Genomic DNA, 115,343 nt, shown 5'->3' on the forward strand with positions numbered 1-115,343 from the left:
CCGCAATGCGCTGAACGCCATGTAGGAGCGGCTTCAGCCGCGAACGGCCAAGCCGGCCACCATGGATGAGATGCCGCCATTCGCGGCTGAAGCCGCTCCTACGGGTTCTTCGTAGATCGATGGCGTCGCAATGCCACCACAGGGAAAACAATATGAACGACACGCTCAAGACCGCCCTCGCCGGCGCCCAGATCCTGTTCGTCGCCTTCGGCGCCACCGTGCTGGTGCCGCTCCTGACCGGCCTCAACCCGAGCCTGGCGCTGCTCGGCGCCGGCGTCGGCACGCTGATCTTCCAGCTGGTCACCCGCCGCGAAGTGCCGATCTACCTCGGCTCGAGCTTCGCCTTCATCGCACCGGTGATCTACTCGGTGCAGACCTGGGGCATGCCGGCCACGCTCGGCGCGCTCGCCTCCGCCAGCCTGTTCTACTACGTCGCCGCCGGCCTGGTGAAATGGCGCGGCGTCGACTTCATCCACCGCATCCTGCCTCCGGTGGTGATCGGCCCGGTGGTGATGGTGATCGGCCTGGGCCTCGCCCAGGTCGCGGTCGGCATGGCTTCGGGCAAGGCCGGCGCCAACCAGGTGCTGCCCTACGACAAGGCGATCGCGCTGGCCGCCGTCGCGCTGGTCACCACCATGCTGGTGGCCATCAAGGCGCGCGGCATCATGAAGCTGGTGCCGATCCTGGCCGGCGTGGCGGTCGGCTACGCCGCGGCGATCTTCATGGGCGCGGTGAATTTCCAGCCGGTGATCGATGCGCCCTGGTTCGCCGTGCCGACCTTCGGCCACCCCGAGTTCAACCTGGCCGCCATCCTGTTCATGATCCCGGTCGCCATCGCCCCGATCGTCGAGCACGTCGGCGGCATCCTGGCCATCGGCTCGGTCACCGGCAAGGACTACACCGCCTCGCCCGGCCTGCATCGCACGCTGCTGGGCGACGGCCTGGCGGTCAACGTCGCCGGCCTGTTCGGCGGCCCGCCGGTCACCACCTACGGCGAGGTCACCGGCGCGGTGATGCTGACGCGCAACTTCAACCCGGTGGTGATGACCTGGGCGGCCGGCTTCGCCATCCTGCTGGCCTTCGTCGCCAAGTTCGGCGCCTTTCTCAACACCATTCCGCTGCCGGTGATGGGCGGCATCATGCTGCTCCTGTTCGGCTCGATCGCCAGCATCGGCCTCAAGACCGTGATCGACGGCCGCGTCGACCTGGCCGACCCGCGCAACCTGTGCATCATCTCGGTGGTACTGGTCACCGGCATCGGCGGCATGGCGATCCAGTTCAGCAGCAGCTTCGGCCTGTCGGGCGTGAGCCTGTGCGGCGTGCTGGCGATCGTGCTCAACCTGCTGCTGCCGCGCGCGGCGAGGTAGCGCCAAGGCCGTGTGGGGTCGTAGGTCGGAATTCATTCCGACCTACGACCCCCGACCCCGATCGACCCCAGGCTCCAACCAGCACTCCAGTCGCGAGGGCGCCGGTGGATGCGCCGCCATTCGCGGCTGAAGCCGCTCCTGCATCCATCACATCCATCGCCCGAAGGAGGCGGCCCGGGTTCGCAGGCCCCCACCGACCGTCCGATCGCTGTCGCCCCCACGCCACAATGGCCATGGCATCGGCATAGCCGTCACATTCCCCCACCAGCATGGCGCGCTTCGCCCGGAAGACCGCCGCCATGCTCTCCGTCTTGCTGTCCTCGTTCTACGAAGTCGCGCGCCAGTGCAGCGTCACCGCCGCCGCCAAGCGGCTCGGCATCAGCCAGCCCACGCTGACCGGCCGCATCCGCCAGCTCGAGGAGCAGTACGGCATCGAGCTGTTCTACCGCCGCGGCAGCCGGCTCGAGCTGACCGACGTCGGCGCCCGGCTGATGCCGTTGGCGCAGGGCATGCTGCGCGAGGCGGCCGAGGCCGATTTCCTGCTGCGCAGCGCCGGCGGCCTGAGCGGGCTCGGCGGCGGCCGGCTGCGGCTCGGCGCCACCGGGCCCTACTACATCCTCCCGGCCATGGCGGCCTTCCGCCAGGCCTACCCGCGCATCGCGCTGAGCCTCGACATCGGCAATTCGCGCGAGGTGATCGAGGCGCTGTGCGACTGCCGCGTCGACCTCGCCGTCTCCTCGCACGCGCTCGACGACGAGCGGCTGTGCCGCCGCACCATCGCCCGCTCGCCGCTGGTCCTGGTGCTGCGCGCCGACCACCCGCTGGCCGGCCGCACCGTGGTCGAGCTGGCCGACCTGGCCGGCCTGCCGCTGCTGTTGCGCGAGGAGGGCTCGATGACGCGCCAGCTGACCGAGCAGGCGCTGGCCGCCGCCGGGTCTGCCCGGTCCAGGCCATGGTGCTCGGCAGCCGCGAGGCGATCCACGAGGCGATCCGGCTCGGCCTCGGCTGCAGCCTGCTGCCGGCCGGCGAGGTGCCGCGCCATCCCGAGCTCGCCCAGCGGCCGTTCGCCGCCGGCGCACCGACCATGCCCGAGTACCTCTACACCCTGCGCGAGCGCACCGGCGCGCCGCTGATCGCGGCCTTCGCCGCCCACGTCGCCACGCTGGCGGACTGAAGCCGGCCGCCTGGCCGCAAATCGGCCGATGGCCGCATCGGCGCATCTGCGCCGAGCGACATCGCGCCGTCTTCTGCGCGGCCCATGCTGCCGCCCGCAGCTTCCCGACCGCACCGAACCGCCACCCGAGCAGAGGACACGACAATATGAGCAAGCAGCTTTCCCGCCGCCGCTTCCTGGCCGCATCGGCCGCCACCGCCGCAAGCACCGCGCTGCCGCCGACCCTGCTGGCCGCGCTGAGCACCGCCGCCGCCGGCGCCTCGCTGTCGGCGGTCAAGCACGTGGTGGTGTTCATGCAGGAGAACCGCTCGTTCGACCACTACTTCGGCACGCTGAAGGGTGTGCGCGGCTTCGCCGACCGCACCGCGCTGCTGCTGCGCAACGGCAACAGCGTGTTCAAGCAACCCGAGGCGCCGGCAGCCGGCTGCCGTTCCGGCTCGACACCGCCTCGACCCGCGCCCAGTGCGTGAGCGGGCTCGACCACAGCTGGACCGGCGGCCACAGCGCCTGGAACCAGGGCAAGAACGACAACTGGGTGGCTGCCAAGACCAACCTGACCATGGGCTACTACACCCGCGCCGACCTGCCCTTCCACTACGCGCTGGCCGATGCCTTCACGGTGTGCGACCACTACTTCTGCTCGGCCATGAGCTCGACCAACCCCAACCGGCTCTACCTGATGAGCGGCACCATCGACCCGGCCGGCACCGGCGGCGGCCCGGTCACCAACAACAACGAGCCCGGCTTCACCTGGACCACCTACCCCGAGCGGCTGCAGGCGGCCGGGTGAGCTGGAAGGTCTACCAGAACGCTGCCGACAACTACGACGACAACGCGCTGGCCTGGTTCAAGCAGTACCGCAACGCGGCGGCCGGCACGCCCTTGCGCGAGCGCGGCATGGCCTCGGTGCCGGTGGTGACCGGCGACACGGTGCGCGACATCGCCGCCGCGATCCGCCGCGACGTGCTCGAGGGCACGCTGCCGCAGGTGTCGTGGATCGTCGGCCCCGAGCGCGCCTCCGAGCATCCGTCGAGCGCGCCGGCGGCCGGCGCCGACATGATCCGCCAAGTGCTGGAGGCGCTGACCGCCGACCCGGCGGTGTGGGCCTCGACCGTGCTGTTCATCAACTACGACGAGAACGACGGCTTCTTCGACCATATCGCGCCGCCGACCCCGCCGGCCGGCACGCCGGACGAGTTCGTCGGCGGCGCGCCGATCGGCCTCGGCCCGCGCGTGCCGATGATCGTCGCCTCGCCGTGGAGCCGCGCGGCTTCGTCTGCTCGCAGGTGTTCGACCACACCTCGGTGATCCGCTTCATCGAGACCTGGACCGGGGTGAAGGAGCCGAACATCTCGGCCTGGCGCCGCCAGGTCTGCGGCGACCTGACCCAGGCGCTCGACTTCAGCTCGACCACCGTGGCGATCCCGTCCTGGCCCGACACCGCCGCGCTGGCGCTGCAGGCGGCCAGCCAGTGCAGCACGCTGCCCGCCCCAAGGCGCCGGGCAGCCAGGCGATGCCGGCGCAGGAGAGCGGCAGCCGGCCGGCCCGGCCGCTGCCCTGGCAGCCCAACGGCAACGCCAGCGTCGACAAGCCCGCCGGCCGGCTGTGGATCACCATGGAGGGCGGCGGCAGCCAGGCGGTGCCGATGGCGATCTACGCCAATGCCTACCGCACCAATGCGCCGTGGCAGTACGTCGCGCCGGCGGCCGGCAGCATCAAGGACTACTTCAGCGTGCAGGCCTACGGCGGCGGCCTGTACGACCTGTCGCTGTACGGCCCCAACGGCTTCCTGCGCCGCTTCGTCGGCAACATCAACACCGTCGGCGGCCAGCTCGAAGTCAGCGCCAGCTACAGCTTCGCCACCGCCGGCCGCGCCCAGCTGATCCTGACCATGGTCAACAAGAGCGCGGCGCCGGCGGTGTTCACCGTGCGCTCCAACGGCTACCGCGGCGACGGCCCGTGGACCTACACGGTGCCGGCCGGCGGCAGCGCCAGCGATTTCTGGAACGTGCAGCTGTACACCAACTGCTGGTACGACTTCACCGCCACGGTCAATGTCGACAGCCTGTTCTCGCGCCGCTTCGCCGGCCATGTCGAACTCGGGACGGCCAGCGTGTCGGGTTGAACGCGGCGGCCGGCGTGTCGGGCTGAGCGCGGCGGTCAGCAGCCTCCACGGCCTAAGGACGAACAACGCAGCCTCGCGGGAGCGATGCCGGATGCCCTGGATGCTGTCCAGGTAGGTCGGGCTTTATGCCCGACGACGCCTTCGATCCAGGTCGCAGTCGGGCATCAAGCCCGACCTACGGGTCGCCGCCTGCCATGCCTGAGATCGCCCTTGCAGGAGCGGCTTCAGCCGCGAATGGCCGGACTCGCCGACATCGGCGAAGCCTGAACCATTCGCGGCTGAAGCCGCTCCTACGGTGGGCCGATTGGCCAAGATGGACCTCTTCAAGAATGCAGGCCGGACGGTAGGTCGGACTTCAGCCCGACAGCGACCTCGAGATAGGGCGCCGTCGGACTGAAGTCCGGCCTACCGGATGGGCGATCGGTCACGGATCGACCCGCTGATTCGCTTGCGCCGGCATTGTCCGCGCCAGACGAACAGTCCATACGATTCCCGCCGGTTTATCGGGCCGGCTGCGCCATCGACAATGCGGCGCATCCGGGCCATCCCGCCCCCAACCGACAGGAGCCTCCCATGAGCAATCGAACCGTCGCCATCGTCACCGGCGCCTCGCGCGGCATCGGCGCCGCCATCGCCCGCCGGCTGGCGCGCCAGGGCATGGCCGTGGTGGTGAACTACGCCAGCCGCGCCGACGAAGCCCAGGCCGTGGTGGCCGCCATCCTGGCCGACGGCGGCGAGGCCATCGCGGTCGCCGCCGACGTGGCCGACCCGGTCGCGGTACGCCGGCTGTTCGACGCCGCCGAAACCGCCTTCGGCCGCATCGACGTGCTGGTCAACAACGCCGGCGTGATCCCCAACCCGCTGACCCCGCTGGCGGATACCGACGAGGCCGTGTTCGACCGGCTGTTCGCCATCAACGTCAAGGGCAGCTTCAACACCCTGCGCGAGGCCGCCACGCGGCTGCAGCCGGGCGGCCGCATCGTCAATTTCTCCAGCAGCGTGGTCGGCCTGGCGCTGCCCGGCTACGCCGCCTACGCCGGCACCAAGGCGGCGATCGAGACGATCACCAATATCTTCGCCAAGGAATTGCGCGGCCGGGACATCACGGTGAACGCGGTGGCGCCCGGCCCGACCGCGACCGACCTGTTCCTCGACGGCAAGAACGCCGAGACGATCGAGCGATTGACCAAGGCGGCGCCGCTGGAACGGCTGGGCCAGCCGGAGGACATCGCCGATACCGTGGCCTTCCTGGTCGGCCCCGAGGGCGGCTGGATCAACGGCCAGACAGTGCGGGTCAACGGCGGCATAGTCTGAACGGCCCCTTGTCCGGACGCTCCCTGTAGGAGCGGCTTCAGCCGCGAATGGCGACGAATCCGCTGCTGCCATTCGCGGCTGAAGCCGCTCCTACATGGCCTTCATCGCCGTCAGCCGAATCGGACACCGGGCCAAGATGCCGCAACGCAACACCGCATCCGCCCCGGCCAGCGTTTACGGCATAATCCCCGGTTCGACACGACTCCACTTCCGACCGGACAGCTTCCCATGCGCGCCGCCGAAATCCGCCAGAAATTCCTCGCCTTCTTCGAAAGCAAGGGCCACCAGGTCGTGGCCTCCGACAGCCTGATCCCCGGCAACGATCCGACCATCATGTTCACCGTGGCCGGCATGGTGCAGTTCAAGGACGTCTTCCTCGGCTTCGACAAGCGCAGCTACACCCGCGCCGCCACCAGCCAGAAATGCCTGCGCGCCGGCGGCAAGCACAACGACCTCGAGAACGTCGGCTATACGGCGCGCCACCACACCTTCTTCGAGATGCTGGGCAACTTCAGCTTCGGCGACTACTTCAAGCAGGACGCGATCAAGTACGCCTGGGAATTCCTGACCGGCGAACAATGGCTGGCCTTGCCCAAGGACAAGCTCCTGGTCACCGTCTACGCCAGCGACGACGAAGCCTACGAGCTGTGGCATCGCGAAGTCGGTCTGCCGGCCGAGCGCATCATCCGCATCGGCGACAACAAGGGCGCGCCCTACGCCAGCGACAATTTCTGGACCATGGGCGACACCGGCCCTGCGGCCCCTGCACCGAGATCTTCTACGACCATGGCCCCGACGTGGCCGGCGGCCCGCCCGGCAGCCCCGACGAGGACGGCGACCGCTTCATGGAGATCTGGAACAACGTCTTCATGCAGTTCAACCGCGACGAGGCCGGCGTGCTGCACCCGCTGCCCAAGCCCTCGGTCGACACCGGCATGGGCCTGGAGCGGCTCTCCACCGTGCTGCAGCACGTCAAGTCCAACTACGAGACCGACCAGCTGGCCGCGCTGGTGCGCGCCGCCGCGCGCGAGACCGGCGTGCCCTACAGCCAGGACGTGCCCTCGCTCAAGGTGATCGCCGACCATATCCGCGCCTGCTCCTTCCTGATCGCCGACGGCGTGCTGCCGAGCAACGAAGGCCGCGGCTACGTGCTGCGCCGCATCGCCCGCCGTGCCGTGCGCCACGGCTACAAGCTCGGCCAGAAGCAGCCGTTCTTCCACCGGATCGTGGCCGACCTGGTCGGCGAGATGGGCGAAGCCTATCCGCAGCTGGTCGAAGGCCAGGCGCGCATCACCTCGGCGCTCAAGCTCGAGGAAGAGCAATTCGGCCGCACGCTCGAGACCGGCATGAACCTGCTGGAGAAGGCGCTCGAAGGCGGCAAGACCGTGCTCGACGGCAAGACCGCCTTCCTGCTGCATTCGACCTACGGCTTCCCGGTCGACCTGACCGCCGACGTCTGCCGCGAGCGCGGCATCGAGGTCGACCTGGCCGGCTACGAGCGCGAGCTCGGCGAGGAACAGGAACGCGGCCGCGCCGCCGGCAAGTTCAACGCCGCCGCCGGCGTCGAATACGGCGGTGCCGACACCGCCTTCGAAGGCTATGCCAAGACCAGCGTCGAGGCGCGCGTGCTGGCGCTGTACCGCGGCAACGAGCCGGTGCAGGCGCTGGCGGCCGGCGACGAGGGCATCGTGGTGCTCGACGCCACCGCCTTCTACGCCGAGGGCGGCGGCCAGGTCGGCGACACCGGCGAGATCGCCGCCGCCGACGGCGCGCTGTTCGAAGTGACCGACACCCAGAAGGTCAAGGCCGCCGTGTTCGGCCACCAGGGCCGCCTGCGCCAGGGCAGCCTGGCGGTCGGCCAGCTGGTCAGCGCGCGCATCGACGAAGGCAAGCGCCTGGCCACCGCGCGCAACCACTCGGCCACCCACCTGCTGCACGCCGCGCTGCGCGCGGTGCTCGGCACCCATGTGTCGCAGAAGGGCTCGCTGGTCAACGCCGAGCGCACCCGCTTCGACTTCGCCCATCCGCAGGCGGTGAGCGCCGAGGAGATTGCCCGCATCGAGGCGCTGGTCAACCGCGAGATCGCCGCCAACCACCCGGTCAGCGCCGCCATCATGAAGCAGGACGACGCGCTCAAGGCCGGCGCCATGGCGCTGTTCGGCGAGAAGTACGGCGACGAAGTCCGCGTGCTGAAGATGGGCGAATTCTCGACCGAACTGTGCGGCGGCACCCACGTGCAGCGCACCGGCGACATCGGCTTCTTCAAGATCGTCGCCGAGGGCGGCGTGGCGGCCGGCATCCGCCGGGTCGAGGCCGTCACCGGCGAAGGCGCGCTGGCCTGGGCCCAGGCCGCCGAGCGCGAGCTCAAGGCCGCCGGCAGCCTGGTGCAGGCCCAGCCGGGCGAGCTGGTCAGCAAGCTCGAGCGGCTGCAGGCCGAGCAGAAGGCGCTGGAGAAGGAACTGGCCCGGCTCAAGGGCAAGCTAGCCGCCAGCGCCGGCGATTCGCTGGCCGACCAGGCGATCGACGTGAGCGGCGTCAAGGTGCTGGCCGCCAGCGTCGAGGGCGCCGACAACAACGCGCTGCGCGAGATGGTCGACAAGCTCAAGGACAAGCTCGGCCGCGCCGCCATCGTGCTGGCCTCGGTCGCCGACGGCAAGGTCGCGCTGGTGGCCGGCGTGACCGCCGACCTGACCGGCAGCGTCAAGGCCGGCGAGCTGGTCAATTCGGTCGCGGCCAAGGTCGGCGGCAAGGGCGGCGGCCGGCCCGACATGGCGATGGCAGGCGGCACCTCCCCCGCCGGTCTGCCCGACGCGCTGGCCGGCGTCGCCGACTGGGTAAAAGCCAAGTTGTGATCCACACTGAAAGCCGACCGACAGGTCGGCTTTTTTCATGGCCGGCCGCCCTCCAACCATCGCCGAGAAAGCCCGTCATGAGCGACTTCAATTCCCGCCACAACCGCGCCGTCTGGTTCGACATCGCGGTCGCCGACCTCGAGCGCGCCGCCGCCTTCTACGCCGCCGTGCTGGCGATCCCGGTGCACAAGGAGCAGTACGAGGACTTCTCGTTCTGCGTGCTCGACCACGACCAGGGCAACGGCGGCTGCCTGGTGGTCGACGCCGAGGAGATCAGCACCACCGGCCCGCTGATCTACCTGAACGTGAACGGCCGCATCCGCGACGCGGTGGACAAGGTGGCGCAGCACGGTGGCAGCGTGCTGCAGGACGTGCATGCGATCGGCCCGCACGGCTGCCGCGCGGTGGTGATCGACAGCGAGGGCAACCGCATCGCGCTGCATTCGACGGTCGACGCCTGAGCCGCAATCCGAAAAATGCGCAGGAGCGGCTTCAGCCGCGGATGGTCGGCATGGCGATGTCGCCATTCGCGGCTGAAGCCCCTGCATCCACACCAGGAGACCGGCCATGCCCGCCGATGCCGTCCCCTACCCGCTCGAAGGCGGCTGCACCTGCCGCGCCGTCCGCTACCGGATGGAGACCGCGCCGCTGTTCGTCCACTGCTGCCACTGCCGCTGGTGCCAGCGCGAGAGCGGCGCTGCCTTCGCGCTGAACGCGATGATCGAGTCGGAGCGGGTGACCGTGCTGCAGGGCGAGCCGGAGCTGGTGCCGACGCCGTCCAACAGCGGCCGCGGCCAGAAGATCCTGCGCTGTCCGCATTGCCGCATCGCGCTGTGGAGCCACTATGCCGGCGCCGGCGACGCGGTGCGCTTCGTCCGGGTCGGCACGCTGGACCAGCCGGACTGGCTGCCGCCGGACATCCATATCTTCACCGCCTCGAAGCAGCCCTGGCTGATCCTGCCGCCGGGCACGCCGGCGGTCGAGGAATACTACGACCGCGACGACTACTGGCCGGCCGACAGCCTGGAGCGGCGCGCAGCCTTGCTCAAGCGCCCGGCATGAACGAGAACACCGGCCTGGGCCGGTGTCCGTCATGTTCGGATGCGGGCGGGATGCGGGCGGAAGCGGCCTATTCGGCCTCGCTCACCTCGGCCGCCGCGTCGAGCAGCTCCTGGATGGTCAGGCCGTAGCCGGCGGCGATCGATTCGGCCGCTTCGAGCAGCTCGCGCTTGGCGCGCAGGCGGTCGAGCTTGACCACGGTGTCGACCTCGCGCCGCCGCTTCAGCTCGCGCCAGGTCTCCGGCTGCTCGAACATCGCCTCGGCCGTCGCGCGCGCATCGCCGCCGAACAATTCCGTCACCGATTCGATCTCGGTCTTGCGCCGCTTCTCGCGCCATTGTTCTGGCGTGTCGAACAGCGCTTCGGCCGCGGCGCGCGCTTCGGACATCGGTTGGGTCGGCGGGACAGTGGGCGTGCGATTAGGCATATGACGTAGCAATGATCGGTAGCGAAGTGATCGAATAACAAGAAGGCGGCATAAATCGAATAGGCCCGTTCATGAGACCAATCTGCCGCGGAAGCATTCACGCATTCAATTGTGGAGCGACGGACGGTTTATCGCGGCGACAAAATGAGCAATTCGTCCACCCAGCCGGCCAGGCGCAATCCGGGCATCGTGCCGGATTTCGCTCCGCTATATATGGGACGAGTCGCCGATCGAGGAATTCCGACCCAGTATAGCAGCGCATTCCGCGATCGCGGCGTTACAAAAATATCATCTTCCCGGCATTGTCCGTTCGCCGACACAAGCCGCCTGCCGCGGCCGCCGAAGCGGCCTCTGCGGCCGTTTCCAGCCCGATCGCACGGCGCCCGGGCCGGCCGGACGCTTCCGCCGCGGCAGCGCAAACGCAGCGGAACGATACCGGTCCTGCATTTACCCGTACGGCGCTGCCGCAGCGATCGGGCGATGCGTATTACCAAGCCGAACGTTCGGGCCGCCTTGCGGTTGACCGCGGCTGGATAATATCGCCCGGCTATTTCGGCAAGGCCTGATTCAGCGCGGCAAGCAATTGATCCGTAATGCATCCACGATCGATCGGCCGTTCATTGAGTCAAGCGCGATGCGGCCAATATATATTGGCCGGCCGCCGATTCCGCTCTCGCCTGTATTCGGGCGGCGCGGCGATCGAATCGCCGCGCCGCCCGGCCGGATCAGACCTTGTCGCGGCCGACGAAGCCCAGCGCCTGCTGCCATTTGCGGTCGCGCTTGACCGTATCGAGCCGCACCCGCCGGTTGATGCGCTCGGCGCGCGACTGGGCGTACCACACCAGCGCGCGGAACAGCCTGGGCAGCCAGCGCGCCGACCACAGCCACAGCGGCTTGAGGCCGCGGCTCAGCCACGGCGCATAGCGCACGAACAGCTCGTCCTCGAGGCAGACGATGGCCTCGACGCTGCCCGGATCGCCCTGGCGCGCGGCGCGGCCGAACAGCTGGCGGTCGACCCGCGCGCTCTCGTGGAACTCGGTCAGGATCACGTGCAGGCCTCCGGCAGCCTCGACCTCGTCGCTCAGTTTGATGTCGGTGCCGCGGCCGGCCATATTGGTCGCCACCGTGATGCGGCCGCTGCCGCCGGCCTGCGCCACCGCCTCGGCCTCGCCCTGGTCCTGCCGCGCGTTGAGGGTGGCGTGCGCCACACCCTGGGCGTCGAGCAGCCGGCTCAGCAGTTCGGACGCCTCGACCGAGCGGGTGCCGACCAGCACCGCGCGGCCGGCGCCCGCCAGCTCGACCGCGCGCCGGGCGACTTCCTGCCAGCGCGCGTCCGAACTGGCCAGCAGCCGGTCGGCCAGCCGGCGCCGGCGGCTGGGCTTGTGGGTCGGGATACGGGTGACCGACAGGTCGTAGACGCGCTTGAGCTCCGGCTCGATCTCCTTGGCCGTGCCGGTCATGCCGCACAGCAGCAGGTAGCGGCCGAAGAAGCGCTGGTAGGTGATCTGCGACAGCGTGCGGCGCTGGCCGGTGATCTCGCAGTTCTCCTTGGCCTCGATCATCTGGTGCAGGCCGCGCTCCCAGGTGCGGTCCGGCATCACCCGGCCGGTGAACTCGTCGACGATCTGCACCTTGTTCTCGACCACGATGTAGTGCTGGTCGAGCTCGAAGCCGTGCAGCGCCGACAGCGCCTTCTGCATCAGCTCGCGCCGCCACAGCGCCGAATGCCAGATGCCGCCGTGCACTGCCGCGGCCTCGGCCACCGCGGCGTGGCCCTGGTCGGTCAGCCAGACGTCGCGGTCGCGGCCGCGGGCGAAGTGGCGGCCCGCTTCCAGCGTGCGCGCCATGGCCACGGCCTGGTGGTAGACGGCGGTGTCGAGGTCGTCCGGCAGTGTCTCGGAGATGATCAGCGGCGTGCGCGCCTCGTCGATCAGCACGCTGTCGGCCTCGTCGACGATGGCCACGTGCAGGCCGCGCAGGATCGCCGGCGAAGCGCCGCGGCCCGGCTCCATGGCGCGCAGGAGCTGGTGCGCGCGCAGCGTGCTGCCGAGCGCGATGCGGTCCTTCAGGTAGTCGAAGGTCAGCTCCTTGTTGCTGACGTAGGTGATGTCGCAGCCGTAGCGGCGGCGCCGCTCGTCCAGCGGCATGTCCTGCTCGACGATGCCGACGCTGAAGCCGAAGAAGTCGAACAGCACGCGGTTGTGCTCGGCGTCGCGCGCGGCCAGGTAGTCGTTGACGGTGACCACGTGCACCGCCGCGCCGGCCGCCGCGGCGGTACAGGCGGCCAGCGTAGCGGCCAGGGTCTTGCCCTCGCCGGTGGCCATCTCGGCGATGCGGCCGCCCAGCAGGGTGCGGCCGGCCATCAGCTGCACGTCGTGGTGGCGCATGCCCAGCGTGCGGCGCGAGCCTTCGCGGATCAGCGCGAAGGCCTCGGCCAGCGCGGCGTCGGCGAAGCCCTGCCGCTGCATGCCCTGCGCCGCCTGCCGCAGCGCGCGGCGCAGGCCGTCGTCGTCGAGCATGCGCACGGCGGCCTCGCGGCCGTTGACGTCGGCCAGGAAGCGCTGCAGCGCCTTGGACGGCAAGGCCGGCAGCCGGCTCAGCCAGTCGCGCAGCGTCTCCTCCAGCGGTGACGGCGGCGGCACCGCGCGCTCGGCGTAGGCGCCGTCGCCGAGTTCGAGCTCGCGGCCGGCCAGCAGGGCGCGGATGTCGCTCATGGCCGCGCCATTCCGGCCCTGCGGCGCAGCATCGTGCAAAACGATTCACCGCAGAGGACGCCGAAGACGCGGAGAAGGAGCGGCAGCCGGTTCCCTGCCCGGGCGGCAGGCCGGCAACGGTCTCGGACCGCCGCGTCCTCGGCGGTGAAACGGCGGCTCGAACCCGGGCTCACCGTCACACCCCGAAGCGGGTCAGGAACAGCTGGCGCAGCCGGCGCAGGCCCTGCCAGGCCAGTGGCTCGCTGCCGTGCTCGAAGCGGACGTGGACCCGCTCGCCGAAGGCCGGCGGCGGCATGCCGGCCGGCAGCGCAAGGTCGACCCAGAACACCCGCTCGATGGTCTTCACGCCGTTCGGGTCGTTCGGCTGGGTGGCGATCGCGCCGCCGCCGGCCAGGCCCAGCGCGGCGGTCGGCAATTCGTCGAGGCCGCCCGAGATCTCGCGCAGCGGCTCGGCCGGCCAGGCGTCGGCCGCCCGCCCGGCCGGCCGCAGGCTGGCGGCGCGCCAGCGGGTGCGCACCAGGTAGATGTCGTCCTGCGGCACCACCGCGCGCACCATCAGCTGGTCGTTGCGCAACACGTAGCCGATCTGCTCGCCCTTCTTGTAGTAGCGGCCCGGCATGTCCTGCGGCTGGGCCGCCACCAGCACGCCGTCGGTCTCGGCGTGGCCCACGAGCCGCGCGGCGCGTTCCTCGACCCGGCGCAGCACCGCCTCCTCGTGCTCGAGCTGGCGCAGCGTGACGGCCGCCTTGACCGGCTCGCTGAACTGCTCGGCGGCATAGCGCGCCGCCACTTCGTCGTACTTGGCGCGCTGGCCGGCCAGCTCGGCCTCGAGCGCGGCGTCCCGCAGCCGGTACAGCGGCGCGCCGCGCCTGACCCACTGGCCCGGCGCCGCCAGCCATTCGGCGAAGAAGCCGCCGCCGCCGGCATGCAGGATGGCCTGGTCGGGCAACCAGACCACGCCGGTGGCGCGGGTGCGCAGGGGCAGCGGCAGCACGAAGCCCAGCAGCAGCAGGCCGGCCACGATGGCCAGCGAGACCCGCACCGCGCGGCCGCGGGTGCGCTGCAGGCCCGGGCTGGCGACCACGTGGCGCCAGGCCTTCCACAGCGGCATGCCGACCAGGGTGAAGGCGCCCCACAGCGCCAGCAGCACGCCGAAGACGAAGAACTCGCCGGCGATGAACAGCGTGATCGAGACGGTGACGAAGGTGCGGTAGCACCAGGCCAGCGGCGTGTAGGCGATCAGCCAGCGCTTCTCGGCCGGCCGCTCGGCCGGCGCGTCGAGTTCGCGCGCGCCGAACACGTAGCGGTCCCACAGGTAGGTGTAATAGCGCTGGCCGCGCTGGGCCAGGTTGGGCATCTCGATCAGGTCGGCCAGGATGTAGTAGCCGTCGTAGCGCAGCAGCGGGTTGCCGTTGACCACCACGGTCGAGACGCCGGCGATCAGCATCACGTTGAAGGCCACCGCGCGCACCACGCCGGGCTCGACCAGCAGCCAGACGTAGAGCGCCAGCGCGGCGACGAACAGCTCGACCAGCATGCCGGCCGCGGCCACCTGGGCGCGCTGCCACTTGGAGCGGAACGAGGCCGACGAGGAGGCGTCGACGTAGGGCACCGGCGCGAACACCAGGAACATCAGCCCCAGCGCCGGCACGCTGCCGCCGCGCACCCGGGTGGCGAAGCCGTGGCCCAGCTCGTGCAGCAGCTTGACCACCGGGTAGACCAGCGCCATCACCATGAGGTTGCTCGACGACAGCACCTGGTCGGACAGGTTGTGGGTCAGCGCGCCCCAGTGCTGCCAGGCCAGCAACCCAGCCGGCAGCACCACCGCCAGCCACAGCAGCGCGCCCTGCCAGCCGAAGCACCAGGCCAGCGACGGCGCCCAGCGCGCCAGGAAGCGGTCCGGGTTGAGCAGCGGCAGCTTGAGGCTGAGCGGATTGGTCAGCCACTGCTTGACGGTCTCGCGCTTCTTCTTGCGGTGGCGCTCGAACAGCGCGACCGAGTCGGGCGTCACGTCGGCCTGCAGCAGGTCGGCCGCGTGCAGCTGCATCAGGAGGTCGACGATCTCGTTCTGGGTGCAGAAATCCTGCGCGGCGCCGCTGTTGGCCTCTTCCCACAGCGACTGCACGGTGCGCTTGCCGTCCATCGCCGCCACGATGGCGTGGGCGGCCGACGACAGCCGGTGGTAGCGGCCGCCGGTCTGGTCCTGCACCACGTACCAGGCCTCGCCGCGGTAGACGTGGCGCGTCATGCGCACGTGCGGCACCAGCCGCGGCCTGAGATCGGCCACGCTGTGCCAGGACGAGCTGAACAGGCTGCGCGTCATGCGGCCGGGACCTCGGTCGAGGCCGCGGGCCGCGGTGTCTGCCGAAGCGGGCGTTTTTTACCGCGGAGGGCGCAGAGGACGCGGAGGAGGCCAGGCCGCGGGCATCTCGGCAAACCGCGCCTTTCCTCCGCGTCCTCCGCGGTGAACGAGGTGTTCGGACCCCGGGCCAGGCGCACGCCGCTCATGGCAGCCAGGTCCACAGCGTGATGCGCAGCCAGTCGGTGAAGCTGTGGGTCAGGATCCACCACAGCCGGCGCTGGCCGACCTCGACCTTGCCGACGCCCTCCATGCCCGGCCGCAGCCGCGGCGAGGCCTGGCGCAGCCGCGCCTCGACGCGGAAGAAGTTCCGGCCGTCCTGCGCGGTCGCCACCGAGGTCAGCTTGGCCACGTCGAAGGCCATCGGCTCGCCGGCGATGCCGGTGACCACCAGCTTGCCGTGCTGGCCCGGCTGCAGGTGGCGGATCTCGCGCTCGTCGACCTGCAGGATCACGCGGTAGCTCTGCAGGGGCGCGATCTCGAACAGCTTCTTGCCGAGCTCGACCGGCGTGCCGATCTGCTGGCTCAGGTCGCCCGACACCACCACCCCGTCGTAGGGCGCCTTCAGGCCGGCGCGCGCCAGCTTCTCGCCGACCAGCGCCAGTTGCGCCTCGGCCTGGCGCAACTGGGCGCCGACCACCTGCACCGCGGTCAGGTCGTGCGTCGCCATCGCCTCGCGCAGCTTGTTGTCGTACTGGTCGCGCTCGCTGCGCCAGCGCGCCTGCTCGACGCGCAGGTCGCGGTCGTCCAGCCGCGCCAGCTCCTGGCCCTGCCGCACGGTATCGCCGGCGCGCGCGAAGCTGGCGCCGATGAAGCCCTCGAACGGCGCCGCCACCACCTGCTGCACCTCGCCCTCGATCACGGTCTTGGCCGAGACGCGGTAGTCGATCTCGACCAGCAGCAGGATCGCCACCGTCAGCGCGGCCAGCGCGATGGCGGCCTTCCACACCAGGTGGCGCGGCCCCATCAGCGCAGCGAGCCCCTTGCGGCACTCGTGCGCCAGCCGCCGCAGCGAGCTGCGCTCGGCCGCGCGGCGCTGCTCGATCACCGCGGCGAACAGCGCGGCGAAGGCCTGCAGCCAGGCGTGGTCGGCCGGGCCGAAGTCCTGGCCGTCGGCCTTCTCCAGCGTCAGCACGCCGATGCAGCGCAGGCCGTGCAGCAGCGGGCAGGACAGCACCGCCGAGGCGCCGGCCTCGGCCAGCAGCGCGCGGTGGGCCGGATGGCGCGCGACGGCCGCGTCGCCTTCCGCGGCGCCCTGCCCTTCGCCGGCCGGCGCGGCCGCGACATGGATCGGGCCGTTGCCGTCGTAGGCTTCCTCCATCGCCGCCGCGTAGGCCTTGACGATGGGCATGCGGCTTTCGAAGGTGGCCGCCTCGGAGAAGGCCTTGACCTTGACCGTGGCCTCGTCGGCCAGGCCGATCGCCACCCGCGCGGCGCCGAGGCGCTGGCGCAGGTCGTTGCTGGTCTCGAACAGCACCTGCTGCAGCTTGCCGTGGCGCAGCGCCACCGCCAGCGCCTCCAGCACGCCGCCGAGCTGGGCGCGCTGGCGGGTGGCGGCCTCCAGCTCGCGGCGGGCGAACAGGTCGACCAGCCAGGCGCTGCCCAGTGGATCTCGCGCAGGATGGCCTGCATCAAGGGTTCCGGGCCGGCCGCCTCGGCCGCCACCAGGCCGACCACCCGGCGCTCCAGCAGCACCGGGTAGGCCAGCTGCCAGGCGCCGTCGGCCTCGGCGCGCCGCAGCACGCCGCGCTGTTCGCGCAGCGCCTGCTCGACCACCTCGCCCAGCCGCGCCAGCTCGGTGGCCGCGCCGGGCCAGGCGGCGATCGGCACGAAGTTCTGGCCGTCGGCGCTCTCGACCAGGAAGGCGGCGGCGCGCAGCGCCGGGAAGCGGCCGGCCAGCAGCGCCAGCCAGCCGGCGCAGAAGTCCTCGGCGCTGCGTGCGCCGACGAAGCGCGCCCAGGCGTCGCCGGCCTCGGCGGCCGGCGGCCGGACGGTTTCGGTGCGGTCGTTCATGCGGCGCACGCCCCGCGGTATTGGGTATTCGTCATCGGGTCCGGCCTGTTCGATCTACTGCTGCGCGCCGCCATCCGCGGCCTGGGCCGAGGATGGCGCCGCATCTTCCTCGCTCGGCACCAGCAGCTGGTCGAGCTCGTCCACGTCGTTCACGCCGATCTCGCCCAGCAGCGCCTTGAGCTTCACATAAGCGGTCAGCTGCTCGTAGCTGCCGCGGCGACGGTCGCGCCGCGCGCCTTCGAGCTGCTGGCTCGCCTGCAGCACGTCGAATTCGGTGCGCAGGCCGTTGTCGTTGCCGCGCTCGGCCAGCTTCAGCGCCGCCTGCGCGGCCTCCTCGGCGCGCCGGCCGGCGGCCTCGCGCGCATGGCCGGTCTGCCAGCCGAACCAGGCCTGCTTGAGCGCCAGCGCGGCGCTGCGCCGCGCGGCCTCGACGTCGGCGCGCGCCTTCTCGCTCAGCGCCACCGCCTCGGCCACCTTGGCCGAGGTGCTGCCGCCGCTGTAGATCGGCACGTTCAGCTGCAGGCCGACCGTGCCGGTCTTGATGCGGTAGCCGTTCTGGCCCGGAAAGTTGCCGGCCTGCTGGCCGCTGCTGCCGTAGCTGGCCACCAGGTCCAGCGTCGGCTGGTGGCCGGCGCGCTGCTTGCGCACTTCGGCCTGCGAGGCGTCGAAGGCGCGCCGCGCCGCCAGCAGCGCCGGGTTGCGCCGCTCCACCAGCGCCAGCCAGTCGTCGAGCCGGTCGCCTTCGAGGTCGGCCAGCATCACGCCCGGCCGCAGATAGGGCGGCACGAAGTCCTGCACCGGGCCGGCCAGCTGCTCGAGCGCGGCCAGCTTGAGCTGGCGCTCGGTCTCGGCGGCGACCGCGTCGGCCGCCGCCTGCTCGTACTTGGCGCGCGCGTCGGCCGCGCGCGGCGCGCTTTCCTGGCCGAGCTCGGCGCCGCGTTCGAGGATCTGCCACTGCCGCAGCGCGGCCTGGGCCTGGCGGGTGGCGAACACCAGGTTGTCGCGCGCCGCCAAGAGGTCGAACCAGGCCACCACCAGCTTGGCCACCAGGTCCTGCTCGGCGCCGACCAGCTGGTACTCGGCCTGCCGCGCCGAATCCTCGGCCTGGCTGCGCGCCACCAGGTTGGCGTAGCGCCAGATCGGCTGGTTGAGGCTGATCTGGCCGCTGCTGCTGTTGTACTGGTCGCGCTGGCGCGGCAGCCGCGACTGGCGCGTCTCGTAGTTGCGGTGGTTATCGTTGGTGCTGGCGCTGGCGCTGATCTGCGGCAGCATCGCCCCGAGCGTCTGGCGCGAGCGCGCCTGGGCGGCATCGAGGGTGGCCCGCGCGCCGAGGTAGGTCGGCTCGCTCTGGCGGGCCTTCTGCCACAGCTGCCACAGCGTCTCGGCCTGGGCGGCCGGCTGCAGCAGCGCAAGCAGGCTGCAGCCGAGGACGGGGATTGCGAGGGATTTCAAAACCAGGTTTTCCAAAGGCGCGCGGGCGCGCCGTTTCGAACGTTCGATCGGATCGGATATGTACTCAAATGGCTCGCCTTGTTCAGGCGAGCCGCGGATTCTAAAGCAGGAAACAGGTGCGCGGCCCATGCCGCGCACCTGCCGTCCATCAGCGCTGCACTTTCACCACCAGCCCGGTCGACGCCGCCAGGTTCTGCTGCCTGGCCGTGCCCAGCAGCTCCGCCAGCCAGGCCTCGTCCCAGCCGCTCAGCTGGCCGATCGGCTGGCCGCCGAGCACGGTCGGGACGTTGCCCAGCCAGCTCACCGTCTCGCCGCTGCCCGCGCCGGTCAGGCCCGCCAGCGTCGCCAGGTTGGCGCTGCTGCCGTACACCAGGTAGCCGTAGCGGTCGCTGCTGCCGCTCTTCAGCGCCGCCGACGACTGCACCACGATGCTCGAGCTGCCGCAGTTGCCGGCGCCGCCGAGCACGTTCAGCGTGATCCGGCCGCTGCTGCTGGCGCGGCCGTCGCTGACCGTGTAGCTGAAGGCGTCCAGGCCGCCGTAGCCGCGTGCCGGGCGGTAGGTATACGTGCCGTCCCAGTTGCGGCTCAGGCTGCCGTGCGCCGGGTTGCCCAGGCACAGCGTCAGGCAGTCGCCGTCGACGTCGCCGACCAGGTCGCGGAAGTCGATCCGCACGCTGCCGTCGCGCTGCAGCTGGTAGACCGCGTTCAGCGCGATCGGCGCGTCGTTGGCCGGCGCCACCGACAGGCACAGCGTGGCCACGTTCGACAGCAGGCTGCCGTCGCTCAGACGGAAGCTGAAGCTGTCGTTGCCATGCCAGTCGGCGGCCGGCCGGTACTGCCAGCTGCCGTCGGCGTTGCGCGTCAGCGTGCCGTACTTCGGCGCCGTCACGATCGCCGCCGCCAGCACGTCGCCGTCGGCGTCGCAGCCGAGCGCCGCCAGGTCGATCCGCACGCTGCCGTCCTCGACCAGGCAGACGCTGCCGTTGCGCGCCACCGGCGCATCGTTCACCGCCGTCACCGTCAGGCTCACCGTGGCGGTGGCCGAATTCAGGCTGCCGTCGTTGAGCCGGTAGGTGAAGCTGTCGGCGCCGACGTAGTCGTCGGCCGGCACATAGCAGTAGCTGCCGTCGCCGTTGCGCACCAGCGTGCCGTGCTTGGGCCCGCCGACGATGGCAGCGGCGAGCGCGTTGCCGTCGGCATCGAAGCCCAGGCTGCGCAGGTCCAGCCGCAGGCTGCCGTCCTCGGCCACGCTGAAGGCGGCGTTGGACGCCACCGGCGCGTCGTTCACCGGGGTCACCGTCAGGCTGACGGTGGCGGTGTTCGAGTTGAGGCCGCCGTCGTTCAGCACGTAAGTGAAGCTGTCGCTGCCGTTGTAGTCGGCGTTCGGCTTGTAGCTGAAGGTGCCGTCGGCGTTGCGCAGCAGCGTGCCGTTCTTCGGGCCGGCCACGATGGCCGCCGCCAGCGCATTGCCGTCGATGTCGCTGCCCAGCGCGGCCAGGTCGAGCTTGATGCTGCCGTCCTCGGCCAGGCTGAAGGCGGCGTTCTTCGCCACCGGCGGATCGTTCACCGGCGTCACCGTCAGGCTCACCGTGGCCAGGCCCGAGCTCAGGCTGCCGTCGCTCAGCGTGTAGCTGAAGCTGTCGGTGCCGCTGTAGTTGGCGGCCGGGCGGTAGCTGAAGCTGCCGTCGGCGTTGCGCGTCAGCGTGCCGTACTTCGGCGCGGCGACGATGGTCGCCGTCAGCGCGTCGCCGTCGGCGTCGCTGCCGAGGTCGGCCAGCTCGAGCCGCAGGCTGCCGTCCTCGGCCACGCTGTAGCCGACGTTGCGCGCCACCGGGCGTCGGCCACCGGCAGCACCGTCACCGTCAGCGCGGCCGAGCTGCTGGCCTGGCGGCCGTTGGACTGCTCGGTCGCCGTCGCGATCACGTCGAGCGTGAAGCGGCCGTTGAAGTCCTTCGGCGGCGTCAGGCTCAGGTTGGCCAGGTTCCAGCCGGTGACGTCGGCGCGGGTGTTGCCGGCGGTGGCGGTGAAGCGCTTGCTGCCGTCGGTCAGCACCGTGCCGATCGGCAAGGCGCCGATCGCCACCGACAGCGTTTCCGAGCCGTCGGCGTCGCGCAGCGCGGCCTGGATCGCCGACAGCTTGATGCTGCTGTCTTCGAGGCCGGTGTTGGCCGCCAGCGTCTCGGTCAGCGCGATGTCGTCGAGCATCGCGCCGCGGCCGTCGGCGTCGAGCCGGCTGGCTTCCGAGACGATGCGGACGGTCTGCACGCCGCCGGTGCCGGTGAAGGCGAACTGCAGCGCCTGCCAGTTCAGCGCCGTGCTCGGGCTGGTGTTGGCATAGCTGGCGATGCGCACGCCGTCGACGTAGATGCCGATCCGGGTGTAGTCGGCGCTGTAGCCGATCCGGCCGGCGTAGTCGAGGCTCAGCGTGTAGCGCGCGCCGGCCGTGGTGGCGACCTGGCGCTCGATGCCGAGCGTCTGGTGCTGGCTGCGGGCCGCGTTGTTCAGCTCGAGCCAGTTGGCGCCGTTGCCGGCCGCGGCCGTCACGCGGCGCTGCACGCCGCCGGCGTCGGCCATGCGGTCGTCGGTGCTCCAGATCTCGAAGCCGTTGGCGCCGCCGTTGCTGCCGTCCGGCCGGGTGATCAGCGTCCAGCCTTCGAAGCTGCCCTGCTGCACCAGCGTCGAGCTGCTGTCGCGGTCGGCCGCGCTTTCCCAGCCGGTGCGGAACAGCTCGCGGCTGACGCCGCCGCCCTGGTCGAGCAGGTTCAGCGACGGCGCGTCGGCCACCGCTTCGACCGTCAGCCGCGCGGTCGCCACCGCCGATTCGGCACGGCCGTCGCGCAACAGGTAGGTGAAGCGGTCCAGCCCGCTGTAGTCGGCGTCGGCGACGTAGCTGACCGTCTTGTCCGCGTTCAGCGTCAGGCGGCCGTGCTGCGGGCCGTCGACGATGACCAGCTGCAGCGCGTCGCCGTCCGGATCGCGGTCGTTGGCCAGCAGGTCGATCCGCACGCTGCCGTCTTCCTGCAGCGTGGCGGCGTCGTCGAGCGCCACCGGCGGCCGGTTGCTGGCTTCGACCGTGATCGCCACGCTGGCCAGGGCCGAATCGGCCAGGCCGTCGCCCGCGACGTAGCTGAAGCTGTCGGCGCCGTAGAAGCCGGCGTCCGGCGTGTAGGTCAGCGAGCCGTCGGCATTGACCGTCACCGTGCCGTGCAAGGGCTGCGTGACCACGCGGGCGGCGAGGCCGGCGTTGGCCGGCACGCCGGCGCCGTTGTCGGCGTCGCGGTCGTTGGCCAGCACGTCGATGCGCACCGGCTGGCCCTGCTTGGTGGTCGCGCTGTCGTTCAGCGCCACCGCCACGTCGTTGACCGCGGTGATGGTCAGCCGCACCGTGCCGCCGGCCGTCGCCTTGCCGTCGCCGACCGTGTAGCCGAAGGCGTCGCTGCCGTTGTAGTCGGCGTTCGGGCTGTAGCGGTAGCGGCCGTCGGCCTGGCGCACCAGGCTGCCGGACTGCGCCGCGCCGACCGCGAAGCTCAGCGCGTCGCCGTCGACGTCGCTGGCCAGCGCGCCGAGGTCGATGACGATGCTGCCGTCCTCGGCCAGCACGGCCGCCAGGTCGCGTGCGACCGGGGCGTCGTTGACCGGCTTCACCGTCAGCGCGACCGCGGCGACGTTCGATTCCGCCGTGCCGTCGCTCAGCGCGAAGCGCAGGCGGTCGGCGCCGTTGAAGTCGGCCGCCGGGCGGTACTGCCAGCTGCCGTCGGCATTGCGTTCGAGCGTGCCGTGGGCCGGGCCGTCGACGATGCGCACCGTCAGCGCGTCGCCGTCGACATCGAGGCCCAAGGCGGCCAGGTCGAGGCGCAGGCTGCCGTCCTCGTCCACTTCGAAGGCCGCGTCGCGCGCCACCGGAGCGTCGTTGACCGGCGTGACGGTGATCGCCACCTCGGCCACGTCCGAGCTCGCCTGGCCATCGCGGACGCGGTAGCTGAAGCGGTCGGCGCCGTGGTAGTCGGCCGCGGCGACATAGCTGAAGCTGCCGTCGGCGTTCAGGGTCAGCGTGCCGTGAACCGGGCCGTCGACCAGTTCGACGCCCAGCGCATCGCCGTCGACGTCGCGGTCGTTGGCCAGCACCTCGATGCGGGCCTGGCCGTCCTCGGCCAGGCCGATCGCATCGGCCGTCGCGACCGGCGCGTCGTTGATCGAGGCGACTTCGAACACGATATGGCTGTCGACCGAGGCCTGGCCGTCGCCGACGCGGAAGTCGACGCGGTCCTGGCCGTGGAAGTCGGCGTTCGGCACATAGCGGTAGCGGCCGTCGGCCTGGCGCTCGAAGCGGCCGTGCAGCGGGCCGCCGGTGACGACGGCCTCGAGCGCGTCGCCGTCGACGTCGCGCGCGCCGTCGAGCAGGTCGACCAGCAGGCTGCCGTCCTCGTCGAGGTTCAGCGTGCGCGGCAGCAGCACCGGCGCATCGTTGACCGCGGCCAGGATCAGCTCGACCGTGGCCACCGCCGAATCGGCCGTACCGTCGTTGACGCGCCAGGTGAAGGCATCGCGACCGTTGAAGTCGGCATCCGGCAGGTAATCGAAGCTGCCGTCGGCGTTGAGCACCAGCCGGCCGTGCTGCGGGCCGGCCACGATGACCACGCCGAGCGCGTCGCCGTCGACGTCGTGGGCCGACGCCAGCAGGTCGATGCGCAGCCTGCCGTCCTCCTCGCCGTCCAGCCTGCGGTTCTCGGCCACCGGCGCGTCGTTCACCGCCGTCACCGTCAGCCGCACCGTGGCGACGTTGGACTCCAGGCTGCCGTCGCTCAGGCGGTAGCTGAAGGCGTCCTCGCCGTTGAAGTCGGCGAACGGCACGTAGCTGTAGCTGCCGTCGTCGTTGCGCACGAGCGTGCCGTGGGCCGGGCCGGCGACGATCAGCGCGGTCAGCGCGTCGCCATCGACGTCGCGGCCCGTTTGGGCGCCCAGCGCGGCCAGGTCGAGCCGCAGCGAACCGTCCTCGGCCAAGGTGGCCATGCCGTCGCGGGCCACCGGCGCGTCGTTCACCGGCGTCACCGTCAGCGTCACGGTGGCGACACCGGAATCCAGCGCGCCGTCGTTCAGGCGGTAGCTGAAGCTGTCGCTGCCGTGGAAGTCGGCGGCCGGCACGTAGCGGAAGCTGCCGTCGGCGTTCAGCACCACGCTGCCGTGGGCGGGACCGGCGACCAGCACGGCCGACAGCGTGTCGCCGTCGACGTCCTGGCCGGCCGGCAGCCGGCCTTGCAGCGCCTGGTCTTCCGCGGTCTGCAGCGCGGCATCCTGGGCGATCGGGGCGTCGTTGACCGGCGTGACCGTCAGGTCGACCGTCACCGTCTCCGACCACAGCTCGCCGTCGCCGACGCGGTAGCTGAACGCGTCCGCGCCGTGGTAGTCGGCCGCCGGGGTGTAGCGGTAGCGGCCGTCGGCCTCGAGCACCAGGCTGCCGTGCGCAGGCGCCGCGACCAGCTCGAGCTGCAGCGTGGCCGCGTCGCTGTCGACGTCGCCGGCACGGGCCAGCAGGTCGAGCAGCACGGCGGTGTCTTCCGGCGTCGCGGCGGCGAAGCCCTGCAGCACCGGCGCGTCGTTGACCGGCGTGACGGTGATGCGGACGGTCGAGACGTTGCTGGCGGCCGTGCCGTTGCTCAGGCGGTAGCTGAAGCTGTCCTCGCCCGACCAGTCCTGCGCCGGCAGGTAGCGGAAGGTGCCGTCGGCGTTCAGCACCACGCTGCCGTGGGCCGGGCCGGCGACCAGTTCGGGGGCGAAGCCGGCGATCTGCGCACCGATGTCGTTGCCGCGGACTTCGATCGCGGCGGCCTGGTCTTCCGCCGTCACGGCGGCGTCGTCCCGGGTCTCCGGCAGGCCGATCAGCCGCACGTCGCGCACCGTGGCATGGCTGCCCAGGCTGGCGGCATCGCGGCCGAAGCCGATCAGGTCGAACGACAGGTTCACCGCCGTGCCGGCCGCGATGCCCTGCAGGTCGACCAGGTAGGTGCGGCTGCCGTCGGCGTTGACCGTGACGGTGACGCCCTGGCCCAGCCGCTGGCGGCCGTCGGCCTGGATGTTGAGCAGCGCATCGCTGCGGCTCAGGCCCAGGCTGCCGGCCAGCGAGGCGCCGGTGGCCGCGTCGAGCAGCGCCGCTTCGAACGCGTCGTCCGGGCCGGCCTGGTCGTCGAGCGCCAGGTCGGACACGGTGAAGCTCAGGTAGCGGTCCTGCGTGCCGAGCTGGAACACCTGGCCCAGGCGGGTCTGGCTGACGGCGGTCTCGCCGAGCACGGCACGGCCGTTGGCGAAGGCCACGCCGCCTTCGACGTTCCAGCCGGCGGCCGAACCGAAGCCGCCGTTCTCCAGCGTCGGATTGGCCAGCGTATCCCAGCGCATGCCGGCCGGCATGCCGGCCTGGACCGAACCGAGGCCGATCGACACGGTCGCATTGCCGGCCGCAGCCGACGGCGCGGCAGCGGATGGCGTGAGCCATTCGCCGTCCGGCAGGCGGCGCATGCCGACGCCCATCGAGGCGCTCAGCAGCGCATGCCCCTCGTCGGCGTGTTCCAGGCCCAGCGCATGGCCGATCTCGTGCATCAGCACCGAAACCAGGTCGACATGGTCGTAGGCCGCCGAGTCCTCGCGTGCCGCCATCTCGCTGCCGTGACGGGTGGCGAGGAACTCCTCGTCCGCCTCGGGCGTCGCGTCGACGAACCAGCCATGGCCGGCCGCGTCGGCATCGACCTCGATGCGGCCCTGCGACAGGCGGGCCAGCGCCTGGCCGTCCAGGTCGGCCACGGCCAGCTCGATCTTGCCCAGCGCCTCGCGCTGCGCCGCGCTCAGGTCGGCCGCCTGCCAGCGGGTGATCGCACTGCCGAAGGCCGCGCGCAGGACCAGGAGGTCGAGCGGCTCGTCAACCGGCGCGGCGGTGCCTGCCGCCGGCTGCCCGGCGGTCGCGCCGGTATCTGCCGGCTGGACATCCAGCGTCTCGTACTTCTCGGTCAGCTTGTCCAGCGCCACCGGCTTGAGCTTGATGCCGGCACGGTCGAAGTAGCCCTTGGACGGGGTCAGGTCGTGGATGTTGAAGTAGCCCAGCACGGCATAGACCAGGTCCTGCCGCCGGCCGGCGATGTCCTCGCCCAGGTAGCCGCCCAGCCAGCGGTCGCGGGCCGGATCGGGCCGGCCGTTCTTCGGATTGGCATAGGCCTCCTTGGCCGCCTGCACGCGCAGGTTGACGAGGTTGACGACCAGGGCCTTCTCGCCGTTGGTCAGCGAGGACTCCATGACCTTGGCCAGCATGGCCTGCACCGCGCCAGCCGACAGATCGGTGAACAGCCCGTTGTTGACGCCGCCGACATAGCTGCGCGCGCCGCGCAGCTCGGGGGCCAGGTCGTCCAGGATCCACTGCTCGCGGATGATCCGGCCGGCCGTCTTGCCGCCGTTGAGCGCCGAATCCAGGCTCAGCTCGAGCGGGCTCTTGGGCACGTCGGCGTCGTCCGCGTAGGCCGGCGCGATATGGCCGTTGTTGGCGATCGAGATGTCGACTTCCAGCCCATCCTTATGATCGAAGTGGGCGCGGGTCCAGCCGTTCTCGGAGATGGCCGCGACCTCCAGCTTCTGCCCGCCGAGCTGCTGCAGCAGGCTGAAGGAGGCCTTGGCCGCCTCGTCGACGATCTGCTTTGCCCAGCTGGTGCCGAAGCGCTCGGCATTGGTGTCGACGTTGGCGACGGTGAGCTTTTCGCCGGCCTTGACCTCGACCCAGCGCGGCACGTTGGCGGTGTTGAGCCACTTCAGCAGGCTGTCGGAACCCGCCGAGATCTTCAGCGGCGGGGCCGGGTTCTCCTTGGCCTTTTCCGCCTGCAGCTGCTTGAGCGGATCGTAGGCATTGGTCACATAGGCGTTGTAGAGCGTGTCGTAGTTCGGATTGCTGCCCGGCGCCTGGGTGCCCGGCTGGTTCGGGTAGGCGCCCGGCGACAGCCGGTAGTTGGCGCCGACCCAGATCTCCAGCGCGCGGCGGGCCCAGACGATGACAGACGCGTCGGCGCCTTCCGCCGATGGGTTGAAGTCGGCGTACTTGGTGCCGCCGTAGCGGGTCACGATCTCGTCGTTGTAGAGATCCTTGAACTTGTTGCCCAGCTCCAGCAACTGGTCGTAGGCGCTGCCGGTCAGCGTGTAGCGGAACAGCGCCAGGGCCGCACCGACCACCTCGTGGCCGGTGGTGTTGGCCGCGGTGATCAGTCTGTCGAAGCCCGACAGGTCCTGGAACATGTGCTTCAGTTCCTCGTTGGTCGGCAGCGCGGTGCTGACCTGGGTCCGGCGGAAGTCGAGGAAACCGGCGACCAGGCCGACGAAGTCCTTCACCGCGTTGCTCGGCGCGGTCAGGATGCGGGCCTGCTTGTCGAACACCGACACCACGCTGCTGTTGGCCGGGTTGGTGACGATGATGAAGCGGTCGCCTTCCTCGATCTTGTAGCGCTTGGCCGGGTCCGCGTTGTAGTAGGTGCCGCCCGGACGGTACTCGCTCGGCCGGATCCCGACTTCCATGTAGAACAGGTGGGCGCCGATCAGGGTCGAGTTGAGGTTGCCGTTGGAGACCAGCGCGGCGAGCTTGTCCCAGAACTGGTCGCTGTCGGCGCCGTAGGGGCCGGAGCCCGGCACCGGGTTCTGCGGACCGAACAGCATGTTGCCCGGGAATTCCTGGCCCAGCCCCTTCATGGCCCAGACGCCGCGGTCGACGGCGGCCAGCTGGTCCACCGTCAGCCGACCGGTGCCGCCGTTGCGGATGTCGGCCCGCATGGCGCGGATGTTGCCCGAGTCGATGTCGGCCGAGAACTGGTCGAGATTGACGTCGTACATGTCGGTCATCGCGTCGGCCTTGGCCATCGAATTGCCGAGGATGGCGCCGCCGCCGAAGCCGCCGCTGTAGCTGGCGATCTGCATCTGGACCGCCAGCAGCTCGTTGCCGGTCTCCTTGAACAGCGTGATGTAGGCGCCGACCCGGTTGCCGGCCGCCATCTGCATCTCGGCCTTGCGCAGCACCGCTTCCGGGATGGGCTCGCCGCGGGCCTTCTTCGCCTCGTTCTGTGCCTGCAGCGCCCGCAGCCCCTCGCTGGTCAGCCCGGCGAACCAGGCGATGTCGGAAGCCGGCGTCGTGCCGTCGACGTTGTTGTCCACCGGCTTGGACCACGGCGAGTTGCGGTCGTCGTTGGGCAGGCCGACCGCGGCCTGGAACAGGCGCAGGGCGCCCTCGGTACGCTCGACCGTGACCGGATCGTCGGGCGACTTGCTGCCGGGCTGGCCGCCCGGCTTGGACGGATGCACCGCGCGCGGCACGCCGTCGATCTGCTGCCAGGTCACGTCCTCGGCGTCCCAGCGGCCGTCGACGATGATCCGGGTCGGTGTGCCGATCGGGCGTCCGAGCGCGTCCTTCTCCAGCGGCTTGCCCTGCTCCAGCGGCATGGTCGCGCTGATCGACGGGTAGCCGAGGAACTTGAGCCGCTGCTGGATGCGGGCGACGTCGAGCGGCTTGTTGGCCTGGTCCTTGCCGACGCTGCCGCCTTCGGACAGCGCGATGAGATTCATCCCGCTGTTGCCGCCGGTGCCGCTGCCGAGCGCGGTCTGGTCGTTGAAGACCGCCTTCTTGAAGTTGATCTTGACGGTGATCGCCACCGAATTGCCCACCACCGCCTTGCCCTTGATCGACTTGGCGTGGACGAAGATGGTGCCGGTGACGGTCCGAGCCGGCAGGTCCGAACCGCGCGACAGCGGGTTGTCGTCGAGATCGGCCGTCAGGTAGAACTTGCCGCTGTCGGCGAAGGTCTTGGCGCCGACCTCGTCCTTGGACGAGCCGCTCTGCACCATTTCCCACTCGTCGCCGTACTTGAACGACAGCACCTGGCCGCCCTTGAAGCCGCCGAAATCGGCCACTTCGCGCTTGATCGGCTGGGCCCCGATGGCGCGGCTGCCGTCGTCGAGCTCGATCTCCTTGACCGCCTTGGTCATGTAGAACGCCGGATCGCTCTCGTCGATCACGATGCCGTTCTCCTGCAGCAGCTTGCGCAGGTCGACCTCGACCACGTCGCCGAACTTCTGGTCGTCCAGCTCGATCACGTTGCGGGCTTCGACCGTGGCCATGCCGAACAGCCAGCCCGAGGTCGCCTTGGCGCTGTCGGCCAGGTTGTACTTGTCCGGCACCACGGTCTGGGTGTTGGAGCCGGGCTTGCCGACGCGGTCGATCGGCAGCGGCACCATCGAGTTCTGCTTGACGATCGAATTGGCTTCCGCCGCCTCGATCAGCTGGCGCAGATCCCACTTCAGCATGCCGTTGGGCAGCGCCGGCTCGCCGATGCCCGGCCAGTAGCGGATGTCGGCCCACAAGGTGCGGCCGCCGTCGATCACCTGCAGCCGGTTGATCGAAGCGTCGAGGATCGGGGTGGTCGCGCCCAGGTACTCGGGCTTGGGTCCGAACGGATCCTTGATGATCCCGATCTTGCCGCCGGTCTGCTTGTTGGCGATCACACCCATCAGGTAGTTGGGATCGTTGAATTCGAAGTAGTAATCGGCCACCACCGCGTATTCGACCCCGTCCTTGCTGATCACCAGCGAGGGCGATTGCGCGCGCTGCAGGTTGAGCTGGTACTTGTTGTTGTAACGGCTCACCGACGAGGCGCCCGGCAGCACGCCGCTCATGGCGATCTTCCTGACGACCGGTGCGCCGTTCAGCGCGCCGTCTTCGCCGATGGCGATCGTCACCGTGCTCAGGCCCGAGTTGTAGTCGAAGGCGTCGGTCAGCAGGAGGCGCAGCTGGCCGCCGACGATGCCGGCCGAGGAGATGAACTGCGGACCGCGGCCGTGCGTCGGGTCGGTGAAGCTGACCTGCTTGAACGCCTTGGCGGACGTCGCGTCGGCCTGGCCCTTCACCACCACGATTTCGTCGAGATCGAGGATGAAGACGTTGCCGCTCACGCGCGGCGGGAAGGCCATCGAAATGCCGAGGTTCAGCTTGCTGGCGGTCACCGCCAGGTAGCTGTGCTCGCCCTGCACCACGGCGAAGTCGACGTAGCCAGCCGGCGCGTTTTCCCCGCTCACCGACGGCGGCAACTTCACCTGCTGGATCTGCATGAAGTTCTTGTCGGTCTCGTCCAGGTTCACCCGCAGCAGGCGGTAGTCGGCGCCGGCGCCGCCATAGCCGCCTTCGCCCACGTACAGCCAGCCGTCGGCGACGGCCAGGCTGGAGATGTTGCAGGTCCCGACCTTCAGCGTGTAGACCAGCTTCATCAGCGCGGTGTCCACCACGTGGATGTCGCCCTGCATGCCGGCGATGAACATCAGCCGCTGGTCTTCGCTGAAGGCGATCTGGTCGCCCTTGCTGCCGCCGACGAATACCGAATTGCCTTCGGCATCGCGGAATTCGAGCTCCTTGACGATCTCGCCGTTCTTGAAGATCTGCACCCACTTGGCCTGGGTGACCACGCTGTAGCCGGTCTGCCCTTCCATCGCCACGCTGCCGGCGGCGCCGTTGGTGATCCAGCGCTTGACCGCCGGACTCTTCGGATCGGGCAGCTGCACCATGCGCTGGACCGTGATCAGGTGCAGGCTCAGCGCGATGTCGGCCGGCACGTCGAGCTCGACCGTCTGGCTGTCGCCCGACACGGTCACGTCCACCAGCTGCTGCCATGCCGCCATGCCGTGCCGCTCGGTCGTCTTGCCGTCCCAGATGTCGGAGGTGGCGCGGCCGTTCTTGTCGATCTCGAGGCTGTCCGGCGAAATCCAGAAGCGCAGCTTGGTCGGCGTGCCCGCCGGCAGGGCCGGATCCTTCAGGTTGGACAGCTCCAGCTTGAGCTTGCCGCCGGTGGTCATCTCGATCTTGCCGATCTGCGGCGACGTGCGGTCCGAGCTGGTGCCGGAACCGGGGTTGTCGGGCGACTCGATGCTGAGGGTGATGTTGCCGTTGACGATGTTGGTCTGGACCGGCTTGACCTGATAGGCCCCGTCGAAGCTCAGGTTGATGGCGTAGATCGGAATCGCCGCCGACAGGTAGATGGACATCACGCTGGTCATCGCCGAGGCGGCCGCCAGCGAGCCCGAGCCCATCATGGCGCCGGCCGCCCAGGTCAGCGGTCCCATGGACAGCGCGAGCAGATCGAGGCCCATGCCCTTGGCCGTGACCGCGCCGGTGTCCTTGTCGGTCGAGGTACGGCGGACCACGACGTAGTCGCCGAAGACGTTCACGCCGGCATAGGGCGGGCTGGCGGTCTTGGCCACCAGGTTGCCCTGGGCGTCGGTGCCGACGAAGCCGTTGTCCAGCACCCACCAGGTATCGCGCTCGACGCCGTTGACGTCGGGCACGGTGCCGCGGCGCAGGAACAGCACTTCGTCGCCGTTCTTGACCTCGGCCGAGGTCTGCAGCGGGATCGCCAGCTGGACCGGCACCTCGCTGGGCTGCGCGCCCAGGTCGAGATGGAAGGCAGCCACCGGCTGCAACACATCGGGCGTCGGCAGGGCCAGGCCGGTCTGCGCCTCGATCTGGCCGAGCTCGATGCGGCCGATGCCGACCACCGTGTCGGCCGCCAGTGCGCCGGCGCCGATCAGCACCGTCTCGCCGGTCGCCGCCTGCACCGCGCCGCCGTGCTCGCGGCTGACGGTGACGCCGGCCGGCGTGGCGGTCGCGGGATCGTCGTCGACCGACTGCGCGGCACCGATTTCGAGCCGGACCGTGGCCTGGCCGACCACCTGCTCGACCAGATTGCCCTGCGGGTCCAGCCAGCTGGCGAGGTGCACCACCGTGATCAGCGCCGAACCGGCGCCGATCGCGGTGATCAGGCCACCCTCGCTCACCGTGGCGATCGAGGCATCGCTGCTGAAGTAGCGCGTGCCGCTGGCGACGGACGGCCTGGCCTGGCTGATATCGGTCTTGGCGCCGGTATCCGGGTCCACCAGGTGGACCTTGAGTTGCCGGCTGCCGCCCGGCGTCAGCGCCAGCGTGCCCGGATAGACGTCGGGCACCACCAGCAGCTTGGTGTTGCCGGCAGCGTCGAAGCCCGGATTGACGGTCTGCACCGCCTGCACAACGCGGCCGTCGCGGTCGGTCCGGGTCGCGACCAGCAGGGCCGGACCGCGGGTCAGGACCTTGAGCGCATCCTGGCCGTCGATCACCTGCAGCGAATCGCCGCCGACCTTGCCCAGGGCGGACAGATCGGCGCTATACAGCGTGAGGTAGGCCGGGTCGTGCGACACGTCGACGCCCTGCTGGTCCTCGAAGTCCACCGTGGCCCGCACCTGGGCCGTCTGGCCCGGCTTGAGCGCCGGCAGCTGGGCCAGGTGGATCGCCAGCAGCCTGGCGCCGCTCACGTTCACCTTCAGCTCGATCGGCGCACCGGCCGCGAAGCCGTCGTCGGCCTGCAGCCGGACCGCCGCCTCGCCCACGTAGCCCGCCTCGGGCACGAAGATCACCGACTGGCCGTCGGCGCTCAGCCGCGCCGCACCGTGCGTCGCACCGAGCACGCGCCAGAACACCGTGTCGCCTTCCAGATCCTGCGCGATGCCCGCCAGCGCGGCCTGCAGCGCCAGGTCGGCATGCGTCCTGGCCGTGCCGGCCGCCAGTTCGACCGGCGCCTGGTTGGCGCGCCAGCCGTAGTTGGCGTACAGGATCTGGCGATCGGCGGACGCAATGACCCCATCCCCGTCGAGGTCCGCCGGCAGGCGGCCCTCCAGTCGGGCCTGCTCGAAGGCGGCGCCGTCCTGGCCGTCGATCTTGCCGTCGCGGTTCAGGTCGCCCGCCAGCGTCACTTCGACGCGTGCCGCGCCGCTGCCGGTGAGGCGCAAGAGCTTCAGGCCCGCTTCGGTGATGCGCAGCAGCACCGTGCGCTTGCCGTCCACCGTCGCCGTGCCCAGCACGGTCGCGCCGGTGGCTTCCAGCGCCAGGTCGGCGCCTTCCAGCGTCACCGCCACGATCACCGCCCCCTGCGCGCCCGGCGTCTTCACCGTCGACGCCAGTTCGCTCTCGCGCACCGCGAAGGCCACCGTCGTCGCCTGGCCGGCCGCCAGCGTGCCTTGCCAGGCGCTGTTGGACTGCCAGTTCACCGCGGCGCCGAGGTTGGCCGTGATCGTGTCGGTCAGCAGCCGGCCGTCCTGGCCATAGCCGTACGGCGTGCCGGCGTCGTTGCCGTTGAGCGCACGCACCAGCGTCAGCCGGTCCTGCGCGTCGTAGCGGTAGGCGAAGGTCGTGGCCGCGCCCCCTTCACCGTGCCGCTCACGCGCTCGATGCGGCCCTGCGCGTCGCGCACGAAGTCCACCCGCGCCGCGCCGCCCGCCAGCGCGAGGCCGGCGTCGCTCGCCAGCCACTGCACGCCGTCGGCGAAGCGCACCGCCGTCACCTGCCCTTGCAGGTCGAGGTCGTAGCGCGTGCCGTCGGCCGCGGTCAGCACGTAGCGCGTCGGCTGCCACGGCAGGCCGGTCACCTGGTCGTACAGGCGCTGGCCCTGGCGCGTCAGCGCCTGCGGCTGGCCGTCGCGCTCGTCGCCGATCGCCTGCAGCGTCCAGCCCTGGTCGCTGTTGAAGACCGGCCGGTAGACCGTCGGCGCGGCCGCCTCGCTGCCCAGCCGCTCGGCCACCGTGCCGAGCGTGAAGCGCAGCGCGCTCGCGCCGGCCGTGCCGGCCAGGTTCGGTGCGGTCAGCCAGACGCGGGCACCGTCGAGCCACGGCGCCAGGGCGCCGCTGGCGGTGGTGCCCAGCTGGTCGGTGGTCAGGCCGGTGGCCAGGCCGCCCAGGCCCCAGTTGCCGAAGCCGGTCCCGCCGGCGCCGATCTCGCGCCACAGCGCGAAGTCGTGGCCGCCGAGGTCGAACACGGCGTCGGCGGCGCGTGGGCCCGCCGGCGCCTTGGCGCTGCTGTCGATCACCACCCGCGCGGCGATCTCGCCGGTCCGGCCGGCCAGGTCCCAGGCGCGCAGGCGCAGCTGGTAGACGCCATTGGCCAGCACGGCCGGATCGAGCGTCGCCAGGTCAAGCCGCAGGTCGCTGTCGATGGCAGCGCGCGTGTCGCTCGCCAGCGTCCGCCAGGCGTCGCTGCCGGCCGGCGCCAGTTCGAGCACGTAGCCCATCAGCTGCTTGTCCTGCAGCAGCGCCTGCAAGGTCAGCGCCGTCTGCACCGTCACCGGTTCGGTCGCGAGGTGGGCGCCGAGCAGCGCGCCCTGCCAGGCCAGCACCGGCGCCGAGGCGTCGGCCGGGTCCTTGACCCGCACCGTCTGCACCAGGCTGCCCGTGAAGCCGTCCTGGTCCAGCGCCCGCACCCGGATCTCGATCAGGCCCGGTGCGGTCGGGTTCAGCCGGATGCGGCCGGCGGCGTCGATCGCCACCGTCTGCCAGTCGGCCTGGCCCAGGCCGGCGCCGCGTACCTCGGCGGTCAGTTGGGCGATGCCGCCGAAGGCGTCGGCGCGCACCGTGGCCAGGACTGCCTGGCCCGGCAGCACCGGGGTCGACGGCGTGGTCTCGACCAGGATGCGCGGCGTGTTGGCGGCCGCTTCGGCCACCGCGCGCAGGGTGAAGGTGCTGCGCGTGGTCGCGCGGCCGTCGTTCACGATCGCGGTCACCACGAAGTCGCCGACCTGGCCCGGGCCGGGCGTCCATACCAGGCGGCCGGTGGCGGCGTCGTAGCGGGCGCCTTCCGGCAGGTTGGCGAAGGACACCGTCAGCGCGGCGGTCTGGGCCGCGCCGTCCGCGTCGCGCGCCACGATGGCCGCGCCGTTGGCCTGGCCGCCGTGCTGCACCGGCAGGCTCAGGGTCTGGCCGACCACCACCGCGTGGCTGCTTGCCTCGACGACCGGTGCGCGGTTGCGGTCGAACACCCGCACCTGCACCTTCTGCAGGCTGGTGGACTGGCCGTCGCCGACGCGGAAGGTCAGCTCGAAGGCGCGGCTGCTGGCCGTGGCGTTGTCCACCACGTCGGCGCCCGGCGTCCATTCGAAGTAGCCGCTGGCGGCGTCGAAGCTGAGGCCGGCCGGCGTGGTCTCGTCGTAGACCAGGCTCAGCTGCAGCGCATCGCCGTCGGCGTCGACGCCGCGCAGGTTGAAGCCCAGCGTCTCGCCTTCGTTCACCAGTTGCAGCGGCAGCGGCAGGATCTGCGGCGTGCGGTTGACGTTGGCCACGGTGATCTCGAAGTGGCGGATCACTGCGGCGGCGCCGTCGGTCGCCCCGACCGAGAAGCGCCAGACGCCGGCGCCACCGCCGCCGTCGGTCTGGGCAGCGGTCAGGTCGGGCGTCCAGCGCAGCACGGCGCGATTGCCGTTGCCGGCGCTCGGCACCTCGAACAGCATGCCGCGCGGCAGGCCGAGCACCTGCCAGTCGAGCAGGTCGGCGTCGCCGTCGCGGCCGAACAGGTCGAGCGTCAGCGGCACGCCTTCGGTGGCGTTCAGCCGGATCCGCTCGGCGGAATCGGCCACCGCCTGGCCGTTGGCCTGCACGCCCAGCCATTCGGGCGCGGCGTTGGCGGCGCGCACCACCACGCGGACGGTGTGCTTGACCACATTGGGCACCGGATTGGCCGGGTTGGTCTGGTTGCCGCCCTGCGGCGGCAGGCCGCTGTCGGTCACCACGATCTCGATGTCGCGGCTGCCGATGTCGTCGGCGGTCGGCGTCCAGCTCAGCACCGCCTGGCCGTACTGGGTCGCCGGCGTCAGGCTGGCGCCGATCGGCAGGCCGTTGGCGGTGAAGGTCAGCGCGTCCTGGTCCAGGTCGCGCACCAGGATCGGCAGCGTCAGCGCCTGGCCGACCACCGCCACCATCTGCTGCGGCAGCGTGAACACCGGCGCTTCGGACGGGCTGCGTACCGTCAGCACGAAGCTCTTGCTCTGCGACTGCACCTGGTTGACGTCGCCATCGCCATCGTCGGTGGCGGTCACCGTGACCAGGTAGTCGCCGCGCATCTGCGCGCCCGGCGCGAAACGGATCGTGCCGCCGGTGGCGGTCTGCACGTAGCTGGCGAACGACGGCAGGCCCGACAGCGTGATCTGCAGCGGGTTGCCGTCGGCATCGCTGGCGACGAAGGGCACTTCGAGCACGCCGCCGACGTCGACGAAGGCGTTGGCGATGTCGCCGATCGCCGGCGCGCGGTTGGCGTTGCTGACCTCGATCGGCATCACCAGCTGGCTGATCGCCGGCGTGCCGGTGCCGTCGCCGTCGTCGGTGGCGGTCACCGTCACCACGTAGCGGCCGGCCTGGGCGTAGCCCGGGGTCCAGACGATTTCCATCGTCTCGGCGTCGAACACCGCGCCCGGCGGCAGGCCATCGACGCGGTAGCTCACCGTCGGCGCGGTGGTTTCCGGTCCGATCGCCTGGCTACCGGCATCGAGGCGGATCTTGGGCTCGAAATTGGGGTTGTCCGGATCGAAGGCGAACACGCTGACGCGCAGCGGCTGGCCTTCGAGGATGCGCCAGGCGTCCATCGGGTCGAACACTGGCGCGCCGTTGGCGTTGAGCACATTGAAGTCGATGTCGCGGCTCACCGTCACCTCGACCGGTTCGGCGCCCGGCTTGCGATAGGTGGCGGTCAGGCTGATCGGCAGCTTGACGTTGCCGTGCTGATTGAAGCCCGGCGTCCATTCGAACCAGCCGGTCTCGCTGTTCAGCGTGGCGCCGGCCGGCAGCCACGGTGCGCTGTAGCTGAGGCTGATGGTGGTGCCGTCGGCCTGGACCAGGCCGCCCGGCATGCTGCCGGCCAGTTGCAGGCCGTAGCGCTCGCCTTCGCGCAGCGTCTGTACGCCCAGCGGCGGCAGTACCGGCTTGGCATAGCCCTGCAGCACGGTGACCTTGAAGCGTTGCTCGGAGACGGCCTTGCCGTCGCCGACGATCAGCGTGATGTCGTCGTAGACGCCGGCCTGGTCGTAGCCCGGGGTCCAGGTCAGCAGGCCGCTGGCGGCATCGAAGCTGGCGCCGGCCGGCAGGTTGCGGACGGTGACGGTGAGGCGGTCGCCATCGGCGTCGGTCGCGGTCAGCGGCAGCGACAGGGTCGCGCCTTCCAGCAACGTGACGTTCTGGACGGCACCGGCCACCGGCGCATGGTTGCCGCCGTTCACCGGCAGGTGGAAGCGCCGCAGTACCATGCCGCCGCGGCTGTCCTGGACCCGCACCACGACTTCGGTATCGGCCAGGTCGCGCGCGCTCGGCGTCCAGTTCAGGGTAGCGAGCGAGTGGTAGCCGCCCTCGCCGGCCGTGTGGCCGGCCGGCGGCGTCAGCGTCATACCCGCCGGGGCCTGCACCAGCTGCCAGTAGAACAGCGTGCCGTCGCCGTCGACCGCGTCGAGATAGCCGGTCCAGGCTTGGCCGGCGGTGGCTGCGGCGAAGGTGTCCGACTGGGCCGAACCGGTGGTTCCGGCGATGGCCAGGGTCGGCGGCAAGTTGACCTGGGGCGCGGCGTAAACGCCGTGGCCCAGCGTCGCCCTGGCCAGCGAACCACCGCCCGCCGCGCCGCCGAAGCGGCTGGCCGGCAGCACGGTGACGGTCTGGCCGGTCAGGCTGGCCCCTGCGGCGAGCTTGCCGCCGCGGGCGGCCAGGGCCGCGCTCAGATCGAGCAGCCACAGGTCCGACTGATCGCCGCTGCCCGACTGGGCGCCGGCGATCGAACCGCCGAAGTAGCGGCCCGGATCGAGCAGCAGCACCAGCGGGCCATTGAGATCGTCCGTGCCGATATTGGTCAGGTCGACGTCGTAGCTGACCGTGCCGTTGGCCCGGTCGCCGCGCGTATTGGCGAACGTCAGCTGTACCCGACTGCTCATGTCGAGCACGGCGGTGAAGGTGCTGTCGTAGCCGCGGTCGATCCGCACCTCGCTCGCGCTGCGCAGGTTGGCGCCGATGCCGAGCCGGTACTGGCCGGCCTCCAGGCCGGCGACCTCGAGATAGACGGTGCGGTGAGCCGCATCCCAGCGCAGGCCGTGCGGCACGATCGGAAGCGCGCCGCCCGCATTCAACGGCGTAAGGGTGTAGTTCTGCGCTTCGAGCACGCTGCCGGAACCGCCATCGGTCCACATGTCCTGGTCGAACTGGATCGCGATCTGGCCGACCGGCAGCGGCAGCAGCGCGCCGTCCGGCACGCTGACCGCGGTGACCTTCGGCGCGCGCGCCAGCGCGATCTCGTCGACGTGGCCGGTCTGCGCCACCAATACCCGGCCGTCGGCGGTGGCGACCACGGTCTGGCCCTGGGTGCCGCCGCTCGCCAGCTGCAGTACGCGCCGGCTCTGCAGTTCGATCATCCACACCGCACCGGTGTGCGGCGTGACCGTATCGGCCGCCGTCACCGGCCGCTGGCGCAGCCCGCTGCTGGCCAGCATCAGGCCGTCCAGCGCCGTACCGGCGCGGCCGAAGGCGATGCCTTCGATCACGCCGGCCAGGCGGTATTCCAGCTCGGCACGGCCCTTGTAGCGGCCGCTGGACGGGAAGCTGACGATGTCGGTGGTCGCGTCCGGCTGGGCGGCGGCGATGTCGCTGCCGGTCCAGCGGATGGCCCACAGCCGGCCGTCCGGGCCGAACGCCAGGTCGCGCACGCGCTGGTTGCTGAAGTGGCTCCACGCCTTGGCCGCATCGGCCTCGTTCGGCCGGAACACCTCGATGCCGTTGCCCGAGGCGACGTAGATGTCGCCGTTGGCGTCGATCGCCAACGCATGGGTCAGCGGGTCCTGGCCCGGGCCATTGAGACGGCGCAGGATGGCGCCGCTCTGGGCGTCGACCTGCAGCAGTTCGCCGCCGGTCATCACCCACAGCTGGCCGACCGCGTCGACCGCCATGTCGACGATCGGCGCGTCGAGCACGAACAGCGGCGCGACGCCGTGGCCGCCTTCCTTGCCGTACTTGAACACCTCGTTGCGCAGGCTGCCGGCGCTGACCAGCACGCTGCCGTCGGCCAGCTCGACCAGCGCCTGGGCGCCGAGGTCGGCGGTGCTGGCCGCGAAGCCGTCGGCGAAGCCGCGCACGGTGAACGGCGCCAGCACGCTGCCGAGATCGCCGCGGTTGACCGTGGCCACCTGGCCCGGCAACTGCTGGCCGGCCTGGGTGAACAAGTCGTTGCCGGCGTAGTTGCGGTCGGCCGGCGCCTGCGGCAGCTCGGCCGTCTGGTTCACCGTCTCGTTGACGCCGAGGCCGTCGAGCACCGCCTGGCGGCCGCCGTCGTCCGGCAGCACCGCGTTGGCGACCGAGGCCGCCTCGCGGTTGCCGGCCACGTCGGTGGCCACCGCCAGGAATTCGTAGTGCTTGCCGGCCTCGCCGGTGAATACCGCCTGGGTCTGCTCGGGCCGACCTGGCGCAGCCAGATCTTGAAGTCGCCGCCGTCCTCGGCGACGTAGACCGTCACCCCCTTGATGCCGCTGGCGTCGTCCTCGGCGGTCCAGCGGACGTCGTAGGCCGGCTTGCCGGCCGCATCGACGCCCAGCGAAGTGGCCACCAGCGAGGTGCGCGGCGCCTGGGCGTCGAGCGTGTTGCTGCTGCTTTCGCTGTCGACCGGCGGCGCCTGGTCGATCAGGATGCGCGCCCGGGCGCCGATGCCGATGCCCGAAGCGGCGCCGTCGGCCGCCATCACGGTGTAGCTGACGAAGCCGCGCTGGGCCTGCGGCGCGCCGTCGGCCGACGGCGCCAGGAGGCCGCGGGTGGCGTCGCGCAGCACTTCGCCGGTGTCCGGATCGATCGCCTGCAACAACCAGGTGGCGGTGCGGCTGGCGACGTCGATGCCGGCGCTGACGCGCAGGATGAAGCCCTTGTTGCCGGTGAAGTCGAAATCGGCCTGGAAGTTGGCGCGATCGGCCGGCACGTGGACGTTGATGTCGCCGAGCTTGAGGTCGCCCAGCCGCAGCGAGCGCGCATCCAGCGCCGGGTCGAGCTCGGTGACGATGCGCAGCTGGCCGGCCGGCTGGCTGGCCGGGTTGTTGAACGACACGGTATAGGGCAGCGGCGTGGCGGCCGGCACGTAGCGCTTGCCGTCGGCCGCCAGCATGCCCTGCGGGCCGCGCACGGCGATCGTCGCGGCGGCGTCGGCTTCCTGCCGGGCGGCCTGCTGCAGGTATTGCGCCAGGTTCAGCGCCTGCGGGCCGACCGGGTTGAACTCGGCGTCCAGCACGCCGATATGGCGCAGGTACTCGAGCTCGGCGCGGCTGCCGGCGAACACGTCGAAGTTGAGGAAATGGGTGTCCTGCGCCGCGTTGCGGTCGTAGTCGGCCGGGTTGGCGTGCACCGGCACCGGCACTTCGACCTCGTTGCCCTGGTCGTCGTGACGGTACTCGTAGTACTCGGTCGGCGTCCTGATGGCGTTCGGGTCGCCGGCGTAGCGCGCGCTGTCGCCGTACCACTTCTGCACCTGCTCGAAGAAGCCGAGCAGGCTGGCCTGGGTGCGGTAGCTCTCGCCGCCGCGCGACAGCAGGATGCCGCTGGCCAGCGTGGCGTTGAGGCTGACCACCTTGGCGCTGTCGCGGATCGGCGGCGCTTCGTCGAGCGGCCGCAGCATGCCGGCCGCTTCCAGCGCGGCCAGCCAGCCGGCGGTCCATTGCGCGGCGTCGGCGGCCAGCACCCGCAGCGCCACCGGCGCGGCGGCGTCGGCCGCGATGGCCAGGCGCAGCTTCTCGGCGTAGGCGCTCTGCTCGGCCACGAACTCGGCCCGCGTCAGCGGCGTGGCGGCCCCGACCAGGTTGAAGCGGAAGGCCATCGACAGCGCTTCCTTCGGGGTGATGTGCTCTTCCGGCTCGTGCGACAGGAATTTGCGCGTCAGGCCCTGCGAGATCTTGTCCAGATCGGCCGGACCGTTGTCGAGGAAGCCGCTGGCGCGCCATTCCGGCCGCACCGCGTAGAGCTTGTCGCGCAGGCCCTCGAAGTCGTAGTTCAGCCACTCCTTCAGGCCCGGGTAGGTCTGCAGGTTGAAGCTCATGCCGACGAAGCCGCCGGCGCCGACGTCGAAGGCATAGCCCGGCGCCAGGTTGAAGCCGCCGGTGTTCTGGGCGCCGTCGAGCTGGGCCCAGGGCACGTCGGGCCGGCTGGTGCCGTCGGTCGGCGTGGCGCCGTAGCCCTGGGTGTTGCCGGCCGCGTCGACCGTGCGGCCGTCCGGCCGGCCGCCGACGTTGCTGCCGAACACCACGTAGGGCAGTTGCAGGCCTTCGAGCAGGTCCTGGCTGTAGCCCATCTCGGTGGCGCCGAAGTCGAAGCGCACATAGGGCGTGTCGACGTTGGTCAGGCTCTGCAGCGACACGCTGTAGGTGCCGCCGTCGCCCGGTTCCAGATTGCGCGGGCCGCCGACGCCGATGGTGACGTCGGCCTCGATGCCGCGCTCGACCAGGTAGCGGTTGGCCGCCACCACGCGTTCGCCGTCCGGGTTGACCACGCTGAGGTCATAGAGGCCCAGCGGCACCTGGCGCAGGTCGAACACCGCGCGGATATGGGTCGCGTCCAGCACCTGCCAGCGCACCGGCTCGACCTCGTACACGCCGGGTCGCGACAGCTTGACCAGCGCGCCCGCCTTGAAGCGGGCCCCGTAGAGATCGACCGTGACCCAGCGGTGGTCGTCGTCGCCGACGCCGCCCTGGTCGGGCGTGACGCGGGTGATCGACAACGGCAAGAGGTCGGCCCGCAGCGTGGCCGGCACGTTGGTTCCGCCCTGCTTGGCGCGCACCAGCACGTAGTAGTCGCCTGCCTTGGTGCTCGGCACCAGCAGCTGCTGGTCGGGCGACAGCGGGTTGTCGTAGGCGACGTCGAAGGCGTAGCCGGTCGGCACGTCGCCGTAGCGCACGTAGACCTCGTTGGCCCCCTCGTTGACGCTCGAATCGAGCTTGATCCGCAGCGTCTCGCCGGCCGCCACGCTGATCTTGTACAGCCGCGTCTCGCCGGCGCTGAGCGTGATCGGCAGCGGGCTGGCCACCGCCAGCTGCGGCACCGTCACCGCCAGGCTGTCGCCCGAGGCGGTGCGGTTGTTGGCCTCGCCCGGCGGCAGGTTCAGACCGTTGGCGGTGTAGCTGATCTTGCCTTCGAACACCTCGTTGTAGAGGTCGGGCCGGACGATGATGCGCCAGTTGCCGTCCTTCAGCGGCGGCAGCTTGGCCTTGAGGCTGCCGCTGTAGGCCGCGCCCGCGGCCAGGCCGCCGGCGTGGTCGACCCGGCCCAGCAGGATGTCGCCGAGGTCCCAGGCGTTGTCGCTCGACAGGTAGATCGCGTCGGTCCAGCCGCCGTAGGCCGGGTTGGTCGAGTCGTTGACGATCGTGTAGCCGATCTCGACCTCGCTGCCGACCGTGCCGCTGGCCGGCACGCTGACGGTGTTGACCTTGAGGTCGGCCGGCGGCGGGGTGTCGACGATGATCGGCTGCAGCGCGGCGCGCGCGTTGTTCTGCTCGCGGCCGAACTCGCGCACCTGGCCGTTCTCGCCGGTGCCCCAGGCGCGGGCCGGGTCGGTGATCACGAACACGTAGTAGCTGCCGTCGAAATCGCGCGGCGCGGTCACGTTCAGGCTGCCGCTGTAGCTGGCGCCGGCGGCCAGGCCGCCCGAATGGGCGACGTAGCCGAGATAGCGGTCCTGGTTGATGTCGAGGAAGTCGTCCTTGGACAGGTAGACCAGGTCGTTCCAGCTGCGCTGGTCGCTCGGCGTCTCGCCGCCGGCGTTGGTCACCGTGTAGTTGACGGTGAAGCCCTGGCCGGCCACCACGTGCTGCTGCTCGCCGGTGTCGACGGTCGACACCTGCAGGTCCGGCGGCGTGCGCAGGGTGATCGGCAGCGCGATCGAGGCGACGTTGTTGCCCTCGTCGCGGAACTCGAGCACGCCGCCGGCGCCGCTGCCGGCGACCACGTCGAGGCCGTCGCGGATGGTGCTCGGCGTCTGGCGGTAGAAATCCTTCACCGTGGCGGTATCGGCCTTGACGATGAGGTGGAAGTCGCCGCTGATCGACTCGGGCAGCATGAAGGTGGCGCTGTTGGTGTAGGACTCGCCCGGCTTGAGGTACTTGGGCTTGCCGTCGGCCTCGGTCAGCACCGTCGAGCGGACGCGCAGGATGCGCTCGATCTCGTTGCCGCGGTCGACCAGCGGATAGTCGCCGCCGTCGAGCGAGGCGTCGCGCGACAGGAAGACGCCGTCCATCCAGCTGTTGCTGCGGGCGTCGCGGGTACCGCGGTTGGTCACCGTCCAGCTCACCGTGATCTGCTGGCCCGAGCCCGGGTTCGGATCGGACACCACGATCCGGTCGATCTGCAGGTCCGGTTCGCGGTAGATGATGTCGAGCGTGCCGCGGCCGATGTTGTTGTTGCCGTTGGCGCCTTCGTAGACGCGGCCCGGGTAGTAGTCGTCGCGGTCGTAGCCGTTGTCGCCGCCCTGCAGGTGCTCGGGCCAGGGCCGGGTCCACTCGGTGTCGGCGTCGGTCATCACGTAGATGTAGTACTGGCCGTCGGTGCCGGCCGGCAGGCGGACCTTGGCCGTGGCGGTGTAGTCGCCGCCGGCGGCGAGGCCGGCCGTGTTGGCGTGCACCGTGGTGCCCAGGAGCGTGGCGCGTTCCTTGATGAACACCGGGTCGCGGCTGAAGTAGACCGCGTCGATCCAGCTGCGGCTGCCGGCCCAGACGGCGTCGCCCAAGTTCTTCACGGTCCAGCTGACCGTGGTCTCCTCGCCCGAGAAGTTCTGCGGCTGGGTGACGACGTCGACCACCTGCAGGTCGGCCGGCCGCGCCGTGACCTGCGAGGCGAAGGCACGCGCGTTGTTGGTCTCGGAGACCTCCTTGACCTTCTTGTCGACGTCGGTGCGCACCACCAGGTAGCGGCCCTTGACCGACGGCGCCAGCTGCAGCGTCTGCGCCACCGTGTAGCGCTCGCCCTGGCCGAGCGCGCGCGACTGGGCGAAGGAGGCGATCTTCCAGACCTCGCGGGCCTTGTCGAAGTCCGGGTCGTCGGTCACGTAGACCGTATCGACCCAGCCGCCCTCGAAGGCGTCGCCGCTGTTCTGCACCGTGTAGCTGAAGCTGTAGCTGCCGCCCGAATCGGCGGCCGCCAGGCCGCTGACCTCGCTGACCACCAGGTCCGGCGGGGTGATGCCGAGGATGGCGATCTGGCGCGCCTTGTAGTTGTTGTTGTCGACCTGGCCCGGATCGTCCGGGTTGAGGTTGTTGGCCAGCGTGTCCTCGAGGATGGCGTCGTAGGCGTCGCTCCACACCGTGATGTAGTAGGTGCCCGACAGCGTGTCGTCGGGATGGTCACCTGGGCGGTGCCGAGGTAGTCCTCGCCGACCGCCAGGTGGCCCTCGTGGCGCACCGTGCCGATCAGCACGTCGCCGGGCTTGCCCGGCCGGGTCTTGTCGCGCGACAGCCAGATGGTGTCGGTCCAGCCGCTGACGGTGGCCGACTCGGCCCGCGTGACGGCGCTGCCGCGGTTGCTCACCTGGTAGCGCACCTCGACGCTGGCGCCGTGCACCGCCTGGTCCGGCGCCACCACGCCGCCGGTCACCAGGTCGGCGAACGGCACCGGCTTGATGTCGAACTCGACCGCGCGGATGTTGTTGGCCTCGCTCGGGTATTCGTCGACCACGTTGTTGCCGTCGGCCACCACGATCAGGAAGGCATGGCCGCGGTAGCGGATCGGGATGTCGATCGTCGCCGTCTCGTTGCGGTAGGCCCCGGTCGGCGCCAGCGCGCCGCCGTTGTCGTACTGGCCGACCAGGATGTCGTCGGCGCTCAGCGTGCCGTCGAGCGACAGGAAGACCTTGTCCTTCCAGCGGCCGTTGGCCGCCTCGGCGCCCATGTTCTGCACCGTGTAGCTCAGGCCGATCGAGGTGCCGGCGGTGATGTCGCCGGTCTCCTTGATCTGGGCGTCGGTCACCCGCAGGTCGGGCCGGTCGTTCAGCCGGACCGCGACGTCGCCGGCCGACAGCAGCGCGTTGTTGCCGCGCGCCGCGCCGTGCTCGTACACCTGGCTGCCGCTGCCGCCGAGGTTGGCGTTGGTGATCACCTTGATGCGGTACAGCCCCTCGATCTTGCCCGGCAGGCGCACCAGTTCGGTCCGCTCGTAGCGGATGCCCGGCGCCGCGCCGCGGTCGTAGCTGTAGCTGCCCAGCACCACCGGCTGGCCGGTGCCGCTGGCCGGCACCAGCAGCACGGTGTCGGTCCACACGCCTTCGGCCGCCGCCTCGCCCTGGTTCTTCACCGTCCAGCCGATCTCGACCAGCGCGCCTTCCTGCACCGTGGGCTGGCCGTTCACCACTTCGGCCTTGATGGTCACCGTCTCGACCACCAGGTCGGGCGAGCGCGACAGCGTGACCGGCACGGCCACGCTGTGGCCGACGTTGTTGTCGCCGTAGATGAACTCGTAGGGGCCGCCGGTACGCACGTGGACGTAGAAGTTGCCCTCGAGGCCTTCGGGCAGCGTCACGTCGACGCTGCGCACGTAGGCGTCGCCGGCGGCCAGCTGGCCGATATGGCCGGCCCAGCCGAGGTCGACCACCTTGTCGCTGCCGTCGGCGTTGCGGCTCAGCCAGACGTAGTCGCTCCAGGCGCCGGTGTCGGTGATGCCGATGCCGTCGTTCTTGACGCGCCATTCGATGTGCAGCGGCCGGCCGCTGGCGGCCGTGCCGGTGGCGACCACCGACTCGACCTGCAGGTCGGCATAGGGCTTGGGCATCACGTCGACGTCGTGGCCGACCTTCACGCTGTTGTTGCCTTCCGCGCCGTGCTCGTAGACCTCGGCGCGGGCGTCGCTGACCACGAACAGCTGGTAGCGGCCCGAGGTGTTCGGCGCCAAGAGGATGCGTTCGTTGCGGACGTACTGCTCCCCGGCGGCCAGCGCGCCGTCGTGGCGGAACTCGCCGATCACGATGTCGTCGCCGTCGCCGAGCACGCCGTTCTTCGACAGGATCACCTTGTCGGTCCAGCTCGCGCTCTTGCCGGCGCCGGTGCCCTGGTTCTGCACCGTCCAGCTCACGTTCAGCGGGGCCGGATCGTCGATCACCCGGTCCGGCGCGGTCACGGCCGTGACCGCCAGGTCGGCGTAGGGCGCCAGCTCGACCGCCAGGCCGCGCTCGGCGCGGTTGCTGGCGCGGTCGTGCTCGTCCAGCACGTTGCCGGCGTCGGTCACCACCACCAGCTGGTATTCGCCGTCGAAGTCGAGCGGGATGTCGAGGTCGGCCGCGGCGCGGTACTGGCCGCCGGCGGCCAGCGGGCCGGTGTGGGCCACTTCGGCCAGCTGGCGCGCGACGTTGCCCTTGACCAGGTAGACCCGGTCGACCCAGTTGCCCAGCGCGGCGTTGCCGCTGTTGCCGACCGTCCATTCGACGTGGATGCGGCTGCCCGACTGCACCAGCGACGGGCCTTCGACCGTGCCGACCGCCAGGTCGGGCTTGGCCACCTTGAGGCCGGCGGCGGCGGCGACCTGGTTGTCGCCCTCGCCGTTGCGTTCGAACACCGTGTCGTCGCTGTCGGTGCGCACCACCCAGCGGTAGTCGCCTTCCCAGAACCAGCTCGGCAGCGTGAAGGTCACGCTGCGCTCGGTGCTGGCGCCGGCGGCCAGGCCGTCGGTGACGAACAGGCTGGCGACCTCGTAGAGGCCGGCCGCGCCGCGGTCGATGTAGATGCGGTCGCGCCAGGCGCCGGTCGCGGCGATGTCGCCGTGGTTGCTGGCGGTGTAGCGCACGGTGGCCGATTCGCCCGGCCGCAGCACGGTCGGGCCGGTCACGCCGGACACCGCCAGGTCGGCGGTCGGCGCCAGGCCGACGTGCAGGGTGGCGGCGCTGGCGCCGAGGTTGTTGGCGGTGCGGCCCTTCTCGTCGACCGTGCGGTTGGTGTTGGTGTCGACCAGCAGGTAGAAGTCGCCGGCCAGGTCGCGCGGCAGCGTCATGGTGGCGCGCGCGATATAGCTGGCGCCCGGCGCCAGCAGGCCGGCATGGGTCACCGAGCCCGACAGCACGATGTCGTCGGCGCTCGCGGTGCGGTCGCGCGACAGCACCACCCGGTCGTTCCACAGCGCGAGGTCGGTGGTGGCGCTGCCGGTATTGGTCACGGTCCAGCTGACCAGCACGTTCTCGCCGCTGAGCGCGCTCTCCGGCACCGTCACCGCGCCGACCACCAGGTCGGCGTAGGCTTCGGCCAGGTCGATCGCGCGCGCCGCGCTGCGGTTGTCGGCGCGGGTGTCCGGTTCGAGCACGGCGCCGCCGGCGTCGCTCTTCACGCCGACGTAGTAGCGGCCGGCCTGCCGCAGCGGCAGGTCGACGGTCGCGTGGCCGGCGTAGCTCCCGCCGATGCGCAGGCCGCCGTCGTGGCGCACGGTGCCGATCACCACGTCGTCGGCGTCGCCGATGACGTCGTTGGCGCTCAGCACGATCTGGTCGTCCCAGCTGCCGGCGGCGTCGCGCTGGCCGCGGTTGGCGACCGTCCAGTCGACCGTGATCGGCTGGCTGCCGACGCCGGTGGCCGGCGCGGCGACGCCGTCGACGCGCAGGTCGGCATAGGTCTGGCTGGCCGAAGCGGTCTGCACGGCGGCGCTGTTGTTGCTCTCGGCGTCGTTGCTCAGGTTGGTCTCGAACAGCACGCCGAAGCCGGCGCTGTTCTGGTCGGCCGTGACGGTGATGCCGATCTGGCCGGCGCCCTTGAGGCCATCCGGCAGGCGGAAGGTGAAGCTGCGGGCGCGATGCTCGCCGGCGCGCAGCGGGCCGTTGCCCGGCGCCTGCGGATCGTAGGCCAGGCTGGTGTCGAGCAGCAGCAGGTTGCCGGCCAGGTTGCGCACCACGATGCGGTCGTCGTAGGCCGCCGAGGCCGAGCTGCTGCCTTCGTTCCAGTCCTCCCAGCGCAGCGTGACCAGCCCGCCGGCCTGCACCTGCGTGGTGTCGACCACCAGGTTCTTCACCGTCAGGTCGGGGCCGGCCAGCTTGATGGTCTCGGCCGTGTTGTTGCTCTCGCCGCTGCCGCCGGCGTTGGCCTCGACGATCTCGCCCAGGCTGTCGGCCACCACGCGGATCGAGAAGCGGCCCGAGGCGGCCACGCCGACCGGCCAGGCGAACTGGGCCGTGCGCGTGCGCGTCGCGCCGGCCGCCAGCTCGCCGGCATCGGCCGGATCGCGCAGCAGCACGGTGGCGACCGTCTCGCCGGTCGACAGGTTGCGCACCTCGAGCCGCTCGCTCCAGGCGCCGGCGGCCTTGTTGCCGCGGTTGGCGGTGGTCCAGCTCACGTCGACCGTCTGGCCCGGCTGGAAATCGCCGGACGGACTGAGGGCCAGGCCCTCGACCGCCAGGTCGGCATAGGCCGCCAGCGCCACGCGGGTCTCGACCGTGGCGGAGTTGTTGCTCTCGGCGGTGCCGCCGGCGTTGCTTTCCTTGACCGTGTTGTCGCTGTCGGTCAGCACCGTGACGGCCAGCCGGCCGGCGGCCAGCGTGCCGTCCGGCAGCTGCAGCCGGGTGCTGCGCACCTGGGCGGCACCGGCCGCCAGCGCGCCGCCGACGGCCGCGTCGTACGGCACGGTCAGGTCGGCCACCAGCGCGCCGGTGTCGAGGTTGCGCACGATGATGCGGTCGTTCCAGCTGCCGGTGGTGGGCAGCACGCCGCGGTTCTCGACGGTCCACTGCACCGTCACCGGCTGGCCGGTCTCGAGGCCGCTGGCCGGGCTCAGCGCCACGGCGTTGACCGCCAGGTCCGGCGCCGGCTTGACCAGCAGGGTGTCGAGGATCACCGGCGGGTTGTCGGCCAGCCTGACCAGGTTGAAGGCGACCTCGGCCTGCTGGCCGCCTTGGTAGTTCTGGCCGTCCAGCACCAGGGTGTAAGTGCCGGTCAGCGCCAGCGCCGCCGGTTCCTGGTCGGTGCCGGTGAAGGTGTAGCGATAGCGGTACTGGCCCAGCTGATAGTCGTACTCGGCGCTGCTGCCGGTGCTGCCCATGCGGACGGCGCCGAACACCGTGCGGCCGAGCGGATCGATCAGTTTCCAGGTCGGCGCGACGCGCTCGCTGCCGCTCGGCCCGGGCGCGGTCACCGTGGCCAGCGCGTCGAAGTAGAAGCGCTCGCCGGCGGTAGCGTCGAAGCGGTACAGCTGGACGCCGTTCTCCGGGCTGACCGTGGTGGTGACCGGCATGCCCGGCTGCACCGCGGCCGCGCTATCGAGCGAAAGCACGCGGAAGGAATACGGATCGCCGCCGGTGCCGTTGCTGTAGATGCTGAGCACGTAATCGCCGGCAGGCAGTCCGGCGCTGTAGTCGGTGCGGCCGTTGCCGCCGTAGTAGTAGTCCCAGTAGCTGTCGAAGCCGTTGCGCATCGATCGGTCGAACACCACCCCGCTCGGGCCTTCGAGCCGCCATTGCAGCTGATTGCCGGTGACCAGGCTGTCGAACGCCAGCGCGCTGACCTGGTCCAGGTGCAGGGCGTAGCGGACAGAGGTGCCGGCCGCCGGCGCGGTGCCCGACACGGTGGTGTCGAGCGGCAGCGCCGCCAGCGCGGTGTGCAGCATGAAGCTGTAGTTCACGCTGCCGCCCTGGTAGCCGTTGCCGTCCAGCACCAGCAGGTAGTCGCCGGCGGCCAGCTTGAGCGAGGCGCCGTCGCTCGCGCTGTCGCCCTCGGCGATCTTGGCGCCGTAGGACGAGACCAGCTTCCAGCGCACGCTGCCGCTGCCGCCCGGCAGCGCGTCGTACTGGAAGTCGGCGCCCTCGCCCACGCTGAAGCGGTAGGCCGTCACGCCGCTGGCCGGGTCGAGCGTGCCCTGCGTCGCGGTCTCCGCCGCCAGCGGCTGCGCCGCGCGGCCCAGGTCGACCAGGCTGAAGCTGTACTGGCGCTGGGACAGGTTGCCGTAGACGTCGCGCAGCTTGAGGGTGTAGCGGCCGGCGGCCGGCAGCTTGATCGCCTGGTTGGCGACGTCGTAGTAGTCGCCCTGGTGCAGCAGCACGCCGTTGGCGTCGTAGATCTCGGCACGGGCCTGCAGGTAGCCGTTGCGCGGGTCGAGCCAGAGCGTGGCCGGACCGGTGGTGTCGAACACGTAGTCGAGCTTGCCGTCGCTGCCGCTGGTGCCGGTCACCAGGGTATCGAGCGCCAGCTCGGTCGGCGCCGCACCCTGCAGCAGGCTCAGCGTGAGCTGCGAGCTGCGGGTCGCGCCGTCCGGCTGCGACGGGCCCTCGGTGTCCCACAGCAGGTAGTAGCTGCCGGTCCGCGCCAGCGGCAGGGTGCGGTCGCTGTAGGACGACTCCCGGACCAGGTTGCCGAATTCGTCGAACAGCCGCCAGGTGCCGCTGGTGCCGTCGCTGTAGGCGACGTCCAGCATGCTGCCGGCGCTGGCCTCGAAGCGATGGATGCTGGCCTCGCCGGCCGGCTTCTCGATCGACAGCGGGGCCTCGAGCGAGAGCGGCTGGGCCGTGGCCAGGTCGAGCAGCCGGATCTGGTAGCTCGGATTGGCGCCCCACCAGCCGTAGGGGCTGACGTTGAGGCGGTAGCGGCCGGGCCGCAGTTCGAGCACCGGATTGGAGCCGCTGCCCGAGCTGGCGCCCCACAAGGTCTGGCTTGCCACCACGACGTCGTCGCGGGTGAGCGACCATTGCAGGTAGGAATCGAGCTGCACCAGGTCCAGCAGCAGCCGCTGCGGCTCGCTCACCTCGATCAGGTAGCTGCGGCGGTTCGAGCTGCCGTAGGCCGGGCCGCCGGTCAGCGGCTGGCTCAGGTCGACGATCTCGCGCTGCAGCGCGAAGCCGAACGGCAGCGCGGCGGCGGCGCCGTCCTGCGCGTCGCTGCTCCACACCAGGGTGTAGTGGCCGGTGCTGGCGAAGGCGATCGAGGCCGCGGCGTCGAGCGCGCCCGAGGCGGTCTCGTAGCCTTCCGGCCCGTAGACGCGCCAGCGGCCGGCGAGGCCGGCGGTGGCCTGCGGCAGGTAGCGCACGCTGTCGCCGGCGCTCGCGTCGAAGTGGAATATCCGCGCCTCGCCCGGCTGCAGCGTGCCGGCGGCGGCGTCGCCGATGGCGTAGGCGCTGCCGCCGAACAGGTCGCTCAGCGCGAAGGCCAGCCGAGCGCCGTCGGCCTCGGCCGTGGCGCGCAGCCGCAGCGTGTAGGTGCCGGCGCGCAGGTCGAGCACCAGGTCGGCGTCGCTGGTCGGAGCGGACCACTCGCCCGAGCCCACTTGCCGGGTCTCGTCGCTCAGGCTCCACTGCACCGAGCAGCCGCTGGCGGCGATGGCGTCGAACAGCAGCCGGCTGCGGCTGTCGAGCGTGAAGCGATAGCTGAAGAAATGGTCGCCGGCGGCCAGGTCGGCTGCGACCTGCTGGCCCGGCGTCAGCGCCTCGGCCGGCTCGGTCGCCGGGTCGGCCACGCGGAAGCGCAGGGTGCGCGCCAGCGCCGCATCGTCGCCGTCGTCGGTCACGGTGTCGATCACCAGGTAGCCGCCGGTCGAGCCGTACAGCTGCCAGCCGCTGGCCTCGCCGAGCGAGCCCGAGGCCTGCTGGTTGCCGTAGGCGTCGTAGAAGCGCCAGCGGCCGTCGACGCCGGCCAGGTCCAGCGGGGTGAAGCCCAGGCGCTGGCCGGCCGGGCCGTCGATGCGGAACACCGCGGCGTCGCCGGGACGCAGCGACACCTCGGTCTCGGCGCCGGTCGCCAGCAACGCCGCATCGCCGAAGGCGCGCAGGCCGAAGCGGTAGTCGGCCTCACCGGCATTGCCCGATTCGACGCGCAGGCGGTAGTGGCCGGCGGCCAGCGCGATCAGCTTGGCGCCGCCGCCCTCGGGATCGCCGAAGTTGACCGAGTCGACCTGCTGGCCGTCGCGGTAGAGGGTGACGCGGTAATCGGCCGGCTGCGCGGCGCTCAGGTAGAAGCGGTCGGCCTGGGCCAGCTCGAAGTCGTACAGGTCGGCGCCGCCGTTCTGGCCGAAATGGCCTTCGATGGAGTCGGTCAGCGTCGCCGTCGGCACCGTGCCGACCGCGATCGCGCCTTCGGGCGCATCGCCCCAGCTATGGACGAGATACCAGGTGCCGCTGCTGGCGATCGTCACCGTGTCGCCGTGTCCGGCATCGAAGCCGTAGCTGTCGGCCAGGTCGGGCCGGTACAGCGTCCAGTTGCCCGCCGACGGCTTGAACAGGTACTCCTGACCAGCGGTCAGTTCGATCGCGTAGAGGCTGCGGCCCGCGGTCTCGATCGGCGTGCCGACGGCGGCCGCGACCGCCTGGGCACTGCTTTCGAGCTGCAGCTCGACCTCGACCGGATCGGTCTCGGCATCGGACCAGGCTTCGAGCACGTAGTCGCCGGCCGCCAGTTCGAGCGTGTAGGCGCTGTGGCCGCTGACGATGAAGATGTCGCCGGCGACGATGTCCTGGCCGTGGCGCAAGCGCCACGAAGCGCCTTCGATGCCGGCGGTGGCATTGATCGCCACCAGGCCGCCCTGGGCCAGCGTGAAGCCGTAGCCCTTGCGCGCGCCGGGCGCCAGCGTGTCCTGCAGCGCCTGGCCGAAGCCGATCGGCGTGGCTGCCGGCACCGGCAGCTCGTGGTGTTCGTCGAGGTAGACGCCGATCTCGAAGTCGAGCGGGTCTTCCGACGCGCTCTCGCCGTCCAGCCGGCGGTCGACCACCAGCCAGTAGCTGCCGGCGACCTGCACTTCGAAGCCCGAGGCGTTCTCGCCGAGCGCGCCGTTGAGCCAGGTGTTGCCGGCGGCGTCGAACAGGCGCCAGTAGCCGGCGCCGGTACCGCTGCCGGCCACCGACAGCATGTCGCCGACCGCCGCGTCGATGCGGTAGAAGCGTGCGCCGTCGCCCGAGGCCAGGCTGCCCTGCACCGGCGTGGCGAATTCGAGCGCGGTCGAATCGGTCGCGGCCAGCGTGCGCAGGTTGAAGCGGAACGTGAAGCCGCTGCCCTCGCCCAAGCTGTAGCCGCGCAGGACCAGCGTGTAGTCGCCGGCGGCCAGCGAGACGCCGCCGACCTGCGCATCGTAGTTGGCCGAGAGGCTGAACACGCTGCGGCCGGAGGCGTCGATCAGCTCCGCGTCGACGTTGCCGGCCAGCTGGCCGAGCGTGTCGAGCAGCACGGTGCTGCGTTCGGCCAGCGTGAAGCTGTAGCGCTGGCGGTAGTTGCCGGCCAGGTCGAGCGAGGCGGCGACGTCCTGGTCCGGCGTCAGCGCGACCGGCGCGGCGACCAGCGGGCTCAGCGTCGCGCCGACGTGGATGGCCTGCGTCGCATCGCCGCCGCGGCGCTTGAGCACCAGCAGGTAGGAACCCGAGCCGAGCTCGACCTCGCCGCTGCTGCGCACCGCGGCGAGCGCGGTGCCGTAGTCCTGGTAGACGCTCATCACCAGGTCGGCCGAATCGGCCGCCAGCGCCAGCTTGACCCGCTCGCCGTCGTCGTCGGCGCCGTCGAAGCGGAACACCTTGACGTCCTCGCCGGCCGCCAGGGCGACGTCGAGCGCGCCGGTGAACCCGGTCGGCTGCGTCAGTTCGAGCAGCTGCAGCGCGAAGCGGCTGACGGGCTGCTCGGTCCTCAGCGACAGCGTGTATTCGCCGGCGTTCAGGTAGACCAGCTGCGGGTCGCGCATCTCCGGGTCGTCGCCGTCGTCCTCCCAGACGCCGAAATCGCGCCAGTCGTGCCAGTTGGAACCGCTGCCCTGCTCGATCGCCCAGCGCACCGCCGGGTCCGAATCGAGGCCGCGCACCGAGTAGTAGCCGCTGACCGGCACCAGCAGGCGGTAGGAGATCGAGGCATCGCTGCCGCCGGCCTCGCCGCCGCCGGTCGACGGCTCGATCTCGCCCTCGATGCGGCTGCCGATTTCCAGCAGCGGCAATTCCGGCCGGGCCAGCGCGACCTGGTAGTCGATCGGCGCGGCATCGCTGCGCTGGCCCTTGAGCAGCAGCAGGTAGCGGCCTTCGCCCAGGTTGTCGGTGTCGAATTCGCCGGCGCGGTCGCCCTGCTGCTGCAGATTGCCCCACTGGTCGTACAGCGCCCAGCTCAGGTCGGCCGCCTCGGCGGTCGCCAGCTTCAGGTGCAGCTTGCCGTAGCTCGTGTTGTCGACGCGGTAGCGCGCCACCTCGCGGCCCGCCAGCGTGGCGCTCAGGCCCTCGCCGGGCAGCGCGACGGTGCGTTCGAGGTCGAGCAGGCGCAGCGCCACCTGGGCGTCGTCCTGGTCGGCGATCAGCACCAGGTCGTAGTCGCCGGCCGACAGCGAACGGGTGGCCGGCCATTGCGCCTCGGGATCCTGGCCGTCGACCAGGCCGCCCTGCAGCGGATACCAGTCGCCGCTGCCGTTGGCCGGCCGCAGCATCCAGCGCACGCCGGCGGAAGAGCCGATGTCGTGCAGCTGCACCCGGCTCTCGAACGGCAAGCTGATGCGATAGGTCCGAGTCGTGCCGGCGGCGCCGAGCGTGAGCGACAGCGCCTGGTCGAGCGCCAGCGCCGGGTAGACCGGCGGCGCAACCGACAATCGGTAGTCGATCGCGGCCTCGCCGCCGCCCTGGCCGGCGACCAGCAGCAGGTAGCGGCCGGCCTCGAGGCGGCCCAGATCGGTCTCGCCGGCCGCGCCGGCGGCGACCTGGCTGCCGTCGGTACGGTACAGCGTCCAGGCCAGCGTCTCGGCATCGCCGCCGAGGGCGACGCGCAGCGCGGCCGGGTTGGTCACGTCGAAGTAATGGAGGCGCGCGTCGCGGCCGTCGGCCAGCCGGCCGGCGCCATCGGCCGGCAGCGCCGGTGCGGCGGCGCTGTCGAGCAGCTGCAGCCGGTAGGCCGCCTCGCTGCCGGTCGCCGCGATGGTCAGGTCGTACTCGCCGGCCGCCAGCAGCCAGCGGTAGGCCTGCGATTCGCCCTCGGCGTCCAGGTCCGGCCACCAGCCGTCGGTCGAGCCGGTCGCGCCGACGCGGCTCAGGCGCCATTGGATATTGTGCGAACCGGCGTCATGGAACAGGTCGCGTACCGCCAGTTCCTGGCCGAACGCCACCTTGAGCCGGTAGCTGACGCTGGCGCCCTGCTGCGCCAGCGTGCCTTCGAGCGTCTGGCCCGGCACGGCCGCCAGCAGCGACTGGCCGGCCTCGCGGGCGCTCAGCGTGTAGTCGATCGGCGCGGTCGCGCCGGCCACGCCATCGATCACGATCAGCCGCTCGGCCCCGGCCGCGCCGGCGATCTGCGCGTCGGCCAGCGGCCACTGGCCGGTGCTGAGCAGGTGGCCGCTCGCGTCGAACACCCGCAGCACGGCCGCCGCGCCGCCGGCGGCGCTGGCGTCGAGCGCCAGCCGGGCCTGGTCGAGCGTGGTGACCACGCGGTAGGCGCGCGCGCCCTGGGCCGCGTCGAGCGTGCCGTTCACCGTCTCGCCCAGCGGCAGCGCCGCGGTGCCGGCCAGGTCGAGCAGGCGGAAGCTGTAGTCGCCGAGCGTGGCGGCGCTGTCGGCCGCGATCTCGAGCGTATAGACGCCGGCCGCCAGCACGGCCATGTCGACCGTGTCCAGGCGGCCGGTCTTCACCGCGCTGCCGTCGGCGGTGCGCAGGGTCCAGCCGGCGTCGTGGCCGGCCAGGCCGTCGATCAGCAGCCGGCCCGGCGCGTCGAGCACCACGCGCCAGCGGTCGGGCACGCCGACCATCGTGGTATTGCCGTTCAGCGTGCTGCCGATGGCGGCCGTCGCGCTGGCCGGGCTGGTGCGGGTGGCGGTGAAGCCGAGCGCGACCGCTTCGGCGTTGCCGGCCGCGCCGTCGAGCACCAGCCAGTGGCGGCCGCTGCGGGCGAAGGCGACCGCCACGCTGCCGCCGCCGACCAGGGCCTGCGGCGCCAGCAGGCGCTGGCCGTTGGCGTCGACCAGCCACAGGCTGGCGCTGCCGCCGGCCAGGCTGGCGACGTCGAAGCTCAGGTAGTCGCCGGCGCTGGCGTCGATCGCCAGCAGCGTGGCGCCGTTGCCGGGGTTCAGCTGGAGCGACTGCGGCGAGCCCAGCGCCAGCGGCGCGGCGGCGGCCAGGTCGAGCAGGCGGAAGCCGAACGCGCCGGTGGCGTTGCCGCGCGGCGTGACGGTGAGGGTGTAGTTGCCGGCGCCTTCGAGCCGGATCGGCGCGCTGTCGCCGTCGAAGCGGCCGTCGGACCGCAGCGTGCCGGTCGGGCCGACCAGTTGCCAGGCCAGGTCGCCGCGCGCGTTCAGGCTGTCGAACAGCACGGTGGTCGGCGCACTGGTCGAGAAGCGGTATTCGAAGCGCTCGCCGATGCGGCCGATCTCGCCCAGCACGTCGCCGCCGAGCGGCAGCGGCAGCGCGGTGGTGACGATGCGGCGCAGCGTGAAGCCGTAGTGGTCGCTGCCGGCGGCGCCGAGCGGGCCGTCGATCACCAGGAAGTAGCGGCCGGCCACCAGCTTGAACGGCGCCGCCGCATTGCCCACGTTGCCCGATTGCAGCGTGTTGCCGTTGCGGTCGAGCAGACGCCACGGCGCGTTGCGGCTGTATTGCTGCACGTCGAGGGCGAACTGGCCGCCGTCGGCCAGGTCGAGCCGGTAGGCCGCGGCGCGGCTGGCCGGCGCGAGCGCCAGGTCGACCGCGGCGTCGGGCACCAGCGCCGGCGCCTGGCCCAGGTCGAGCAGGCGGAAACCGTAGTTCGGCGTCGACAGGTCGCCGCAGTCGAGCGTCAGCTCGTAGTTGCCGGCCGGCAGCGACATCAGGCGCGACTGCGCCTCGCCGAAGCTGCGCAGGCTGGCCTCGTCGCCGCGCGGGCCCTTGAGGCTCCAGCGCAGATTGTTGCCGCCGTTCACGAAGTCGGCGTCCAGCAGCACGCTGGCGGTGTTGGCCAGGGTGAAGCTGTATTTCACCGCGCCGCCCGGCTGGGCGATGCTGCCGGAGATGTCGGCGCCCAGCGTCAGCGCGGCGGTCGCGACCTGCTTGGCGCCCAGCGTGAAGCGCGCGGTGCGCGGCTGGCCGCTGCCGCTGTAGTAGCCGCTGGTCGGCGAGGTCATCAGCAGGTATTCGCCGGTCACGTCGAGCTTGAGTTCGGCCACGTCGCCGGTGGTGTCGCCGCCGGCGATATAGCGGCCGTAGCGGTCGTACAGCTGCCAGGAGGCGGCGCCGCCGGCGTCGTAGTAGTTGTTGCGGCCGTCGAAGTAGAAGCGCTCGCCCGCCGTCGCCTCGAAGCGGAACAGGCGGCTCTCGCCCGGCGCCATGACGTCGTCGACCGGCCGGCCCGGTTCCAGCGGCAGCGCCGAGCCGCGGTCCAGCACGCGGAAGCGGTAGTCGGCCGGCACGTCGCGGCTGTTGCGCAGCGACAGCGTGTAGCGGCCCGGCTGCAGGTACTGGTAGCGGCCGTAGCCGTCGTTCAGGCCGTTGCTGCTGAAGACATTGCCGGTCGGCCCGCTGAGCCGCCATTGCAGGTAGTCGCCGCTGCTGCCGACCAGCAGCGAATCGAACACCACCGCGGCCGGCGCGTCGAGCGTGAAGCTGTATTCGGCCAGGCTCTGGCGGCCGGCCAGGCTGCCCGACTGCTGGTCGTTGAAGGCCAGCTCGGCACGGGCCACGCTCAGCGGCGCCAGGACGAAACTGCCGTTGACGGTGCCGCTCTCGTAGTACTGACCCTCGTTGAGCAGCAGGTAGCTGCCGGCGGCGGCGATACGGTAGAGCGTGCCGCTGGCGAAGGTCGACTCGTTGGCGACCTCGCGGCCGAACGGATCGACCAGCCGCCAGGTGCCGCCGCCGCTGGCGGAATTGAGCAGCAGCGCGCTGCCGGCCTCGGCCTCGACGCGGTAGCCGACGGTCGAATTGGCCGGCGTGCGGGTGAAGGCGGTCTGCTGGCCCAGCGTCAACGCCGGCAGCGCGGCGCCGTCGAGCAGACGGAAGGTATAGGCGCCGTTGCCCGAGTAATTCCACTGGTTGTCGGCACCGCGCACGGTCAGCGCGTAGTCGCCGGCCGGCAGCGCCAGCACCGGGTAGCCATAGGCGGCGTCGCTGTTCTGGAAGTAGCGCGACGACACTTCGGTGCCGCGCGGCCCGACCAGGGTCCAGACCGCGCTGGTGCTGCTCTGCCCGTCCATGATCAGGCGGGTGTCGCCGTTCAGCGTGAAGCGGTAGGTCTTGCTGGCATCCCAGCTGGCGAGCGTACCGGCCACCGCGCTGCCGAGCGCCAGCGCGTCGCCCTCGGGCAGCGCCGCCGGCGCCTGGTTGCCGGCCGCATCGAGCTTGAATTCGAAATCGACCGGGCCGGCGTTGGCCAGCGCGCCCTCGACCAGCAGCGTGTAGCGACCGCCGGTCGCCAGCGTCACGGCGGCGCGGTCGGCGGCCAGACTGGCGCTGCCGGCCACGTCGCGGCCGAAACGGTCGACCAGCCGCCAGCTGGCGTTGCCGCCGGCCACGCGGATCGAATCGAACGCCACCTTGTCGCCGGCCTGGGCGTCGAAGCGGTAAGCGAGCGTGCCGCGGCCGGGGTTGAGCGTGCCGGCCGCGGCCTGGCCCAGCGTCAGCGCCGCGGCGCCGTCGAGGTCGACCAGCCGGAAGGCGAAGTCGCCGGTGGCCGAGCCGATGCCGCGCACCGTCAGCCGGTAGCTGCCGGCCGGCAGCGCGCGCACGCCGAAGCCGGCGCTGCCGTCGGTCTGGTCGAAGCGGGTGCCGCCATCGGCGCCGCCGAGGCCGGGGCCGCTCAGGCTCCAGCTCAGGTCGGCGCGGTTGCTCAGCGCGTCGAACAGCAGCTGGCTGGCCGCGCCGAGGGTGAAGTCGTAGACCACCGCCTGGCCGGCCAGCGCGATATTGCCGCTGGTGACGGCGCCGAGCGCCAGCGTGCCGCCCGCCACGTCGGGCACCCGGTTCAGCGCGAAGCGGTAGCCGACCGTGGCGCCGGCCGCGTTGTCGTCGCCGCCGTCGAGCCGCAGCCAGTATTCGCCGGTGGCGGCGACCGTGAAGGCGCCCTGCACCGCGCCCAGGGTATTGCCCGCCACCCGGTTGCCGAACGGATCGACCAGCTGCCAGCCGACGGTGCCGTTGCTGGCCGCGTCGCCGTCGAGGTAGACGGTGTCGCCGGCGTTCAGCGCCACCTTGTACAGCTTGCTGCCGCGCGCCAGGTCGAGGCTGCCGCTGGTCGAGACGCCGGGCTGCAGCGCGACGGCCGATTCGGCGCCGAGCAGGCGGAAGGCCCGGTCGCCGGTATTGGCGCCGTCGAGGTCGACCGACAGCGTGTAGCTGCCGGCCGGCAGCAGCATGCGGTCGTAGCCGCCGTAGATGTTCTGCTCGCCCGACGAGGCCCAGCGGCGCGACACCACCTCGCCGGCCGGACCGCGCAGCGTCCAGAGGAAATCGGCGTCGGTCAGCCGGTCGAAGATCAGCGGCGTGGCCTCGTTCACGCTGAAGGTGAAGTTGGCGGTCTTGCCGGCATGGTCGATGTGCGCCACGGCGGCCACGCCCGGCACGATCGCCTCGACGCTGTCGATCACCGGCCGCAGGTTGAACTGGTAGTCGACCGGCGCGTTGTTGCCGCCGCTGCCCTCGACCAGCAGCAGGTACTCGCCGCTACGCTCCACGGCGAAGGTATCGCGGTCGCTGCGCAGGTCGTAGCTGCTGCCCTCCTGGCGGCCGTACGGGTCGATCAGGCTCCAGCGCACGTAGGGATAGTTGCCGCTGCTGGCGAGGCTGCCGCCGTCGAAGTAGAACTTGTCGCCCTGGCTGGCGCTGAAGCGGTAGACCGCGGTCTTGTTGCCGCCGTCGAGCGTGCCGCTGACGGCGTTGCCGGGCGTCAGATCGGCCGCCGCATCGGCGTCGATGATGCGCAGCGCGTAGTCGCCGATCGCGTCGTTGACGCCGTCGATGGTCAGCTTGTACTGGCCCGGCGTCAGCTCGAAGGCCGGGTTGGTGCCGTTGTAGTCGGTATTGCTGAAGCTGCGGCCGTCGATCCGGCCGCCCGGGCCTTCGAGCGTCCAGTTGATGTCGCTGCGGTTGGTCAGGCTGTCGAACACCACCCGGCGCGTCTCGTCCACCTTGAACTCATAGCGGTCCTGCTCGCCGGGCTGGCCGAGGCTGCCGGTGACGGTCAGCGCGGCCGGGTTCACGTCGGCCGACAGGAGGACGCGCGGCTCGAGCGCCTCGAAGCGGATGGCCGGCACGTCGGCATCGCGCACATCGTGAGCTTGGGTGGGGGAGACCGGCTTGCTGTTCGACTGGCTCATATCTGTTCACCTCGAATGGGCCGCCGCGCGGAGGCGGTCGGCAGGGCTATATGAATGGATTGAATGGCTGGAAACGGGCGCGGCGCAGCCGTGGCTGCGCCGTATGGATTCGGATCAGGGCCTGGAGCGGGCCGGGTTGCCGGGGCCGTCGAGGCCGGCGAAGCTGGCGCGGCACTTGACGCCAGACGGGATGTCGAGCCGCGGATTGGGCATGTCGAGGAAGACCACGAAGGTGCCGCTGGCCGCATCGATGATGCGGTCGACCATGCGGACCTTGGCCGCGTAGCTGCCGCGGCCCTGCAGCTCGGGCACCACGCTGGCGGCCATGCCGACCGCGGGCTTGCCGAAGGCGGACATCGGCAGGATCACGCGGATGCGCAGCGGATCGAGCTGGGCGAGCTTGAGGATGGCGCGCTTGCCGGCGCCGGGCTCGACCACCTCGCCCGGATAGGCCAGCTGGTCGACCACCACGCCGTCGAAGGGGCTGCGGATGCTGCGCAGATTGAGCAGGCCGCTCTGCTGGCGGTATTCGAGCCGGGCCGCCTCGCGGTTCTCGCGCGCGACCTGCAGCTCGGCCTGGGCCTGCTTGTATTCGGCCTCGGCGTCGTCGCGGTCCTGGGCGGACAGCAGCTTGTCGGCCGCCATGTCGCGGCGGCGGTTGAACTTGCGGCCGGAGAATTCGATCTTGGCCTCGGCCAGGCGACTGGGCCCGACCTGCTCGGACTTGTAGCGCGCCAGCTCGGCCGAGGCCTGCTCGGCGGTCGATTCGAGCGCGGCCAGCAACTGGCCGCGGGCGACCTTGTCGCCGCGCCGCACGGTCACGCGTTCGAGCAGCCCGGTGACCGGGCTGGACAATTCGACCATCTGCGCCGGCTCGATCAGGCAATCGAAGCCGGCCCCGGCGGGCGTCGCCGCGGCGGCGACGGCCTTCGGCGCGGCCGGCACGGTCGCCGCCAGCGCATTCGTTCCCCACGAGATCGCCATGCCGATGGCGATCCCCCCTCCAGCATCCACTTCTTCATCATCCCTGCCACTCGTCTGTGAGCCGCGCTCGTCGGGTGCTATTAGGTTGCCCCGTACGTGTTACGAATTATTTCAAGCGCGCGACTCTAACACATTGGCATCACGAACGATTTGAAGGAAAACGCATTCGGAAATTTTGCCGGATGGCTTGCGCCCGGCCCGCCGAACCGCGACGCGGGCCAAAGCGCTTAAGGGCGGACGCCATCTATTCCTGGGCCTTGCGGCCGGCGCGCAGGCGCTGCGCCAGGCTCACCACCGCCAGCGTCAGCGCGCCGGCCAGGACACCGACAATCGCGTCGATCAGGCTCGGTATGACAATGGCCAGGGCGGCGCCGCCGGGCAGGCCGGCTGCGGCATGGGTGAGCGACTCGATCGGGCCGTGCAGGAAGGGCAGCCCGTGGCTGAGGATGCCGCCGCCGACCAGGAACATCGCCGCCGTGCCGGCCACCGCCAGCACCTTCATCAGGTAGGGCGCGGCGGCCAGGATGGCGCGGCCGGACGCGCGCTGGCCGCGGGCCCAGGCGCCCTCGCCTGCCCGGCGGCTCAGGTAGAGCCCGCCGTCGTCGAGCTTGACGATGCCGGCCACCACGCCGTAGACGCCGATGGTCATCAGCACCGCGATGCCGCTGAGCACCATCACCTGGGTCGAGAAGGCCGCGCTGGCCACCGTGCCGAGCGTGATCGCGATGATCTCGGCCGACAGCACGAAATCGGTGCGCACCGCGCCTTCGATCTTCTCGCGCTCGAACGCCACCATGTCGGCGGCCGGATCGGCCAGCACCGCGCTCAGCTCGGCGTGGTGCGCCGCGTCGTCCTCGCCGCCGTGCAGGAACTTGTGCGCCAGCTTCTCGAAGCCCTCGTAGCAGAGGAAGGCGCCGCCGACCATCAAGAGCGGCGTCACCAGCCAGGGCATCAGCGCGCTGATCGCCAGCGCCGCCGGCACCAGGATCAGCTTGTTGCGCGCCGAACCCTTGGCCACCGCCCACACCACCGGCAGCTCGCGCTCGGCGCGCACGCCGGCGACCTGCTGGGCGTTGAGCGCCAGGTCGTCGCCGAGCACCCCGGTGGTCTTGCGGGCGGCGGCCTTGGTCAGGAGCGCGACGTCGTCGAGCACCGAGGCGATATCGTCGATCAGGGCAAGCAGGCTGGAACCGGCCATCGTGGTACTCCCGGAATTGATGGTGAAGAAGTGGATCTGCAGGACGAAGACATGGGCATGGACGCGCCCTCGGGCGGCCGCCGCGCGCCGCATCGTAGCAAGCGCGCCCCGCCCTGTGCGAAGGACGATGCGGGCGACGCCGCGGCCAGGGTAACGGCGCGACTCGCAGCACGCCGCTTTGGTGCATAATCCAGCGCATTTTCACGCATGCGTCATATCGGTCGGGCAACCGTACCGGGCGCGGCGGCATATATGGAACGGTGCGCCGCGGCGCGCCGATGACTCTTGACCGGGCCGGCGGCGCACGCCGCGGGGCCGGATGCGATAGCCGTACGATCCAGGGGACAGTGCCTTGCAACGCCTATTCGATCTGTTCGATCTGTTGAAGCCGAGAACCGTCCGCACCCGCATCCTGTGGCTCTTCCTCGCCGTCAATCTGCTCGCCACGGCGGCCTACACCTACTACGTCTGGGATCTCAAGGCGGCCGGCACGCGCGAGGCGATCGACGCCCGGCTGGTGGCCGGCGTCAGCGCCGCGCCCAAGATGATCGGCCAGGCCTATCTCGACGCCGCGCGCGGCCCCGACTCGATCGACCCGCAGCGCTACCTGGCGCTGGTGCGCCAGCTCGACGACTACTGCCGCCGCACCGGCCTGCGCTATCTCTACGTGTTCACCGAGGTCGACGGCAAGCTGCTCTACGTGGCCGACGCCGCCAACGAGGACGAGATCCGCGTCAACAACTACGGCCACTACTACCAGCTGTACGAAACCGATCCGCACCCGGCCATCCTCGACGCGCTGCACAGCGGCCGCACCCGGGTGGCCGAATACCGCGACCGCTTCGGCTACTTCCGCTCGGTGTTCCAGGCGATCGAGCGCAGCGACGGCAGCCGGCTGGTGGTCGGCGCCGACGTCGACATCAGCTATGTGCGGGCCGAGCTGCACAAGGCGCTGTACCAGTCGCTGGCGATCGGCGCGCTGATCTTCCTGGCCGGCGCCGCCGGCTGCTTCTGGCTGGCGCGGCTGATCTCGCGGCCGGTGTCGGCGCTGGCCGACGCGGTCGACCAGGTGGCGCGCGGCGACTACCGCACGCGGGTGCCGGAGCGCGGCAGCGAGGAGCTGGTGCGGCTGGCGCGCGCCTTCAACGCGATGGGCGCGGCGATCGGCGAGCGCGCCGCCGAGAAATCGCGCCTGCTGGCCGAGCTCGAACACAACGAGGCGGTGCTCGAGGCGCGCGTGCACGAGCGCACCCATGCGCTGGCCGCGGCCAACGCCGCGTTGCGCGCCCACGAGCAGGAACTCGAGGCCGCGCGCGAGGTGGCCGAGCAGGCCTCGCGCATGAAGTCGCTGTTCCTGGCCAATATGAGCCACGAGATCCGCACCCCGATGAACGCCATCATCGGCATGACCCACCTGGCCCAGATCACCGAGCTGACGCCCAAGCAGCGCGACTACGTCGACAAGATCCAGCGCTCGGCCCACCACCTCTTGGGCATCATCAACGACATCCTCGACTTCTCGAAGATCGAGGCCGGCAAGCTGGCGCTCGAAGCCGCCGACTTCGAACTGCAGGGCGTGCTCGACAACGTCGCCAACCTGGTCGGCGAGGCCTGCGCGCGCAAGGGCCTGGCATTGGACTTCGAGATCGACCCGGCGCTGCCGAGCCGGCTGCACGGCGACCCGCTGCGGCTGGGCCAGGTGCTGGTCAACTTCGCCAACAACGCGGTCAAGTTCACCGAACGCGGCGGCGTCGCGGTGCGCGCGCAACTGCAGGCCAGCGATGCCGATGCGGTGCAGGTGCGCTTCGAAGTCGAGGACAGCGGCATCGGCATGACGGCCGAGCAGCAGGCGCAGCTGTTCCAGCCGTTCCAGCAGGCCGATCCGACCACCACCCGCAAGTACGGCGGCACCGGCCTGGGCCTGGCCATCGCGCGCGAGCTGGCCACGCTGATGGGCGGCGAGGTCGGCGTCGACAGCCTGCCTGGCCAGGGCAGCACCTTCTGGTTCAGCTGCCGGCTCGGCCGCAGCCGCAGCGCGACAGCGAACGCGCCCGCAGCCGCCGACGACGGCCTGATCCCGGCCGAACTGGCCGCCATCCACGGCAGCCGCGTGCTGCTGGTCGACGACAACCCGATCAACCAGGAAATCGCCGCCCACCTGCTGGAACGCGCCGGCATGGTGGTCGACCTGGCCGACGATGGAGAGGAAGCGCTGGCCAAGCTGGCGCAGCGGCGCTACGAGCTGGTGCTGATGGACCTGCAGATGCCGGTGCTGGACGGCCTGGCCGCCACCCGCCGCATCCGCGCCCGGCCCGAATGGGCCGCGCTGCCGGTGGTGGCACTGACCGCCAACGCCACCCACGGCGACCGCGAACGCAGCCGCGAGGCCGGCGTGAGCGACCACCTGGCCAAGCCGATCGAGCCGGCCGCACTGTTCGACATGCTGCTGCGCTGGGTGCCGGTGAGCGCCTGAGCGGCGCTCACGGCTGCAACTGCAACGCCTTGCTCAGCTTGAAGTCCTCCCGTTCGCCCGCCCCGCTGGCGCTGCCGCGCTCCTCCTTGCGCACCAGCAGCAGCCGGTCGCCGGCGACCTGGTAGCTGCGCTCCTCGTCGCTGCGCTGCTCGAAGCCGACCACCACGAAGGCCCGGCCGGAGAGGTCCTGGTGCCGGCGGCTCGCCAGCGGCGTGCCGTCCGCGCCGATCCAGACCTCCAGCCGGGTATCGAACTTCTTGACATATTTGCGCTCGCGCTCGCCGAGCATGTCGATCGGAATCTCGAAACTCAGCTTGCGGGCCGGCTTGCCGCCGTAGCTGTCGGCCACCTCGCCCTTGAAGACCGCCTCCTCGATCGCGCGGGCGAGGCCCGTGGCGGCCGAGGTCATGCCGCGCAGCTCCACGGCGTCGAGCTCGCGCAAGGCGTACAGCGTCGGCGTCCTGGCCTTCTTGTCCTTGCCGCTGGCGCGCGACTCGGCCTCGGCCCGCGCCAGCAAGTCCTTGCCGTAGAGCAGTTGCAGGCCGCGCGCGCCATCCTCGACCGCGAAGCTGGCCTGGCCCTGGCGCTCGTCCGCGTCCTGCCCCTCGCCCTGCTTGCGCCAGGTCTTCACCTCGGCCACGGCCTTGATCGGCGATTGCCCTTGCAGCCGGTTCAATGCGGCCTTGAGGTCGGCCAGGCCGTCGGCTTGCGCCGGCGCGCTGCAAAACAGGAACAGCGCTGCGCCGACCAGCAGGCCGCGCTTGTCGGATGCGTGCATGGATCGCCCTTCGAAGAAAAATGGGGAGCTTGGGCAGCGGAGCTCGACGGGAGTTCGCGGCCCGCCCGGCGGCCAATTCGATGCGGGCCCCCTCGATCAGGACTCCGGCCGCGCCGGTTCCAGCGGTCGCCGTTCCGGCTTCGCGCCCGACCCGGCCGGGCAACATCCGGCAGGTCGCCGGCGCCATTCGAGCCGGCCGCGGCCGGGCAGCGAGCGAACCGCGCCGAGATCAGCGCGCGCGCCGCAGCCGCGAGGCGTCGACCACCTGCACCGCCCGCGCCCGCAGCTGGCCGCAGCCGCCATCGATGTCCTGCCCGGCCGAGTTACGCACCTTGGTCAGCACGCCGCGGCTGTGCAGGTAGCGCGTCATCGCCGCGATGCGCTCGGCGTCGGGCCGCTGGAATTCGTCGGACTCGAGGCTGTTGTAGGGAATCAGGTTGAGCACCGCATACTTGCCGGCGAACAGCCGCAGGATCGCGTCCATCTCGTCCTGGCCGTCGTTGATGCCGCGCAGCAGCGTCCACTGGTACTGGATCGGGTAGCCGACCCGGCGCGCGTAGTCCTCGCCCAGCGCCATCAGCGCCTCCGGATCGATCGCCGGCGCGCGCGGCAGCAGCTGGCGGCGCAGCTCCGGCCGGCTGGTGTGCAGCGACAGCGCCAGCGCCGGCTTGACCCGCTGCTGCGGCAGCCGCTCGAACACCCGCGGGTCGCCCACGGTGGAGAACACCAGGCTCTTGTGGCCGATATTGCCCTCGGTGCCGAGCAGATCGATCGCCTCGAGCACGTTGTCGAGGTTGTGGGCCGGCTCGCCCATGCCCATGAACACCACCTTCTTCACCGGCCGCAGCCGGCGCGCCAGCACCACCTGGGCGACGATCTCGGCGCTGCCGAGCTGGCGCAAGAGGCCGCTCTTGCCGGTCTGGCAGAACACGCAGCCGACCGCGCAGCCGACCTGGGTCGACACGCACAGGCCGTCGCGCGGCAGCAGCACGCTCTCCACCATCTGGCCGTCGGCCAGTTGCACCAGGAGGCGCGACGAGCCGTCGGCCGCCGGGTGTTCCGACACGATGCGCGCGAGGCCTTCGATGCGCTCGGCCAGCGCCGGCAGGCCCTCGCGCACCGCCAGCGGCAGGTAGTCCTCGGTCCGCCGGTGCTTGGTGCCGGTGTCGAGCGGCAGGCCGCGCAGCCAGGCGCGGCTGACCCGGCCGATATGGCAGGGCTTGGCGCCGAGGTCGGCGAGGGCTTGGTGGAATTCGGCGATGCGCATGGGGCGCGCATCGTACCACCGCCGCGCGGCAGGCGGCGGCCGGCCGGACGTGCGTCCACCGCCCTCCGCCGCCCCGCCGGATCACGCGATCGCGGCGGCCGCGGTCGCGATCAGGACTGGCCCGGCCTGACCGTCACGCTGTCGATATGCACCAGCTCGGTCGGCCCGTTGCCCTCCTGCCGGTAGCCGAACACCGGGAACTGCTGGCCGTCGTAGCAGGCGTGCATCTTGTCGGCCACCTGCTGGAAGGCCGGCTTGGCGGCCTCCCAGTCCGGATAGCCGCCCAGCGCCGAGTTGGGGCTGAACAGCAGTCCGGCCAGCGCGTCGGGCGGCACGCCGACCGCCTGGATCTCGTTGTTGTCCAGCGGCTGGCCCGGCCGCTCGGCCTGGTCCGCCTTCAGCTCGGCCAGCACGCTGGCCAGCCGGGCCGAGGCGGTGCCGTGGTCGAGGTAGGACTTGCCGGTCGGCTGGGCGTTGGACGCCTGGTCGGTGGCGTGGATGCCGACCAGGTGGTCGCCCATCTTGTCCGGCAGCGTCAGCACGCCGATGCAGCGCGGCATGGCGGCCACCTCGGGCCCCATCTTGTAGAAGTTCGGCACCAGGTCCTGCTGGGCCAGCACGAACTTGCGCAGGTAGCCGCCGTCGCAGGGCTGGCCGGGCCGGGGCTCGATGTCGAGATCGTGATTGAAGTCCAGATGGGCGTGCTTCATCTGGCAGGAGCGCACCAGCAGGCCGCCGCCGGCAAAGGCGTCCTGGATCTGGGCGACCCGGTCCGCCAGCGCGACGTCGACCCGGGCCACCTGGCCGGTCGCATGGGCCGAGGGCGGGTGGGCCGGCGCGCGGGAACGCGACGGTCCCGTCATGGCGCCGTTCGACAGCTGCGGCAGCGGCGCGTGGCTGGCCGTGTGCAGGCCGGTGCCCGAGCTGGACGGCTGCGGCTGCGAGCCGGTCGTCAGCCGCGGCGCAGCCTGCGGCGGCGGGGGCGGCGGCGCCGCCGCCGCCGAACCGGTGTGTGTCGTACCGTGGGTATTGCCCAGGCCGATCGGGGTCGTCATCGCCGTCCTCCTCAGATGAAGCGCAGCATCGGCGCGGCCAGCTCGGGCATGGCCGGCGCCGACGGCTGGGCCGGCCGGGCCAGCAGCGTCCGCGCGCGGCGGGCCAGCACCACGAAATTGCTCAGCAGGTTGCCGAGCACCGGCTCGGACAAGGCCTCGAACGGATGGCTGGCGCGCAGCAGCAGGCGGCCGGTGGCGGCTTCGAGACAGAATCCGGCCGGCGCCAGCTCGTCGGCGTTGGCTTCCAGCAGCCGCAGGGCCAGCTCGGGCGTCACCGGCGTGCCGAATTCGGCGAACAGCGTCAGTTGCCCGGCCTGCTCGGCGGCCAAGATGCCCAGCTCCAGGCCGTCGTCGGTGCGCAGCGGGCAGAAGCCGTCCGGGTCCAGCCGCAGGCAGGACGCGCCCCACAGATAGCCCAGGCCTTCCAGCAGGCGGTTCACCGCCTCATTGCGATCGCTCATTGCTTTCCTTGCGAGGATGAAGACCGGCCTGAGTGACGGCAGCGCCGGCCCGGTTCCATCGCGGCGGCCGCCGTGCACGGCGGCATGGACGAATCGGCGGCGAGGCCTTATACCTGCGGCATGACGGCGACGACGGAGAAGTGGTCTTGAAGGCAGGCGCAGCCCACGCAGCGGCATGCGGCAACGACGGCGGCGGCGCGCCATGACGAGCCCTGCCCTGCCGTTCGAATCCGGCCGCCCGCGCCGGCGCTGGGGCGAGCCGATCGACTGGGCCGTGCTGGCCAGCGTGCTGCTGCACGCGCTGATCCTCGCGCTGCGCTTCGGCGTGCCCGGCGGCGGCCAGGGTCCGGTCCCGCCCGTCGCAACGCCTCTGCAGATCGTCCTGGCCACGCCCGTGCCGGAACCCGACCCGGCCGATACGCCGGCGGCGCGCGCCGAGGCGGCGCAGCGCATCCCTGCCCCATCCCGGCCCACACCCGCCGATCGCGCGGTCGCCGCCACGGCGCCCCCCGCCGCGCTCACGCCGGCCACCGCACCGGTCGCCAGGCTGGTGCAGCGGCCCGATCCCTACGCCTTCCGCAGCAAGCCGATCGCCGCCGGCAGCACCGCGCGCAAGGCGGCGCGCATGCGCACCCGCACGCCGGTCCTGACGGTGGACCAGGGCCGCTGGGAGATGGACACCCGCAGCGAGGCGCGCGAACAGCCGCCGGCCGAACTGGCCGACGCGCCGATCGGCGGCGCCAACCTCGACATCGCGCGGCGCGAGCCGACCTCGCCCGGCATCCCGGCGCTGATCGAGCAGGCCGCCGACGTCCACGCCGACATCGCCGCCGCCGAGCCCGACCATGAGCAGGCCGAGGAGCTGGCCCACAGCGAGCAGCTGCGCGTCGCCGCTGCGCTGAAGGGCGAGCCGCCGCCGGCGCCTGCGCGTCCGCGCGCGAAGCCCCTCCGCAAGCCCCCGAGCCGCAGGCCGAAGCGGCGAAGCAGCAGCCGGCCGAATCGGATCGCCAGGCCGCGGAAGCGGCGGACGCGCCGACCGAAACCGCCACCGAGGCCGCGGCCGAACCGCCGCCGGCCGAAGCCCCCGCGACCGAGGCACTCGCCCAGGCCGAACAGGCCCGCCGCGCCGCCGAAGCCGCCGAGCAGAAACGTGCCGAAGAACAGGTCGAAGCCGCCCGCCGGACCGCCGAGGCGCAGGCGGCCGCCGAGCGCCAGCGCGTAGAAGAAGCCGCCAAGGCCGAACAGCTGCGGATCGCCCAAGAAGCCGCCCGAGAACGCGCCGAAGCCGTCGCCAAGGCGGAAGCCCTGCGCCAGGCCGCCGAGCAGCAGGCCGCCGCCGAGCGCCAGCGCAGCGCGGAAGCCACCGCGCGCAAGCAGGCCGAGGAGGCCGCCCGGCTCGCCGAGGCGGCGGCGCGGCAGCGTGCGGAAGAAGCCGCCCGGGCGGCCGAACGCCAGGCCGCTCAGGAACGGCAGCGCGCCGCGGAAGCAGCCCAGGCCGAGCAGGCGCGCCAATTGGCCGAGACCGCGGCCAGGCAGCGCGCCGAAGAAGCCGCACGAGCCGAAGCCGCCCGCAAGCAGGCCGAACAGCTGGCCGCCGAGCAGCGCCGCCAGGCCATCGCGCAGGCCGAGCAAGCCCGCCAGGCCGCCCTCGCCCAGGCCGAACAGGCGCGCCAGGCGGCGGAAGCCGCCGCGCGCAGGCAGGCCGAAGACGCCGCCCGTGCCGCCGCGACGCGCCAGGCCGCCGAAGCGGCCGCCGAACAGCGTGCGCAGGCCGCGGCCATCGCCGCGCGCGCATCCACCGCCACCGGCCAGGGGATCGGCGACGGCAGCAAGAAGGGAGACGGCGGCAACGGCAGCACGACCGCCTCGGGAGGCGGCATCACCGTGCCGCTCACGCCGCCGCCGGGCCTGACGCTGGCCGAGCGCGCGCTGCAGCAGCTGCGCCAGCGCGATCCGTTCGAGGAACGGCGGCCGCGCATGCGCACCGCCGAGCTTTCGCGCACCGCGGTCGCCGCCGAGATGGAATTCAGGTTCTATGCCGAGAGCTGGCGGCTCAAGGTCGAGCGCATCGGCGCGCTCAACCCGCCGCGCTTCGCCAAGGACGGCCTCTACCAGACGCTGGTGATGACCGCGGTGGTCAACAGCGACGGCTCGCTGGCCTCGGTCTACATCAAGCGCGGCAGCGGCGACAAACGGCTGGACGAAGCGGCCCGCGCCATCGCCGCCGCCGCCTCGCCGTTCGCGCCCTTCCCGCCCAAGATGCGCGAGAGCTACGACCAGGTCGAGATCACGCGGACCTGGAATTTCTCGGAAGGAACGGCGCGGCTGGGGTTCTGAGCGCTGTCGGCGAGCCTGGGCGCAGTGACGGCAAGGCCCTGCGGCAGTCGGTAGTCAGCCATCGAGACGCCCCCGCTCGAACGCGAAGCCCGCCAGGCCCAGCGCATGCCGGGCCCGACACGATGGCGCCGTCCAGGCGAAGGGCCGCAGCATCGCGGCCGCGCGCTCAGCGCATCTGGTTCTTCAATCCCAGCACCTCGATCGGCTCGATGCTCGCGGCGCCGCCAGCATCTCGCCGGCCTTGGCCATCAGCGCCTGGGCGATCGGCCCGTCGAGGTGGGCCTGGCGGGCCGCCTCGGTCTCGAAGGCGTCGAACACGCCGAAGGTGGTCGGCGACAGCCGCAGCGCGAACCAGATCGGCGTGCCGGCCTCCTGGTTGGCGAGCGCCAGGCCGGCCTCGAGGAAGCCGGCCACCTCCTGCTCCTTGCCGGGCTGGGCTTCGAGGCGGGCGAACAGGGCGTACTTGATCATGTCGATTCTCCTTGGACTGGATGGATGAGGCCGCGCGGTACAGGGCGCACTGTACGCAGTCGGCCGGGCCACCCATACTGTCCGGAACGACAACTTCGATATCGATCCTGCCATGAACGTCACGGTCCTGGTGCTCGACGGCGCCTTCGATTCCGGCCTCGCCACGGTGCTCGACGCGCTGTCGACCGCCAACGAGCTGGCGCAGATGTGCGGCGTGGCGGCGCCGCGGTTCGAGGTCGCATTGGCCGGCGTGCGGCCCGAGGTGCGCAGCGCGCTGGGCATGCGGGTGCCGGTGCGGCCGCTGGCCGACTGCCCGCCGCCCGACTGCGTGATCCTGCCGGCGGTGGGACCGAAGATGCCCGAGCCGCTGGTGGAAGCGCTGGGCCGGCCCGACATCGCCGACGCCATCGCCTACCTGCGCCAGTGCCAGGCCGCCGGCGTGCAGATCGGCGCCGCCTGCATCGGCACCTTCGTGCTGGCCGAGGGCGGCCTGCTCGACGGCCACGACGCCACCACCACCTGGTGGCTGGTGCCGCTGTTCCGCCAGCGCTACCCGCGGGTACGGCTGGACCCGCAGCGCATCCTGGTGCCGAGCGGCCGGCTGGTCACCGCCGGCGCCGCCTTGAGCCACATCGACCTGGCGCTGTGGCTGATCCGCCAGCACAGCCCGGAACTGGCCGCGCTGGTGGCGCGCTACCTGATCGTCGACGCCCGTCCTTCGCAGTCAGCCTACATGATCGCCGACCACCTGGCGCATGCCGACCCGCTGATCGAGCGCTTCGACCGCTGGACGCGCGAACACCTGCACCGCCCGATCTCGCTCGACGAGGCGGCGCGGGCGCTGGCCACCAGCAAGCGCACGCTGTCGCGCCGGCTGGCCGAGGTGCTGGGCAAAACGCCGCTCGGCTATATCCAGGATCTGCGCGCCGAGCGGGCGGTGCATCTGCTGAAGACCAGCGCGCACAGCGTCGACCGGATCGCGGAGCTGGTGGGGTATGCGGACGGGGTGACGCTGCGGGCGCTGTTGCGACGGAGGTTGGGGGTGGGGTGAGGGAGTTGCGGAGGAATTGAGCGTCCCGACAGAATCCTTGAGCCGAATCCCCCGGGGCTATGAGACCCAATAAACCGTCAAGCCAGCATTCGCTCGAGATACGAATCACATCAGCTATGCAACGCAAAGGCGAACATGCACTCCATCCAGCTTTACGATCTGACTCAATGTGCCCTGATCCTGCCGATCTGTTCCGGCATAATTTATACCAATCAGGCGGGAGGAACGAAGTGCGCACAGCCTAGCGTCGAAGGTGTACTCCTTCCCTTGGAGCACGGGTCGGCACCATCGCTTTCCTTGGTCGAAGCACTTTGTTCGCTCTTTCCCGAAGGTGGAAACGGGGATATCAATTCGTTGATTGCCGACCGAATCGATTCAATTTTCAAATCGCTCCCCAGCATCCTTTCCATTTCAGTCGATCGATCGCAACTGCATGTCTCGATGGAAGCATGGCTGCATGTGATCGTCACCTGCTGCGACAATTACTCTGGAGACTTGAAATTTCCAACGCCTGCAATTCTGACTTGGCCGTCCAGCGACTGATACAGATGATCGACCAGGAAAAATCCGTGATTAATCGACTCTCCGCCAATATCTGGCACGCGCATGATCTGCCATCAACCAAGGTGGGCACTCCATGAATCCATTACACCCAAACCAAACCGACAAGCTCTACACAGGCACCCCAGCTGTCTCACAACGTTTCGCAACCATGGCGCCCCGGTGGTTGACCCAATTGGTCGCGGGTCTGTCCGATCACCTTCCGTCCGGTGCTGAGCATGAGCGTGTCATGTGCATCGACCTTCAACCAGAACGTGCCGGCAACCTGTTAATCCACCGTTGGCAAGCCGAGTCCGTCGCCCCTTTACTGATCGAAACCAGCACCCGCCGCAACGGCAACCCCGACCTGCACCGTGCCGTGCAAACCCTCCACCGCGAAGCGCTGGCAGGTAACACGGCAACGGCCGAAACCTGGGCCGCCGCCCTCGAACCCGCCCTGCGCGAAATCTACCGCTACGCCTATGCCTACGCGGACGCCTACGCCATCGCCCACGCCACTGCGCACGACTACGCGATGGCCAACGACTACGGCGAGGAGGGCGCGGCCGAGTTCGCCGAGTCCTATGCCAAGCTCAACACCGGTGCCAACGCCAAGTCGTTCGCCGACGCCAATGCGATCGCCAACGCGCGCGCCATGGCTGCGGCCTTCGCCGCCGGCGATGCCGAGGCCTACGCCGAGACCTGGCCGGCCGCCTGGCTGCAGGCCTGCGCGCTGGCCCATGCCGGCGACGACGGCGCGGCGCCTTCGGCCGAACGCTTGCAGGCCAGCTACCGGCAGCTGGCCGACGGGCTGCTCGCCGCGTTGGCCGAGCTGCCCGCGCCACGGCCGGACTGAGCATCCGGCGAGCAGGCCGCAACCTGCTCGATACGGAGCCCGCCCGCATCGGGCGCGCTCCGGCACCGGCCGGTCAGGCCTTCAGCACGAATTCGAGGCGCAGATGCCGCGCTGCAACCTCAGGCCTGCGGCCGCGTCCCGTTGATCGACACCCGCTGCCCATAGCGCGAATGCGGGTAGTAGTCCCATACCGCGTGGTGCTGGGTGCAGCGGTTGTCCCAGAACACCAGGGTGTTCGGCGTCCAGCGCACGCGGCAGTGCAGGATCGGCTCGTGCGCCACCCGCGCGAACAGCATGTCCAGGAGCGCGCGGCTCTCGCTGCGCGCCAGCTGCACGATGTGCGAGGTGAAACCGGCGTTGACGAACAGCAGCTTGCGGCCGGTGTCGGGGTGGCGCACTACCACCGGGTGCTCGTTCTTGGGGATCACGTATTCGGGCGGCGGGGTGTAGCCCTGCCACGGGATCAGGCCGTCGTGGATCGCGGTCAGGCCGTCCAGCAGCGCCTTCATCGGCGGCGACAGCAGCTCGTAGGCCAGGTGCATGTTGGCGAACAGCGTGTCGCCGCCGCAGCCGATCTCGGGCGTGCGGGTCACGTAGAGCATCGAGCCGAGCGAGGGCTCGGCGTCGGCCGTGCCGTCGGTGTGCCAGTCCTCGCCGGCGACGAAGCGCGAGTTCTTGCTGGCGGCCACCTCGAGGATGGCCGGGTCGCCGCCGTCGAGGTCGGCCAGCGGCAGCCGCCGCAGCTCGCCGAAGTGGTTGGCGAAGCGCTTGTGGTCCTCGCCGCTCAGCAGCTGGTCGCGGAATACCAGCACGTGGTGCGCCAGGAAGGCCTGCTTGATCTCGGCCAGCTGCCGCTCGCTCAGCTCGCGCGACAGGTCGACGCCCGAGATCTCGGCGCCGATCACCGGCGTCAGCGGCGCGACCTCGATCGCGCGGTAGTCCGGCTGCGGCCGGGTGGCGATGCGCTCGACCGCATCCAGTACGAATTGCTCCATTCCATCCTCCGGGCCTGTCGTAGGTCGATCAGGCATTGCGTGTAGATCGGTTGCTGCTCGAAGCGCACAGGCCGTGCGCCGCTCGTCGATGCGTTGATACGGATTCGTTCCCTACAGCCCGCGCGCCAGCAGGTCGGCCAGGATCAGTTGGCCGAAGGCGAGGTTGCCGTGGATCGGGTCGTCGGGCTCGCTGAACTCGGGCCGCTGCAGGCCGTCGTCGCCGCTGACCTCGGCGCGCAGGTCGACCACCTCCACGCCCATGGCCCGCAATTGGCGCAGCATCACCTCCTGCGCCGCCATGAACACTTCGCGGTCCGACAGCGCCGGCACCCGCTGCGGCGGCAGCGCGGCCAGCACCCGCAGGCCCAGGCCGCGCGCATGGCGATAGAAGGCCAGCGCGTCGCGCGCCATGGCGCAGACGATGTCGTCGAACAACCGGCTGGCCAGGAAGCCCGGCGGGAACGCGCCGTCGCGATCGCGGTAGATGCGCCAGTTCTCGCGGGTGGCGAAGAAGTGCGCGCTGAAGCCGAAGGTGCACACCAGCGGCACGCCGCCCGGCGGTGCGGCAAGCCCGGCCAGCCCCGGCGCGCCCAGCTCGGCCAGGAAGCCGCGGTAGAGCCGCTCGGCCTCGGCCTTGCGGAATACCGGCTCGCCGTCGACCAGGTCGAAGAAGCCGGCGTTGAACTCGCGCCCGGCGCCGAGCGGGCCGCCCTGGAACGGGATGCCGGCCGCCCGGGCCGCACGGCCGATCGGGCCGGCGTGCGAATCGCCGAGCAGCAGGAAGCGCGCGCGCGGCGGCATGGGGATCGGCGTCGTCACGTTGCACGCCCTCCGCGCCGAGCCCGGCGCGCCGGGGCGCGGCCGGCGGCCGGATCGCCCGGCGGCCGCGCGCTAGCGCGGGTTGTAGTAGTCGAGCACGGCGTCTTCACAGAAGAAATCCTCTCCGGCAAAAGTCTTCCTGGGTGGGCGGGCGGCCGGCGCGGGCGGCGGCGCGGCCGGCTGGCGTTCGAGCCCGGCGAAGAACTGGCGCATGACGAAGGCGACGCCGTGCGGCGCCACGCTGCGCAGGTTGGGCTCGAAGAAGGCGCCCTTGAACGGGTGGGCGGTGATGATCTCGTAGGACGGGAAGTAGTCGACCTCGGCGCGTTCCTGCGCCAGTTGGCCGGCCACCGCGCGCAGCACCGATTTCGAATGGCTGGTCGCCACCAGCGCATGCTGGCCCGAGGCGGTGGCGGTCAACGGCACCGGCGAGACCGTCAGCAGCACGCGGATCTGCGGGTTGGCCGCGCGCAGCAGGTCGATCGCGGCCGACAGGTCGCGGTGGATCTCGGCGAAGGCGTAGTTGTGGAACAGGTGCCGCGCAGCATCGAACTCGCCGTGCACCGTGCCCGGGCAGACCGGGTAGACCACGCTGCCGTCGCGCTCCAGCCAGGCTTCGGTCAGGCCCAGCGTGAAGACGAAGCAGCGCGCCTCGGCGACCGCCCGGCGGATCGCCTGCAAGGTCGCCTCGCGCGCGGCCAGCAGCGCCTCGGCCGAGTCGTAGCCGGCCGGCTCGATCGCCGGGCGGAACGGGTCGTAGTGGCGGCCGCCCTCGCACCAGGTGCCGGCCGGCGGCGCGGCGTGGCCGTAGGCCCAGGCCAGCCATTGCCGCAGCATCGCGGCGGTGTAGATGTTGCCGCTGCGGAACGAGAACACGCCGTAGTGGCCAGCCTCGCGCTCGGCCTCGCCCAGCCCGGCCGGCGCCGGCTCGGCGTCGAGCCAGCGCATGCCGCGTTCGGCCAGCGCGCGGCCGATGTGACGGGCGAAGCAGGAGCCGGCGGTGACGATGGCGTCGTCCGCCGCCAGAGCGAACTTGGGCGTCCACAGCTCGTCGATAGCGAGCATGTCCTTGTCGGCCACGGCGGTGCGCCAGAAGGCGCGCGGCGGCAGGTCCTGGTAGGGGTTCATGGCATGACCTCGGTCTGGAGCGCGGCCGGCCGCCGCTCGGCGCCGGCCAGCGCCGCCGCGAGACTGGCGGTGATGGCGGCCTGGTGCGGGTAGATGAAGAAATGGTCGCCGTCGAAGCGCTCGCGCTGCAGCGGCAGGCTGCTCTCGCGCGCCCAGCCGGCGGCGCGCGCGTCCTCGACGTAGGGGTCGGCGTCGCCGGTCAAGAGCGTGAACGGCAGGTCCAGCGGCGGCTCGGCGCGGTAGGCGTAGCGCTCGGCCAGGCAGAAGTCGGCGCGCAGGCCGGGCAGCAGCAGCGCCATCATCTCGGCGTCGTCGAGCAGCTCGGCAGGCGTGCCGTTGTAGCCGCGCAGCGCCGCCACCAGCTCGGCATCGGGCAGATCGTGCAGCCGCCGCTTGACCGAGCGGGTCTGCGGCCCCTCGGCGCCCGACACCCACAGCCGGGCCGGGCCGGGCAAGCCCTGCCGCCGCAGCGCGCGCGCCACTTCGAAGGCCACCAGCGCGCCCAGGCTGTGGCCGAAGAAGGCGAAGGGCTTGTCGAGCCGGCCGCGCAGCACCTGCGCCAGCGTCGCCACCAAGAGGTCCATGTCGCGCAGCGGCGGCTCGAACAGCCGGGCGCTGCGGCCGGGCAGCAGCGCCACGTGCAGCTCGACCTCGGCGCCGAGCGCCTGCTGCCAGGGCAGGAAGGCCGCCGGATTGCCACCGGCGAAGGGGAAACAGAACAGCCGCACGGCGCCTTCGGCCGCGCGCGGCGGGCGGCAGAACCAGGTATCCGCAATATCCAATTGAACCTCGTCTGATGCTGCGGACGGCCTGTCCGTCCACAGCGGAATCGTTGTCGATGATGACTTCACGGAACAGTCGCCATGGCGTGCTGCGGCAGGGCCAGCAGGGTCAGGCACTGGTTGCCGTCGAAGCGGTAGGCCACCCGGTAGCGGGCGTCGGGCAGCGTGGCCGGGCGATGGTCCGGCAGCAGCGCCAGCTCCAGTTCGCCCGCGCCGATCGCCAGCAGGCGCGCGTCGTGGAATTCCAGGATGCGGCGGCCATGCGGGTAGACCGCCTTGTACAGCGTCTCCTTGGCCGAGAAGGCCAGCGTCAGGAAGCGCGCCTGCGGCCAGCCGGCCGGCCGCAGCGCGGTTTCGTCCGCTTGCAGCAGCATCGGTTCCAGCTGGGCGGCGGTGGCCGGGTCGAGTTCGGTCTCGATGTCGACGCCGAGCGCACGGTAGTCGTCGCCGCGCGCCACCACCGCCAGCGCCCGGCCCTGGGCATGGCTGATGCTGCCGACGAAGCCGGCCGGCCAGCCGGGGCTGCGGTCGGGCTGCACCGCCACCTGTTCCGCCGCGGCGAAGCGGCGCAGCGCCCGCGCGGCGCACCAGCGGCCGGCCAGGTATTCGGCCTGGCGCTTGGGCACCGCGCGCTGCAGATCGGCCGGCAGCGCCAGCCAGGTGCCGTCCGGCGCGCGCAGCGCCGTCTCGCCGGCCAGGCCGGCCGCATCGTAGGCGAAGCCGCAGCGCACCATGCACAGGTCGGGCAGCGCGAAATCGGGCGCCGACGCGTCGGCGGTCAGCGCGATCATGCCGAGCGCGCCCCGTCGGCCACCGCCTCGCCCTCGGCCGCGGCGGCCGGCTCGGCGGCGGGCGGGACGTGCGCCGCAGCGGTGCGGCGCCGCCACGGCATGTAGACCTGCAGCAGGATGTTGCGCGACGGCGCCTCGCCGGCCACTCCGGTGGCCGGCCATTCGCCCGGCAGCGGCTGGCGCAGCGTGCCGAACAGCCAGTCGTAGAACGGGAAGAACTGGGCGTAGTTGCGGTTGTGGTAGGCCTCGGACACGCCGTGGTGCAGCCGATGCTGCTGCGGCCCGACCACCAGCCAGCCGAGCCGGCCGAGCTCCAGCCGGATATTGGCGTGCGAGAAGAAGAACCAGACCCAGAACAGCGCGATCGAGCCGGCATAGGGCAGCAGGCCGCCGCCGCAGACCAGGTAGGTCGGGAAGTGGGCCATGACGGTGCCGGCCACGCCGGCGCCGAGGCTGTGCCGCACCGAGGTCGAGGCGTCCATCGCGTCGTCGTCGTGATGGACGCGGTGGAACAGCCACAGCACGGGGATCTCGTGCTGGGCGCGGTGCGACCAGTAGTGGAAGAAGTCGTACACCACGGCGTAGACCGCGGTGGCCAGCAGCATGCCGGCCCAGCCCTGGTGCTGCCAGTCGGGCAGCAGCCAGCCGATCAGGCCGTGCTCGGGCATGCGCGCCTCGATCGGGTCGAGCACCAGGCCGACCACGGCGAGGCCCATGAAATTGAGGCCGAACACCATCAGGTTGTAGCCGCGGTGCTTGAGGCCGCCGCCGCGGCCGGCGCCGCGCCAGTATTCCGCCAGGCCGAAGGCGGCCACCACCGCGCCGGCGATGGCCATCAGTTGCAGGATGCCGAGCAGCGTTTCGGCGATCTGCTTGCCGATTTCGAGCATGTTCTTTCCTCCTCTTTCGATTGCGAATCACATCGAATGCGTGTTGGTGCTGGTGTTGCTCGGTCCGTCTCCCAGATATGGGAGAGGGCTAAAGACAGCTGCTCCGAGCGCCGCTTTCCTTCCTTCTCCCGTGCACGGGAGAAGGTGGCCCGGAGGGCCGGATGAGGGCTGTTCTTCGTAGAACCAACCCTTACCCCACCCCTCTCCCGCGCGCGGGAGAGGGGCTTTACGCCAGTGCTGCCAATGACGAGCACTCCATCCTGAACCGTCGCTCCCTCACCCTGCCCTCTCCCGGGGGAGAGGGTGGGACGGTGAAGCGTCGCGGTCGATCGTCATGCCTGGCGTTGCAAAACCTTTCCGCTGCATCAAACCGCAGCCCTGTCAGCCTGCCCTGTCGTCCCCTCTCCCACCGGGAGAGGGCTAGGGTGAGGGAGCGCCCGTCGAGCACGGCACTGCGGCACGAACACGGTCGCCCTTCCTCCACCGATATTCAGCACGCCCCACCTCCCTATCCGTCTGCCCCCATCAACACGCCGCCTGCACCGACACCGACGCGCTATCGATGAACCCCGCCACCGCCGCCGCATGCGGCGGCCTGACCAAGCCGTAATGCGTGGTATCGACGCCGTGCCAGCTGGCCAGCTGCGCCAGGTGCTTCTGCCAGCGCTGCCGCTGCGCCTCGGGCGAGCCCAGCGGCGCCGGCAGGCCGGCCACCGGCTCGCGCGCGATCCAGACGTGGCTGGCGGTATGCGCCAACCGCGGCAGTTCGTAGCGCGCCATGCTGGCCAGGTTGGCCAGGCAGCAGCGCGTCAGCCCCTCGCGGTAGCGCGCCGCCTCGGCGCCGCCGTCCTCGCCGGCACGCTGGCCCAGCTCGTGGGCGAACACCGCCTCGACCTCGGCCGCCGTGTAGTCCTGGAAGCGCGGGCCGGAGCCGGGCGGCGGCGGATCGAGCAGGTAGAGCGCGGCCGCCGCCGTGCCGGCGGTCTCGGCCTCGGCCGCCATCGCCAGCGCCACCCAGGCGCCGAACGACCAGCCGGCCAGGTGCCATTGCCAGTCGGCCGGCGCGAAGCGCTGCCGCAGCGCGGCATGATAGAGCCGCGCGCGCTCCTCCAGCGGCCAGGCCGGCAGCCCGGCCTGGCGCAACGCCGGATCGGCGATCAGGCAGACCGTCCAGCGCGGATCGAGCCGCGCCACCAGCGCGCGGTAGGCCTGGATGTCGCCGCCGACCGGGTGCACCAGGCACAGCAGATCGCTGCCGCTGCCCTGCTGCCAGATCTCCAGCGAGACCGCCGGGGCGCCGGCCGCCGGAGCGCCGGCCGCCGGGACGCCGGCCGCCGCTTTCTCAACCGCGGGGGCCGCCGGCGCCAGCAGCGCCAGCACCTCGGCCAGGCTGGCCTTGTGGCTCAGCTGCGACAGCGCGATCTCGACGCCGAAGCGCTGTTGCACCTCGCCGATCAGGTCCAGCAGCGTCAGCGAATCGGCGCCGAGGTCGTACAGCGAGGCGTCCGGATCGAGCCGTTCCAGCCCCAGCCAACGGCACAGGCATTGCGCCAGCTGCTGCCCGGCCGAATCCGCCGGGGCCGCTTCGGCCGGCGGCGCATCCGGCCGGGCCGGCGGCGCGTAGAAGGCCGGCGCCTGGTCGATGGCCGTGGTCGACACCAGCAGTTGCGGCAGTTGCAGTCGCAGCGCCTGGGCGAACACCCGCCGGCCCTCCGCCACCGACAAACCGACCGCCAGGTGGGCCTGGTGCTGTTTGTCGGACTGCAGCGCCTGCCGCGCCATGCCGACTTCGCGCCAGATGTCCCAGTCGATGCCGATCCGCTGCGTGGTCTCGGCCGATCCGGCGCGGTACTGGGCGAAGCCGTCGAGCAGGCCGTTGGCCGCGGCGTAGTCGAGCTGGCCGACGCCGCCGAACAGCGCCGCCATCGACGAGCAGTAGACCGCCCAGCCCGGCCGGTAGCGCGCGATCAGGCCCTCGACCAGCAAGGCGCCGTGCAACTTGGCGCGCACGCCCTGCCCCATCGCGGCGGCGTCGCGGCGGGCGATCAGGCTGCCGGCCGCCACGCCTGCGGCATGCACCACGCCGTCGAGCCGGTCGGTGATTTCGGCGATACGGGCCAGCGCCTGGTCCAGCGGCATCGCGGCCAGGTCCAGTTCCAGCAGCGCGATGCGGTCGGCCCAGCGGGCCAGCGATTCGGGCAGGCCGGCCCGCCGCGCCAGCAGGATCACGCGTTCGGCGCCGCGCTCCAGCAGCTCGGCGGCGAGGCTGGCGCCGATGCCGCCGGTGCCGCCGAGCACCAGGTGGACGCCGGCCGCGGCAATGGCCGGCGCGGCGACGGCCGGCGCGGCGACCGGCAAATGCGCGGCCTGCCACAGGTAGCCGTGGCGCAAGGCCAGCCGCTGCGGCAGCGCGGCGGCGTCCGCCTCGGCCAGCAGCGCCGCCAGCGCGGGCAGCCAGCCGGCCCAGTCGCCGCCGGGCAGGTCCAGCCAGTGGCTGGCGATCGCGCATTCCTGCTGCGCCAGCGAGGCTGCGCCGGCCAGCAAGCCCGGTTCAGGCCGCGCCACGACGCCATCGACCGGCTGGGCCTGGCTCGACAGCCACCAGATCCGCAGCGCGCGAGCCGCCGGCGTGGCCGCCACCGCCTGCAGCAGCGCCGCGGCGGTGTCGACGCAGGCCCACTGCGCCTGCGCCAGCGCGGCCTCGCCGACCGCGCCGTCGATGCTCAGCGGCAGCGCGTGCAGCCAATCCGCGCCGGCCTCGCCCACCTCCAGCGCGGCCCACAGCCGGCGCAGCGACTCGGCGTCGGCCGGGTCCACCGTGTAGCGGTCGTCGGCCAGCCGGGCGAAGCCCTGGCCGGCGATCACCTGTACCAGCCGGCCGCCGGCCGCCAACGATTGCAGCGGCGCCGGCGCCAGGGGCTGCGCCAGCAGCGCCACCACCAGCCGCGGCGAAGGCGCGGCGGACCGCTGCGGCGCCCGGCGCAGGCGCGTCCATTGCGGCTGGTACAGCCAGCGCTCGGCCACCTGCCGCAGCGGCCAGTCCGGGTCGGCGGTCTCGGCGGCGGGCGCGGCGACGCCGGCCGCTGCGGCAACGGCCGCCGCAGGCGCGGCGCGCTCGAAGTCGTAATCGGCCAGCGCGAACGCCGGCGGCGGGAAATCCCACGGCGCCTGGGCCGGCCCGGCCGGCCAGTCCAGCGCGCGGCCGGCCAGCCAGGCGGCGACCAGCGCCTCGGGCTGCAACGCTTCGGCCGACTCGGCCGGCGCCTCGGCAGGCTCGACCGGCTTGCCCTGCGCGCCGCGCAACCAGGCGACCGCCGCCGCCGCATCGCGGCACACCGCCGCCATGCGCCAGCGCCGCGGCGGCCGGCCGGCCTGCAGGTGGCGCAGCACCTGACCATAGGCGGCCGGCTGCGCGGCGAGGAAATCGGCGATGCGGCCGGCGTCGAGCCGCAGCGCCGCTTCGCTGCTGGCCGACAGCAACAGGCAGGGCGGCGCCGCCACGGCCGGCGAAGCGGCCGGCTCGGCCTGCGCCAGCAGCAGATGGGCATTGGTGCCGCCGATGCCGAAGCTGCTGACCGCGGCGACGCGGCGGCGGCCGGCCGGCCACGGCTGGGCGGCGGTCGGGACGTAGAACGGCGCCAGCTCGCCGATGCGCGGGTTGGGCCGGCCGAAATCGACGTTGGGCGGAATGCGGCCGTGATGCACCGCCAGCGCGGCGCGCACCAGGCCGACCACCCCGGCGGCGGCGCCCAGGTGGCCGATCTGGCTCTTGACCGAGGCCAGCGCGCAGTGCGGCTCGCTCACGGCGTCGGCCGCCGCCGACTCGTCCAGGTAGGCCTGGCGCAGCGCGCCGACCTCGACCGGATCGCCGAGCTGGGTGCCGGTGCCGTGCGCCTCGACGTAGCCGACGTCGGCGCCGGCGAGGCCGCCGCGCCGCAGCGCTGCGCGGATCGCCTCGCGCTGGCCGGCCAGCGAGGGCGCGGTGTAGCTGAGCTTGCCGGCGCCGTCGTTGTTGAGCGCCGAGCCGGCCACCAGCGCATAGACCGTGTCGCCGTCGCGCCGCGCCAGCCGCAGCGGCTTGAGCACCACCACGCCGGCGCCGCTGCCGCCGATGGTGCCGCTGGCGTCGTCGCTGAACGGCCGGCAGTGGCCGTCCCTGGAGAAGATGTGCTGCGGCCGGTAGCGGTAGCCGCCGGCCAGGTACGGGTCGACCAGCACGCCGGCCGCCAGCATCGCCTCGGCATCGCCCTGGCGCAGCATGCCGGCCGCCACGTGCACCGCGATCAGCGAGCTGGCGCAGGCGGCCTGCACCGTCAGCGCCGGGCCGCGCAGGTCGAGGTGGTAGGCCGCCTTGGTGGCGAGGAAATCCTTGTCGTGGTGCAGCGCGAGCTGGAAGCCGTCGGGCAGCCGCGCCGGATCGGCCTCGCGCAGCATGGCCTGGAAATAGGTGTTCTCGCCGCAGCTGGCGACCAGGCCGATGCGACGGCCGCCGGCGTCGGTGATGCCGGCATGGGCCAGCGCCTGCACGCAGCTCATCAGCAGCTGGCGCTGCTGCGGGTCCATCAGCCGCGCCTCCTGCCGGCTGATGCCGAAGTGCTCGGGATCGAAGGCCAGCATGCCGGCCATCTGGCTGCGCGCGCCGACCAGGCCTTCGGCGGCGTCGAAATGGACGATGCCGCGGCCGCCGGCCAGCACCATCTCCCAGAACGCCGCCAGGTCGGCCGCGCCGGGCAGGTTGACGGCCATGCCGACGATGGCGATCGGCTCGTCCGGGCCGGGTTCGCCGGCGACGGCCGGATCGCCGGTCGTGGCGGTAGCGGCGCGCGCCGCATCGGCCGCCTGGGCGGCCGGCCGTTCCGTCAGGAAGCGCGCCAGCCGGCGGATGCTGACGTGCTCGAACAGGTCGGCGATCGCCAGCGACAATCCCAGCTCCGCGGTGCAGCGCAGGTGGAAGCGCATCAGGCCGAGGCTGCCGGCGCCGGCGTCGAAGAAGCTCTGCTCCGGCGCCACCGGCTTGCCGACCACCGCCTCGAACAGCGCGGCCAGCCGCGCCTCCAGCGCCGACATGGCCGGCGCGGCGGCGGCCGGCGGCCGCAATTCCTCGCCCGGCGCCTGCAGCACCGCGCGGCGGTCGAGCTTGCCGCTGGCGGTGCGCGGCATCTGCGCCAGCAGGCGGAAGCGGGCGATGCGCACATAGGCCGGCAGCAGCGGCGCCAGGTGGGCCTGCAGCGCCTCGCTCGACACGGCCGCGCCGTCGCGGCATTGCAGGCAGGCGACCAGCTGCTCGCCGTCCTTGGCCACCACCGCGTTGACCACCGCCGGGTGCAGCAGCAGCGCGGCCTCGACCTGGCCCAGTTCGAGCCGGTGGCCGCTGAGCTTGACTTGCTGGTCGTCGCGGCCGAGGTAGTGCAGCTGGCCGTCGCGGTCGAAGCAGGCGCGGTCGCCGGTGCGGTAGAAGGTGTGCGACTGGCCGCCGGCGTCGGCCAGCTCGACGAAGCGCGCCGCGTTCAGCGCCGCGTCGCCGAGATAGCACGGCGCCGCCATCGGCCCGCCGGCCAGCAGGTGGCCGGGGCAGCCGGGCGGCAGCGGCAGGTCGGCCTCGTCCACCACCCGCAGCCAGGCGTTGGCGATCGGCCGGCCGATCGAGGGGCGGGCCGGCCAGTGCGCCGGATCGCCGGCCAGGCACAGGCTGCTGACCACGTGGGTCTCGGTCGGACCGTAGTGGTTGAACAGCCGCGCGCCGGCCAGGCCGCCGAACCAGCGGCGGATGGCGTCGGTGCACAGCAGTTGCTCGCCGGCGGTGACCACCTCGCGCAGCCCGGCCGGGAAGCGGCCCAGGCTGGCGCCCTGCTCGGCCAGCAATTGCAGCGCCACGTAGGGCATGAAGACGCGCTCGATGCCGGCCGCGTCCAGATGGTCGAGCAGCGCCGGCAGGTCGTGGCGGCCGCCGGCGGCAGCAGGTGCAGGCAGCCGCCGCCGCACAGCGTGCCGAAGATCTCCTGGAACGACACGTCGAACGACAGCATCGAGAACTGCAGCGTGGCCGCGCGCGCGGCCAGGCCGCCGTCCTCGCGCTGCCATTGCAGCAGGTTGCACAGCGTGCGGTCGGGCACCTGCACGCCCTTGGGCCGGCCGGTCGAGCCGGAGGTGAACAGCGTGTACAGCGGCCGCTGCCGCGGTCGCGCCGGCCGCGCCGGCACGGCGGCCGGCGAATCCGCCAGCGCCACCGCGTGGCGGGCGAAGCGGCCGCCGTCGAGCGCGTCGAGCGCCGCCGTATCGCCCGGCGGCACCAGGATGCAGGCCGGCTCGACCTGGTCGAGGATCTGCCGCAGCAGCGCCGGCGGGTAGGACGGGTCGAGCGGCACGATGGTCAGGTCGAGCCGCGCCAGTGCCAGCAGCGCCGCCACGTGCTCGGGCGAGGGCTCGAAGTAGAGCGCGACATGGCGCGGCGTCGCATCGTCCGGCGCCGGGCCGAGCCGCGCCAGCAGCCCGGCCGCCAGCGCCGCGGCGTGGGCGTCGAGCTCGGCATAGCTCAGCCGGCGCTCGCCCCAGGCCAGCGCCGGCGCGTCGGGCGTCAGCCTGGCCTGGTGGCCGAACCAGTCGGCCACCGTGTCGAATGCCAGCGGCGCCGGCAGGCCGCGGCCCGGCTCGGCCAGGCTGCGGCGGTACGGCGCCGCCAGCTCGGCCAGGCTGATCGCGCGGCCCTCGGCCAGCGCATCCAGCCCCTGGCGGAACAGCGCGGCCATCGCCTCGACCTCGGCGGTCTCGAAATGGCTGCCGGCGTATTCCCAGATGCAGTCCAGCCCGGCCTCGCTCTCGACCACCGACAGCGCCAGCGGGCACTTGGCCTCGGCCGGCGCCAGCCACTGCACCCGGCTGCGGCAGCCGAGGTCGAGCGCGGCGAAATCGGTGTTCTCCAGCACGAACAGGAAGTCGAACAGCGCCCCTCGCCGCGGAAGGCCTCGCCCTGGTCGGCCAGCACGTCGGCCAGCGCCACGTCCTGGCCGGCCAGCACCGTCTGCGCGACGGCGCCGTGGCGCAGCAGCAGGCTGCGCAAGTCGTCGCGCGGCGCCAGCTGCAGCGGCAGCAGCACGGTGTTGGCGAACATGCCGACGCTGGCGTCGAAGGCCTGCAGCGGCCGGTTGGCCACCGGGCTGGCGATGCGCGGCTGGATGCGGCCGGTCACGCCGTAGAGGCTCCAGGCGAACACCGCCAGCAGCAGCTGGAAGCGCGTCAGCCCCAGCTCGGCGCCGAGCCGGTCGAGCGCGGCACGGCGCACCACGTCGAGCGAGGCGTGCAGCAGCTGGGCATCGCCGCGCCTCGGCTGCCGCAGCGACGGCTGCCGCAGCAACGGCTGCCGCAGCGACGGCTGCCGCAGCGCTTGCAAGGGCGCGGCGATCTCTGGCTGTCCGGCGTAGAAGGCGCGCAGCGCCTCGCGCTGGGCGCGGTAGGCCGGCTCGGCCGCCCAGGCGGCCTGCCAGCCGGCGTAGTCGAGCGGGGTCGGCGCCGGCACGGCCGGCGGCAGCGGCTGCCCGGCGCGCGCCGCGGCGTAGTGGGCCGACAGCTCGCCCAGCAGCACGTTGAGCGACCAGCCGTCGAGCGCGATGTGGTGCAGGTGCAGGAGCAGCACCGCGCGACCGGCCGGCAGCGCCAGCCACCAGGCCTGCAGCATGCGCGGCACGGCCAGGTCGAACGGCGTGGCGCCGACATGGCGGGCGAAGGCGCGCCAGCCGGCCTCGTCGTCGAAGGCGCGGGCCGGCTCGAAGCGGCACGGGTCGTAGGGCTCGGCCACCTGCTGGCGCAGGCCGTCGGCGCCGGCGACGAAGCCGGTGCGCAGCGCCGGGTGGTCGGCCACCAGCCGGCACAGTGCCTGCCGCAGCGCGGCCGGATCGATCTCGCCCTCGAGCGCGAAGGCCAGCGCGACGTTATAGGCGCACGATTGCGGCGCCTGCTGTTGCAGCAGCCACAGCCGCTGCTGTTCCGAGGTCGCGGGCGCCGAAGTCGCGCCGCTCGGCGCCGCCAGCGCCGGGTAGGGCGAGGCTGCCTGGCTGCGGCCGACCTCGATGGTGGCCGCCAGCTGCTCGAAGGTCTGCTGCAGGATCGCCGCCTGCGGCAGCTCGCTGCCCCAGCGCCGGCGCACCTCGAAGCGCAGCCGCAATGCCTTGAGCGAATCGCCGCCGTTGCCGATCCAGTTGTCGCCCAGCCGCAGGCCGCCGATGCCGAGCACCTGGCCGGCCAGGTCCAGCACCTCGCGCTGCCAGGCGCTGGCGGCCGGCGCGCGGCTGTCGGCGCGGCGCCAGTGCAGGTCGCGCCGGGCCAGCAGCGCGGCCTGGTCGACCTTGCCGTTGGCGTTCAGCGGCAGCGCCTCGACCAGGTAGACCCAGTGCGGCCGCATGTACGGCGGCAGGCTGGCCGCCAGGTGGCGGTCGAAATCCTCGAACGACAGGTCGGCCTGCAGCACCAGATAGGCCAAGAGCTCGTGGCTGCCGAGCGCCTCGTCGCGGCGGGTGCAGACATAGGCCTGCCGCACCGCCGGATGGTCGAGGATGCGCCGCTCCAGCTCGCCCGGCTCGATGCGGAAGCCGCGCACCTTGACCTGGCGGTCGGCGCGGCCGACGTATTCGATCGCGCCGGCGGCGTTGCGGCGCACCAGGTCGCCGCTGCGGTAGTAGCGGCCGTGGCCGCCGTCGAGCCAGCCGAGCCGGACGAACCGGTGCGCGGTCTCGTCGGGCAGGTTGCGGTAGCCGGCCGCCAGGCCCTCGCCGCCGAGGTAGAGCTCGGCCACCTCGTCCTGCGCCGCCAGCCGCGCGCCGTCGACCACCAGGATCGCGGCGGTGGCCGCCAGCGGCTGGCCGATCGGCACCACGGCGCCGTCGAAATCGGGCGGGATCGGATGGCACAGCGCGAAGGTGGTGGTCTCGGTCGGGCCGTAGACGTTGTAGAGCCGGGTCGCGCCGGACCGCTCGCGCTGCAGCCAGCGGCGGATCAGCGGCGCATTGAGCTGTTCGCCGCCGATCAGCAGCTGGCGCACGCCGTCGAAGCAGGCCGGCGCGCGGTCGACGATGGCGTTGAACAGCGCCACCGTCATGAACAGCGTGTCGATGCCTTCCTCGGCCAGCCGGACGGCCAGCCGCGCCGGGTCCTGCACCTCGTCGTCGGCGAACGCCACGCAGCAGCCGCCGGTCAGCAGCGGCACCCAGACCTCGAAGCTCAGCGCGTCGAAAGCCGGGTTGGACAGGCAGGCGAAGCGCCCGGCCAGCTCGAGGTCGATATAGCCGGGCCGCGCCAGCCGCAGGATGCCGGCGTCGCGCACCTCGACGCCCTTGGGCCGGCCGGTGGTGCCCGAGGTGTAGAACAGGAAGCTGCAGGCCGGCGCGGGCGGCGGCCCGATCGGTTCGGCGGCTTCGGCGGCGGCCGGCGGGGCCAGCAGCGCAGTCACGTCGAGCGGCAGCACGCCTTCGGGCGCGTCGAGGGCCTCGCCGCCGTGGATCAGCGCCACGCTGGCCGAATCGGCCAGCATGTGGCGCTGCCGCACGGGCGGGCTCTGCCGGTCCAGCGGCACCACGACTGCGCCGAGCCGGAGGATGCCGAGCATGGCGCAGACCAGCGCGCGGCCGCGCGGCAGGCAGACCGCCACCGCCAGGCCCGGCTGCACGCCGTGGCGGCGCAGCCGCCGGGCGACGGCGGTAGCGGCGGCGTCGAGCTCGGCGTAGCTGAGCGTGTGGCCGGCCTCGGCCACGGCCGGCGCGGCCGGCGTGCGGCGGATCTGGGCGGCGACCGCCTCGGCCAGGCTGGCGGGCGTCGCGTCGTGGAGCGGGGACGGGGTTTGCATCATGCCTCCTGCGCCAATGCCGCTACGGCCTGCCGCTGTGGCGCTACCGCGTGTAGCGCGGGGGCGCACAGCGCAGGGGCGTGCGGCGCAGAGAAGCGCGCCAGCTCGCGCTGCAGCAAGGCGGACACCCGCAGCACCTCGGCCGTTTCCAGCATTTCCCAGTGGTCGCCGTGCACCAGCTTGACCAGGAACTGGCCGCCGGCCGCGCGGCGGCGCCAGAACGCGCGCGCGTCGCGCCAGAACGCCTTGTCGCGGCCGCCCATGGCCTGCACCAGCACCAGCCGGGCGGCGGACGGCGGCGTCAGGTAGTCGCGCATCGACAGCCGGTTGTGGTTGTAGATATGGAAGTAGCTGTCGATCTGGCGGTCCTCGATGCCGGGGAACATGCCGTTGAACTTGACCAGCTTGTGGCGGAACTCGGCCATCTCGACCGGCATGATCGCGGCGCGGTCGGCCGGGTCGTCCAGGCCCTGGGTGTCGAGCAGCACCACGCTCAGCTCGGTGTGGCCAGCCTGCGCCAGCCGGCGGCCCATCTCGTAGGCCACCAGGCCGCCGTACGAAAGGCCGGTGAGGATCAGCGGCCCGCCGAGCAGCGGCTCGATCAGCGCCAGGTAGGCCTCGGCCATCGCCTCGACCGTCGGCAGCGCCGTCTCGCCCGGGTTCACGCCGGGCGACTGGACGCCGTAGACGCCGCAGGCCTCGGGCAGCGCCTTGGCCAGCGACAGGTAGCAGAAGGCGGTGCCGCCGGCCGGGTGGATGCAGACCACGCGCTGGCGGCCGTCGCCGGGACGGAACTCGATCAGGTTGCTCGGCGGCAGGCCCGAGGCGCCCTGCCGCAGCCGGCCGCCGAGCGCCTCGATGGTCGGGTTGAGCAGGATGTCGCGGATCGGCAGCGCCTGGCCGAAGGCGTCGCGGATCGCATGCGCCAGCTTGATCGCCGAGATCGAGGTGCCGCCGATGTCGAAGAAGCTGTCGCGGATGCCGATGTCGGCCTGCAGCAGCACCCGCTTCCAGATCTGGTACAGCGTCAGCTCGATCTGGTCGCGCGGGCTGGCCAGGTTGACCTGCAGCGGCGCGCTGCTGCGCGCCAGCGCCAGCAGCGCGGCGCGGTCGAGCTTGCCGTTGGGCGTCTGCGGCAGCTGCGCCAGCTCGACGAAGACCGCCGGCAGCATGTAGCCGGGCAGCCGCTGCGCCAGCGCCTCGCGCCATTCGCCGGGCTGCCGCGGTTCGGCCGCGCCGGGGCGGCCGATGCCGGCCACCAGCCGCGGCTCGCCGGCCGCGTCGGCATCGAGCAGCACCGCCGCCTCGCGCACGCCGGCCAGGTCCAACAGCGCCGCCTCGATCTCGCCCAGCTCGATGCGGAAGCCGCGCAGCTTGACCTGGTGGTCGCGCCGGCCGAGGTATTCGAGATCGCCGCCGGGCAGCTGGCGGGCCAGGTCGCCGCTGCGGTACATGCAAGCGCCCGGCGGGCCGAACGGATCGGGCACGAAGCGCTCGGCGGTGGCGCCGGGCCGGCCCAGGTAGCCGCGCGCCAGGCCCTCGCCGGCGATATGGATCTCGCCGCTCACGCCGAGCGGCACCGGCTCCAGCCGCTCGTCGAGCAGGTAGATGCGGGTATTGGCCAGCGGCCGGCCGATCGGGCACTGCCGCGCCAGCGGCCGGATGTCGAGGTAGGCGCTGCTGTAGACGCAGCTCTCGGTCGGGCCGTAGCCGTTGACGATGGCCAGATCGGGCAGCAGCTCGCGCATGCGGTGCAGGCCCTGCTCGGGCAAGGGCTCCACCCGACCAGCAGCTGGCGCAGCGCCAGGCCGGCCAGCCGCTCCTCGGGCGCCTCGGCGATCCATTTGACGAAGGCCGGCGGCAGGTAGCCCTGCACGATGCGCCGTTCGCGCATCCAGTCCAGCAGCGCGGCCGGGTCGGTGCGGATCGCCTCGGGCACCAGGTGCAGCGTGCCGCCGCTGGTCAGCGGCAGCAGGATCTCCTGCACCGAGACGTCGAAGCCGAAGCTCGACCACAGCGCGGCCGCCTCGCCCGGCGCCGCGCCGACGCGCTCGAGCCAGTGGTCGAGCAGGTTGGCCACGCTGGCGTGCGCCACCGCCACGCCCTTGGGCCGGCCGGTCGAGCCCGAGGTGTAGATCACGTAGGCCAGGTTGCCCGGCTGGACAAGGTCCGCCGGATCGTCGTCGCGCTCGCCGGCCGCCGCGAGCGCGGCCAGCGACTGCCAGCCGGCCGGCGGCGCGGCGGCGTCGCTGAGCACCAGCGCCGGCGCCGCGTCCTCGACCATGGCGGCCAGCCGCTCGGCCGGCAGCGAGGGGTCGAGCGGCAGGTAGGCCGCGCCGGCCTTGAGGATGCCGAGCAGGCCGACCACCAGCGCCGCCGAGCGCTCGGCGTGCAGGCCGATGCGCAGGTCCGGCCCGGCGCCGCGCGCGCGCAGCGCATGGGCCAACCGATTGGCGCGGCGGTTCAGCTCGGCGTAGCTCAGTCGTTCGCCGTCGCAGACCAGCGCGAGCACGTCCGGCGTCGCCTTCGCCTGGGCGGCGCAGCGCGCGGCCAGGCTCTTCGGCGCCGGGTAATGGCGCCCGGTGGCGTTCCACTCGACCAGCTGCCGGCGGCGCTCGTCCGCGCCGAGCAGTTGCAGCCGGCCGATCGGCAAGGCCGGCGCGGCCGCCACCTGTTCGAGCAGCCGGCCGTAGTGGTCCGCCATGCGGGCGATCGTGGCGGCGTCGAACAGGTCAATGTTGTATTCGAAGGTCAGCTGCAGCCGGCCGCCGCTCTCGACCGCCTCGACCGACAGGTCGAACTTGGACGCCTCGGTACTGGTCTCCAGCGGCTGCAGGCTCAGGCCCGGCAGCTCGAGCCGGCCGCGCGGCATGTTCTGCAGCACCAGCATCACCTGGAACAGCGGCGAATGGCTGGTATGGCGCTCGGGCCGCAGCGCCTCGACCAGCTGGTCGAACGGCAGGTCCTGCTGGGCGTGCGCCTCCAGCACGCTGGCGCGCACCTGCTGCAACAGCTGCTCGAACGGCAGCCGCGGATCGAGCCGGCTGCGGATCACCAGGGTGTTGATGAAGTGGCCGATCAGGGGCTCCAGCTCGCTCCGGTTGCGGCCGGCGAACGGCGTGCCGATGCAGACGTCGTCCTGCCCGCTGTAGCGCCACAGCAGCACCGACAGCGCCGCCAGCAGGGTCATGAACAGCGTGGCCTGGCCGGCCTGGCTCACCGCCTCGAGCCCGCGCGCCGTCGCGGCGCCGAGCGCCACGGTATGGCAGCGGCCGCGATAGCGCTGCACCGCCGGCCGCGGCCGGTCGGTCGGCAGCGCCAGCAGCGTGGGCGCGCCGGCCAATTGGCGGGTCCAGTAGTCGAGCTGGCCTTGCAGCGCCTCGCCGTGCAGCCGCCGGCGCTGCCAGACCGCGTAGTCGGGGTACTGCACCGCCAGCGCGGGCAGCGCCGCTTCGCGGCCTTCCACCGCGGCGGCGTAGCACTCGGCGACTTCCTGGATCAGCACGCCGATCGACCAGCCGTCGGCCACGATGTGGTGCACGTTGAGCAGCCAGCGGTGCTCGTCCTCGGCCAGCTTGAGCAGGCTGCTGCGCAGCAGCGGCCCGGCGGCCAGGTCGAACGGCGCCAGCGCGTCGGCCTCGGTGGCGGCGCGCGCCCTCTCCTGCCGTTCGGTCTCGTCCAGCGCGCTCAGGTCGTGCAGCGGCAGCGCGATGTCGACGCCGGCCAGCACGATCTGGCGCGGCTCGCCGTCGCTGCCGCGGAACACCGTGCGCAGCGCTTCGTGGCGCTGCGCCACCGCGTTCAGCGCGCGCGCCAGCGCGGCGGCGTCGAGCCGGCCCTTGAGGCCGATGGCGGCCGGGTTGTTGTAGAACGGGTTGCCCGGCGCCAGCTGGTCGAGGAACCACAGCTGGCGCTGCGAGAACGACAGCGGCAGGGGCTCGTCCGACGGCGGCCGGCGCGGGATCGCGGCGGCGTCGCCGGCGGCGCCCTGCAGGATGTCGATGATCTGCTGCTTGTTCGCCTTGAGCGCCTCGACCAGCTCGGGCGTGAGGAAGCCGCGCGGCGCCTTGCAGCGCAGCTTGCCGTCGTCGATCTCCAGCCCGACCGCGTTGCGGTTGAACAGGTCCAGCAATTGGTAGGCGTTCATATCTCGATCTCTTCCATCTCGACCGCGGCGGGCGCCGCGGATTGCTGCAGCGGCGCCACCGGGTGCGCGCCGTGGACGTGGGCGCGGCGCAGGCCGCCGACCATCGAATAGACCGGCCGGTGGCTGGCGCCGAGCTCGAACAGCGCCTCCAGCCGGTCCGTCTCGAGCGAGCCGATGCCGCACAGGCCCAGCCGCTGCTCGGCCGCGGCGATGGTCAGGAGCTGCGCCATCGCGCCGGCCTCGATGTGGCAGAAGTCCAGGCTCTTGTCGCCGTACAGCGGCTCGATCGCCGCCAGGTCGGCCACCAGGAACAGCGCGAAGGCCGCCGCCTCGAACACCGGCCGGTTGACGAAGTAGTCGTAGGCGTCGGCGCTCAGCTCGCGGCCCTGGCCCAGCGCGACCAGCCGGTGCGCGGCCGGGTCGTGGTAGTAGGCGCCGCCGGCCAGGCCCTCGACCCGGCCCGGCTTGACGTAGACATAGGTCTGCATCGGGTAGGCGCCGCCGGCCGAGCCGTAGAGGAACTTGGGCTGGCCGTCGAGCGGCTGCTGCGACAGGCAGGCCAGCAGGTCGGCCAGCGCCTGCAGCGCGACCGGCTCGGGCAGGAACTGCCGCACCGAGCGGTAGTCGGCGTAGCGGCGGGCGAAGGCCGGGTCGGCCGGCGGCGCCAGCGCGACCGCCGCGGCGTCGTCGGCGAAGCGGCGGCGGCCCTGGCTGCGCGACTTGAAGTCCTTGCGCGCCTCCGGGTCGTCGACCACCTCCCCGGTTGCCGCCGGGCCGCCGCCAGCTGCGCCGAAGCCAGCTGCGCCGCGGCCGCGATCGCCGCCTGGGCGCGGTGCTGGCGGAACATCGCCAGCAGGTCGGCCAGCGTCGGCTGCACCATCAGCTGCGCCAGCCGCGGCCTAAAGCCCAGTTCGGTCGACAGCGCGTTGCCGATGCGCACGATGTCGATCGAGCTGGCGCCGAGCTGCAGCAGGTTGGCGTTGGCGGCGATGGCGTCGCGCTTGAGCACGCCCTGCACGATGGCGACCAGCCGCGCCTCGTCGGGGCCGTCCAGCGCCGGCGCGGCGGCTGCCGGCTCGGCGGCGAAGGCCGGCTCGGGCAGCTGGCTGCGGTCGACCTTGCCGTTGGCCGACAGCGGCAGCGCGGCCAGGAAGGTGAACGACGGCGGCACCATGTAGGCCGGCAGCTTGCGGCCCAGGTGGTCCGCCAGCGCGGCGGCGTCGAGCCGGTCGTCACCGGCCACCACGTAGGCCGCCAGCCGCTTGTCGCCCTGGCTGGCGCCCCACAGCCGCACCGCCGCGGCCTGCACGCCGGGGTGTTCCTCGAGCGCGGTCTCGATCTCGCCGAGCTCGACCCGGTAGCCCTGCACCTTGACCTGGCCGTCCTCGCGGCCGAGGAATTCGATATTGCCGTCGGGCAGGTAGCGGCCCAGGTCGCCGGTGCGGTACAGCCGTTCGCCGGTGGCCGGGTGACGCACGAAGCTCGCCGCCGTGCGCGCCTCGTCGCGCCAGTAGCCGAGCGCCAGGCCGATGCCGCCGATGTAGAGCTGGCCCGGCACCCAGGCCGGCCGCTGCCGCATGGCGTCGTCGAGCACGTGGAACTGCTGGCCGGCCAGCGGCTTGCCGTAGGGGATGCTGCGCCAGGCCGGGTCGACCTCGCCGATCGGGTAGTGGATCGACCAGATCGACGCCTCGGTGGCGCCGCCCAGGCTGTCGATGCGCACCGCCGGCAGGCAGGCGCGCAGCCGCTGCGGCAGCGCCAGCGGGATCCAGTCGCCCGACAGCATGGCCAGCCGCAGGCAAGCGGGCAGCGGATGGCCGCTCTCGGCGTACTCGACCAGCATGCCCAAGAGCGCCGGCACCGAGTTCCACACGCTGACGCGGTGAGCGCGCACCAGCTCGAGCCAGTGGGCCGGATCGCGCGCCAGCTCGGGCTCCAGCAGCACCACCGCGGCGCCGGCCGCCAGCGTGCCGAAGAAGTCGAACACCGACAGGTCGAAGCTCAGCGAGGACACCGCCAGCACCCGGTCGGCCGGGGCGATCGCGAAGCGCGCATTGATGTCGAGCAGGGTGTTGACCGCGCCACGGTGGTCGATCATCACGCCCTTGGGCAGGCCGGTGGAGCCCGAGGTGTAGATCACGTAGGCCAGGTGGTGCGGCGCCAGCCCGGCCACCTCTGCGGCTTGCAGCTCGACCTCGCCGCCGCCGTCGACCGCAGCCGGTTCGACCACGATGGCTTCGACGCCGGCCGGCAGCCCGGCCAGGCCGGCGGTGGCCGGCTGCACCAGCGCCAGCCGCGCCTCGGCGCGTTCGAGGATATGGGCGGTCCGCTCGGCCGGCAGCGCCGGGTCGAGCGGCAGGTAGGCGCCGCCGGCGTACAGCACCGCCAGCGTGGCGACCACCTGCTCCCAGCCGCGCTCCATCCGCACCGCCACCAATTGGTTCGGCCGCACGCCGCGCGCCTGCAACTGCGCCGCCAGCCGCCGCGCCTCGCGCCGCAGCGCGGCGTAGCTCAGCTGCCGCCGCGGCGCCAGCACGGCGACCGCGTCCGGCGTCGCCTGCGCCTGGCGCTCGAACAGCTCGTGCAGCAGCGGCCGCGGCGGCGGCAGCGCGGTGGCCGTCGGTTCGAAGCGGATCTCGGGCAGCAGCTCGGCGATGGGCGCGCTCCAGGCCTCCGGCCGCGCCAGTTGCGCCAGCAGCCGGACGTAGGCGTCGAACATCGCCGCCATCATGCCGTCGGGGAACAGCTCGTCGATGCTGTCCCAGTTGAAGTAGAGCCGGCCCTCGGATTCGAGGATGGTGTGGTCGATCCACACCTGCGGCGTCTGGGTGATGCTGTGGACCGCCTCGCCGCCGAGCGCGGCGCCGAGCGTGGTCTCTTCCTGCTCGGGCGCCATCTCGCTCAGCGTGCTGTTGAACACCACCGGCATCGCGGTCTGCCGCGTGCCGCGCGCCTGCGACAGCTCGCGGTTGACGCGCACGCCGCTGACCGCGGCATGGTCGATGTCCTGCCACAGCTGTTCCTGCACCGCCCGCGCCTGGCGGGCGAAGCCGGCTTCGGCGGCGATCTCCACCTCCAGCAGCACCAGCGAGGTGAAATCGCCGATCACCGCGTTGATGCCCGGATGCAGCGGCAGCCGGTTGAACAGCGGCAGGCTCAGGGTGAAGCGCGGCTGCCGGCTCCACAGCGCCAGCACCTGGGCGAAGGCGGTCAGCAGCAGCACCGACGGCGTCACCGCGTGCTGCTGGCCGATCGCCTTCAGCGCGCGCCACTCGGCCGCCGGCAGCATGCGGTCGCGGCGGGTGAAGCGCGGCCGCTCGATGCTCTCGGGCTGGCGCTGCAAGGGCAGCGCCGGCGCCGGCGCCAGCGTGGCGGCCCGCTTGCGCCAGTAGCGCAGCGCCCGCTCGTAGCGCGGCGACTGGCGCAGCGCCTGCTCGGCCACCACGTAGTCGCGGAAGGTCAGCGCCAGCGGCGGCAGCTGCGCCTCGGGCTCGGCGTAGAGCTGCATCAGCTCGCGTTCGAGGATCTGGCCGCTGGCGGCGTCGACGATCAGCGCGTCGATGCTGATGTGCAGGTGGGCCACGTCCTGATCCAGCTCGGTCAGCGCGAACTCGAACAGCGGCCAGCGCGCGGCGTCGAGCAGCTGGTGCGACATCCGCTCGCGCGTCTGGGCCAGCCGGCGCTCGACCTCGGCCGGCGCGAGGCCGCGCAAGTCCTGCCGCGGCATGCGGTAGGCCGGCACGCTGGCCAGCACCTGCTGGGTGCCGTCGCCGTGGAACACCGCGCGCAGCATGTCGTGGCGCTCGATCAGCCGGTTCAGCGCGCGCTCGAAGCGGGCGGCGTCGAAGCCGCGCACGCGCAGCTCGCCATAGCCGTGGGCGCCGACGCCGCCGAGTTCGATGGTGTCGTCGCGGCCGACCCAGTAGGCCTCCTGGATGTCGGTCAGCGGGAACGGCTCGAACCGTGCCGCCGGGTCCGGCTCCAGCGTGTCGAAGGCGAAGGCCGCGGCGGCGGCTTCGTCGTCGGGCCGGTCGAGCAGCGCCGCCAGGTCGGCCAGCACCGGGTGCTGGAACAGGTTGCGCAGCGACAGCTGCGCAAGCATGCGCCGGTTGATCGCATGCACCAGCCGGGTGGCCAGCAGCGAATGACCGCCGAGCGCGAAGAAATCGTCGCGCGCGCCGACCCGGTCCAGCCGCAGCACCTCGGCCCAGATCGCCGCCATCTGCGCCTCGCGTTCGTCGCGCGGCGCCAGGTAGCCGCCGGCCGCGGCCGGCTGTCCGGGCGCCGGCAGCGCGCGGCGGTCGAGCTTGCCGTTCGGCGTCAGCGGCATGCGCTCGAGCACCACCCACTGGCTCGGCACCATGTGTTCGGGCAGGCGCCGGCGCAATTGCTCGCGCAGCGACTCGGGCGTCGCCTCGCCGACCAGGTAGGCCACCAGCCGCTTGTCGCCGGGCACATCCTCGCGCACCAGCACCGCCACCTCGCGCACGCCGGCGCGCTGCTGCAGCACGCTCTCGATCTCGCCCGGCTCGATGCGGAAGCCACGGATCTTGGCCTGGCGGTCGGCGCGGCCGACGTAGTCGATCTCGCCGCTGGCCAGCCGCCGCGCCAGGTCGCCGCTGCGGTACATGCGCGCGCCGGGCGCGCCGTACGGGTCGGGCAGGAATTTCTCGGCGGTCAGCCCCGGCCGCGCCAGGTAGCCGCGCGCCAGGCCCACGCCCGCGATGTAGAGCTCGCCGACCACGCCGACCGGCACCGGCTCCAGCCGCGCGTCGAGCACGTAGAGCCGCGCGTTGGCGATCGGCCGGCCGATCGGCGGCAGCGCCGGCCAGCGGTCGGCCTCGGCGCAGTCGAGCGCGTGCTGGCTGACCACGTGGGTCTCGGTCGGGCCGTACTGGTTGTACAGCCGGCCGGCCGGCAGCCGGCGCAACCAGCCGCGCAGCTCGTCGCCGACCTGCAGCGCCTCACCGGCGGTGACGATGTCGCAGGGTTCCGGCAGCGCGCCGCCGTCGTCGAGGCCGGCCAGCTGCTGCAATACCGCGGCCGGCAGGAAGGCGCGCCGCACGCCGTGCTCGGCCAGGTAGCCGCGCAGCCGGCCCAGCTCCTTGCGCCGTTCCTCGGCCAGCGAGACCAGGGTGCCGCCCTGGCACAGCGTGCTCCAGATCTCCTGGAACGAGACGTCGAAGCTGATCGAGGCGAACTGCAGCACCCGCGCCGGCGCCGCTCCGGCGGCCGCGTCGCGCAGCTGCCAGTGGATCAGGTTGTCCAGGCTGCGCCAGGTCTGCGCCACGCCCTTGGGCCGGCCGGTCGAGCCGGAGGTGTAGATCACGTAGGCCAGTTGGTCCGGCAGCCGCATGGTCTGCGGATCGTGCGCCGGCGCCGCGGCCCAGCCGCACGGTTCTTCATCGAGGCACAGCACCGGCGCGGCGCCGGCCGGCAGCCGGCCTTGCAGATGAACCTGGGTCAGCAGCAGCGCGGGCGCGCTGTCCTCCAGCATGTAGGCCAGCCGGTCGGCCGGATAGGCCGGGTCGAGCGGCACGTAGGCGGCGCCGGCCTTGAGCACGGCGGCGAGGCCGATCACCAGCTCGGCCGAGCGCTCGGCGCAGATCGCCACCAGGCGGTCCGGCCCGATGCCCCGCGCCAGCAGGTGATGGGCCAGCCGGTTGGCGCGGCGGTCGAGCTCGCCGTAGCTCAGCGGCTGGCCTTCGTGCAGCACGGCGATCGCCTCGGGCGCGGCGGCGGCGCGGGCGGCGAACAGCTCGGCCAGCGTCTGTGCCGGGTAAGCGCATCCGGTGCGGTTCCAGCCGTGCAGCAGCTGTTCGCGCTCGGCCGCGTCGAGCAGTTCGAGCGTGGCGGCCGGCCGCTGCGCATCGGCCGCCATCTGCGCCAGCACGCGTTCGAGGTAGCGGCCGTAGCGTTCGGCGGTCTCGCCGTCGAACAGCGCGCTGGCGTAGTCGAGCGCGCCGGCGATGCAGCCGTCCTGCTCGGCCAGCGACAGCGTCAGGTCGAACTTGGCGGCGCGATAGGGCGAGGCCAGTTCCTCGACCGCCAGCCCCGGCAGCGCGAACGCGCCGTCGGCGGTGTTCTGCCAGGCGAACATCGCCTGGAACAGCGGCGCGTGGGCCAGGCTGCGGGCCGGGTTCAGTTCCTCGACCACCTTCTCGAACGGCAGGTCCTGCTGCTCCTGCGCCGCCAGCGCGGCGGCGCGCACCCGCGCCAGCAGCTCGGCCACGCTCGGGTCGCCGGCGAGATCGAGCCGCAGCGCCAGCGTGTTGACGAAGAAGCCGATCAGCCCTTCGAGCTCGGCGCGGCGGCGGTTGGCGGTCGGCGTGCCGATCACCAGGTCGGACTGGCCCGACAGCCGCGCCAGCACCACCGCCCAGCCGGCCAGCAGCGTCATGAACAGCGTGCTGCCCTGGGCCAGGCTCAGCGCCTTGAGGCCGGCGGTCAGCCCGGCATCGAAACGCAGCTTCACCGTGCCGCCGCGGTAGTCCTGCTCGGGCGGCCGCGGCCGATCGGTCGGCAGCGTCAGCAGGGCCGGCGCGCCGGCCAGCGTCTCGCGCCAGTAGCCGGCCTGCCGCTCCAGCGCCGGGCCGGCCAGCCATTGGCGCTGCCAGGCGGCGTAGTCGGCGTACTGCAGCGGCAGCGGCGGCAGCGGGTCGGCCTCGCCGCGGGCGAACGCCGCGTACAGCGCGCTCAACTCGCGGGTGAAGACGCCGACCGACCAGCCGTCCGACACGATGTGGTGCAGCGTCAGCAGCAGCACGTGCTCCTCGTCCGCCAGCCGCAGCAGCCGGCCGCGCGCCAGCGGGCCGCGGCGCAGGTCGAATTCGGCCGCGGCTTCCTCGGCCTGCAGCGCCGCGGCCTGCGCCCCGGCGTCCGCCTGGCCGGCCAGGTCGTGGAATCGCAGCGCGAAACCCTCGGCCGGGCCGACCTGCTGGAAGGCCTCGCCGTCCATCGCCACGAAGCGGGTGCGCAGCGCCTCGTGGCGCTCGACCAGCGCATCGAGCGCGCGCTGCAGCGCGTCGCGGTCGAGCCGGCCGCGCAGCCGCAGCGCCTGCGGCATGTGGTAGGCGGCGCTGCCGCCGTCCATCTGCGCCAGGAACCACAGCCGCTGCTGGGCGAACGACAGCGGCAGCGCCGCGCCGCGGTCGGCGCGCGCGATGGCCGGCAGCGGCGCGACCCCGATGTCGGCCGGGCCCAGTTCACGGGCGAAGGCGGCCAGCGTCGGCGCGGCGAACAGCGCGGCCGGCGACACCTCGCGGCCCAGCTGCTGGCGCACCTTGGCCACCAGCCGCATGGCCAGCAGCGAATGGCCGCCGAGCGCGAAGAAATGGTCGTGCCGGCCGACCCGCTCCAGACCCAGCACCTCGGCCCACAGCGCGGCCAGCGCCTGTTCCAGCTCGCCTTCCGGCTCGGCCTGCTGCCGCTCGCCGTAGGCCTCGTCCTGCGGCGCCGGCAGCGCCTTGCGGTCGAGCTTGCCGTTCGGCGTCAGCGGCCAGGCCTCCAGCGCCACGTAGGCGGCCGGCACCATGTGCTCGGGCAGCCCGGCGGCCAGCGTCCGCCGCAGCGCGTCGGCGACCGGGGCCGCGGCGCCGGCGATGTAGTACGCCACCAGCTGCCTGTCGCCGGGCCGGTCCTCGCGCAGCGCCACCACCGCCTCGCGCACGCCGGCGCAGGCGGCCAGCCTGGCCTCGATCTCGCCGAGCTCGACGCGGTAGCCGCGGATCTTGACCTGGAAGTCGTTGCGGCCGAGGAACTCGAGGTTGCCGTCGGCCAGCCAGCGGCCGAGGTCGCCGGTGCGGTACAGCCGCTCGCCGGCGACGAAGGGGCTGGCGATGAAGCGTTCGGCGGTCAGCTCGGGCCGGTTCAGGTAGCCGCGCGCCACCCCGGCGCCGCCGACGTGGATCTCGCCGGCCACGCCGACCGGCACCGGCGCGCCGTCGCCGTCGAGCAGGTAGAGCCGCGCATTGGGCAGCGGCTTGCCGATCGGCAGGACCTCGAGCCCATCCAGGCCGTCGCGGCCCAGCTCGTACAGGCTGCTGTCGACCGCCGCCTCGGTCACCCCGTAGGCGTTGACGATGCGCACCGCCGGACCGCACAGCGCGCGCAGCCGGCGCGCATGGGCCGGCGTCCAGGCGTCCGAGCCGCAGACCAGCGTCTCCAGGCCGGCCAGGCTGCCGCCGCCGGCTTCCAGGTGCGCCATCAGCGCGGTCAGCACCGCCGGCACGAAGTCGGCGAAGCCGATCTCGCGCCGCTGCAGCAGCGCCAGCAGGCCGGCGCTGTCGAGCAGCAGCGCGCGCGGGCACAGCACCAGCCGGCCGCCGAAGCACAGCGCGCGCACCACGTCGGCGGTGAACACGTCGAAGGAGAAGCTGGCCATCTGCAGGTGGGCCAGGCCCGGCCGCAGGTCGAACACGCGCTGCCAGGCCGCGGCGATCGCGGCCAGCTGGCCGTGCTCGACCAGCACGCCCTTGGCGGCGCCGGTGGTGCCCGAGGTGTAGATCACGTAAGCAAGGTGGTGCGGCGCCAGGCCCGCCACCGCCGGGTCGGTCGCCGGCAGCCCGGCCCAGGCGGCCGCATCGGCGTCGAGGTCGATCGCCGGCGGCGCGGCCGGCAGCTCGGCCATCGCCGCCGCCAGCGCCGCGCGCGCCGGGCCGTGGCTCAGCACCGCCGCCGGCGCGCTGTCGCGCAGCATGTGGGCCAGCCGCTCGGCCGGGTAGGCCGGGTCGAGCGGCACGTAGGCGCCGCCGGCCTTCAGCACCGCCAGCAGCGCCACCACGGTGTCGAACGAGCGCTCCAGGCAGATCGCCACCAGCCGGTCCGGCCCGACGCCCTGCGCCTGCAGGTGGCGGGCCAGCCGGTTGGCGCGGGCGTTCAGCTCGCCGTAGCTCAGCCGCGCCTCGTCGAGCATCAGCGCCACCGCGGCCGGGTCGCGCGCCGCCTGCGCTTCGAACAGCTGGTGCAGGCAGCGGTCGGGCGCGTAGGCCGCGGTCGCGCCATTCCAGTCGACCAGGATGCGGCGGCGCTCGTCCGGCGGCAGCACGTCGAGCCGGCCGATCGCGCCGGCCGGCGCCTGCTCCAGCGCCGCCGCCAGCACGGCCAGCGCCTGCCGCATCATCGCGCACAGCCGCTGCGCGCCGTCGCCGTCGGCGACCTGGGCGGTCAGCCAGAACACGTCGCCGAAGTCGTCGACGTCGAGCGTGACCGGGTAGTTGCTGCGCTCCTCGCCCGGCTCGTATTCGCCGCCGACGTCGTCAGCCGCCTGCCGGGCTGCCGATTCGGCCAGCGTAGCGCTGTGGCGGTAGTTGAGCAGCGCCGTGAACAGCGGCGCCGGCGGCGCCACCGCGCTGCAACGCTGCGCCAGCGCCAGCGAGGCGTGCTCGTGGCGGATCAGCTCGGTCAGCGCCTGGTGGGTCTGCCGCACGCAGGCCGCCGCGCCGGTCTCGCCGAGATCGACGCGCAGCGGCAACGTGTTGATGAACGGCCCGAGGATGCGGTCGCTGCCCTCCCCGCCCTGCATGCGGCCGAACAGCACGGTGCCGAACACCACGGCGCTGCGGCCGGTAGTGCGCGCCAGCACCTGGCCCCAGGCGACGTGGAACAGGCTGGCGGCGCTGACGCCGAGCGCCTGTGCCTGCGCACGCAGCCGTTGCGACAGCGCGGCGTCGACCGCCTGCCGTACCTGCTGCATGCGGTGGCCGTCGCCGCGCACGTCCAGGAGGCCGAACGGCGCGGTCGGCGCGTCGATGCCGCCGAGCATCTTGCGGAAGAACGCTTCGTGCTCGGCCCGTGCCGCGCCGCGGCGGGTCTGCGCCACGTAGTCGCGGAACGGCAGCGCCGGCGGCAGCTGGTCGGCGCCGCCGGCCAGGTGGACGCGGATCTCGGCGTTCAGGTGCTTGAGCGAGGTGTTGTCGTCGATGATGTGGTGGAACTGCTTGAGCGCCAGCCACTGGCCGGTGTGCGGATCGCGGGCCAGCAGCAGGCGCATCAGCGGCGCCTGTTGCAGCGGCAAACGGCGCTCGGCTTTTTGACGCAGCTGCGTGCCGGCATCGCCTTGGGTCGGGTCGAGTTCGCACTCGTCGACCAGCAGCGGCGCCTGGCGCCAGACCACCTGCACCGGCTCGCCCAGGCCTTCCCAGGCGAAGGCCGTGCGCAGGATGTCGTGGCGGGCGATCACCGCCTCGAGGGCTTCGAGGTAGGCGTCCAGCCGACCGCGGTCGCGGAAGCGGATCAGGCTGGCCAGCAGGTAGGGGTCGTGTTCCTTGGCCATCAGGTGGTGGAACAGGATGCCTTCCTGCAAGGGTGCCAGCGGGTAGATGTCCTGCACGTTGGCCGCACCGCCGGGCACCCCGGCGACGATGCGGTCGATCTCGTCCTGGCTCAGCTCGACCAGCGGCAGCAGTTCCGGCGTGATGCGTTCGCAACCCGATTCGATCAGGTTCGGCGGGACGATGTCCTGGCTTGACTCATTGCCAACTGCCGCTGCCAATGCCGCCAAGGTCGGCGTGCCGAACAGCACCCGCACGTCGGCATGCAGCCCCTGCCGCCGCATCCGCTCCAGTACGCGCAAGGCCAGCAGCGAATGGCCGCCGAGTTCGAAGAAGTGGTCGTGCCGGCCGATCCGCTCCAGTCCCAGCACCTCGGCCCAGATCGCCGCCAGCGCGGTTTCGACCGGCCCTTCCGGCGCGGCGTAGCGCCGTTCGCCGAAGGCCTGGCCGTCGGGCTCGGGCAGCGCCTTGCGGTCGAGCTTGCCGTTGGCCGTCAGCGGCCAGTGCGCGACCGCGACGTAGGCGGCCGGCACCATGTGTTCGGGCAGCACCGCGGCCAGTTGCCGCCGCAGCACGTCGGCACCAGCCGGCTCGGCAACCGCCGTGTAGTAAGCGACCAAGCGCTGCTCGCCGGCCGCATCGGGCCGCGCCAGCACCACCGCCTCGCGCACGCCGGGCTGCTGCTGCAGCACGCTCTCGATCTCGCCGAGCTCGATGCGGAAGCCGCGGATCTTCACCTGGAAGTCGTTGCGGCCGAGGTATTCGAGGCTGCCGTCGGCGCGGTAGCGGCCGAGGTCGCCGGTCTTGTAGAGACGATCGCCTTCGACGAAAGGGCTGGCGACGAAGCGTTCGGCCGTCAGCTCGGGCCGGTTCAGGTAGCCGCGCGCTACGCCGGCGCCGCCGACGTGCAATTCGCCGGCCACGCCGATCGGCACCGGTGCGCCGTGCGCGTCGAGCAGGTAGAGCCGCAGATCGCCGATGCGCTCGCCGATCGGGCTGCCTGCCTTGTCGCAGTCAGCCTCGCTCAAGGGCCGATAAGTCACGTGTACGGTCGTTTCCGTGATGCCGTACATGTTGACCAACTGGGTGCCGGCGTTGCGGCCGTCGCGATACCAGGGCTTCAGTTGGGCCGTGTCCAGCGCTTCGCCGCCGAAGATCACGGTACGCAAGGCATGACGTGCATCACTGCCCGCCTGCGCCGCCACCAGGCTGCGGAATGCGCTCGGCGTCTGGTTCAGTACCGTCACGCCGTGCTCGCACAGCAAGCCGTAGAACGCTTCCGGATCGCGGCTGGTCGCGCGCGGCACGATCACCAGCTTGCCGCCGTGCAGCAGCGCACCCCAGATCTCCCACACCGAGAAATCGAAGGCGAACGAGTGGAACAGCGTCCACACGTCGTTCGCGCCGAATTCGAACCAGCGCCGAGTCGCACTGAACAGCCGCGCGACATGGCGCTGCTCGACCATCACGCCCTTGGGCTGGCCGGTCGAGCCCGAGGTGTAGATCACGTAGGCCAGGTGATGCGGCGCGAGGTCGGCGATCTCGGGCGCATGGTCGGGGAAATGGCGCCAGTCGGCGTCGAGATCGAACACCGGCGGCTTCGCCGGCAGATCGGCCAGGGCAACCGCAAGCGCAGAACGGGCCGGCCCGTGGCTCAGCACGGCCAGCGGCCGGCTGTCGGCCAGCATGTAGGCCAGCCGCTCGGCCGGGTAAGCCGGATCGAGCGGCACATAGGCGCCGCCGGCCTTCAGCACGGCCAGTAGCCCGACCACCATCTCCGGCGAGCGCTCGGCGCAGACGGCCACCAACCTGTCCGGCCCCACGCCCTGTACGCGCAGGTGATGCGCCAGGCGGTTGGCGCGGCGATCCAGTTCGCCGTAGCTCAGCGATTCGCCCTCGAACGTCAGCGCAACCGCTTCAGGCGCAGCGGCCACCTGCACCGCGAACAACTGCGGCAAGGTCCGCTCGGCCGCGGCCGCCTCGACCCGGTTCCAGCCGGCCAGCGCCAGCGCCCGCGCCTCCGCGCCCAGCAGGGTCAGCGCATCGGCCGGCCGCTGCGCGTCCGCCGCCATCTGCACCAGCACCTCGCGCAGGTAGCCCACGTGGCGCTCGGCCGTCTCGGCGTCGAACAGCGCGGTCGCGTAGTCGAGCGCGCCGACCAGGCAGCCGTCGTCCTCGATCATCGACAGCGTCAGGTCGAACTTGGCCGCCACATAGGGCGAGCCGAGCCGCTCGACCGCCACGCCGGGCAGCACCAGCTCGCCGTCCTCGTTGTTCTGCCAGGCGAACATCACCTGGAACAGCGGCGCATGCGCCAGCGTGCGCGAGGGGTTGAGCAGCTCGACCACCTGCTCGAACGGCAGGTCCTGGTGCTCCTGCGCCGCCAGCGCGACGGCGCGCACCCGCGCCAGCAGCTCGGCCACGCTGGGCTTGCCGCCGAGGTCCAGCCGCAGCGCCAGCGTGTTGACGAAGAAACCGATCAGCCCTTCGAGCTCGGCGCGGCGGCGGTTGGCGGTCGGCGTGCCGATCACCAGGTCGGACTGGCCCGACAGCCGCGCCAGCACCACCGCCCAGCCGGTCAGCAGCGTCATGAACAGCGTGCTGCCCTGGGCCAGGCTCAGCGCCTTGAGGCCGGCGGTCAGTTCGGCGTCGAAGCGCAGCTTCACCGTGCCGCCGCGGTAGTCCTGCTGGGGCGGCCGCGGCCGGTCGGTCGGCAGCGCCAGCAGCGCCGGCGCGCCGGCCAGCGTCTCGCGCCAGTAGGCGCTCTGCTTGGCCAGCACCGTGCCGGACAGCCATTGCCGCTGCCAGGCGGCGTAGTCGGCGTATTGCAGCGGCAGAGCCGGCAGCGGGTCGGCTTCGCCTCCGCGGAACGCGCCGCCGCGGAACGCGGCGTAAAGCTGGCCCAGCTCGCGCATGAACACCACCATCGACCAGCCGTCCGACACGATGTGGTGCAGCGTCAGCAGCAGAACGTGTTCGTTGTGGCCCAGCCGCAGCAGCCGGCCGCGCGCCAGCGGGCCGCGGCGCAGGTCGAATCCGGCCGCGGCCTCCTCGGCCTGCAGCGCCGCCACGCGGGCGTCGAGATCGGGCTGGCCGGCCAGGTCGAGCCATTGCAGCGCGAAGCCCTCGATCGGGCCGACCTGCTGGAAGGCCTCGCCGTCCATCGCCACGAAGCGGGTGCGCAGCGCCTCGTGGCGCGCCACCATCGCGTCGAAGGCGCGCTGCAGCGCCTCGCGGTCGAGCGGGCCGCTGAGCCGCAGCGCCTGCGGCATGTGGTAGGCGGCGCTGCCGCCGTCCATCTGCGCCAGGAACCACAGCCGCTGCTGGGCGAACGACAGCGGCAGCGGGCCGTCGTGGCTCGGCAGCCGGGCGATGGTGGTGTGCTTCTGCAGGGCCCGGAACTGCTCGGGCGTGAGATTGCGCAGCGACTGCTTGCTCATGGCGATGTACTCCTCCGGCAGGTCCCGTTCAGGCCTGCGCGTCTTCGAATTCGGCAAAGATGTATTCCAGGACGTCCTCGATCGTCGGCGAGTCGAACAGCACCCGCAGCGGCAGCTCGACGCCCAGGCTTTCCTGGATGCGGGTGGCGACGCGGGCCGCCAGCAGCGAATGGCCGCCGAGGTCGAAGAAGTTGTCCTGCACGCCGACGCGGTCCAGCCGCAGCACGTCGGCCCAGATCTCGGCCATGGCGGCCTCGATCGGCGTGCGCGGCGCGACGTAGGCCCGCGCGTCGAGCGCCGCGGCCTCGGGCGCCGGCAGCGCCTTGCGGTCGAGCTTGCCGTTGGGCGTCAGCGGCCAGCGCGCCAGCGGCACGAAGGCGGCCGGCACCATGTAGTCGGGCAGCGCCGCGCCGAGCCATTTGCGCAGCGCCTCGTCGGCCGGCGCGTCGCCGGCGGCGACGAAATAGCCGACCAGCCGCGGATTGCCGGCCTGGTCCTCGCGCGCCAGCACCACCGCCGACTGCACGCCGGGGCAGGCCGCCAGCCGCGCCTCGATCTCGCCGAGTTCGATGCGGAAGCCGCGCAGCTTGACCTGGAAGTCGTTGCGGCCGAGGTACTCGATCTGGCCGTCGGCCAGCCAGCGGCCGAGGTCGCCGGTGCGGTACATGCGGGCGCGCGGATCGGCCGAGAACGGGTCGGCCGGGAAGCGCTCGGCCGTCAGTTCGGGCCGGTTCAGGTAGCCGCGGCCGACCTGGACGCCGCCGATGTGGATCTCGCCGGCCACGCCCTGCGGCACCGGCTGCTGCAGCGCGTCGAGGATGTAGATGGCGGTGTTGGCGATCGGCCGGCCGATCGGCACGACCGGGGGCACGCCGTCGCGCGGGCAGGTCCAGGCGGTGACGTCGACCGCGGCCTCGGTCGGGCCGTACAGGTTGTGCAGGCCGGCCTCCGGCAGCGCGGCGCGCGCCTGGGCCGCCAGTGCGGCCGGCAGCGCCTCGCCGCTGCAGACGACGTGGCGCAGACTGGTGCATTGCGCCGCGTCGGGGTGCTGCAGGAAGACCTCGAGCATCGAGGGCACGAAGTGCAGCGTGGTGATGCGCCGCTCGGCGATAGTCCGCGCCAGGTAGGCCGGATCCTTGTGGCCGCCGGGCCGCGCCATGACCAGCCGCGCGCCGGCCAGCAGCGGCCAGAAGAATTCCCACACCGAGACGTCGAAGCTGAACGGCGTCTTCTGCAGTACCGCGTCGTCGCGGCCGAGGCGGTACTCGTCCTGCATCCACATCAGGCGGTTGACCACCGCGCGGTGCTCGTTCATCGCGCCCTTGGGCAGGCCGGTGGAGCCGGAGGTGTAGATCACGTAGGCCAGGTCGGAGGCTTGCGCCGCGGCGGCGAGGTCGCCGGCCGGCCGGTCGGCCCAGGCGGCCGCGTCGGCGTCGAGGTCGATCGCCGGCGGCGCAGCGGGAAGCTCGGCCAGCGCCGCCGCCAGCGCTGCGCGCGCCGGGCCGTGGCTCAGCACCGCCGCCGGCGCGCTGTCGCGCAGCATGTGGGCCAGCCGCTCGGCCGGGTAGTCCGGGTCGAGCGGCACATAGGCGCCGCCGGCCTTCAGCACCGCCAGCAGCGCCACCACCATTTCCAGCGAACGCTCGGCGCAGATCGCCACCCGCCGGTCCGGCCCACGCCCTGCGCCTGCAGGTGGCGGGCCAGCCGGTTGGCGCGGGCGTTCAGCTCGCCGTAGCTCAGCTGCGCGTCTTCGCAGGCCACGGCGACGGCGGCCGGATGGCGCGCGGCCTGGTCCTCGAACAGCTGGTGCAGGCAGCGGTCGCGCGGGTAGTCGGCCGCCGGGCCGTTCCATTCGACCAGCAGGCGCCGGCGTTCCTCGTCGGGCAGTACGTCGAGCCGGCCCAGCGCGCGCACCGGCGCCTGCTCGAGCGCGTCGGCGAGGCTGGCCAGCGCGTGCTGCAGCATGCCGCAGACGCGCGCCGCGTCGACTTCGCCGCAGACCTGCACGGTCAGGCGGAAATCGTCGCGCAGGTCGTCGATCGACAGCGTCAGCGGGTAGTTGGTGCGTTCGTCGGTGTGCAGGTGCTCGATGCCGTCGAGGCCGGCGGCATCCGCGACGGCCGCGGCTTCGGCCAGCGTGGCGCCGTGGCGGTAGTTGAGCAGCGAAGTGAACAAGGGTGCCGGCGGCGCCACCGCGCTGCAGCGCTGCGCCAGCGCCAGCGAGGCGTGCTCGTGGCGGATCAGCTCGGTCAGCGCCTGGTGGGTCTGCCGCACGCAGGCCGCCGCGCCGGTCTCGCCGAGATCGACGCGCAGCGGCAACGTGTTGATGAACGGCCCGAGGATGCGGTCGCTGCCCTCCCCGCCCTGCATGCGGCCGAACAGCACGGTGCCGAACACCACGGCGCTGCGGCCGGTGGTGCGCGCCAGCACCTGGCCCCAGGCGACGTGGAACAGGCTGGCGGCGCTGACGCCGAGCGCCTGTGCCTGCGCGCGCAGCCGTTGCGACAGCGCGGCGTCGACCGCCTGCCGTACCTGCTGCATGCGGTGGCCGTCGCCGCGCACGTCCAGCAGGCCGAACGGCGCGGTCGGCGCATCGATGCCGCCGAGCATCTTGCGGAAGAACGCTTCGTGCTCGGCCCGCGCCGCGCCGCGGCGGGTCTGCGCCACGTAGTCGCGGAACGGCAGCGCCGGCGGCAGCTGGTCGGCGCCGCCGGCCAGGTGGACGCGGATCTCCGCGTTCAGGTGCTTGAGCGAGGTGTTGTCGTCGATGATGTGGTGGAACTGCTTGAGCGCCAGCCACTGGCCGGTGTGCGGATCGCGGGCCAGCAGCAGGCGCATCAGCGGCGCCTGTTGCAGCGGCAAACGGCGTTCGGCTTTTTGACGCAGTTGCGTGCCGGCATCGCCTTGGGTCGGGTCGAGTTCGCACTCGTCGACCAGCAGCGGCGCCTGGCGCCAGACCACCTGCACCGGCTCGCCCAGACCTTCCCAGGCGAAGGCCGTGCGCAGGATGTCGTGGCGGGCAATCACCGCCTCGAGGGCTTCGAGGTAGGCATCCAGGCGGCTACGGTCGCGGAAGCGGATCAGGCTGGCCAGCAGATAGGGGTCGTGCTCCTTGGCCATCAGGTGGTGGAACAGGATGCCTTCCTGCAAAGGCGCCAGCGGGTAGATGTCCTGCACGTTGGCCGCGCCGCCGGGCACGCCGGCGACGATGCGGTCGATCTCGTCCTGGCTCAGCGCGACCAGCGGCAGCAGTTCCGGCGTGATGCGCTCGCAGCCCGGTTCGATCAGGTTCGGCGGGACGATGTCCTGGCTTGACTCATTGCCAACTGCCGCTGCCAATGCCGCCAAGGTTGGCGTGCCGAACAGCACCCGCACGTCGGCATGCAGCCCCTGCCGCCGCATCCGCTCCAGCACGCGCAAGGCCAGCAGCGAATGGCCGCCGAGTTCGAAGAAGTGGTCGTGCCGGCCGATCCGCTCCAGTCCCAGCACCTCGGCCCAGATCGCCGCCAGCGCGGTTTCGACCGGCCCTTCCGGCGCGGCGTAGCGCCGTTCGCCGAAGGCCTGGCCGTCGGGCTCGGGCAGCGCCTTGCGGTCGAGCTTGCCGTTGGCCGTCAGCGGCCAGTGCGCGACCGCGACGTAGGCGGCCGGCACCATGTGTTCAGGCAGGACGGCAGCCAGTTGCCGCCGCAGCACGTCGGCGCCAGCCGGCTCGGCGACCGCCGTGTAATAAGCAACCAAACGCTGCTCGCCGGCCGCATCGGGCCGGGCCAGCACCACCGCCTCGCGCACGCCGGGCTGCTGCTGCAGCACGCTCTCGATCTCGCCGAGCTCGATGCGGAAGCCGCGGATCTTCACCTGGAAGTCGTTGCGGCCGAGGTATTCGAGGCTGCCGTCGGCGCGGTAGCGGCCGAGGTCGCCGGTCTTGTAGAGACGATCGCCGGCGACGAAGGGACTGGCGACGAAGCGTTCGGCCGTCAGCTCGGGCCGGTTCAGGTAGCCGCGCGCCACGCCGGCGCCGCCGACGTGCAATTCGCCGGCCACGCCGATCGGCACCGGCGCACCGTGCGCGTCGAGCAGGTAGAGCCGCAGATCGCCGATGCGCTCGCCGATCGGGCTGCCGGCCTTGTCGCAATCCGCTTCGCTGAGCGGCCGGTAAGTGACATGCACCGTGGTTTCGGTGATGCCGTACATGTTGACCAGTTGGGTCGCTGCATTGCGGCCGTCGCGATACCAGGGCTTCAGTTGGGCCGTGTCCAGCGCTTCGCCGCCGAAGATCACGGTACGCAAGGCATGACGTGCATCACTGCCCGCCTGCGCCGCCACCAGGCTGCGGAATGCGCTCGGCGTCTGGTTCAGCACCGTCACGCGCTGCTCGCACAGCAGGCCGTAGAACGCTTCCGGATCGCGGCTGGTCGCGCGCGGCACGATCACCAGCTTGCCGCCGTGCAGCAGCGCGCCCCAGATCTCCCACACCGAGAAATCGAAGGCGAACGAGTGGAACAGCGTCCACACGTCGTTCGCGCCAAAGCCGAACCAGCGCTCGGTCGCACTGAACAGCCGAGCGACATTGCGCTGCTCGACCATCACGCCCTTGGGCTGGCCGGTCGAGCCCGAGGTGTAGATCACGTAGGCGAGGTGATGCGGCGCGAGGTCGCCGATCTCGGGCGCATGGTCGGGGAAATGGCGCCAGTCGGCGTCGAGATCGAACACCGGCGGCTTCGCCGGCAGGTCGGCCAGCGCGACGCCCAAAGCCGCGCGCGCCGGCCCATGGCTCAGCACGGCCAGCGGACGGCTGTCCGCCAGCATGTAGGCCAGCCGCTCGGCCGGATAGGCCGGATCGAGCGGCACGTAGGCGCCGCCGGCCTTCAGCACGGCCAAGAGGCCGACCACCATCTCCAGCGAACGCTCGGCGCAGATCGCCACCAGCACGTCCGGCCCCACACCCTGCGCGCGCAGGTGATGCGCCAATCGATTGGCACGGCGATCCAGTTCGCCATAGCTCAGCGAGTCGCCTTCATGCACCAGCGCGACCGCCTCGGGCGCAGCCGCGACTTGCGCCGCGAACAACTGCGGCAAGGTCTGCGCAGCAGCGAAATCCTCGGCCCGGTTCCAATCGACCAGCAACTGCTGCCGCTCCCCTCGGCCAGCGATTCGAGCCGGCCGATCGCCACGCCCGGCCGCGCCAGGCAGTCGGCCAGCAGGCGCAGGTAGTTGTCGCGCATGCGCGCCATGGTGTCGGCGCTGAACAGGTCGGTCGCGTAGTTCCACAGCAGCGTGATGGTGTCGGCGTTGTCGCTGCCGCGCGGGATCAGCACGATCTCGAAGTCGAACTTGCAGGTCTGGTTGCTGTAGGCCTCGAACAGCGACATCGAGAAACCCGGGCCGGCCAGCGCCGGCACGTCGGAGCTGTGGAAGCTGAAGCCGACCTGGAACAGCGGGTTGTGCGAGATCGAGCGGCTCGGCTGCAGCTCGCGCACCACCCGCTCGAACGGCACCTCGGCGTGGTCGTAGGCATCCATCACCGTGCCGCGCACGCGCGCCAGCAGCTCGCGGAAGGTCGGGTCGCCGGCCACGTCGCTGCGGATCACCACGCTGTTGACGAACATGCCGAGCATGCGCTCGGCCTCGCGCGACTTGCGGTTGGCCACGGTCGAGCCGATCAGCAGGTCCTCGCTGGCGCAGTAGCGGCACAGCAGGATCTGGAAGGCCGCCAGCAGCACGGTGAACGGCGTGACGCCCTCGGCCTGGCACAGCGCGCGGATGCCGGCGTTGAGCTCGGCCGGGAACTCCAGCCGCAGCTGGCGGCCGCGGTAGGACGGCATGGCCGGCCGCGGGAAGTCGGTCGCCAGCGGCAGCACCATCGGCACGCCGGCCAGCTTGCGCTTCCAGTAGGCCAGTTGCTGGCGGTAGCGCGACTCGGCCACCGGGCCGCGCTGCCAGCGCGCGTAGTGGCGGTACTGGGCCGGCGGCGCCGGCGGCGGCGCGGCCTGGGCCCCGCTGTAATAGCCGTACAGCGCCAGCAGCTCCTGCAGGAACAGGTTGGCGCTCCAGCCGTCGTGGACGAAGTGGTGCTCGACGTGGACCAGCGCATGTTCGTCGCGACCCAGCTGCACCAGCGCCCAGCGCACCAGCGGCAGCGTCGCCAGCACGAAGGGCCGGCGGACCGTCTGCTCGACCACCCGCGCCAGCGCCGCGGCCTGCGCCTCGGAACCGGCCATGTCGCTCAGGTCGACCCGCTCGAGCGCGGCGCGCGCATGCGGGTGGATCTGCTGGCACGGCGCGCCGGCGGCGTCGTGGAAGGTGGTGCGGAAGATCTCGTGGCGGGCCACCACGGCGTCGAGCGCCTGCTGCAGCAAGGCCGGGTCGATGCGGCCGCGGATGCGGATCACGCTCTGGGCGTTGTAGGCCAGCGTGCCGGGCGACAGCGCCTCGAGCAGCCAGATCGCGCCCTGCTGGTAGCTCAGCGGGATCGGGCCGGTCTGCACGCTGTCGGCCTCGACGCACAGGCTTTCGCCGCCCTCGTCCGCCGCCGCCTCGGCCAGCAGGCCGGCCAGCCCGGCCACGGTGCGGGCGCCGAACAGCGCATTGAGCGGCAGCTGGCGGCCGAAGCGCTCGCGCACCCGCGTCGCCAGCCGCACCGCGCTGAGCGAATGGCCGCCCAGCGCCAGGAAATCGTCGTCGACGCCGACCGGCTCGACGTGCAGCACCTCGGCCCAGATCTCGGCCAGCGCCTGCTCGGTGCCGTTGCGCGGCGCGACGTAGGGCGTGTGCTCGGGCCGCTGCGCCGGCGCCGGCAGCGCCTGGCGGTCGAGCTTGCCGTTCGGCGTCAGCGGCCAGGACGGCATGCGCACGTAGGCGGCCGGCAGCATGTGGGCCGGCAGCGCGGCAGCCAGTTGCAGGCGCAGCGCCGCGGCGGCGGGCGCCGCCTCCTCGTCGGCCAGGTAGTAGGCGACCAGGCGCTTGTCGCCCGGCACCGGCTCATACGCCAGCACCACCGCCTCGCGCACGCCGGGGCAGCGCACGAGTTGCGCCTCGATCTCGCCCAGCTCGATGCGGAAGCCGCGCAGCTTGACCTGGAAATCGTCGCGGCCGAGGTATTCCAGGTTGCCGTCGGGCAGCAGGCGGCCGAGGTCGCCGGTCCTGTACAGCCGTTCGCTGCCGCGCGCGACGAAGCGCTCGGCGGTCAGCTCGGGCCGGCCCAGGTAGCCGCGCGCCACGCCGGCGCCGCCGATATGGATCTCGCCGATCTCGCCCGGCGCGACCGGTTCGCCGACCTCGTCCAGCAGGTAGAGGCCGGCGCCGGCGATGGCGCGACCGATCGGCACGCTGGCCGCCTCGGACGCGGGATCGCACAGGTGGACGCTGGCCCACACCGTGGCCTCGGTCGGACCGTAGGCGTTGAACAGCCGGCGGCCCTGGCCCCAGCGCCGGGCCAGGCCCGGCGGCAGCGCCTCGCCGGCCAGGATCAGCACCGGCGTGGCCGGCAGCTCGGCGTCCGGCGGCAGCGCCGCCAGCACGGCCGGCGGCAGCGTGGCGTGGGTGATGCCGTCCTGCCGCAGCAATTGCAGCAACGCCTCGCCGGCCAGCCGCTGGCCGCGCGGCGCCAGCTGCAGCGCGGCGCCGTGGGCCAGCGCCAGTACGGTCTCGAAGGCCGAGGCGTCGAAGCTGAAGGAGGCGAACTGCAGTACCCGGCCGTCCGGTCCGATGCCGAAGGTCTGGGCCTGGGCGCGCGCCATGTTCAGCACGCCGCCGTGCTCGACCATCACGCCCTTGGGCGCGCCGGTGGAGCCGGAGGTGTAGATCACGTAGGCCAGCTGGTCGGGTTTCAGCCCCGCATGGCCCGGGTCGGCGGTCGGCAGATCGGCCCAGCGGGCGGCGTCGGCGGCCAGGTCGAGCAGCGACGGCGGCGTCTCCAACCCTGCGCAGGCGGCGGCCAGCACGGCCCGTGTCGGCTCGTGGCCGAGCGCCAGCGCCGGCCTGGCGTCGCCGAGCATGTAGGCCAGCCGCGCCGGCGGGTAGGCCGGATCGAGCGGCAGATAGGCGCCGCCGGCCTTCCACACCGCCAGCAGCGCGACCAGCAGATCGGCCGAGCGCTCCAGGCACAGCGCGACCAGGGTCTCGGGCCCGACGCCCTGGGCCCGCAGGTGATGGGCGAGCCGGTTGGCGCGCGCGTTCAGCTCGGCGTAGCTCAGCGCAGTACCATCCTGCAGCACCGCCGGCGCCGCCGGGCGGGCGGCCGCGTGCGCCTCGAACAGCGCATGGATACAGGGAACGGACGGGTTTGCCGTATCCACGGCCACGGAATGATTCGACACTTGCTGCACCTCGACGGCGAGAGACCTGTTTCGATCGGATGGCCCGGCCGCGCCCAGGGGCGACGGCCGGACGGACTGAGGACTGCGCGCAGGCATGCCGCGGACGGGCGAGGCCATGCCGGGGCCGGGCCGAGCGGAAACGGGACGGGACGCCGCCGGGCGCGTCTCCCGGGACGGAAAACGGCGCTACGGCGGAACGGGAAACCCGGCCAGCCGGCAAGGCCGCGCCCTCGCCCGTTCGGGCGACGCGCGCAGTGCCTGGCTAGTCGCGGATGGATCGATGCCCGATGAGGTCGGACATCTGCTCGCGCAGGGAGCGCGGCCGCATGTCGGTCCAGTGGGCGTCGATGTATTCGAGGCAGGCCTGTTTGGCACCTTGCATGCCAACGGCGGACCAGCCATCGGGAATGGCCTTGCCCACCTGCCAGATCGAATATTGGAGTTCTGCGTTGATCACGACCTCGAACAGCTCGTCGGTCGCGGTATGGTCGTACGTCATGCTGCTGCCCATCCTATCCATGCCTCTCGTGAAGACACCAGCGCGCCGACACCGGTGATCGCGGCGCGCCTGCCGAGCAGGACGGTGTTGCAGTCCG

General features: G+C 72.1%; 42 protein-coding genes and 6 pseudogenes. 13 read left to right on the forward strand and 35 right to left on the reverse strand.

What is annotated here, in order from left to right; genetic code table 11:
* Positions 1-152 precede the first annotated feature (152 nt).
* From H9L41_RS14215 to H9L41_RS14245, 8 genes and pseudogenes are all read left to right on the forward strand, one after another.
* Complete coding sequence (locus tag H9L41_RS14215) at positions 153-1,367, forward strand: uracil-xanthine permease family protein (RefSeq protein ID WP_028446194.1); 1,215 nt, start codon at positions 153-155, stop codon at positions 1,365-1,367.
* A 299-nt stretch (positions 1,368-1,666) separates the two neighbouring features.
* Positions 1,667-2,500 carry a LysR substrate-binding domain-containing protein gene (locus tag H9L41_RS14220; RefSeq protein ID WP_265583783.1) on the forward strand — a complete coding sequence of 278 codons (834 nt, stop codon included), beginning with the start codon at positions 1,667-1,669 and terminating at the stop codon, positions 2,498-2,500.
* Between the two features lie 334 nt (positions 2,501-2,834).
* A pseudogene (locus H9L41_RS24870) lies at positions 2,835-3,849 on the forward strand (alkaline phosphatase family protein).
* A gap of 163 nt (positions 3,850-4,012) precedes the next feature.
* Positions 4,013-4,666 (forward strand): phospholipase domain-containing protein, encoded by a 654-nt coding sequence (locus H9L41_RS24875; RefSeq protein ID WP_265583784.1) that lies wholly within the window; start codon positions 4,013-4,015, stop codon positions 4,664-4,666.
* 573 nt (positions 4,667-5,239) lie between these two features.
* A complete protein-coding gene (locus tag H9L41_RS14230) occupies positions 5,240-5,980 on the forward strand; it encodes an SDR family oxidoreductase (RefSeq protein WP_028446197.1) in 741 nt (246 codons plus the stop codon).
* A gap of 228 nt (positions 5,981-6,208) precedes the next feature.
* Positions 6,209-8,832, forward strand: a pseudogene (alaS, locus tag H9L41_RS14235) (alanine--tRNA ligase).
* A 77-nt stretch (positions 8,833-8,909) separates the two neighbouring features.
* The gene (locus H9L41_RS14240) at positions 8,910-9,293 is read left to right on the forward strand and encodes a VOC family protein (protein ID WP_028446199.1); all 384 of its coding nucleotides are present in this window, start codon (positions 8,910-8,912) and stop codon (positions 9,291-9,293) included.
* Between the two features lie 106 nt (positions 9,294-9,399).
* Positions 9,400-9,894 (forward strand): GFA family protein, encoded by a 495-nt coding sequence (locus tag H9L41_RS14245; RefSeq protein WP_028446200.1) that lies wholly within the window; start codon positions 9,400-9,402, stop codon positions 9,892-9,894.
* Positions 9,895-9,961: 67 nt separating this feature from the next.
* On the opposite strand, the gene H9L41_RS14250 is transcribed toward H9L41_RS14245, so the two are convergent.
* The 12 genes from H9L41_RS14250 to H9L41_RS14310 all read right to left on the reverse strand — a co-directional run bounded on the left by H9L41_RS14250 (position 9,962) and on the right by H9L41_RS14310 (position 62,048).
* On the reverse strand, positions 9,962-10,279 hold the full coding sequence (locus H9L41_RS14250) for a hypothetical protein (RefSeq protein WP_028446201.1): 318 nt from the start codon (positions 10,277-10,279) through the stop codon (positions 9,962-9,964).
* 764 nt (positions 10,280-11,043) lie between these two features.
* Positions 11,044-13,032: a preprotein translocase subunit SecA gene (locus H9L41_RS14255; protein ID WP_028446202.1), complete on the reverse strand. Its 1,989-nt coding sequence runs from the start codon at positions 13,030-13,032 to the stop codon at positions 11,044-11,046.
* Positions 13,033-13,207: 175 nt separating this feature from the next.
* Positions 13,208-15,355 carry a peptidase M50 gene (locus H9L41_RS14260; RefSeq protein WP_028446203.1) on the reverse strand — a complete coding sequence of 716 codons (2,148 nt, stop codon included), beginning with the start codon at positions 15,353-15,355 and terminating at the stop codon, positions 13,208-13,210.
* Positions 15,356-15,536: 181 nt separating this feature from the next.
* The gene (locus tag H9L41_RS14265; RefSeq protein WP_187523420.1) at positions 15,537-16,916 is read right to left on the reverse strand and encodes an efflux RND transporter periplasmic adaptor subunit; all 1,380 of its coding nucleotides are present in this window, start codon (positions 16,914-16,916) and stop codon (positions 15,537-15,539) included.
* 542 nt (positions 16,917-17,458) lie between these two features.
* Positions 17,459-18,856: a TolC family outer membrane protein gene (locus H9L41_RS14270; RefSeq protein WP_051318998.1), complete on the reverse strand. Its 1,398-nt coding sequence runs from the start codon at positions 18,854-18,856 to the stop codon at positions 17,459-17,461.
* Positions 18,857-19,004: 148 nt separating this feature from the next.
* Positions 19,005-20,687: an Ig-like domain-containing protein gene (locus tag H9L41_RS14275; RefSeq protein ID WP_187523421.1), complete on the reverse strand. Its 1,683-nt coding sequence runs from the start codon at positions 20,685-20,687 to the stop codon at positions 19,005-19,007.
* Positions 20,594-33,031 (reverse strand): tandem-95 repeat protein, encoded by a 12,438-nt coding sequence (locus tag H9L41_RS14280; RefSeq protein WP_187523422.1) that lies wholly within the window; start codon positions 33,029-33,031, stop codon positions 20,594-20,596. Before H9L41_RS14280 ends, H9L41_RS14275 begins: the two co-directional genes overlap by 94 nt.
* Before the next feature lie 5 nt (positions 33,032-33,036).
* Positions 33,037-39,066, reverse strand: coding sequence for a putative Ig domain-containing protein (locus H9L41_RS14285; RefSeq protein WP_187523423.1), 6,030 nt, complete (start codon positions 39,064-39,066; stop codon positions 33,037-33,039).
* Positions 38,952-43,838 (reverse strand): CARDB domain-containing protein, encoded by a 4,887-nt coding sequence (locus tag H9L41_RS14290; protein ID WP_265584057.1) that lies wholly within the window; start codon positions 43,836-43,838, stop codon positions 38,952-38,954. The genes H9L41_RS14285 and H9L41_RS14290 overlap by 115 nt, the downstream gene beginning before the upstream one ends.
* Positions 43,739-59,866: a CARDB domain-containing protein gene (locus H9L41_RS14300; protein ID WP_187523424.1), complete on the reverse strand. Its 16,128-nt coding sequence runs from the start codon at positions 59,864-59,866 to the stop codon at positions 43,739-43,741. Before H9L41_RS14300 ends, H9L41_RS14290 begins: the two co-directional genes overlap by 100 nt.
* 114 nt (positions 59,867-59,980) lie before the next feature.
* Complete coding sequence (locus H9L41_RS14305) at positions 59,981-60,850, reverse strand: efflux RND transporter periplasmic adaptor subunit (protein ID WP_187523425.1); 870 nt, start codon at positions 60,848-60,850, stop codon at positions 59,981-59,983.
* 244 nt (positions 60,851-61,094) lie between these two features.
* Entirely contained in the window at positions 61,095-62,048 is a 954-nt protein-coding gene (locus tag H9L41_RS14310) for a DUF808 domain-containing protein (RefSeq protein ID WP_028446244.1), read from the reverse strand.
* 352 nt (positions 62,049-62,400) lie between these two features.
* Here H9L41_RS14310 and H9L41_RS14315 point away from each other — a divergent pair, with 352 nt between their 5' ends.
* Positions 62,401-64,521 carry a response regulator gene (locus H9L41_RS14315; RefSeq protein ID WP_051319015.1) on the forward strand — a complete coding sequence of 707 codons (2,121 nt, stop codon included), beginning with the start codon at positions 62,401-62,403 and terminating at the stop codon, positions 64,519-64,521.
* A gap of 7 nt (positions 64,522-64,528) precedes the next feature.
* Here H9L41_RS14315 and H9L41_RS14320 read toward each other — a convergent pair whose 3' ends face one another.
* From H9L41_RS14320 to H9L41_RS14340, 5 genes are all read right to left on the reverse strand, one after another.
* Entirely contained in the window at positions 64,529-65,299 is a 771-nt protein-coding gene (locus H9L41_RS14320; protein WP_051319014.1) for a hypothetical protein, read from the reverse strand.
* A gap of 229 nt (positions 65,300-65,528) precedes the next feature.
* Positions 65,529-66,566, reverse strand: a complete 1,038-nt coding sequence (locus tag H9L41_RS14325; protein WP_028446242.1) for an RNA methyltransferase — start codon at positions 66,564-66,566, stop codon at positions 65,529-65,531.
* A gap of 110 nt (positions 66,567-66,676) precedes the next feature.
* The gene (locus H9L41_RS14330; RefSeq protein WP_028446241.1) at positions 66,677-67,621 is read right to left on the reverse strand and encodes a hypothetical protein; all 945 of its coding nucleotides are present in this window, start codon (positions 67,619-67,621) and stop codon (positions 66,677-66,679) included.
* 11 nt (positions 67,622-67,632) lie between these two features.
* A complete protein-coding gene (locus tag H9L41_RS14335; RefSeq protein WP_028446240.1) occupies positions 67,633-68,082 on the reverse strand; it encodes a CesT family type III secretion system chaperone in 450 nt (149 codons plus the stop codon).
* Positions 68,083-68,649: 567 nt separating this feature from the next.
* Positions 68,650-69,594 carry a hypothetical protein gene (locus tag H9L41_RS14340; RefSeq protein WP_187523426.1) on the reverse strand — a complete coding sequence of 315 codons (945 nt, stop codon included), beginning with the start codon at positions 69,592-69,594 and terminating at the stop codon, positions 68,650-68,652.
* Between H9L41_RS14340 and H9L41_RS14345 the strand changes: the two genes are divergently transcribed.
* Complete coding sequence (locus tag H9L41_RS14345) at positions 69,595-70,419, forward strand: energy transducer TonB (RefSeq protein ID WP_187523427.1); 825 nt, start codon at positions 69,595-69,597, stop codon at positions 70,417-70,419. It abuts the gene before it with no gap.
* 183 nt (positions 70,420-70,602) lie between these two features.
* Here the strand turns inward: H9L41_RS14345 and H9L41_RS14350 are convergent, their stop codons facing one another.
* On the reverse strand, positions 70,603-70,890 hold the full coding sequence (locus tag H9L41_RS14350; RefSeq protein WP_308419514.1) for a putative quinol monooxygenase: 288 nt from the start codon (positions 70,888-70,890) through the stop codon (positions 70,603-70,605).
* Positions 70,891-71,002: 112 nt separating this feature from the next.
* Between H9L41_RS14350 and H9L41_RS14355 the strand changes: the two genes are divergently transcribed.
* The 3 genes from H9L41_RS14355 (at position 71,003) to H9L41_RS14365 (ending at position 73,337) form a co-directional block, all read left to right on the forward strand.
* A complete protein-coding gene (locus H9L41_RS14355; protein WP_187523428.1) occupies positions 71,003-71,941 on the forward strand; it encodes a GlxA family transcriptional regulator in 939 nt (312 codons plus the stop codon).
* Between the two features lie 135 nt (positions 71,942-72,076).
* Positions 72,077-72,484, forward strand: coding sequence for a DUF6210 family protein (locus H9L41_RS14360; protein WP_157461974.1), 408 nt, complete (start codon positions 72,077-72,079; stop codon positions 72,482-72,484).
* Positions 72,485-72,860: 376 nt separating this feature from the next.
* Positions 72,861-73,337 carry a hypothetical protein gene (locus tag H9L41_RS14365; protein ID WP_157461973.1) on the forward strand — a complete coding sequence of 159 codons (477 nt, stop codon included), beginning with the start codon at positions 72,861-72,863 and terminating at the stop codon, positions 73,335-73,337.
* Between the two features lie 119 nt (positions 73,338-73,456).
* On the opposite strand, the gene H9L41_RS14370 is transcribed toward H9L41_RS14365, so the two are convergent.
* The 17 genes and pseudogenes from H9L41_RS14370 to H9L41_RS14440 form a co-directional block, all read right to left on the reverse strand.
* Positions 73,457-74,332: a TauD/TfdA dioxygenase family protein gene (locus H9L41_RS14370; protein WP_028446237.1), complete on the reverse strand. Its 876-nt coding sequence runs from the start codon at positions 74,330-74,332 to the stop codon at positions 73,457-73,459.
* A 111-nt stretch (positions 74,333-74,443) separates the two neighbouring features.
* On the reverse strand, positions 74,444-75,151 hold the full coding sequence (locus H9L41_RS14375; RefSeq protein ID WP_211236878.1) for a hypothetical protein: 708 nt from the start codon (positions 75,149-75,151) through the stop codon (positions 74,444-74,446).
* A gap of 72 nt (positions 75,152-75,223) precedes the next feature.
* Positions 75,224-76,279 carry a GSCFA domain-containing protein gene (locus H9L41_RS14380; protein WP_028446235.1) on the reverse strand — a complete coding sequence of 352 codons (1,056 nt, stop codon included), beginning with the start codon at positions 76,277-76,279 and terminating at the stop codon, positions 75,224-75,226.
* Complete coding sequence (locus H9L41_RS14385) at positions 76,276-77,061, reverse strand: thioesterase II family protein (RefSeq protein ID WP_051319011.1); 786 nt, start codon at positions 77,059-77,061, stop codon at positions 76,276-76,278. The genes H9L41_RS14380 and H9L41_RS14385 overlap by 4 nt, the downstream gene beginning before the upstream one ends.
* Before the next feature lie 65 nt (positions 77,062-77,126).
* Positions 77,127-77,852 (reverse strand): 4'-phosphopantetheinyl transferase family protein, encoded by a 726-nt coding sequence (locus H9L41_RS14390; RefSeq protein WP_051319010.1) that lies wholly within the window; start codon positions 77,850-77,852, stop codon positions 77,127-77,129.
* A complete protein-coding gene (locus H9L41_RS14395; protein WP_051319009.1) occupies positions 77,849-78,742 on the reverse strand; it encodes a sterol desaturase family protein in 894 nt (297 codons plus the stop codon). The genes H9L41_RS14390 and H9L41_RS14395 overlap by 4 nt, the downstream gene beginning before the upstream one ends.
* 525 nt (positions 78,743-79,267) lie before the next feature.
* Positions 79,268-84,625: an SDR family NAD(P)-dependent oxidoreductase gene (locus H9L41_RS24880; RefSeq protein WP_265583785.1), complete on the reverse strand. Its 5,358-nt coding sequence runs from the start codon at positions 84,623-84,625 to the stop codon at positions 79,268-79,270.
* Between the two features lie 98 nt (positions 84,626-84,723).
* Positions 84,724-85,350, reverse strand: a pseudogene (locus H9L41_RS24885) (AMP-binding protein); the annotation flags it as partial.
* Complete coding sequence (locus H9L41_RS24890) at positions 85,317-88,574, reverse strand: amino acid adenylation domain-containing protein (protein ID WP_265583786.1); 3,258 nt, start codon at positions 88,572-88,574, stop codon at positions 85,317-85,319. The pseudogene H9L41_RS24885 and the gene H9L41_RS24890, both read right to left, overlap by 34 nt.
* Positions 88,574-89,578, reverse strand: coding sequence for a thioesterase domain-containing protein (locus H9L41_RS26215; RefSeq protein WP_373282121.1), 1,005 nt, complete (start codon positions 89,576-89,578; stop codon positions 88,574-88,576). The genes H9L41_RS24890 and H9L41_RS26215 overlap by 1 nt, the downstream gene beginning before the upstream one ends.
* A gap of 26 nt (positions 89,579-89,604) precedes the next feature.
* A pseudogene (locus H9L41_RS24900) lies at positions 89,605-92,721 on the reverse strand (AMP-binding protein); the annotation flags it as partial.
* Positions 92,718-93,335 carry a SagB/ThcOx family dehydrogenase gene (locus H9L41_RS24905; protein ID WP_265583788.1) on the reverse strand — a complete coding sequence of 206 codons (618 nt, stop codon included), beginning with the start codon at positions 93,333-93,335 and terminating at the stop codon, positions 92,718-92,720. The gene H9L41_RS24905 and the pseudogene H9L41_RS24900, both read right to left, overlap by 4 nt.
* A 290-nt stretch (positions 93,336-93,625) precedes the next feature.
* A pseudogene (locus tag H9L41_RS24910) lies at positions 93,626-106,432 on the reverse strand (amino acid adenylation domain-containing protein); the annotation flags it as partial.
* 28 nt (positions 106,433-106,460) lie between these two features.
* Entirely contained in the window at positions 106,461-106,679 is a 219-nt protein-coding gene (locus tag H9L41_RS26220) for a phosphopantetheine-binding protein (RefSeq protein WP_373282122.1), read from the reverse strand.
* 104 nt (positions 106,680-106,783) lie between these two features.
* A pseudogene (locus H9L41_RS14430) lies at positions 106,784-111,454 on the reverse strand (amino acid adenylation domain-containing protein); the annotation flags it as partial.
* Positions 111,433-114,747, reverse strand: a complete 3,315-nt coding sequence (locus tag H9L41_RS24915) for a non-ribosomal peptide synthetase (RefSeq protein WP_265583789.1) — start codon at positions 114,745-114,747, stop codon at positions 111,433-111,435. The gene H9L41_RS24915 and the pseudogene H9L41_RS14430, both read right to left, overlap by 22 nt.
* Before the next feature lie 262 nt (positions 114,748-115,009).
* Positions 115,010-115,246 carry an MbtH family protein gene (locus H9L41_RS14440; protein ID WP_028444422.1) on the reverse strand — a complete coding sequence of 79 codons (237 nt, stop codon included), beginning with the start codon at positions 115,244-115,246 and terminating at the stop codon, positions 115,010-115,012.
* Between the last annotated feature and the right edge of the window lie 97 nt (positions 115,247-115,343).

The organism is Chitinimonas koreensis (assembly GCF_014353015.1).
Lineage (GTDB): Bacteria > Pseudomonadota > Gammaproteobacteria > Burkholderiales > Chitinimonadaceae > Chitinimonas > Chitinimonas koreensis.

Excerpts from the sequence above, each read along its gene's own strand:
- H9L41_RS14215 (WP_028446194.1), top strand. The coding sequence starts at position 153 with ATGAACGACACGCTCAAGACCGCCCTCGCCGGCGCCCAGATCCTGTTC.
- H9L41_RS14220 (WP_265583783.1), top strand. The coding sequence starts at position 1,667 with ATGCTCTCCGTCTTGCTGTCCTCGTTCTACGAAGTCGCGCGCCAGTGC.
- H9L41_RS14230 (WP_028446197.1), top strand. The coding sequence starts at position 5,240 with ATGAGCAATCGAACCGTCGCCATCGTCACCGGCGCCTCGCGCGGCATC.
- H9L41_RS14240 (WP_028446199.1), top strand. The coding sequence starts at position 8,910 with ATGAGCGACTTCAATTCCCGCCACAACCGCGCCGTCTGGTTCGACATC.
- H9L41_RS14245 (WP_028446200.1), top strand. The coding sequence starts at position 9,400 with ATGCCCGCCGATGCCGTCCCCTACCCGCTCGAAGGCGGCTGCACCTGC.
- H9L41_RS14250 (WP_028446201.1), bottom strand. The coding sequence starts at position 10,279 with ATGTCCGAAGCGCGCGCCGCGGCCGAAGCGCTGTTCGACACGCCAGAA.
- H9L41_RS14255 (WP_028446202.1), bottom strand. The coding sequence starts at position 13,032 with ATGAGCGACATCCGCGCCCTGCTGGCCGGCCGCGAGCTCGAACTCGGC.
- H9L41_RS14260 (WP_028446203.1), bottom strand. The coding sequence starts at position 15,355 with ATGACGCGCAGCCTGTTCAGCTCGTCCTGGCACAGCGTGGCCGATCTC.
- H9L41_RS14300 (WP_187523424.1), bottom strand. The coding sequence starts at position 59,866 with ATGAGCCAGTCGAACAGCAAGCCGGTCTCCCCCACCCAAGCTCACGAT.
- H9L41_RS14305 (WP_187523425.1), bottom strand. The coding sequence starts at position 60,850 with ATGGCGATCTCGTGGGGAACGAATGCGCTGGCGGCGACCGTGCCGGCC.
- H9L41_RS14310 (WP_028446244.1), bottom strand. The coding sequence starts at position 62,048 with ATGGCCGGTTCCAGCCTGCTTGCCCTGATCGACGATATCGCCTCGGTG.
- H9L41_RS14320 (WP_051319014.1), bottom strand. The coding sequence starts at position 65,299 with ATGCACGCATCCGACAAGCGCGGCCTGCTGGTCGGCGCAGCGCTGTTC.
- H9L41_RS14325 (WP_028446242.1), bottom strand. The coding sequence starts at position 66,566 with ATGCGCATCGCCGAATTCCACCAAGCCCTCGCCGACCTCGGCGCCAAG.
- H9L41_RS14330 (WP_028446241.1), bottom strand. The coding sequence starts at position 67,621 with ATGACGACCCCGATCGGCCTGGGCAATACCCACGGTACGACACACACC.
- H9L41_RS14335 (WP_028446240.1), bottom strand. The coding sequence starts at position 68,082 with ATGAGCGATCGCAATGAGGCGGTGAACCGCCTGCTGGAAGGCCTGGGC.
- H9L41_RS14350 (WP_308419514.1), bottom strand. The coding sequence starts at position 70,890 with ATGATCAAGTACGCCCTGTTCGCCCGCCTCGAAGCCCAGCCCGGCAAG.
- H9L41_RS14355 (WP_187523428.1), top strand. The coding sequence starts at position 71,003 with ATGAACGTCACGGTCCTGGTGCTCGACGGCGCCTTCGATTCCGGCCTC.
- H9L41_RS14360 (WP_157461974.1), top strand. The coding sequence starts at position 72,077 with ATGCACTCCATCCAGCTTTACGATCTGACTCAATGTGCCCTGATCCTG.
- H9L41_RS14370 (WP_028446237.1), bottom strand. The coding sequence starts at position 74,332 with ATGGAGCAATTCGTACTGGATGCGGTCGAGCGCATCGCCACCCGGCCG.
- H9L41_RS14380 (WP_028446235.1), bottom strand. The coding sequence starts at position 76,279 with ATGAACCCCTACCAGGACCTGCCGCCGCGCGCCTTCTGGCGCACCGCC.
- H9L41_RS14390 (WP_051319010.1), bottom strand. The coding sequence starts at position 77,852 with ATGATCGCGCTGACCGCCGACGCGTCGGCGCCCGATTTCGCGCTGCCC.
- H9L41_RS14395 (WP_051319009.1), bottom strand. The coding sequence starts at position 78,742 with ATGCTCGAAATCGGCAAGCAGATCGCCGAAACGCTGCTCGGCATCCTG.
- H9L41_RS24880 (WP_265583785.1), bottom strand. The coding sequence starts at position 84,625 with ATGCCCTACGTGGCGCTGCAATTGCTGGCCGAGCAGGGCGCCAGCCTG.
- H9L41_RS24890 (WP_265583786.1), bottom strand. The coding sequence starts at position 88,574 with ATGCAAACCCCGTCCCCGCTCCACGACGCGACGCCCGCCAGCCTGGCC.
- H9L41_RS26220 (WP_373282122.1), bottom strand. The coding sequence starts at position 106,679 with ATGGCCGAGATCTGGGCCGACGTGCTGCGGCTGGACCGCGTCGGCGTG.
- H9L41_RS14440 (WP_028444422.1), bottom strand. The coding sequence starts at position 115,246 with ATGACGTACGACCATACCGCGACCGACGAGCTGTTCGAGGTCGTGATC.